This is a genomic window from Hymenobacter sp. BRD128 (genome assembly GCF_013256625.1).
Lineage (GTDB): Bacteria > Bacteroidota > Bacteroidia > Cytophagales > Hymenobacteraceae > Hymenobacter.
The window spans coordinates 170,483-285,825 of record NZ_CP053908.1 but is presented as its reverse complement, the minus strand read 5'-3'; the positions used below and the strand labels follow the sequence as shown (position 1 = coordinate 285,825).

The window sequence follows — 115,343 nt, the reverse complement described above, 5'->3', positions numbered from 1 at the left end:
GGTAGGTGGCCTACTGGGGGGGCTAGCCGGCGCCGGTGCCGGCTTTGCGCTCGGCAAATACACGGATAACAAGCGCAAGGCCGCCGAAGCCGCTGCCCAGCAGCAGCAGGCTGCCCAGGAACAGGCTGCTGCCGAGGCCCAGGCCGCCGAAGCCCAGCGCGCGGTGGCCAGCAAGCCGACGCCGGCCGCCCAAACTGCCGCTAAAACCGCTACCGAGCGCGCCACCGTGGCGCGCGCCCACGCCGCCCGCACGGCGGCCATTCGCACCTCGGCCGAGCGCCGCCTCGCGGCCGAGCGTCGGGCCGAGGCTAGCCAGGCCAAGGGCGCAGCTCCGGCCGTGGCCGACGTGGCCGTGGCCGCCGGCTTTTTTTCTAATCCCGGCTTCGACCAGCCCGGCACGCCTTATCCCGACTCGGCCGTGCTGCGCAAAAGCTGGTAAGCGGCCCATCGCTTAGCCAAGCCAGCCCACCGGGCCAGGGTCCGGGGGCTGGCTTTTTTTCGCCATTTCTTCTTGCCCAAAAACCCTTATGAAATTTTACTTACTCTCGTGCGGCGCAGCGGCTCTGCTGACGGCCTGCTCCGGCAACGGCCAGTCGCCCGCGGCCGGCTCTACGGCGGCGGCTACTACCACTACGGCCACTACTACCAGTGGGGCCGCCAACGTGTCGGACCTCGACCAGCAATTTGTGAGCGCCTGGAACAACAAGGACGCGACCAAGGTGACGGCCATGCTGGCCGACGACGTGCAGTTCTTACAAGGCGCCACGCACTTTGTGGGAAAGGCTGAGGTGACCAATAAGTGGATTACCCCCACCATCGGCACAATTGCTAACCTGAAAACGTACAGCGTCAGCTCGGGCTCCGATGCGAACCTGGCCTACGAGGCCGGCACCTTTTCGGTAGATGTGCTGCCCACGCCCACCGAAAAAACCGTTGGCACCGGCACCGGCAACTACGTGTTTGCCTGGAAGAAAGCCAATGACGGCAGTTGGAAAATCAGTATGGCGCACCTCGAAGACCTGCCCGTGCAGGAGAAAAAGTAAGCTAGGTTGTACGGACAATTATCTTTGCGTTCGTGAGCAATCTGGATGAAATCAGTGACCGTGCTTGGACCGCTTTGGCCCCACATTTATCGGGCAAAGCGGGCGACGTGGGCCGAACAGGCGTCGATAACCGACTCTTTCTCAACGCCGTGTTCTGGGTGGCGCGCCACGGCTGCGCCTGGCGTGCACTGCCGGCCCGCTTTGGCAAACACGACACGTTGCGCAAACGCAGCCGGCGCTGGGCCCAAAAAGGCATTTGGCAACGCTTGTTCGAAGCCGTGCAGGAACCAGACCTGGATTGGGTGATGCTTGATTCGACCGTGGTGCGGGCCCACGCGCAGGCGGCGGGCAGCCGAAAAAAAGCCGCGTCGGCGACGAAGCCCTCGGCCGCAGCCGCGGCGGGCTGACGACCAAAATCCACGCCCTCGTCGACGCGCTGGGTAACCCGTTGCGCGTGGTGCTCGGTCCCGGCCAGCAAGCCGATTGTCGACGCGTAGCGGAACTGCTGCCGGCCGCTGAGGGTACCAGCAACGTGCTGGCAGACAAAGCCTACGATACGGACGCCGTACTCGCCAGCGTGGCCGCCCTCGGTGCCCAAGCGGTGATTCCCAGCAAAAAGAACCGCCTCGTCCAACGCGTGATTGACCGAAATCTGTACCGCGACCGCAACAAAGTCGAGCGCTTTTTTAGTCGCCTCAAGCAGTTTCGCCGGCTGGCCACGCGCTATGATAAAACGGCCAGCAGCTTCTTAGGAATGGTGCATTTCATCTCAGCACTCTTGTGGCTTCGCTAATTGTCCGTGCAACCTAAGCTAAAGGGTGTCAGGCTCGCGTCAGGTATTCCTCGCCATCGAGCACCGGGGTCATGGCTTGCTCCTCGGCTTCGGTAAAGAGCCGCGAGCGAATGAGAAACCGCACGCCCAGCGGAATTTCGAGCGAGAAGCTGGCGCCCCGGCCCTTCACTACGTCTACCGTGAGCTGGGTGTGCTGCCAGTAGGCAAACTGGCTGGCGCTCATAAAGAAGTCGCAGCCGTGAATCTGGCCTAGCCACACGTCGTTGGCCCCCACCCGAAATTCGCCCTTGGCAAAGCACATGGGCGAGGAGCCATCGCAGCAGCCGCCGCTTTGGTGAAACATGAGCGGGCCGTGCTCGTCGCGGAGCAGGTCGATGGTGGCATCAGCGGCTAGGGTGCTAAGAACGCGGGCAGTGGGCATGAAGAAATTTTGGATAGGAATAATTTACAATATCTAAAAGAACGTCATGCTGAGCTTGCCGAAGCATCTTGGGCGCATCATTAGAGTTAGTGACTCTAGCGGCGCGAGCAAGATGCTTCGGTAAGCTCAGCATGACGTTCTGGGTAGCTGCACGCTACTGCGGGCTGCTAAAAAAAGCCCAGCGCCTTCTCGCTGTAAGAAATCAGCATGTTCTTATTCTGGCGGTAGTGAGCCAGCATCATCTTGTGGTTTTCGCGCCCGAAGCCCGAGGCCTTGTAGCCGCCGAAGGGCGCGCCGGCCGGGTAGTCGTGGTAGCAGTTCACCCACACGCGGCCGGCCTGAATGGCGCGCGGCACCTGGTACAGCTCGTGCGCGTCGCGGGTCCACACGCCGGCGCCGAGGCCGTAGAGCGTATCGTTGGCGATTTCGATGGCTTCTGCCACAGTTTTGAAGGTCGTGACGGACACTACCGGCCCGAAAATCTCCTCCTGGAAGATGCGCATCTTGTTGTGCCCCCGGAACATCGTGGGCTGGATGTAGTAGCCCTCGGCCAGCGCCCCGTCGGCCGGTGCGTGAGCCTCGCCACCCGTCAATACTTCGGCGCCTTCGGCCTTGCCGATTTCGAGGTAGCTCAGAATTTTCTCGTACTGGTCGTTCGAGGCCTGGGCACCCATCATGGTTTCCATGTCGAGCGGGTTGCCGAGCTTGATGGCTTTCACGCGGGCAATGACACGGGCAATAAACTCGTCGTAGATGTCTTCCTGAATGAGCATCCGCGAGGGGCAGGTGCAGATTTCGCCCTGGTTCAGGGCAAACATCACCGCGCCCTCAATGGCCTTGTCGAGGAAGTCATCGTCGGCATCCAGTACACTCTTAAAGAAAATGTTGGGCGACTTACCGCCCAGTTCCATCGTCACCGGAATGAGGTTTTCGGCGGCGTACTGCATGATGAGGCGGCCGGTGGTCGTCTCGCCCGTGAAGCTGGCCTTGTTGATGCGCGGCGACGAGGCCAGCGGCTTGCCAGCTTCGAGGCCGAAGCCGTTTACCACGTTTACTACGCCGGCCGGAATGAGGTCTTCGAGCAATTCCATCAGCACCATGATGCTAGCCGGAGTTTGCTCGGCGGGCTTCATCACCACGCAGCAGCCGGCAGCCATCGCGGGGGCCAGCTTCCAGGTAGCCATCAGCAAGGGGAAATTCCAGGGAATAATTTGGCCAATAACCCCTAGCGGCTCGTCAATATTGAGCGACAGCGTAGTGGCATTCAGCTCCGTAGCGCTGCCTTCTTCGGCCCGAATGACGCTGGCGAAGTAGCGAAAGTGGTCGACCACCAGCGGCAGGTCGGCATAAGTTGTTTCGCGAATGGGCTTGCCGTTTTCGACGCATTCCACAGCGGCTAGCATCGGCAGGTTTTCTTCGATGCGATTAGCAATCTTGTTGAGCACGTTGCTGCGCTCGGTGGCCGAAGTCTTGCTCCACGTTTTGAAGGCTTCTTGGGCCGCATCGAGCGCGAGGTCGATGTCTTCCTTGCTGGAGCGGGCTACTTTGGTAAAGTTCTTGCCGTCGATGGGCGACGGGTTGTCAAAATACTGACCCTTGACCGGGGCTACCCATTTGCCACCGATGAAATTGTCGTAGTGCGATTTAAACTGGGGCCGGGCCACCAGGGTGGTAGGTGCTTCGAGGGTTTCTGCCATGACGGAAGAGAAAATTTAGCTAGGTGGGAGAATAGAACAAAGGTGGTTTTGCAAGTAGCATCTCGGGTTGTGGTATTGTCGCAAAAAATGCCGAAATTGTCGCAACTTGCGTTAGTAAGTCCTCACTCAGCTACTCATGCCCACCCGCGTCCACTTGCCCGCCGCCGTGCCTCCGCTGGCGCTAAACCGGCTGCATTCTTTGGTCGAAAACCGCACGGTGTTCGCCCTCGACGCTTTTGAGCTGAATATTTTTGAGACGCACCAAGCGGCCCTGCGCGTGCCGCTGCGCCTCGATGGGCTAGCCCTCACTACCATGCTGCGGGGCAAAAAAGTGATGCACCTGCCCGACCGCCCAGCCTTCGACTACCTGCCCGGCGAAACGGTGGTTGTGGGCGAAGATGAGCTAATGGAAATTGACTTTCCGGAGGCCTGCCTGTGCCAGCCTACGCAGTGCCTGGCGGTGGCTATCGCGCCCGACACCATTCGCCAAACCGTTGATTTACTGAACGAACGCTACCCGCGCACCGAATCGCACGCGCCCTGGGCGCTGGCCGGGCCCGAGTACGCCCACCTCACCAATACGCCCGAGCTAACGGGCACTCTGGAGCGCCTGGTGGCCGTGTCGCGCACCACCGACGCGGCCAAGGACGTGCTAGCCGGCTTTACTCTGCAAGAGCTGCTGGTGCGCCTGATGCAAACTCAGGCGCGAGAATTAATTTTTCACGACTACGCCCGGCACCTTACCACGCACCGCTTCGCAGCGGTGGTGCACTACATCAAGGAGCATCTGGCCGAAAACCTGTCGGTAGATAAACTAAGCGCGCTGGCCTGCATGAGCAAGGCCACCTTTTTTCGCATGTTCAAGCGCGAGTTTGGCCTCACACCGGTCGAGTACATTGTGCGCGAGCGGCTGGCCGAGGCTAAGCGGCTGCTGCGGCAGCCGCTGGTGAGCGTGGCCGAGGTGTGCCTGCGGGCGGGCTTTAATAACCTATCCTATTTCCAAGCTTTATTCAAAAAGCACGAGGGCTTTACACCGGGAGCTTACAAAAAGCAGCTATAACCTAGCCAGTTAAGCGTAGCTCAACGCTACTACTGCCACTTCCTCGGGCTGCGCCCCTAGCGCGAGGGTGAGCGTCTGCCCTAGCCGGGCGCCCTGCACGGCCCGCGCGATGGGCGCCACAAAGGCCACCTTGCCTTCTTTTATCGACGCTTCATCAACCCCGACAATGGTGAAGGTGCGCTCAAAACCCACTTTGCCGCCGCGGCGGGTGCGCAACGTGACGGTGGCCCCGAAGCGCACTTCGCCGGGTGGCTGGGTGGCGGGGTCGATGACTTTGGCGCTGGCAATGCGCTCGGTGAGCAAGGCTAGCCGGCCGTGCAATAAGGAAAGCTGGTGACTGCGGTCGGTGTCGTTGCCGGCGCGGTTTACCTCGGCAGCGCCGCGCTCAGCTTCCAGGTCGGCCAGCTCGGCGCGGAGCTGCGCCAGGCCATTGGGCGTGACGTAGTTGGGCGAGCCGGGCGGCAGCGCGGCGCGCGGCGGCACAATGGGCGGCGCCTGGGCATCGTCTTCTTTTACAAATCCACGGCTCATGGCTGGCTGAACGCGGGCTAGCCGGTGGGGTTGCCCACGCCGCAACTTTCGCGGTTGCGCCGGGTTTTAACGGCCATGCCCGACGTCCTGCCCTCCGATTTAGCTCCTGCCCAAGCCACTAAGCCCCGGCTCGATAATGCGCTGGTGTGGCTGATGGCCCTCACCTGCGGGCTGGTGGTGGCTAATATTTACTACAACCAACCGCTGCTGGCCGCCATCGGCCGCGCGTTCCACGTGTCCGACAGCCGCGCCAGCCTCATTGCCACGGCCACGCAGGTGGGCTACACGCTGGGGATGCTGCTGGTAGTGCCGCTGGGCGATATGCTGGAACGCAAGCGCCTCATGCTCTGGATGCTGCTGGGCGCGGCCGCGTGCCTGGGCGGCGCGGCCTTGGCACCTACGTTTGCGCTGCTGGCGGTGGCTAGCATTCTCCTGGGTATTTGCTCAGCGGTGCCGCAGCTGCTGCTGCCCATGGCGGCCCACCTGGCGCCCGAGGCCGACCGGGGCCGCATTGTGGGGCGCATTATGAGTGGCTTGCTTATCGGTATTCTGCTTTCGCGCACCGTGAGCGGCTACGTGGGCGCGCACCTGGGCTGGCGCACCGTATTTGAAGGCGCGGCCGGCCTGATGCTGGCGCTGGCTAGCCTGCTGGCCTGGCGCCTCCCCCGGGACCAGCCTAATTTTCAAGGCACCTACGCCTCGCTGATGCAGTCGCTCGGTACGCTGGTGCGCGAGCTGCCGCCGCTGCGGCGCTCGGCACTGGTGGGCGCCAGCATTTTTGCGGCTTTCAGCGTTTTTTGGACCACCCTGGCCTTTTACCTCGAAAGCCCGGCGTATGGCTACGGCAGCGATGTGGCGGGCTTTTTTGGACTAGTAGGGGCCGTGGGCGCGCTGGCCGCGCCGCTGGCCGGCGGCCTGGCCGACCGGCGCGGGGCGCGCTACGCCATCACGGCGGGCATCTTATTAGCGCTGGCTGCCTACCTGCTGCTGGGCCTGGCCGGTGGCTGGCTGGCCGGGCTGGTAGTGGGCGTCATTCTGCTCGACGTGGGCGTGCAGTCGGCCCATATTTCCAACCAGACGCTCGTGTTTTCGCTGCGCCCCGAGGCCCGCAGCCGCCTTAATACCGTGTACATGACCGGCTATTTCACGGGCGGCTCGCTGGGCTCAGTCGTGGGCGGGCTGGCCTGGATGCACTTTGGCTGGCCCGGCGTGTGCATCGTGGGCGGGGCATTTGTGGCGCTCGCGCTAGCAATTCATCGCAGCTATGGTCGGCCATAAGCTTCTTCCTAACCAGTTGGCCAGCAATAGCCAATGCACAGCATTACCCAGCCACTAACTCATCTAAGCTAGCGTGCGCGGGGGTATGGTGCACGTAGTCGAAAAGCCGGTCAAGCAGCGACGTAGACAGCTTTGGCAGCAACGGCAGCAAAAAGTCGGGCGATGATGTATCGACATGGCCTAGCAGCGCCGGCAGGTCGGTATGGTGCCGGGTGGCCCGGTAGCCCATCCGCCACTCGCCAAAGCGCCGCTCGGCCAGTGGCCCGCTCAATAGCAGCATGCAGGCCGTGTGGCGCACATCCTGGCTGATGCGCTGGTACAAGGCCAGCACAGCAGCCTGCCGCCCTTCAAGTACTTGCAAAAAACGCCCTTCGGCAGAGTAAAGCAGTAAACCAGTCAGCTCGTGCTGCGCGTTGTAGTCTCGTGAATTTCGTAATAATTCCAGCAGGTCAGCATCGGTAAATGGCTGACTAGCGCGGCTTTCGTAAATGAGGTGGTATAAGGGCATTGGGTAAGGAGCGAAATTGCTGCCCAAGATAGTGCGCCGCGCGGCTGTTTTCGTAGGCGTGCTTCGCTGCCTGGCTCCTACCCTAGCCGCTCCAGGCAGGTGCGCAAGCTCGCGCGCCAGTGCGGGATAGTTACCCCTAACTCTCTTTTCACCTTGCTCTTATCCATTACCGAGTAGGCTGGTCGCGTAGCTTTGGTCGGGTACTCAGCGGTGCGGATGGGCACCGTTTTCACCAGCACGTTGCTCAGCTCGAAAATAGCCGTGGCGAAATCATACCACGAGGTCACGCCCTCGTTGCTGTAGTGATAAATACCATAGGCTTGGCTCTGACTATCAATGATGTGCAGGATGCAGCCGGCCAGGTCGATGGCGTAGCAGGGCGTGCCTACCTGGTCCCAGATGATGCGCAGCTCGTCGCGCTCGCGGCCCAGCTTGAGCATGGTTTTCACGAAGTTGCCCGCAAACTCGGAGTACAGCCAGCTGGTGCGCAGGATGAAATATCGGCTGGCTAGCCCCGGAATAACCTGCTCGCCCTCCAGCTTGGTGAGGCCGTAGACGCTGAGAGGCGCGGCTTCGTCGGTTTCAACGAGCGGCTGGTTGCCGGTGCCGGCAAATACAAAATCGGTCGAAATCTGGATGAGCGTGGCGTTGAATTCGCCGCAGAGCCTAGCCAGGTTTTCCACGCCATCGCGGTTCACGCGGCGGGCCAGGTCTACCTCATCCTCGGCTTTATCGACGGCCGTGTAGGCGGCGCAGTTGATAACGTAGGCCGGGTGGTGGTGCTCGAATAAGGCGCGCAGGCTATTGATATCTAAGATGTTGGCCTGCGCCTCGGGCGGAAAAACCAGGCCCCTCATATTTTGCGCCTGCGCCACGTGCGCCAGGCACTGCCCAAGTTGGCCCGAGGCCCCAAAAACCAGCGTTGTCTGCATAAAAATCGGCCCTAGCGAGCGGTAGCGTTGTTTGGGCCGCAAGTTAAGGCTAGCCGGGGAGCGCGGGGAGCTCCGGCGGGCGCTTGTTTTTGATGGGTTCGAAGCGGCGCTCGCAGGGCTGCTTCTCGCTCAGGTACTTCCAGTAGCGCTTCGGAATGTGGCGCTGGTGCAGTTTCAGGTTTTTGCGCTCCGGGATGTTCACATGGTCGAAATACGCCTGCCACAGGATTTTAAACAGCGGCTCGCGCTCGTCGAGCACCGTGGCCGAAACCTCGCCCCGGCGCGGGCTGGCCCCACCGGTTTCAAACTCCACGATGGTCGTCCGGGTGAGGTCATAGTAGAGCCCGTAGCGGCGCCTGCGGTCAAAAATCAGCCAGCGCTGGTCGGCGTAGCGCTTGGTAAAGTGGCTGGCAATGAGCGGCAGCGTATCAAAATCGGGCTCGATGGTGGCGTGAAACAGGCCGTCCTGCGCCTTCTCGAAGCGCACGAACGCCTCCATGCGGTGCTTTTCGCGGAAGAGCTGTTGGGCTAGCCGCTGGCAGCGGCGCACGGTGGCATCGGCGTAGTTTTCCGAGATGTCGCGCCCGGCACGCAGGGCCATGTCGGCGTAGCGGAAAATGAGCAATTCGCGCTCCGGGTCTTCGCTCAGAAAAACGTGGTAGAGCCGCGCCCGCGCCGGCTCGGGCATGAAGCGCAGCAGGCCCTCCCAGGTGCGGGTGGCTAGGGTTTCGTCGGTGGCAATGGCTACGGCCTGGGCAAAAAGCCCGCCCTGCGCGGCGCCCTCTACCTGAATGCTGCCGGGCGCCGAGCGGCGGTCATACACCCGAAACAGCACCGTGAGTAGGCCCTCAAAGCTACCGTCGTAGGTGTAATCGGTGGGCGGGTTGTGCAGCGGGGGGGCCGGCGGCCGCGCTGCCACCGGGCCGACGGCCGCACTGGCCTCGGGGCGGCGAAAGGAAGTAAGTCGGCTCACGCTCAACAGGTTAAAAAACCGCGCCGCCGCACGGCGGCGCGGCGGCTAGGCCGCTACGCCGGGCTGTGACGCGCTGGCCAGCCGGGCGGCGCGGGCCGCGTCGTGCACCTGGCGCACCAAGGGCAGCAGCTCGGAGAGGCGGCAGCAGCACGAAAGGCGCGGCGCTTTGTCGAGGCTACCGGCTCCGGTACGCAGGCCCAGGGTGGGCTCGGCAGCGGTAGAAAGAGAGGCCGACGCGTCGGCAGGTGCGCGATGGGTAATTTTCATGCGTGAAAATGAACCAGTTGTAAAATCCTGTCGCAACCGCGACAGGCAGCTTGGCGCGGGCGGCTACTGCACCACCAGCGTATCGGTGATGTAGGCGTTATTGCCCAAAAATTTTAGGTAGTACGTGCCGGCCTGGGTGGGCTGAAAGGTATAGGTGGTCTGAGCCGGTACGGCAGTTGTGGTGCACGAGCAGCTTGCGTAATTGATGTTGACCCCAATCGCGCGGGTGTTGCCCGAGCTCTGCTCCGAGAGGTTGGCCAAGGTGCCGCAGCCGCCGGCGGGCAGGTAGGAGAGCGAGTAGACGGCCGGTTGATTTATGGCAATCGTTTTGGGACCGCTCACGGCCGTGATGGGCGTGAGCAGCGTGTTATTGCATACGTCGGGGCCTACGCTAAGGCAGCTAGTGGCGCTGAGGCCAAGGGCGGCAAGCAGGTAATATCTCATAAGCGAAAGAGCCAACAGGCACGGGAAAGGTTGACTCGAAATACCAACTAATAACCTGTTCCAATCAACTTTATTCGACGCAAGGCTAGCCCCGCGCCGCCCAATGCCCTAGCCGGCCTGGGCAAATAAATCCAATTGCTGCGTCACGAGGGCCGAGCGCGTGGCCTTGCCCCCGAATAAAATCTGGCGGCGCACCTGCTGCTCGCTCAGCTCGCCTAACCTAGCCGGCGCCATGCCCCTGGCCGTGAGAAAGTGCTTGGCGCGCTTCATCACTACGCCAAACTGCGTGAGGTGCTCGGCCGTGAGGCTGGTAAAGCGCCGGGCCTGCACAATGCGCTCGGCCGAGCGGGCGCCCACGCCGGGAATGCGCAGTATCATGGCCCGGTCGGCCACGTTTACATCTACCGGAAACAGGTGGCGATTGCGCAGCGCCCAGGCCAGCTTGGGGTCGATTTCGAGGTCGAGGTAGGGATGCGCGGGGTCGAGTATCTCGTCGGCCTCGAAACCGTAAAAGCGCATCAGCCAGTCGGTTTGGTACAGGCGGTGCTCGCGCACCAGCGGCGGCTGGGTCACCTGCGGCAGGCGCGCATCGTCGGTCACGGGCACGTAGCCCGAGTAGTACACGCGCTTCAGCCCGTAGCCCTGGTAGAGCGAGTCGGAGAGCTTGATAATCTGCAAGTCATTCTCGTCGCTAGCCCCCACAATAAGCTGGGTGCTCTGCCCGGCGGTGGCAAACTGCGGCACTTTCTTAAACAGCGCCTTTTCCTCTTTATTCTGAATAATGCCGTCGCGAATCTGCCCCATCGGGGTCAGAATCTCGGCGTAGTTTTTCTCCGGCGCCAGGTTCTGGAGGGCCAGCTCCGAGGGCAGCTCAATATTCACGCTCAGACGGTCGGCGTAGAGGCCGGCTTCCTGAATCAGCTCGGGCGAAGCGCCCGGAATGGTCTTGACGTGGATGTAGCCGTTAAAATTATGCTCGGTGCGCAGCTTCTTCACGATGCGCACCAGGCGCTCCATCGTGTAGTCGGGCGAGGAGAAAATTCCGCTGCTTAAAAACAGGCCCTCGATGTAGTTGCGGCGGTAGAAATTGATGGTCAGGTCCACTACTTCCTCCACCGTAAAGGCGGCGCGCTTCACGTCGTTGCTCCGGCGCGACACGCAGTAGGCGCAGTCAAAAATGCAGTGGTTGGTGAGCAGAATTTTTAGCAGACTCACGCAGCGGCCATCCTCGGTAAAGCTGTGGCAGATGCCCATGCCTTCGGCGTTGCCGAGGCCTTTCTGCTCGTTTTTGCGCTTGCCGCCGCTGCTGCTGCACGATACATCGTACTTAGCGGCGTCGGCTAAGATGCTTAGCTTTTCCTGAATGCGCTCGTTCATCGTAGCGGAGTAGTTTAGCGGGGGTAAAAGTAGGACTTGCTAGTGAAATGAGCAAGCTTTTGATAAGCTAATTTTTTTAGAAAAGGTTTCCTGTCCGGCTTATTTCTCTTCTTAAATTGCCAGTCTCCTGCCGCGCGCAACCCGCTGCTACTGCCGTAACTTGCGCGTAGTGCTGCTGTGCCCAATGCTTTCTCTTTCTGCTCGTCGCTTATTGGTGTTGCTCGGCTGGCTGCTGCTCGGCGGGCTAGCCCGTGCGCAGGCGCAAGTGCCGGCCTTCAGCCCCCGCCTGGCCGTGCCCCCCGACTCGCTCCGCGCCGCCGACGAGGCCGAGAGCCTGCCCACCGACTCGCTGGGCCGCCGCTTCGACGAAGCCCGCGTGCGCCTGAGCCTGGAGCGCTACACTCGGCGCAAAACCATTGTGGGCAAGGCATTGCAGGCGTTTTTTCGGCTTACCAAGCCCCAGCAGGAAGACCACGGCCTCGACGCGGTGCTGCTCAACCGGCAGTTTGACCAGCACAACTTCAAGATTGTGCGCCGCGTCACCATCACGCCCTACGACGCTTTTGGGTATAATCTGAACGACTCCTTGCGCCAGCCGCGCACGTTTCTGGAGAAGTCGGGCAATGCCCTGCACATCCGCACGGCGCGCTCACGCATCCGGCAGGTGCTGCTGTTTCGGCCGGGCCAGCCGCTGCTGCCCCAGGCCCTGGCCGAGAGCGAGCGCCTGCTGCGCCAGACCGACGAGATTCTGGACGCCCGCGTGCTCGTGAACGAGCGCACCGCTACCCGCGACAGCGTTGATATTCTGGTGTATACCACCGACGTGTTCAGCATCACGGCGGGCTACGAGCTGCGCGGCAGCCCCAACCAGGCTATTATCACGCTCGGCGACCAAAACTTTCTGGGGCTAGGCCACCGGCTGGATAATCGCTATCAATATGGCCGCGACCTGCCCCAAACCTGGGGCTACGAGGCCAACTACCGGGTGCCGTTTCGCAACTTCGTGTACGCCGAGGGTCACTACTTCAACGAGTTTGAGTCGCACTCGGGCGGCGTGTCGGTGCGGCGCGACTTCTACTCCCCCAGCGCCCGCTGGGCCGGCGCCTTCACGGCCGATGTGAATAATCTACGCGTGGTGCTGCCGCGCGACGCCCCGCCGCTGCCGGGCCAGCAGCCCGATTTTCGCATTCGCTCCTTCACCAGCCAGAGCTTGTGGGTGGGCCGCGCCTTCCGGCTGCGCTCGTATGACCTGGGCTACGAAAACCCCGGCCGGCTCATCGTGTCGGCTAGCCTCACCCACGAAAACCACACCACCAACCCCACCGCCACGCCCGAAACGCCCGCCGGCAGCCCCGACGACCGCACCCGCACCCTGCTGCTGGGCACGGTGGGCTACTCGGTGCGCCGCTACTATAAAGACAAGTACCTCTTCGGCTTCGGCCGCACCGAAGACGTGCCGGCCGGCACCCTGCTCAGCCTCACGACGGGCCTCGAAAACAATCCCGTGGGGCCGCGCCGCTACCTCGATGCCCGCATTGCGGCGGCCGGCTACTCCGAGCGTCAGGGCTACCTCTACGGCAGCCTCGACTTCGGCACCTTCCAGCGCATTCAGGATGGCGGCTGGGAGCAGGGCTTGCTCAGCGGGCAGTTTCTGTACTTTACGCGGCGCTACCGCATGGGTAGCTATCAGAGCCGCCACCTGCTCACCACGCGCGTCACGGCCGGCTTCAACCGCTACCCGGCCGAAGTGCTGCTCACGGGTATTAATAGCAACCCCGACGGCGTGCGCGGCTTCCAGCCTACCGGCCAGATTCTGGCCACCAGCCGCCTGCTGGCCAACTACGAGGGCACCGTGTACACGCCGCTTTCGCTACTGGGCTTCCGGGTAGCTCTGCTCGCCTTTGCCGATATGGCTATTATAAATGAGCGTATTGGTGGCGGCTCGCCCTTCGGCGGCGATGCGCCCTACACGGGCTTCGGGCTAGGCCTGCGCTTCCGCAACGAGCTCACGGTGCTGCGCACATTTCAGATACTGCTGGGCTACTACCCGCGCGGCCAGCTTAACCCCAATGGTGCGCGCCTGTTTGAGAGCAACCGCGACTCGTATCAGTTCTCCGATTTCAGCTTCGGCCAGCCTAGCGTGGTGCAATATGGGTATCAGTAGGCTGATGGTTGGTCGGTAGCTGATAGTTGGTAAAAAGCTGTACTATTTTAGTAAGTATAAATAACCATCACAGCTGAAACTCAATCGGCATGGTGCACACCACGCGCACAGCCTGCCCGCGCTGGTAGCCGGGCTGCCAGGGCGGCATCAGCCACACCAGGCGCAGCGCTTCTTCATTGAGGCCACCGCCGGGGCCACGCACCACCGAAGCATCGGTAATCCGGCCAGCCGCGCTTAGGATAAAACGTATATACACCTTACCCGTCACTTTCAGCTGCCGCGCGCCGTCCGGATAGTGCATATTCTTAGTCATGTAGCTAATCAGGGCGGCGTCGCCACCCGTGAAATGGGGCCGCACATCGGGATTGATAAATATAGAATCCGGCTTAAATGCCAGCGCAGCAGTCGGCGGCGCAACGGTGCTGCTACCGCCGCCGGGGCCCGTACTGGCGGTAGCAACCGTCGCCAAACCGGGCCGGCTACCCTGCGCCGCGGCCCAGCCGGGCAGTACCAAGCCGATTATTATTAACTTCCATGCGTAGCGTACACTCATAAACAATATTGTATAATAGGTGGCAAAAGTAGAATGCAGATTATTCAAATTTACGATGTACACTTGGGTCAATAATATTCTTTTTCCGTTATTGCCGTCGATTCTTCTGATTATACTAAAAAATCACCGTTTCGGATTGCCTTCGCTTGGCTTTCGCCTCCAGCCCTACCTTCGTCGCTTCCTTTTTAGTGCGCTTGCCGCTCCCTCCCCATGCGCCTTGGCGATTTTAACGACCTCGAAATAGCCCGCGAAGTCAGCATTGGCTTTTATCTGACCAGCGACGACGGCGACCTGCTGCTGCCCGAAAAGTACCGCCCGGTGGGCGCGCGCGTCGGCGACGTTATCCGCGTGTTTGTTTACCGCGATTCTGAGGACCGCCTCATTGCCACCACCCTGGAGCCGCTGGCGGTAGTCGATAGCTTTGCCGCACTCACCGTGCGCGACGTGGGCCCGCCCGGCGCTTTCCTCGACTGGGGCCTCGAAAAAGACCTGCTCCTGCCCCACGCCAACCAGCGCCAGGCCGTGCGCGTGGGCGAGCGCGTGCTGGTGTACGTATACCTCGACGAGGCTAGCGACCGCCTGGTGGCCTCGGCCAAATGGCAGCAATTTCTCAGTCCCGAGCCGTTTGCAGGGGCCGTGGGCGAGGCCGTGCAGGTGCTCATTGCCGAAGAGACGCCGCTCGGCTACTCCGTCGTCGTGAACGGCACGCACCTGGGCCTACTCTATCACAACGAAGTATTTCGCCCGCTGCGCGTGGGCGAGCTGCTACCGGCCCACCTGCGCCAGATTCGGCCCGACGGCAAGCTCGACGTGCGCCTCGGCCAGGCTGGCTACGACGAAGTTGAAATGGCTTCGCGCCTCGTGCTGGCCGCCCTGCGGCAGCGCCCCGATGGCCGCTTGCCCCTCGGCGACAAAAGCCTGGCCGACGACGTGTACCGCCGCCTGGGCATGAGCAAAAAGGTATTTAAAAAGGCTCTGGGTGCGCTCTACAAGCAGGGCGTAGTAGAGCTGGGGCCCGAAGAAACGCGGCTAGCCAGCCCCCAATAATTTCCGCGCACCTCAGCGGAAACCCTGTGCAGCCTCTGCGGGAAATTTTTCCAGCTCCCGAAGTTGCTTTTTCAAAAAAGCGTCGTTTCTTTGCTCCCGGAAACCAGTTCAATTCAATGTCTTTCTCCGCAACCGTTTCGCAAAGCTGGTGGCACTCAACCTTCCCGAAGGCTGAGCATTAGGCATTATACGTTGGTTGAACCCCTCTGAGATTCTCCAAGCCCGCTGCTCACCGCAGCGGGCTTTTTTGTTGTTCCCTACCCCCGTCTTTCCTTGCCATGCCGGCCGCTACCGCCACTTCTTCCGCCACCATCGTGCACAGCCGCCACCGGCGCCTGCTGGCCGATACGCTCACGCCGGTGAGCCTGTACCTGCGTCTGCGCGACCAGTTTGTGGGCACGCTGCTGCTCGAAAGCTCTGACTACCACGGCAACAGCAACAGCTTTTCGTACTTGTGCTTCAGCCCGGTAGCGCGCTTCGAGCTGGATAAAAATCAGCTAACCACGCAGCATCCCGGTCGGCCGGCCAGCACTACTGCCCTCGCCGACCCGCGCCAGGCGCTGGCGCATCTGCGGGCGTTTCGGGAGAGGTTCCGGCCCGCCGCGCCGTCGGGGCTGCCGTTTATCACCAACGGGCTGTTTGGGCACATGGCCTACGAGGCAGTGCAGTATTTTGAGGATGTGACGCTGCGCGACAAGCCCGGCGCGAGCACGGTGCCAGCTATTGTTTATCAAGCATTTCGCTACGTTATTGCCATCAACCATTTCAAAGACGAGCTTTACCTGTTTGAGCACCAGTACCTGGCCGAGGGCGAAACGCCGGCCGCCGATACGCTCGACTACATCGAGACGCTTATCCACAACCGCAACTTTGCTACCCACCCGTTTTACCTTCAGGGTCCGGAAAGCTCGAACGCGACCGATGAGCAGTTTCTGGAGCTTATCCGGCTGGGGCAGCACCATTGCCAGCGCGGCGACGTGTTTCAGATTGTGCTGTCGCGGCGCTTTCAGCAAGGCTTTCAGGGCGATGAGTTTAACGTATACCGGGCGCTGCGCTCGCTCAATCCGTCGCCCTACCTCTTCTTTTTCGATTACGGCAGCTACAAGCTATTTGGCTCCTCGCCCGAGTCGCAGATTGTGGTTAGCAAGGGCCAGGCGGTGCTCTACCCCATCGCGGGCACTTTCCGCCGCACCGGCGACGATGCGGCCGATGCCCGGCTAGCCCAGCAGCTGCTCGATGACCCCAAGGAAACCGCCGAGCACGTAATGCTCGTGGACCTGGCCCGCAATGACCTTAGCCGCCGCTGCGACGTGGTGGCCGTGGAGCGCTTCAAGGAAATTCAGTACTACTCGCACGTTATTCACTTGGTTTCCAAGGTAGTGGGCCAGCTAGGCCCCGACACCGAGCCGCTCGACGTGGTGGGCGAAACCTTCCCGGCCGGCACGCTTTCGGGCGCGCCCAAGTACCGCGCCGTGCAGCTCATCGATGAATACGAAAGCACCCAGCGGGGCTTCTACGGCGGCTGCATCGGGGCGCTCGACTTCGGCGGCGACTTTAACCACGCCATCATGATTCGCACTTTCCTCAGCAAGGATAACACGCTGTATTACCAGGCCGGCGCGGGCGTGGTGGCCAAGTCAGTGCCCGCCAGTGAGTTGCAGGAGGTGCACAACAAGCTGGGCGCGCTGCGCGCGGCGCTGCAGCAGGCGGAGAAAGTATAAGGTTGGTTTTAATAAAGGAGGTTATGCTGACCATAGTGAAGCATCCCTACCGCATTGCTGACCGGTGCGGTAGAAGCGACCAAGATGCTTCACTGCGTTCAGCATGCCGTTCAAAGAAATAAATTCTAGTAAGAAAATGGCTATTCTGGTTCTCGACAACTACGACTCCTTCACCTACAACCTCGTGTATATGCTGCGCGAGTTGGGGCAGGAAGTGGACGTGTTTCGCAACGATAAAATCAGCCTTGATGCGGTTGATAAGTACTCGCACATCTTACTGTCGCCGGGTCCCGGCATTCCGAGCGAGGCCGGCATTATGCCCGAGCTTATCAAGCGCTACGCGCCTACCAAGCACATTCTGGGCGTGTGCCTGGGCCACCAGGCCATTGGCGAGGCCTTTGGCGGCCAGCTCGCCAACCTCGGCGAGGTGCACCACGGCGTGGCTCACACGCTGCACCAGACGCCCGAGGCAGCCGGCAACCGGCTCTTCAACGACGTGCCCGACACCGTGCGCGTGGGCCGCTACCACTCCTGGACCATCGCGCCCGAGGGCGTGCCGGCCGAGCTGCGCATCACGGCCCTTGATGAGAATGGCCAGGTGCTAGCCCTCGCCCACCGCGACTACGACGTGCTCGGGGTGCAGTTTCACCCTGAGTCGGTGCTGACGGAGCACGGCAAAACCATGCTGGCCAATTGGGTGAACGGCTAGCACTTACCCTATCGTCTGTCAGTGCGAGCGCAGGCTCGCACTGACAAGCGCAAAAATCAACTGACGAACAGCATTTTAAGTGAAAGACACCCTCAACCACCTCTTTGCCTACCGCACGCTGCCCCAGGAAGAGGCGCACCGCGTGGTGCTGGGCATTGCCCAGGGCCAGTACAACCCGGCCCAGATTGCGGCTTTCCTCACCGTGTACCTCATGCGCAGCGTGACAGTGGAGGAGCTGGCCGGCTTCCGCAACGCCTTGCTGGAGCTGTGCCGGCCCGTAGACCTGGGCGGCATCGACGCGATGGACGTGTGCGGTACCGGCGGCGACGGTCGCAACACGTTCAATATCTCCACTTTATCGGCGTTTGTGGTGGCCGGCGCGGGGCAGCCGGTGGCTAAGCACGGCAACCACGGCGTGTCGAGCATCAGCGGCAGCAGCACGGTGCTGGAGTATATGGGCGTAAAATTCACGGCCGACAACGATGCCCTGCGGCGCCAGCTCGACGAGGCCAATATTTGCTTTCTGCACGCGCCGCTGTTTCACCCGGCCCTCAAAAACGTGGCGCCGCTGCGCAAAGAGCTGGGCGTAAAAACCTTCTTTAATATGCTGGGGCCGCTGGTAAATCCGGCTAGGCCGCGCCTGCAGCTGGTTGGCGTGTTCAGCCTGGAGCTGGCGCGCCTCTACGCCTACCTGCACCAGCAGGAGGCGGGCCGCGAGTTTCTCATCGTGCACAGCCTCGATGGCTACGATGAGGTGTCGCTGACGGGCCCCGTAAAACTCATCAGCCGCCAGGGCGAGGAGTTGCTGTCGCCTAGTGATTTAAACCTGCCGCAAACTACACCCGAGGCCTTGTTTGGCGGCGACACGGTGGCCGAGGCGGCGCACATTTTCCAAAAATTACTGCGCAACGAAGCACCCGCCGCCCACCGCAACGCAGTGCTCGCCAATGCCGCGCTAGCCCTGCGCACGGCCGGCCGCGCCGCTACCGCCGCCGAAGGGCTAGCCCTGGCTGCCGAGAGTCTCGACAGCGGCCGGGCCCGGCAGGCGTTTGAAAAGCTGCTGGCGCTGAGCTAACTCAAAAAATCAACAAAACCTGTCCTGCTTCCTTCGCCGGCATGACAGACGATAAAAAACCATGACTATCCTCGATAAAATAATTGCTGAAAAGCGCCAGGAAGTGGCCCGGCGCGAGGCCGAAACGCCCCTGGCCACGCTGCAAAAAGCGCCGCTGTTCACGCGGCCGGTGCTGTCGGCGCGGGCGGCGCTCACCGCCGCCGGCTCGTCGGGCATCATTGCTGAGTTTAAGCGCCGCTCGCCATCCAAAGGCGTTATTAATGGCACGGCCGAGGCCGGCGCCACTACGGCCGGCTACGTAGCGGCGGGCGCGGCTTGCCTGTCGGTGCTCACCGATGAACCGTTTTTTGGCGGCACACCCGACGACCTGCGGGCGGCGCGGGCGGCCTGCCCGCACACGCCGATTTTGCGCAAGGATTTCATTATCAGCGCGTATCAGCTTGCTGAGGCGCGGGCCCTAGGGGCCGACCTCGTCCTGCTCATTGCCGCCTGCCTCACGCCGGCCGAGATGGTGCAGTTAAGCAAATACGCGCACGAACTGGGGCTGGAAGTGCTGCTGGAGGTGCACGACGAGGCCGAGCTGCACCGCCACCTGGCCAACAGCGTGGACCTGGTGGGCGTGAACAACCGCAACCTGGCCACGTTTGCGACCGACGTGCACACGTCGACGCGGCTGGCTAGCCTCATTCCCAGCACGTTTGTGAAGGTGGCCGAGAGCGGCTTGCAGCACGCCGGCACCATCTTGGCGCTGCGGCAGGCGGGCTACCAGGGCTTTCTCATCGGCGAAACGTTTATGAAAACGCCCGACCCGGCGGCGGCGCTGGCTAGCCTCGTGGCCGAACTATCCGGACCGGTTTCGGCTTCTTAGCGCCTATGAAAGTCAAAATATGCGGTATGCGCGAAGCGGCCAACATCCTGGCCGTGGCCGATTTCAACCCCGATTTTCTGGGCTTCATCTTCTACGAGAAGTCGCCCCGCTACGTGGGTACCAGCCTCAGCACGGAGGTACTGCGCAGCCTGCCCGATTCGGTGTGCAAGGTGGGCGTGTTTGTCGATGCGCCGCTGCCCGAGCTGCTGGCTACCACCAGCCACTACAGCCTCGACTACGTGCAGCTGCACGGCCACGAAACCCCGGCCTACTGCCGCGCCGTGCGCGAGCAGGGGCTGCGCATCATCAAGGCCTTTTCGGTGGCTGAGCCTGCTGATTTTGCCAACCTGACCGACTACGGGCCTAGCTGCGAGTTTTTTCTGTTTGATACCAAAGGCCCGCAGCGGGGCGGTAATGGCCGGACCTTCGATTGGGAGCTTTTGCGCCATTATCACGGCCCCACCCCCTTCTTGCTGAGCGGCGGCCTGGGCCCCGATACCCTGGCCGGGCTACTGCACTTCCACCACCCGCAGCTGGCGGGCTACGACTTCAATAGCCTGCTGGAGCTAGCGCCCGGCCGCAAAGACGTCGAAGCTACCGGCCGGGTACTGACCCGCCTGCACGACCAGCGCGCCGACTACTAATTACTCACTGTTACCCGTTATTTCAATGACTCTCACCGCCCCCTCTCCCTACCGCGTCGATGCCAGCGGCTACTACGGCCCCTTTGGCGGCGCCTACGTGCCCGAAATGCTTTATCCCAACGTGGAGGAGCTGCGCGATAACTACCTGCGTATCATTGAGGACCCCGAGTTTCAGCGCGAGTTTACGCAGCTGCTGACTGACTATGTAGGGCGGCCTACGCCGCTGTTTCTGGCCCAGCGGCTGTCCGAGCACATTGGCACCACCATTTACCTCAAGCGGGAAGACCTGTGCCACACCGGCGCGCACAAAATCAACAATACCATCGGGCAAATACTGGTGGCGCAGCGGCTGGGCAAGAAGCGTATCGTGGCCGAAACCGGCGCGGGCCAGCACGGCGTGGCCACGGCTACGGTGTGCGCCCTCATGGGCCTCGAATGCATCGTATACATGGGCGCCATCGACATCGAGCGCCAGAAGCCCAACGTGGACCGCATGCGCATGCTGGGCGCCAAAGTAGTGCCCGCCACCAGCGGCAGCCAGACGCTGAAAGATGCCACCAACGAGGCCATGCGCCACTGGATTTCGAACCCCACCGACACGCACTACATCATCGGCTCGGTGGTGGGGCCGCACCCCTACCCCGACATGGTGGCCCGGTTTCAGTCCATCATTTCGGCCGAAACTATTAGTCAGCTGCTGCAACAAACCGGCCGTGCTACTCCCGATTTCGTGCTGGCCTGCGTGGGCGGCGGCTCCAACGCGGCGGGCGCCTTTTACCACTACCTCGACGAGCCCGGCGTGCGCCTGATTGCCGCCGAGGCCGCCGGCCAGGGCGTCGATACCGGCCACTCGGCCGCTACTACGGCGCTGGGCAAGCCCGGTATTCTGCACGGCGCCAGCACCATTCTCATGCAAACCGAGGACGGCCAGGTGACCGAGCCGTACTCCATCTCGGCGGGGCTCGACTACCCCGGCATCGGGCCGCAGCACGCGCAGCTGTTTGCTACCGGGCGCGCCGAATTTATTTCCATCACCGATAAGGCGGCCCTTGATGCAGCCTTCCAGCTCAGCCGCCTCGAAGGCATTATTCCGGCCCTCGAAACGGCCCACGCGCTAGCCTGCCTGCCGCTCATCGGGGCCAAAAAGGACGATGTGGTTGTGGTGTGCCTCTCGGGCCGCGGCGATAAGGACTTGGCTACCTACACCAAGCACTTGGAAGAATATTCTTAACGTCTTTTAGCACAGAGTTAAAAAGAGGAAAAAGGAGTTCCACAGAGTTGTGCTCCCTCGGCGAGACTTCTTTTTCCTCTTTTAACTCTGTGCGAAATATACTCACCCTATGAACCGCCTCACCCACCTATTCCAACGCAAAACCACTGACGTACTCAACGTCTATTTCACCGCCGGCTTTCCGCAGTTGCATGACACCGTGCCAATTTTAAAAGCGCTGCAAGACGCCGGGGCCGACCTCGTCGAGATTGGTATGCCCTACTCCGACCCCGTGGCCGACGGCGAAACCATTCAGCGCAGCAACCAGCAGGCCCTCGAAAACGGCATGACCGTGACCATGCTCTTCGAACAGCTGCAAGGCATTCGCCAGCAAGGCATTACGGTGCCGGTTCTACTCATGGGCTACCTCAACCCGGTAGTGCAGTTTGGGGTCGAGAAGTTTTGCCAGCAGTGCCAGGCCGTGGGCGTCGACGGCCTGATTTTGCCCGACCTGCCGCTCGAAGTGTACGAGCGTGAGTACCAGCCGCTGTTTGCAAAATATGGTCTGCAAGTAGTCTTCCTCGTGACGCCGCAGACCAGTGCCGCCCGCGTGCGCCAGCTCGATACCCTGGCCGATGGCTTCATCTACCTGGTGGCCGCCGCCGGCACCACCGGCGCCCAAACCGACATGAACGCCGACGTGGATGCCTACCTCAGCCGCACCAAGGCGCTGGGTTTGCGCAACCCTACCCTCGTGGGTTTTGGTATCAGCGACGCGGCGAGCTTTGCGGCGGCTGGCCGGCACACTACGGGCGCCATCATCGGCAGCGCATTTATCCGGCTCTTGCAAAACACGCCAGCCGAAGGGCGCACGGCGGCCATTCGGAAGTTTGTGGCGGGCATTCGGCCCGTGGCTAGCCTGTCTTAAGCTAAATTACAAGGCCCGCGCTGGCCGGCAATGGCACCTTAAAAAAGAGGCGGTTAACCTAACCAGCCTCTTTTTTATGTAGATTAATTCTAAATAATTTTTGAAACTGGTTACTGCGGGTGGTTACTTTGCGCAATCTTTAGATTCCGTCTAAATAATACGCGCCCCATGCTTAGTAGCCGTTCCCTTTTTATTCCACTAGCTGCCTGTGCAATGACCGCGTCGGCCCAGGCCCAAACCACTGGCACCGTGCAGGGCCGCGTCATCAACAGCGGCGGCGGCACCGTGGAGGCCGTGAGCGTGGGCCTGCAGGGCCAGCCAGTAGGCGACATTACCGACGAGCAGGGACGCTTCCAGCTTCGGCGCGTGGCACCAGGCACCTACACCCTGGTGGTGTCGGCGGTGGGCCTCAAAACCGAGGAGCAGCAGGTGACCGTGACGGCTGGCCAAACGGCCACGATAAAAGTGACGCTGGCCGAGAGCGCCGCCGAGCTGAAGGAAGTGGTGGTGAGCGGCAACCGTACCAACCGCTTCAGCCGCCCCAACAGCGTGGACGTGGCCAAGATGCCGCTCAAAAACGTCGAAAACCCGCAGGTGTACAGCACCGTTACCAAGGAGCTGCTTACTGAGCAGCTGGTATTTACGGCCGACGATGCCACGCGCAACGTGCCGGGCATTCAGCGAATGTGGGAGGCTACCGGCCGGGCCGGCGACGGCAGCAGCTACTACACCATGCGCGGCTTTGTAGTGCAGTCGCAGCTGCGCAACGGGCTGGCGGGCAACGTCACGAATACCATCGACGCGGCCAACCTGGAGAAGTTGGAAGTTATCAAAGGGCCGTCGGGCACGCTTTACGGCAGCTCGCTCACCTCCTACGGCGGCCTGCTCAACCGCGTCACCAAGCGCGCCTACGACCACCTGGGCGGCGAGCTGAGCTACGCGGGCGGCAGCTACCACTTCAACCGCGCGGCGCTGGATTTGAACACGCCACTCAATCCGGCCAAGACCATCCTGCTTCGGGTAAACGGGGCCTGGAACTACGAGCAGAGCTTCCAGACGGCCGGCTTTGCGCGCACCTACGCCGTAGCCCCTAGCCTCACCATTCGGCCCAGCGAGCGGCTGAGCATTACCCTCGATGGCGAGCTGCAGACGGGCACAGGCACGATCAAGCAAACATTTTTTCCGGCCGGCACGGCGGCTTCGCTAGGCGCCTCGCGGGCCGATGAGCTGCCGCTCGACTACCGCCAGGCATACACCGGCGACGGACTATGGGCCAAGAGCCGCTCGGTCAATCTGTTTGGGCAGGTCAACTACCAGCTGGCGCCGGCCTGGCGCTCCTCCACCAACTTTACGAGCAGCAACAGCTACTCCGACGGTGGAGGCACCTACTTCTACCTGCGGGGCAACCGCCGGGGCCTGGCTAGCCAGGATTCGCTGGAGCGCCGCAGCCAGAACACCCGCGACAGCCGCGCCAACCTGCTGGAAGTGCAGCAGCTGTTCAACGGTGATTTTCAGCTGGGTAGCCTGCGCAACCGCGTGGTGCTGGGCCTGGATTTTCTGCACCTGCGCAACAACCAGCTGTTTGAAGACTACGGCTTTGACGTGGTGCCTGTTCGGGCGGGCTACACCTACAGCAATTTTACCGGGGCGGCGCTGCAAGCCACCTACCCCACCAATCCACCCGGCAGCTATCCGATTACTAACGAGCGCAATACATACAGCGCTTTTGTATCGAACGTGCTCACTATCACCGACCGGCTGAACGTGCTGGCCGCCGTGCGCGTCGACCGCTTCGCCAACAAGGGCGGCGTCTTATACAGCGCCGAGGCCGGCTACAACCAAACGGCGTTCTCGCCCAAGTTCGGCGCCGTGTACCAGCTGGTGCCGGAGCAGTTGTCGGTCTTTGCCAACTTCCAGAACAGCTTCCGCAACCCCGGCTTTTACACCACGGCCGATGCCGCCCACCCGACGCAACCCATTTCCGTCACGGCCAGGTTGGAGCAGGCCAATCAGGTTGAGGCCGGCGTGAAATTCGACCGCCTGGGCGGCCGCTTCACGGCTACCCTGAGCGTGTACGATATTTATGTTAAAAACCTGCTGCGCTACGACCCATCGGTGGGCTCGTTCTACGCCCAGACCCAGAACGGCGAGCAGGCTAGCCGCGGCGTGGAAGTAGACATTATTGCCAACCCCGTAGCGGGCCTCAACCTCGTGGGCGGCTTCGCCTACAACCACTCGGAGCTGGTGGCATCGACGGCCGACGAGCAGGGCCGCCGGCCCAATACCGCCGGCTCGCCGGTGCTCGCCAACCTCTGGGTAAGCTACCGCTTTGCCAATGGTCCGCTGCGCGGCCTGGGCGCGGGCGCGGGTGGCACCTACGCCAGCGACAACCGCATTCAGAACACGACGAGCAGCGTGTTTATCCTGCCGGCCTACACGGTTCTCAACGCTAGTGTCTTCTACGACCGGCCGCGCTACCGCCTCTCCGTGAAGGCCGACAACCTCACCAACACGCACTACTGGATTGGCTACAGCACCATCAACCCGCAGAAGCTGCGCAGCCTTATCGGGCAGGTGGCGCTCAAGTTTTAGGTTTTCAAGCTAGCTCACAGCCGCTGGCGCTTTGCTTAATGCAGCAAGGCAGCAGTGGCCGTAAACACTTCTGCGCATGACGGTTAAGCAAGCTATCGGCACACTTCACCTGTGGCTAGGCCTCGGCTCGGGGCTGGTAGTGCTCATCGTGAGTTTGACGGGCGCCCTCTTCACGTTTCAGGACGAAATCCGGGATGCTACCGAGCCCTGGCGGCTGGTGGCCGCGCCGGCCGGTTGGCCGCCGCTTCCGCCTTCGCGGCTGCTGGCGGCGGCCGTGGCTAGCCACCCCGGCGCCCGCCCCTCCTGGACGACCTATTCGGGGCCGGGCCGCTCGGCTATGGTCTATTTTACCGACAAGGCGGGGGGCAGCTACGGGGCTTCGCTCAACCCCTACACGGGCCGGGTGCTGCACGAGCAAAACCTGCACATCGACTTTTTTACCATCGTGCAAGACCTGCACATGCACCTACTGCTGCCGCCCGCCGTGGGCGAGTGGGTAGTGGGCGGGGCCAGCGCTGCTTTTCTGCTGCTACTGGGCACTGGCTTGGTGCTGTGGTGGCCCAGGCGCCAGCAAGAGCGCCGGCAGCGCCTCACCATCAAGTGGGGAGCTAAATGGCGGCGCTTGAACTACGACCTGCACCAGGTGCTGGGTTTCTACGTGGCCGCCGGGGCATTCCTTATCGCCCTCACCGGCTTGCTGATGAGCTTCGGCTCGTGGCTGCAAGCGGCTAGCCTCGTGGCGAATACCGGCCGGCACTACCCGCTCGAAGAAACCCCGCCCACCGTGCGGGAGCTGCCGCTGGCCAGAGCTGCTGGCCGCCCGCTCGTCGATGTGGTGTACCAGCAGGTGCGCCGGCTTTCGCCCGCGGCCGAGATGGTGCTCATCGGCCCGGTGGCTAGCCCTACCCAACCCGTTTACTGCCTCACCTACCAAAAGGCGCTGCACTACTATCACCGCGACGAATACTACTTCCACCCCGCGTCGGGCCAGCTACTGCGCGCCCTGCCCCACGCCACCAAAAGCCGCGGCAAGCTGCTCGGCGATATGAATTACGACCTGCACACTGGCCAGCTGCTCGGGCTAGGGGGCAAAATCGTGGCATTTCTGATAAGCCTGCTGTCGGCTAGCCTGCCCGTGACGGGCACGCTGCTGTGGTGGGGCCGGCGCCATAAAAAGCCCAAGCGGCAGCCCACGCCAGCTTCCGTTTAATTCAAAAAGACGGCCTTTGCTGAAGCAAAGGCCGTCTTTTTGGTGCCCGGCGAATACGGCACTAATTCCAGCCGCCGCCCAGCGCCCGGTACACGTTCACCGTGGCATTGAGCTGCTTCATCTTGGTTTCGGTCAGGTCAAACTTTGATTCCAGGGCGTCGCGCTGGGTAATCAGCACCTCCGTGTAGTCGGCCCGCACGGCCTTAAACAGGCTGTTGGAGATACGAATGGACTGGTTCAGGGCCTGCACTTCCTTCAGCTTGGCATCGTAGCTGTTTTGCAGGTTGCTGATGTTCGAGAGTTGGTTGGCCACTTCGATGTAGGCGTTCAGCACGGTGCGCTCGTAGTTGTACACCGCCTGAATCTGCAACGCATTGGCCGTGCCGTACAAGGCTTTAATGCCAATGCGGTTGACGAGCGGCGCCATCAGGTCGCCGGCCAGGTTATAGAGCATCGACTCGGGCGAGTTGAACAGCAGGCCCGGCTTAAAGGCCTCAAAGCCAGCCCCCGCCGAGATACTTAGCGACGGATAGAAATTGGCCCGCGCCACCTGCACGTCGAGCTTGGCCGCCGCTAGCTGCTGCTCGGCCTGCCGGATGTCGGGCCGGTTGCTCAGCAGCTGCGCCGGAATGCCCGCCTGCACCGCCGTCGGCACCAGGCTGTTAAATGCCTGGTCATCGCGGGTAATCGGCTGCGGGTAGCGGCCGAGCAGGAAATTAATCCGGTTCTCGGTTTCGGTAATGCGCTGCTGGGTATTGTATTGCAGGCTGATGGTATTCTGCACCTGGGCCTCGAAGCGCTTCACGGCCAGCTCGGTTACCTTGGCATTTTCCTTTTCCTGGCGCACAATGCGCAGCGCATTTTCTTGAATCTCAATGTTCTGCTTGATAATGGCCAGCTGATTATCCAAGGCCAGCAGCTCGTAGTACGAGTTGGCAATCTCGGCAATCAGGTTGGTTACGGTAAAGTTTTTACCTTCTACCGAAGCCAGGTAGCGCGTGGCGGCCGACTTGCGGGCGTTGCGCAGCTTGTGCCAAATATCGACTTCCCAGCTCGCAAAGGCCCCCAGCTGGTAGTTGGCCAGCGGGGTGGGCGTGCGGCGGTCGGGCTGAATATTGATGGCCTCCTCGGTGGCCCCTTGCAGCGTGTAGCGGCCGGGCTTCTCCACGTCGGTACGCACGCCTATCGATACCGAGGGCAGGTACTCGCCCTTGCGTACCTGGATTTCGTTACGGGCAATCTGCAGCTCCTGAAGCGTGATATTTAGCTCCTGGTTGCGCTGCAGCGCCGTGTCGATAAGCGCCTTCAGGTTAGGGTCGGTAAAGAACTCCTGCCACCGCACCCTGGCCGTGCTGGTTGTATCCTGGGTACTGTTGTTGTAGGTGGCCGGCACGGCGCGGTTCACGTTGCGCTGGGCCAGTTCGGGCAGCTTACAGCCAGCCACCGCCAGCGCGAGGCCGGCGGCGGTCAGGCCTTGATAGATGCGTCTTTTAAGCATGAGACTCTACTTCTTCTTCCACTAAAACCCGCGGCTCGAACCCTTCGCTTACCGGGTACTCGTTTTCATCGTCAATCAGCTTGCGTCCTTCGGCCATCGTGCCAAAGACGTAGTACAGGCCGGGCACGATAATCACCCCGAACACGGTGCCGAACAGCATCCCCCCGAGCGCCGCCGTGCCAATGGTGCGGTTGCCGATGGCCCCGGCGCCGGTCGCAATCACCAGCGGAATAAGGCCGGCAATGAAAGCAAACGACGTCATTAGGATGGGGCGAAAACGAGCTTTGGCCCCGGCAATGGCCGCGTCGCGCACGCTCATGCCGTGCTCGTGCTCCTGCACGGCAAATTCGACGATAAGCACGGCGTTTTTACCCAGCAGGCCCACCAGCATCACGAGGCCCACCTGGGCGTAGATGTTGTTGGCCAGGCCGGCTAGCTTGATGAGCAGGAAAGCCCCAAAAATACCGGCCGGCAGCGAGAAGATTACCGCCAGCGGCAGCAGGAAGCTCTCGTACTGGGCGGCGAGTACCATGTACACGAACGCCAGCACAATCAGGAAGATATAGATGGCCTCGTTGCCGCGCGATACTTCGTCCTTCGACAAGCCGCCCCAGTCGATGTCGTAGCCGCGGGGCAAGGTTTTGGCCGCTACTTCCTGCACCGCTTTGATGGCCTCGCCCGAGCTGTAGCCCTCGGCCGCATCACCGCGGATACTCGCCGTGGTGTACATGTTGTAGCGATTGATTTCGTTGGCGCCCTGCGTCTTCTCGATGTGCATAAAAGCCGAGAACGGCACCATTTCGCCCTTGTCGTTTTTCACCCACATGTTCAGGATGTCCTGGGGCAGGCGCCGGTACTGCGGCTCCGCCTGCACGTACACCTTGAAAAAGCGCTGGTACTTAATAAAGCCCAGCTCGTAGGTCGAGCCAATCATGATGCTCAGCGTGTTCATGGCGTTGCCGATGCTCACGCCCTTCTGCATGGCCAGGTCGTTGTCAATCTTCAACTCGTACTGCGGGTAGTTGGCCGAGAAGAAGGTGAACAAGCCGGCTAGCTCCTTACGCTTTTTGAGCTGGGCCATGAAGTCTTCGTTTACTTTTTCCAGCGCCTTGTAGTCGCCCGAGTTGGTTTTGTCGAGCAGCTGAAGCTGGAAGCCACCCGCCGCGCCGTAGCCCGGTACTGCCGGCGGCTCAAAGAATTCGATGGTCGCGCCCGGAATCTCGTGGGCCTTTTTTTCCAGGCTTTCCACAATGTCGTGGATGGATTCCTTGCGTTCGCCCCAGGGCTTGAGGCTGATGAGACAGGTGCCGGCGTTCGAGCCGCGGCCCTCAGTCAGTACTTCGTAGCCGGCCAGGGTCGAAATGCTCTCGATTCCGGGCACGTTCTTCGCTAGTTGCTGCAGGCGCTGCGAAATATCATTGGTGCGCTCCAGCGTCGAGCCGGGCGGCGTCTGAATGATGGCGTAGAGCATGCCCTGGTCTTCGGCCGGGATGAAGCCTGAAGGCAGCTTGGCCGAGATACCAAAGATGCCCAGTGCGAACACTATCAACACGCCGAAAGTGAACACGCGGCGGTCTACCAGCTTCTCCAGTACGTTGGTGTAGCGCCCGGTTAGCTTTTCAAAGCCGCGGTTAAACCAGTCGATGAAGCGGTTAATGGGCGTTTTTTTGCGGGGCTGGCCGTGCGTATTGGTCAGAATCATGGCGCACAGCACCGGCGTGAGCGTGAGCGCTACGACTCCCGAAATCACAATGGATGTAGCCATCGTAATCGAGAACTGGCGGTAGAAAATACCTACCGGGCCACTCATGAAGGCTACCGGCACGAACACGGCCGTCATCAGGATGGTGATGGCGATGATGGCCCCGCTGATTTCGCCGATTACTTCCTTCACCGCGCCAAACGGCGAGAGGTGCTTCTCCTCCATCTTGGCGTGCACGGCTTCTACCACCACAATGGCGTCGTCGACCACGATACCGATGGCGAGTACCAGCGCGAAGAGCGTAATCATGTTGATAGTCAGCCCAAATGCCTGCATGGCCGTGAACGCACCAATGAGCGAAACCGGCACGGCGATAATCGGGATGAGCGTCGAGCGCCAGTCGCCCAAAAACAGGAACACCACAATGGCCACCAGGATAAAGGCGTCGCGCAGGGTGTGAATTACGTTCTCGGTCGAGGCGTCGAGGAAGTTCGACACGTCGTAGCTGATTTTGTAGTCCATGCCGGGCGGCATACTCTTTTTCAGCTCCTGCAACTTCTCCTTCACGCTGGCAATTACGTCGCTGGCGTTGCTGCCGTAGGTCTGCTTCAGCATAATAGCCGCCGAGGGGTAGCCATCAAGATTGGAGTAGATGTCGTAAAATTCGGAGCCTAGCGACACATCGGCCACATCCTTCAGGCGCAGCATCTCACCGTTGGGGTTCGCTTTCAGAATAACGTTCTTGTACTGGTCCACATCGTTGAAGCGGCCCTGGTACGTCAGTACGTATTCGAGGGCTTCGGCGCGGCCCCCGTCCGAGCGGCCAATACGGCCCGGCGAGCCAATCACGCTCTGGTCGCCCAGCGCCTTCATCACGTCGTCGGCCGAGATATTATAGGCCCGCATGCGGTCGGGCCGCAGCCAGATGCGCATGGCATACTGCCGGCTACCCAGGATGCTAGCCCGCCCGATACCGTTGATGCGCTGAATCTCGGGTATCATGTTCACCCCGGCGTAGTTGAACAGGTATTTCATGTCCGTGCCCTTGTCTTTGCTATACAAGTTCACGTACATCAGCATGTTAGGCACCACGCGGTTCACAATGAGACCTTCTCGCTGCACCAGCACCGGCAGGCGGTTTACCACCTGCGCAATGCGGGTATTCACGTTCACTACCGCCTGCTCGGGGTCGGTGCCCAGGTTAAATACAATCTGAATGTTGGCCTCGCCGGCACTCACGGCGTCGGAGGTCATGTACTTCATGCCTGGCACACCGTTCACGGCCTGCTCCAGCGGAATGAGCACCGACTCGGTGAGCACCTTGGCGCTAGCCCCCGGGTAGGCGCAGCTCACCATAACCATGGGCGGCGAAATCTCCGGAAACTGCGAGGTGGGCAGGGTCTTGATGGCCAGCACGCCCATGAACACGATTACCACCGAAATCACGATGGCAAACACTGGCCTACGAATGAATTTACTGAACATAGTTCACGCTAATAAATTGACAAACAGACCCTACTCAGAGTACACTTTCAGCCTGGGCAGCACTTTCTCCGGTGCTTCATAAGTGTAGCTAATCTTGTCGCCGTCCTTCACCTTGCGGATACCTTCGAGCAGAATCTTGTCGGAAGGCGCAATGCCATCCTTAAGCACGTACAAGTCAGGCATTTCCGAGGCCACATTTACCTCGCGCTGGTGCACCACGTTGTTTTTATCCACCACGTACACAAACTTCTTTTCGAGCACCTCGAAAGTGGCTTTTTGCGGAATGATGAGGGCGTGCTTGAGCGGCACAGTCATCAGCACGCTGCCGGTTTCGCCGTTGCGCAGCAAGCCGTTAGGATTCGGGAAGGTGGCCCGGAAAGCGATGTTGCCGGTTTCGTTATTAAAGTCAGCCTCAATGGTTTGCACCTTACCAGGGTAAGGAAATACCTCATTATTAGCCATCAGCAGCTTCACGCTCACCGCGTTGTCGCTAGCCTTGGCGTGCTCTTTATAGGCGATATATTCCGCCTCAGGCACGTTGAAGTACACCCACATCTTGCTGTTGTCGGAGAGCGTCGTCAGCAGGTCGCCCTCATTTACGAGGCTGCCCAGCCGGCCCTGAAAGTGGTCCATGATGCCGTCGAACGGCGCCTTGATGGCAGTAAACTGCAAGTGGGTTTTGGCCAGCGATACTTCCGCCTTGGCCTTGTCGAACTTAGCCTTAGCTAGGGCCAACTCATTCTTCGACACGATGTTACTATCAGCCAGATTCTTCGTGTTGCGGTACTCAATGCCCACGTAGTTGGCCTCCGCCTGCGACTTCTGCACGTCGGCGTTGTAGATGAGGGGCATAATCTGGAACATGGCCTGGCCTTTTTTCACCTCCTGGCCTTCGTCCACGAATATCTTTTGCAGGTAACCCTTCTCCAGCGCCCGCAACTCGATGTGCTGGTAGGCGTGAATCTGGGCCACGTATTCTTTGGTAATAGTGGTATCCTTTTGTAAAGGACTAGTAACCAACAATTTTATTTGTTCTTCTTTTTCCTCCTGCTTACTTGAGCAGCTCGTAAAAAACAAGCCGCCCAGGCTCAGCAAGAAGAACATTCGTTTCATCAAAACCATAATTACTATGCTAGGTGATTGGTAATCCTGGGAGTGTAGTACCGAAAAAAGCGCCTGCCCCAACTGGTAGCGCGTGCGTGAGCAGGCTAGCCCTGCGGCTAGCCTGCTCACTAAAGCCCTTAAATAAAAAGTATAGCCAAAGTCATGTCCATTTTAAGCTGCGCAGCTAACCTTGCCTAACTAGCAAAAGGTCAGTGAACGTCAGCGAAAGTGCCCCTGCTACTTCAAAGCAAGGTGGGCAAAATCGAGGGAAAAGACCGGGAGCGCTCACTCACGGCGGCTGAGTGATACAAAATAGCCACCGAATACATTAAAGAAGCATGAATGAAACCAGCCTGACTTAAAATAAGCAACCGTCAAACGACTATTTTCATCACTTATAGTACTGAAAAACAGAAGCCAATCCAGCTCTAATGTCGGGCTTCATCTTTTTTTAGTCCGTCCTGCTAATTGTTTTTTACCGCAGTGGATAACGTTGAAACGTAACGTTACCCATTACCTCCTTCTCATATTCGGCCAGGCAATTGCGGGCAAACGCAGGGGCAAAATTCACGGTACCCGGCTGCACTGTTTTTGGCACGGGCTGGCCCTGCCGAAAAAAATACACCTTGGTGTTGCCATACTTGGTGTGGGGCATAAAGTCGCCGTACTGCCGCATTTCACGCCACAGCGTATCGGCCACCGTCACGGCATATACCCGGATGATGGGGCCAGTATTGTTCTCGTTGCGATACATCGCAACCTGCTGAAAATCGCCCCGCAGGTCGCCCACGCCCGGCTGGCTCAGCGAGTCGAATACAAACCAGCCGAGCAGCAGGGCCAGCGCGCCGAGAGCGAAGTATTTGGGTTTCATTAGTGGGCTAGCCCCTCACTTTATCGGCCAGGAAACGCGCCGTGTGGTTGGTATCCCTGAGCTTGACCAGCTGCTCAGGCGTGCCCTCGAAGAGCAGGTGCCCGCCGTTGATGCCACCCTCGGGGCCGAGGTCGATAAGCCAGTCGGCGCACTTGATGATGTCCACGTTGTGCTCGATGATGAGCACCGAGTTGCCCTGCTCCACCAGCGCGTTGAGCGCGCCCAGCAGCTTGGCAATGTCGTGGAAGTGAAGGCCGGTGCTGGGCTCGTCGAAGATGAACAGGATTTTATCCTGCTGCAGCGTTGCGCCTTTGGTAAGGAAGCTGGCCAGCTTCACGCGCTGGGCCTCGCCGCCGCTGAGCGTATTAGCCGACTGGCCCAGGCGGATGTACCCTAGCCCCACATCGAGCAGCGGCTGGAGGCGCTCGGCCACTTTGGGCTGGCCTTTGAAGAATTCTACGGCGTCGGCCACCGTCAGGTCGAGCACCTCGTAGATGTTCTTGTCCTGAAATTTGATTTCCAGAATGTCCTGCTTGAATTTGTGGCCGCCGCAGCTTTCACAGGTCAGGTAGATGTCGGCCATGAACTGCATCTCGATTTTCACCTGGCCTTCGCCCTGGCACACCTCGCAGCGCCCGCCCTCCACGTTGAAGGAAAAGTGCGACGGCTTGAGGCCGCGCGCCTTGGCCAGCGGCTGCTCTGAAAACAGCGTGCGGATGGTATCGTAGGCCTTCACGTAGGTCACCGGGTTCGAGCGCGACGACTTGCCGATGGGATTCTGGTCCACGAACTCGACGTGCGTCACCTGGCCATTGACGCCGAGCAGGCGGTCAAACTTGCCGGTGGTTTCGCCCGCACCGCCGCCCAGCATCTTCATCAGGGCCGGGGTCAGAATGCGCCGGATGAGCGTCGACTTGCCCGAGCCCGACACGCCCGTTACTACCGTCATGACCCCTAGCGGAATCTTGACGCTCACGTTTTTGAGGTTGTTTTCGCGGGCGCCGGTCAGCTCCATCGCGTTGCGCCAGGGGCGGCGCACGGCGGGCACCGGCACGTCGAGCTGGCCGCTGAGGTACTTGCCGGTGTAGGTTTCGGTATCCTGCATCAGCTCCGGGAAAGTGCCCTGAAACATGAGGTGGCCGCCGCCGCTGCCGGCCTCAGGGCCGATGTCGATAATCTGGTCGGCGGCCGCCATCATTTTCTCCTCATGCTCCACTACCACCACCGTATTTCCCAGCTCTTGCAGCGAACGCAGCACCCCAATAAGCTGCTCGGCATCCTTGGGGTGCAGGCCGATGCTAGGCTCATCGAGCACGTACATCGAGCCTACCAGCGCCGACCCTAGCGAGGTGGCCAGCGAGATGCGCTGGCTTTCGCCGCCGCTCAGCGTATTACTCAAGCGGTTGAGGGTGAGGTAACCCAGCCCTACGCGGTTGAGGTAGCCTAGCCGGTTGGTGATTTCGGCCAGCAGGCGGTCGGCCACGGCCATCTCGTGCTCGCTCAAACTCAGGTTCTCGAAAAACGTCAGCGCCTCCGAGATGGGCAGTAGCACGATATCGGTGATGCTGCGGCCGGCGATTTTGACGTACTGCGCGTCTTTACGCAGGCGCGTGCCCCGGCAGTCGGGGCAGGTGGTGCGGCCCCGGTAGCGGCTCTGCAGCACGCGGTACTGAATTTTGTGGGTCTGCTCGGCTACCCACTTAAAATAAGCGTCGAGCCCCTCGAAGTACTTATTGCCAGTCCACAGCAGGCGCTGCTCGGCGGCGCTCAGCTCATTATAAGGGCGGTGAATAGGGAAGTCGAACCGGATGCCATTCTTAAGCAGCGGCTTGAGCCACTCGCCCTGCTTTTCGGTGCGCCAGGGCGCGATGGCACCTTCGTACACCGTCATGCTTTTATCGGGAATGACGAGGTCTTCGTCAATGCCCAGCACCGAGCCGAAACCCTCGCAGGTGTGGCAGGCGCCATAGGAGTTGTTGAAGGAGAAAAAGTTGACGCTCGGCTCCTCAAACGTGAGCCCGTCCAGCTCAAACTTGTCGGAGAAGGTGCGCGACTCGTTATCCAGCTTCACGATGCAGGTGCCGTGGCCCTCGAAAAAGGCCGTTTGCACCGAGTCGGAGAGGCGGAATTGCAGGTCTTCATCGTCAGGCTGAATGGCCGAGCGGTCGATGAGGATGTAGACTTCGCCCGCCACCTCAGGCTTGCCCTCACCAATTAGGTCTTCGATAAACGCGTTTTCGCCGCTAGCCAGCACCACGCGGCCGTAGCCTTTTTGCAGCAAGAGGTCCAGCTCCTTGCTCATGGGCCGGCCGGGCTCGGTGCGCAGCAGCGGCGCCAGGATGGTGACGCGCGTAGCGGCGGGCAGCGAGAATAAATAATCGACCACGTCGGCCACCGTATCCTTGCGCACCTGCTCGCCACTCACGGGCGAAAACGTGCGGCCCACCCGCGCAAACAGCAGCTTGAGGTAGTCGTAAATCTCGGTGCTGGTGCCGACGGTCGAGCGGTTGTTCTTAATGCTGACCTTCTGCTCGATGGCGATGGCCGGCGAAATGCCCCGGATATAGTCCACGTCGGGCTTGTCCATGCGGCCCAGAAACTGACGCGCGTAGCTGCTCAGGCTTTCGACGTACATGCGCTGGCCTTCAGCGTACAAGGTATCAAAGGCCAGGCTGGACTTGCCCGAGCCCGACAGGCCCGTGACGACGATAAACTTGTTGCGCGGCAGTGCCACGCTCAGGTTTTTCAGATTATGGACTCTCGCATTTTTGATAACAATAAACTGGCGCGGGTCGAGCTGGTCGATGGCGTCGGTGGCCGGGGCGGCCACTTGCAGAGCAGAATTGTCGGACATGAATAGACTAACCGTGCGAACGGGGCGGAAGGTTTCGGGCGCGGGCACAAAGGTCGGACCTAGCGCGTGCCCGCACCCGGCTCTATCATTGCGGCCGACTCGCTATTTTTCTTCTATGCCCGCCCCTAGCCCACTCGCGTCGCTGGTTGCCACGCTCACCTACGTTTGCCACCAAGCTGAGCAAAATCACGCGCTTTTAAGCAAGAATGAAGCGGCTACCCGCGCTGCCCTCATCGACCCTGTGCTGCGCGCACTGGGCTGGGATACGGCCGACGTGCGCATGGTAGAGCCCGAACGCACCGTCGAAAACAAGCAGTCGCTGGACTATGTATTGAAAGGCCCGACCGGTGTCATTCAGTCGGTAGTAGAGGCAAAGAAGCTGGGCGAAAGGTTGGATAAGCTCGGCCATGTGGGGGCGCTGATTGGCTATGCTTTCTCCCTGAAGCCGGTTTCGTTTTTCATCACCGATGGCCTAAACTGGCACTGCTACTCGCCCGGCCACTCGCACTACGAGCCTACTTCAATTATTGAATTGCGGACCACTAATCTGCTTCCGGCAGCGCTACAGCTACTTCAGTTGTTGGATGCGGCGCACGGTGGGCACAGCCTCGTTGTCGCACCCGCTACGCCGGCTATCTCTGAAGCTATTATGGAGCCGGCCAGTCCCAAGCCGCAACGGCACCCAACTGATAAATCCGTAGCGGCTGTACAAGCCAAAAATTACTACCCCCTCGCTATTGACCTGACTAACCCAGACAAAAAGCTAGGCAAACCGCAGTGGCTACGCCTGCCCGACGGTACAGAACACGCCCTTAAAACGTGGAAGGATATTCTGCTAAAAGCGGCTGTGCTGGTTTTACAGACCAACGATAAGCTGCCGATTCCGCTACTTGACAAAGCCGGCAAGAAAACGGCGCTGCTAAACTGGTCGCAGCCTAAAACAGGCTTGTCATTCAACAAGCTGCCTTATCAAGGTAAAGAAATTTATTTATACACCAACTATGATGCGAAGGGTATTATCGCCAATGCGCTGCAATTACTGAAACTGCTACCAACTTCGAAGCGCGAAACGGAACCAGCCCTTGCGTTTGCTTAACCCCTAAACTGTCTTGCTAACTACCTTCCGTCACCTTGCGTACAGGAAGTCCTTCCTGCTTTTCTTTCATGGCCGAACTCCGTATTCAACCTAAAAAATCAGCCCCTAGCCCCTGGCTGCTGGTGGCACTGACCTTGCTAGTGCTGGCCGGAGCCGCTTATTTCTTCCTGCGCCCCGACCCAGCCGATGAGCCGGCACCGCCCAAAACGGAGCTAGGGCCGGCACCCGTGCCGGCCGATAGCCTGGCCCCGGATAGCACCGGCGCCAGCCCTACTTCGCCAATGCCCGCCGACACCACGGCTGCCGCGCCGGGCACCACCAGCGGCGCCCGCGCTGGCCTGCTCCAGCTTAGCCCACAGCTTACCCAACTAGCCGACCGCCCCGACCTGCGCGACGACGCGACCATTCGGGAGCAGCGCGACAATTTTACGAGCGCCACGGCCCGGCTCGCCGATGGCGACCCGCAGGCCAGCCTGCGCCCCGGCCTGGTAGCCGCCGCCAACCTGCTGCTGGCCGTGCAGCAAAAAGGCTACCCTAACCTCGAGGCCGAAGCCAGCGCCCTGCAACGCCAGGCTAGCCAGCTTTCGGGCCACGACGCCACGCCCGCCGAGCAAACCCAAAACCGCGACTACCTGGCGCAGGTCCACTCGATGCTCAATACGCTGAGCTACCCGGCCCGCGACGTGCTGTAACTCTTTCCCTTATGAACGCTCCCATTCTCCGCCGCCTGCGCGACCTACCAACGTTTGAGCTGGTAGCCGATGACCCCGACCCGCGCGGCTGGACCGTGCGCGGCAGCGACGGCCAGGCCCTCGGCATCGTGCATGAGCTACTGGCCGACCCGGTAGCGCAGCGCATTCAATACCTTGATGTGCTGCTGGCGGCTGGCTTGCCCGGCGTGCCCGCACCGCTGCCTCACACCGAGCAGCGCATTTTGCTGCCGCTAGCCGCCGTGCATTTCGATGCCGAAGGCCACAACGTCTTCGTTACGGCCCTAAGCCGCGAAACGGTGCACGCTTACCCTCCGTTCATTGACTTCATGCTTCCGCCCGATTTTGAGGCCGAAATGCGGCAGAAGCTGGGCATGGACACAGAATCATCGGGAAATTTAGCCGCCGACAATTCTCATTTTCAAACGATTGACTAACGACTAATTAACGCGCACCATCTCGGCCACGGCCCGCACCCACTGCGGCTCCGAGTTCAGCGAAGGCACGAGCTGCCAGTGTTCGCCGCCGCTAGCCTCGAATAGCTCCTTAAACTCCATGCCGACTTCCACGGTGGTTTCGAGGCAGTCGGCCACGAAGGCCGGCGAGAAAGCCAGCACGCTCTTGATGCCTTTGGCCGGGAAGTCTTTGATAACCTCGTCGGTGTAAGGTTGCAGCCAGGGGTCGCGCAGGCGGCTTTGCAGCCGGCTCTGGAAGGTCACGGTGTACTGGTCGTCGCGCAGGCCCAGCCCGGCCGCCAGCAGGCGCGAGGTGGCAAAGCACTGCGCCCGGTAGCAGTAGCGGTTGTTCTTATTATAGGTGTTGCAGCACTTGCCCAGCTGGCAGTAGCCTTTAAAGCTGCCTTTGAGCACGTGCCGCTCTGGAATGCCGTGGTAGCTGAAAACTACGTGGTCGTAGTCGTACTTCGCCATCTCAGCTTTGCCCCTAGCCACGAAGCTGGCGATGAAGCCAGGGTCGTCGGCAAACGTGCTAATAAAGTTGATGCTGGGCACTATCCACCAGTCTTTTACGAAATCCATCACCTTTTCCTGCACCGAGCCGGTGCTGGCCGCCGCGTACTGCGGAAACAGCGGCAGCACAATAATGCGGTCCACGGCCGCGTCGCGCAGCTCTTCCAGGGCGCTCTCGATGCTGGGCTTCTGGTAACGCATCCCGAAGGCCACCACGTACTCGTTGCCCAACTCCTCTTGCACGAGCTTCTGCAAATCGAGGCCGTGAAACAGCAGCGGTGAGCCACGCTCAGCATCCCAGAGCTGCTGGTAGATTTTGGCCGACTTGGGGGCACGCAGCGGCACCACCAGCCCCTGAAAGAGCGGGTAGCGCACGGCAGCCGGCATGTCAATGACGCGGCCATCGGTCAGAAACTCGTTGAGGTAGCGGCGCACGTCGCCGGTCTGGGGCGAGTCGGGCGTGCCGAGGTTTACTAGCAAAACGCCGATGCGGCGGGCGGGAGTAGGCATTCTTTTTAACGGTTAGCTGTTAGCCCGTTGCCGGGCTAGCGGCGCGGGCGGGCAGCCGGTCTGGTAGTACTTGCAGAGTAAACCAAAAACCGGGCTTTTCGGCTGCAATCCGACTGCAAAAAAAGCTATTAACTAGCAGCCCGTAGCCAACCGCCCAAAGTCGCCGTACCTTTGCGGCCTCATTTTCAAACCCCTACCTCGCGTGAACCCCGAACCTAAGCCTCACCGCGCCGGCTTCGTCAGCATTATCGGCAAGCCCAACGTGGGCAAATCGACGCTGATGAACGCGCTCGTGGGCGAGCGCCTGAGCATCGTCACGAGCAAGGCCCAGACCACGCGCCACCGCATTCTGGGCATTCTCAACGGCGATGATTTTCAGCTTGTTTACTCCGACACGCCCGGCATCATTCAGCCCAAGTACGAGCTGCACAATGCCATGATGGCCTTCGTGTACTCGTCGCTGGAAGATGCCGATGTAATTCTCTTCGTCACCGATATCTACGAGAAGCACGACGAGGAGCCCGTTATCGAGCGCCTGCGCAAAACGGAGGATACGCCTATTTTCGTGCTGGTCAATAAGATAGACCAGGCTAGCCAGGCCGATGTCGAAGCCAAGCTGGCCTTCTGGAAGGAAGAGCTGCCCAACGCTACCGAGATACTGCCCATCTCGGCGCTCAATGCGTTTGGCACCGAGCGCGTGCTCCAGCTAGCCCTCGACAGCCTGCCCATTCACCCGCCCTACTACCCTAAGGACGAGCTGACTGACAAGCCCGAGCGCTTCTTCGCCGCCGAAATGGTGCGCGAAAAGATTTTTAAGCTCTATAAAAAGGAGGTGCCGTACTCGTGCGAAGTCACCATCGAAGAGTTTAAGGAAGACGAGGATATCATCCGCATTCGCGGCGTTATCTACGTGGAGCGCAGCAGCCAGAAGGGCATCATCATCGGCGCCAAGGGCGAGGCGTTGAAGAAAGTCGGCACCTGGGCGCGGGAGGAGATGGAGAAGTTCTTCCAGAAAAAAGTGTTCCTGGAGCTGTTCGTGAAAGTGAACGAGAACTGGCGCACCGACAGCAAGGCGCTGAGCCGCTTTGGCTACCAATAAATAACCTAGTTGTCATTGTTGCGCGGTGCTCGCAATGACAAACGATTTACCGACCATTTTAACCCTAATTACTCCGGGTACTGCCGTGCCAAGGTCGGGCCGGCGGCTGGAGCCAACTACATGAATACCATTGCAATAGTGGGCCGCCCCAACGTGGGCAAGTCCACCCTGTTCAACCGCCTGGTGGGTCGCCGCCAGGCCATTATGGACAACCAAAGTGGGGTGACCCGCGACCGCCACTACGGCTACGGCGACTGGACCGGGCACAACTTCACCGTGATTGACACGGGCGGCTACGTGCACAACTCGGACGATATTTTCGAGAGCGAAATCAACCGCCAGGTGAAGCTAGCCATCGACGAGGCCGACGTTATCCTCTTTATGGTGGATGCCGACGCCGGCCTGCACGGGCTCGACGAGGAGTTTGCCCAGGTGCTGCGCCGCTACATCGGCAAAAAACCCATCTATCTGGTTGCGAATAAGGCTGATACCAACCTGCGGGCGCAGGGCTCGGGCGAGTTTTACGCGCTAGGCCTCGGCGATACCGAGGTGTTCGCCATCAGCTCGGCCAATGGCTCGGGCACCGGCGAATTGCTCGATGCCATCGTGTCGCACTTCGAGGAAGTGGGCGAGGAAGAGCCTAACTCCGACTTGCCGCGCATTGCCATCATCGGCCGGCCCAACGTGGGTAAGTCGTCGTTTGTGAACCTCTTGCTGGGCGAAGACCGCAGCATCGTGACCGACATTGCCGGCACCACCCGCGACTCGATTGAGGCTAAGTACAGCGCGTTCGGCCACGAATTTATGCTCGTCGATACGGCTGGCCTGCGCCGCAAAGCCCGCGTAAACGAAGACATAGAGTTTTACTCCAACATGCGCTCGCTGCGCGCCATGGAGGCTGCCGACGTGTGCGTGGTGCTGCTCGACGCCAGCCGCGGCATTGAGGCCCAGGACGTAGCCATTATCGCCCTGGCCGACAAAAACCGCAAGGGCATCGTTATTCTGGTGAATAAGTGGGACTTAATCGAGGGCAAGGAAACCAACACGGCCCGCGACTTCGAGGCCAAGATTAAGGAAAAGATTGCGCCCATCGCCTATCCGCCGGTGGTATTTATTTCGGTGCTCAATAAGCAGCGCGTGCACAAAGCGCTGGAAGTCATTATGGAAGTGTACGGCAACAAGCGCCGTAAAATTCCGACTTCGCAGCTCAACGACGTGATGCTGAAAGAGATTGAGAAGTATCCGCCGCCCATTCAGAAGGGCAAGATGGTGCGCATCAAATACGCCACGCAGTTGCCCACGCACAACCCGGTGTTTGCCTTCTTCTGCAACCTGCCGCAGTACATTCCCGATTCCTACGCCCGCTACCTCGAAAACCGCCTGCGCGAGCATTTCGATTTCACGGGCGTACCAATTGGGCTAGCCTTCCGAAAAAAATAAATTTTTGCTGAAGCTTGGGTTACCTGCGCAGTAACCGGGTATAAATGCCGGAAACTACAAAACCTCTTTCCAACCTTCACCATGAAACCTGCGCAGTAACCGGGTATAAATGCCGGAAACTACAAAACCTCTTTCCAACCTTCACCATGAAAAAAGTACTTTTTCTCGCCGTAGCCGCTGCTTCGTTCTCGCTCGCTTCGTGCGACAGCAAAAAAGAAGAAGCTGCTGATAAGCAAGCTGATGCCGTAGAAGCGTCGAAAGATGCTACGGCCGCTAAAATGGAAGCTTCGGCCGACTCGACCAAGAAAGCTGGCGAGCACGCTGCCGACGCTATCAAGTCGAACGCCGACACTACCAAGAAGAAAATGTAATGATAGGCCAGGCTTTTGCCTGGCTGACAGAAGCCCTGCCCTTCGGGCAGGGCTTTTTTTGTAGCTGGCAAGCGCTAACTATAACTTAACACTGCGTAGTCAAGCCCTATTTTCCGCGCTAAAACAGCGATTAGCACCCCGCTAAGACTAGTTGCAAAGAATAATGCTAAAAAAGTCTGGCTAATTAAACCCTCTGCTAGGGTATTTGGTATAGCAGGTCTGGTATTTACGCCTTACCTTTCAGGCCTCATCCTTGAAATCATGAAAAACATTCTTTTTATAGCCCTGTTCGCCAGCGCTACTGCCGCTAAAGCGGCCCCCGCTCCTACCATAGCTGCTCCCGCCACTGTTAAGCAGACTGTCCCTGCCGCAGGCCAGGCACCGAGTGCCAAGGAGATGAAGAAAATCCGCAAGCAGCGCAAGCAGAACGGCCCTGAGGTGTACAAAGGCACCGTGGCCGAGCAGCGCCGCATTGTGACCGATGCCCCCGGCGCCGAGAAAGATAAAGACAATGACGGCGACGAAACCTCGAAGAAGGAGCGCAAGTCGAAAAAGAACTAAGTAGCCAAACTGCTTAGGCTAAAGCAAAAAGGACCGTCGGCAGTATTGCCAACGGTCCTTTTTGTTGGAGGCTGGGCTAGCCCAGGCGACGCTGAAGCAGGCTAGCCACGGTTTCGACCAAGCGGCGGGGCTCGTAAGTACGCCACGGCAGGTCGTCGAGGTCGCCGCCAAAGTTGATGTAATTGTCGAGGTTATACTGGCTCATCTCGCGGCGCACGTGCTCCTGAAAATTGACGCCCGCAATCCAGCCATCTTCCACTTCCTCAAACCACTCCTCGTAGTAGCTATCGTCGGAGCCGTGAAAGTTGAACACGTTTTCGCCGATGAGGATAAAGCGCCGGATACCCTCGTGCAGCAGCACGTCGAGGATGTTGCGCTTGAGGCTCATGATGTCGTTTTCGATGGCGTCGTTCCACTCGCCGATAAACTCCAGCACGGCCGCGCCATCGTCGTAATCGACCCACAGAATCTTAATAAACAACGTATCCGACTCCAGGCTATCCCACTGAGGGTGAATGTAATAGCCGTAAATAGTATTGCTAAAGGTATCGAGGCTGTACTCGGCCCCAAAGAGCGGCGAGCGCTCATCCTCGGCAGCCGAATACTGCTCAATCCAATTGTAGTAAGGCTCGATGGTGTGCATGGCGGCAGAGCTGGCTGGGGCCAGCCCGCTAGCAAAAACGCCGCCTCGCCCGAATCGTTCGGGCGGGCGGCGCTTTTAGCAGGCTAGCGTCTGATTGTCAGCCGTAAATTCTGCGCCTGAGTGGCTGAGTGACTACTGCTTCTCCGATGAGCGAGCGGCTAGCGCGGCCCGCACCGAACCGTGCTGGCGCAGCAGCTCGGCAGCCTCAGGCTGAGCAATACTCAGCTCGTCCATGAGCATGCGCTGGCCGCGCTCCACCAGCTTATCGTTGCTAAGCTGCATATCGACCATCTTGTTACCCTTTACCCGGCCTAGCCGGATGAAAGTGGCCGTGGTCAGCATATTGAGCACCAGCTTTTGAGCTGTACCGGCCTTGAGGCGCGTGCTGCCCGTGATAAATTCGGGACCGGTAACCACCTCGACCGGAAACTCGCAGGCCGCCGCCACGGCCGAGCCGGCGTTGCACACCACGCAGCCGGTGGCTAGCCCTGCTGCCCGCGCCGCTTGCAGGCCACCCACCACGTAAGGCGTGCGGCCCGAGGCGGCAATGCCCACGAGCACGTCCGTTGAATTGGCGTTAAATTGCTGTAAATCAAGCCAGGCCTGGGTAGCGTTATCTTCGGCACCTTCCACGGCTTGGCGAATGGCGCCATCGCCCCCGGCCATGATGCCCACCACCAGCCCCGCCGGCACGCCAAACGTGGGCGGGCACTCTGAGGCATCGACCACGCCTAGCCGCCCGCTGGTGCCGGCCCCGATGTAGAACAAGCGCCCACCGGCCCCAAGCCGCGCCACGATGGCCTCAACCAGCGCCTCGACCTGCGGCAGGGCTTTTTGCACGGCTAGCGGCACGGTTTGGTCGAGCTGGTTCAGGCCGGCCAGCAGGGCGGCCGTGGGGAGAGTTTCGAGGTCGTGGAAAGTGGAAGGCGTTTCGGTAGTCACTGCGTGCTGAATAAGTAAAATTTGGAAGCGGCTAGCTTTTCAACGTGCCGATTATCTGAAATTTATCGAATACGGTGGCCAGGTGCGGGGCATCTTCATCGAGCTCGCGGGTAAGGTCCTGGCCGGCCCAGTGCTCGTAGTGGTTGCCGCGCTGCCAGAGGCGCGAGCGCGTCACGTCGTAAATATTGCCTTGGTAGGCCACCCAGATTTCGTCGCGGTCCTGGCCGTTGCGCAGGGCTAGCTGGCTGCGGGTGTAAGTTTTCAGCTCCTCCGTCATGGCTCAGCCTAAAAGCGCCTGCGTCCGAATCCAGCGCTGGGGCAGGTCGCCCTGGGCGGCGTGCAGGTAGTCTTGGTGGGTGCAGGGCACAATGCGCTTGATGGATTGGTCGGCCAGGCTTTCGACTTCCATCCACCACTTATCCGTATCGGCGCGGCGCGACTTGTAAAACACCAGCTCGCTGGGCGCGCTGCCGCCTTTACCAGGCAGCACTAGCGTATAGGTGAGAAAGCGGTAGGTACCAAATTCCGTTTCGGGCCGGCGGTGGTAGTAGCCCTCGATAAAATACCAAAGCATGGTAGCCAATGTAGCAGCGGCCAGCCCGTGCGGGTCGTGGTCGGGCCGGTAGCCATAGAGCCCAACCGACGTAAGTTGGTCATTATGGCCGGCGTACCAGCACAGTTGCGCCGCATCTTCGTTGCTGAGGCCGAAGGGGCTAGCCGGGTAATAGCCGGGCGCGTCCTGCCAGCGAATGGCGGCAATATCGACGCTCAGGAAATTGGCTTGGCGCAGCACCGGCTCGGCTAGGCGGCGGTCGGCGCGCAGCTCGCCCATGCTCATGGTTTCGAAGTGCAGCTTCTCGAAGGCGGCCAGCACGTCGGGCGGCGTGAGGTACTGCTGGTGGGCCAGGTGCGCGCAGCTGAACACAAAATTGGGCGTGTGCATTAGCAGGCGGCGCAGGTGGCTGTCTTCGGGCGCAGCAAAGTAGCCGGGCATGGCCATGTCGGGCCGCGAGTCGATGACGGCGAAGTTGATGGCCGGTACCGCTTCCTCATGTTGGGGCTCGTAGGCCAAAAACTGACCGTAGTCGAGGTCGTGGCCGCCGCCCAGCAGCAGCGGTATCGTCTTGGCGTCCAGCAGGGCCGCCACTATTTCGCGCAGGCGCTGGTAGGTATCCTCCAGGCTGAGGCCGGGGCGCAGGTTGCCCAGGTCTACCAGGCGCAGCGGGCCGTTGCCGCGCTGCAGCTGATAGAAGCGCTCGCGCACCCGATTAGCCCCATGCTGCCCGGCCGGGGGGCGCCGGCCGCGGTGCCGCGCCACTCATCGAGGCCAATGAGCGCGAGGTCGGCCGTGCGCCAGTCCGGAAAGTCTTCGGCAAAGCGCGCCACGTAGGCCGCCACGGTAGTCGGCGCGGCGGTGGGGGCCGTCAGCTCGTCGGGCAGCGGGTCAAAAAATAAGGCCAGGTTCATTCAAGTAGCGCGGCGGGGCGCCGCCAAATTTACGTCCGGCCCGGCCCAGATTGGGTTTGCCGGTCGCGCACATTGCGCTGTGCGAAAGGATTTCGCCGAAAATCCTGTTTCTTTAGTGCCTTATTCCCACGCCGACCGCACCTCGCCTCGCCTTATGGACGTCCGCCGCTCCTTCGATATTCTCACTAATCAACTCGAGAAGTTTCCCAAACCCGACTCCCTAGCGGCCAAAATCAACGGCCGTTACGAGCCGCTCAGCAGCCAGCAGGTGCAGGACCAGGCCAACCAGGTGAGCCTGGGTTTGCTCAAGCTGGGGCTGCAAAGAAATGATAAGGTCGCCATTATCAGCATGAACCGGCCCGAGTGGCTGCTGGCAGACTTCGGCATTGCCCAGATTGGCGGCACCAGCGTGCCCATGTACCCGAGCATTACGGTTGAAGATTATAAATACATTTTCACTGATGCCGGGGTGCGGGCCGTGTTCGTGGCCGACAAGCACTTGTTTGACAAGGTGAAGGAAGCGACGGCGGGGCTCAATATTCCAGCCGAGAACGTTTTTACGTTTGATAAAGTAGCGGGCGCCCGCCACTTCGGCGAGTTGCTGGAGCTGGGCCGCCAGGGCAACCCCGCCGACCTGGAGCCGCTCAAAGCCGCCGTGCAGCCCGACGACCTGCTCACGCTCATTTATACCAGCGGCACCACCGGTGCGCCTAAGGGCGTGATGCTCAGCCACGACAATATTCTGAGCAACTGCCGCGGCTCGGCGCGCTACGTACCCGTGGGCAAAGATGATAAGGCCTTGAGCTTTTTGCCGTTGTGCCACATATTTGAGCGCATGGTGACGTATCTGTACATGATTCACGGCGTGAGCATCTACTACGCCGAGAGCATGGAAACCATCGCCGACAACCTGCGCGAAGTGCACCCGAGCATCTTCACCACCGTGCCGCGCCTGCTGGAAAAAGTATACGACCGCATCGTGGCCAGGGGCCATGAGCAAACCGGCATTAAGCACAAGCTCTTTTTTTGGGCCCTGGACCTGGGCTTGCAATACGATACCCAGAAGGACCAGGGCTTTGTGTACAATACCGAGCTGGCCCTGGCCAACAAGCTCATCTTCAACAAGTGGCGTGAGGCGTTGGGCGGCAACCTGCGCTGCATCGTGAGCGGCGGCGGCGCCCTGCAGCCCCGGCTAGCCCGCGTGTTCTGGGCCGCCGGCATCCGGGTGATGGAGGGCTACGGGCTTACCGAGACCTCGCCCGTAATTGCGGTAAACGGCTACGAGCGCGAGAATAATATGATTGGCGCGGTGGGCCCGCTCATCGACAACATGGAAGTTAAAATTGCGCCCGATGGCGAGATTCTGACCAAATCGGCTTCCGTGATGAAGGGCTACTACAACAAGCCCGAGCTCACGGCCGAGGCTATTGATAAGGACGGCTGGTTTCACACCGGCGACATTGGCGAGTTTGTGAATGGCCGCTTTTTGAAGATTACCGACCGCAAGAAGGAGATGTTCAAGACGAGCGGCGGCAAATATATTGCCCCGCAAGTTATTGAAAATAAGATGAAAGAAGACCCGCTCATCGAGCAGATGATGGTGGTGGGCGCCGACCAGAAGTTTCCGGGCGCGCTCATCGTGCCGGCCTTTGATGAGCTCAAGAAGTGGGCTAGCCAGCATGGTGTAGCTGCCAAATCGAACGCTGACCTGGTGAAGGACGAGCAGGTGGTGAAGCTCTACCACGACCTGGTGGCGAAGTATAACCAGGGTTTCGCGCAGTGGGAGCAGGTAAAGAAGACGGTGCTGCTGCCCGAGCAGTGGACCGTGGAAACCGGCGAAATGACGCCCACCATGAAGGTGAAGCGCAAAGTCATCACGGAGAATAATAAGCCGGCTATCGAGGGGCTGTATAAATAAACCGCCTGCGCCAAAAGAACGTCCTGCTGAGCTTGTCGAAGCATCTCGCCCGCGCCATTAGGAAAGTGACCCTAGCGGCGCGGGCGAGGTGCTTCGACAAGCTCAGCAGGACGTTCGTTCTTTTTATAAATGGCTTGAACTAGTATGCAAGCCTAACAAATTTCTTCGTATGTTTACCGCACTTTCACCGCGATATGAAACCCGAAGAAACCGTCGATTACAACATTAAGGTAGCCTGGCACGCCATTTCGCGCATGTATAACACGCAGGCAGCCCGCTACGACATCACCACGAGCATCGGCTTCGTGCTGCTCAATATCGACCAGGAGCTGGGCACCCCGGCCACCAAAATTGCGCCGCTGCTGGGCCTCGAAACCCGCTCGCTCACGCGCATTTTGCGCAGCATGGAGGAGAAAGGGCTGATTTACAAGCAAGCCGATACGCAGGATAAGCGCTCGGTGCGCATCTTCCTGACCGAGCTAGGGCTGGAGAAAAAGGAGATTTCGCGCCAGACGGTGCGGCACTTCAACCTGAAGGTGCGCGAGAAAATTCCGCAAAATCAGCTCGACAGCTTCTTTAAAGTGGCTAGCCAGATTACGAGCATGATTGAGGGCAAAACGCTTTTCGACGATTTTGAGCTGAAGCCGCTGCGCAAAGAGGCGTCGGCCTAATGTAGCGCGGACGTTGTAGTCCGCGTTGCGTTCGCCTGAAAATAGAATATCCCACCCAACGCGGGCTACAACGCCCGCGCTACTTTATATGAAACGCATAATCAAGAAAGTTGCCGTGCTGGGCTCGGGCGTGATGGGCTCGCGCATTGCCTGCCACTTTGCCAACATCGGCGTGCCGGTGCTGCTGCTCGACATCGCGCCCAAGGAACTGACGGCCGACGAGGAGAAGAAAGGCCTCAAGCTGGACGCGCCCGCCGTGCGCAACCGCATCGTAAACAGCGCGTTGCAAGCAGCCGTGGTGGCCAACCCTTCGCCCCTGTACCGCAAGAGCGAGGCTAGCCGTATCAAGACCGGCAACTTCGATGATAATCTGAAGGAAATCGCGACCTGCGACTGGGTGATTGAGGTCGTGGTGGAGCGGCTCGACATTAAAAAGAGCTTGTATGAGCGCGTAGAGCAGTTTCGCAAGCAGGGCACGCTCATTACGAGCAACACCTCGGGCATCCCGATTCACTTACTGGCCGAAGGGCGCTCGCAGGATTTCAAGGAGCATTTCGCGGGCACGCACTTCTTCAACCCGCCGCGCTATCTGAAGCTGCTGGAGATTATTCCGACGCCGGAAACCAAGCCGGAAGTGGTTGATTTTCTGCTGCACTACGGCGACTTGTACCTGGGCAAAACGGTGGTGCTAGCCAAGGATACGCCGGGCTTCATTGCCAACCGCGTGGGTGTATTTGCCCTGCTCGACGCGATGCAGACCATGCAGAAGCTGGGCCTGACGGTGGAAGAAACCGATAAGCTAACCGGCCCGGTTATCGGCCACGCGAAGTCGGCCACGCTGCGCACTTCCGACGTGGTGGGCCTGGATACGACCATCAACGTGGCCAACGGGCTAGCCCAGGGCCTGCCCGACGACGAGGCCAAAGACGTGTTCGTACTGCCTGATTTTGTAAAGAAAATGGGCGAGAACAAATGGCTGGGCGACAAGACTGGCCAGGGCTTCTACAAAAAGGTAAAGGGTGAGGGCGGCAAGTCGGAAATTCACGCGCTGGACCTTAATACGCTGGAATATAAGCCTAGCCAGAAGGTAAAGTTTGCCACGCTGGAGCTAACCAAGAGCATTGATAAGCTGGCCGACCGCTTCAAAATATTGGTCACGGGCAAAGACAAGGCGGGCGAGTTTTACCGCCTGAGCTTCGGCAGCTTGTTTGCCTACGTGAGCAACCGCGTGCCCGAAATTGCGGACCAGCTCTACAAGATTGACGACGCGCTGCGCGCTGGCTTCGGCTGGGAGCTGGGGCCGTTTGAAACCTGGGACGCGCTGGGCGTGCAGGCGGGCATCGACCTAGCCAAGGCCGCCGGGCGCACGGTAGCGCCGTGGGTAGAGGAAATGCTAGCCGCTGGCAACCAGACCTTTTACAAGGTGGAGAACGGCGTGCGCAAGTTTTATGCTAAGGAAAGCCAGCAGTATCAGCCGGTGGCGGGCGTGGAGAATTTCATTATTCTCGACAACCTGCGGGCCAGCGGCAAGGTGCTGTGGAAGAACGCGGGTGCCTCGGTTATCGACCTGGGCGACGGGATTTTGAACGTGGAGTTTCACTCCAAGATGAATTCGCTGGGCACCGACGTTATTCAGGGTTTGCTGAAGGGCGTGGAGATGGCCGAAGCTGGTTACCGCGGCCTCGTGGTGGGCAACGACGCGCCGAACTTCTCGGCCGGCGCCAACCTCGGCCTCGTGTATATGCAGGCGCTGGAGCAGGAGTTTGACGAGCTGAATATGATGATTCAGCAGTTTCAGCAGGCCATGATGCGGATGCGCTACAGCAGTATTCCGGTGGTGGGCACGCCGCACGGCCTCACGCTGGGGGGCGGCTGCGAGCTGAACCTGCACTGCGACCGCGTGGTGGCCTCGGCCGAGGCGTACATCGGCCTCGTCGAGTTTGGCGTGGGCTTGATACCCGGCGGCGGCGGCACCAAGGAGATGACCCTGCGCACGGCGGCCAAGTACGAGGAAGGTGAGCCGGAGTTTAACCTGCTGCGCAACACGTACATGACCATCAGCACGGCCAAGGTTTCGACCTCGGCGGCCGAGGCGTTTGACCTGGGTTTCCTGCGCCGGGGCGACGAGATTGTGGTGAACCCGAGCCGCGTGATTGCCCAGGCTAAGGCCGCCGCCATTGAGCTAGCCGATGCCGGCTACTCGCAGCCCAGCCAGAAAACCAACATCAAGGTGCACGGCAAGGGCGCGCTGGCCATGTTCAAAACTGGCGTGTATGCCATGAAAGAGGGCAAGTACATTTCGGAGCACGACCAGAAAATCGCCGATAAGCTAGCCTACGTGATGTGCGGCGGCGACCTCTCCTCTCCTACCGAGGTGAGCGAGCAGTACCTGCTGGATTTGGAGCGCGAGGCGTTCCTCTCACTGTGTGGTGAGCGCAAGACGTTGGAGCGGATTCAGTCGATTCTCACTACTGGCAAGCCGTTGCGTAATTAATTATTTAGCACGGAGTTAAAGGAGACACCAGGAGTTTCACTGAGAAAACTCCGTGCGAAAAATCCCACCCTTAGTATCATGGCTAATACCGCATATATCGTGGCCGGCTACCGCACGGCCGTTGGCAAAGCGCCCCGGGGCGTCTTCCGCTTCACCCGCCCCGACGACCTAGCCGCCGAGGTTATCAAGCACCTCGTGAAGTCGGTGCCCGCCCTCGACCCTAGCCGCGTCGATGACGTCATCGTGGGCAACGCCGTGCCCGAAGCCGAGCAGGGCCTGCAAATGGGCCGCCTCATTTCGCTGCTAGCCCTACCCATCAACGTACCCGGCCTCATCGTGAACCGCTACTGCGGCTCGGGCGTGGAAACCATCGCGATGGCGGTGGGCAAAATAACGGCCGGCATGGCCGAGTGCATCATCGCGGGCGGCACCGAAAGCATGAGTATGGTGCCCACCGTGGGCTGGAAAACCGTGCCCAACTACAAGCTCGCTACCGAGCACCCCGACTACTACATGGGCATGGGCCTCACGGCCGAAGCCGTCGCCAACGACTACAAAATCAGCCGCCAGGACCAGGACGAGTTTTCCTACAATTCGCACCAGAAGGCTATCAAAGCCATCGCCGAGGGCAAGTTTAAGAAAAGCATCGTGCCGATTACGGTAGAGGAAACCTACCTCGACCAGGCCACCGGCAAGAAGAAAAACCGCTCTTACGTAGTAGATACCGACGAGGGGCCGCGCGCCGACACCTCTATCGAAGCCTTGGCCAAGCTGCGCCCCGTATTTTCGGCTACCGGCAGCGTAACGGCCGGTAATTCTTCGCAAACCTCCGATGGCGCGGCCTTCGTGCTCGTGATGAGCGAGCGCATGGTAAAGGAGCTGAACCTGGAGCCCATTGCCCGCATGGTCACCTACGCCACCGAGGGCGTGGACCCGCGCATTATGGGCATGGGGCCGATTGCCGCCGTGCCCAAGGCCTTGCGCCAGGCCGGCATGAAGCTCGACGACCTCGACCTGATTGAGTTGAATGAAGCCTTCGCCTCGCAGTCGCTGGCCGTGGTGCGCGAGCTGGGTATCAATACCGAGAAGCTGAACGTGAACGGCGGCGCCATCGCGCTAGGCCACCCGCTGGGCTGCTCGGGCGCCAAGCTCTCCATTCAACTCTTTGATGAATTGCGCGACCGGGGCCAGAAATACGGCCTAGTGACGGCCTGCGTGGGCGGCGGCCAGGGCGTGGCGGGGATTTATGAGTTGCTGAAATAAGCCTATCGTCGTGGGCTAGCTAGCCAGTTTGGGCCAGGAATTCACGTATAAGCTGCGTGAATTCCTGGCCCAATTTCATTCAAATCTACTTCATAATCAAGTACTTACCATACTGATCTTGCCGAAGTATCCTGCTCGTATTAGTGACTAGCCACCCTAGGCAAGATGCTTCGGCAGGCTCAGCATGACGGACGTTATATTCTGGACTGCTTACGAATCCATTTCCAGCGCATCGGCGTCGATTGCCAGGGCGGCGCCGCGGTCGGGCCGGTGCTGCTTGGCATATTCGGACGGGGCCATGCCGTAAATTTTCTGGAACGTCTTGCGGAAGTATTTTACATTTTCCACGCCGACCTGAAAGGCGATTTCGGTGATGCGCAGCTGGCTGTGGGTGAGCAGCTGGGCAGCCCGCTTCATGCGCACATCGCGAATAAACTCGACGGTAGTTTGGCCGGTAATCTGCTTGATGCGGCGGTAGAGCACCGACTGGCTCATGCACAAGTCGCTGGCTAGCACCTGCACGCCGAAGGCCGGGTCGTCGAGGTGCTGCTCTACGGCGCGCATGGCCTGCTCCAGGAAGGTACGGTCGGCATCGGCGATAACGATTTCAGTGGGTTCGAGCAGCAGCTGGCGCTGGTAGTATTCGCGCAGCTTACTGCGATTGCGCAGCAGGGCGGCGGCTTTGGCTTGCAGCACCTGGGGGTTGAACGGCTTGCTCACGTAGTCGTCGGCGCCGAGGCCGAGGCCCTCTACCTCGTGCAGGGCGGCGGTGCGGGCCGTGAGCAGCAGCACCGGGATGTGGGCCGTTTTGGGGTGCTGCTTGAGCTTGCGGCACAGCTCCAGGCCGTCGCTGCGCGGCATCATCACGTCGGAGATAATGAGGTCGGGCAGTTGGGCCAGGGTTTTTTCCCAGCCTTCGAGGCCATCGGCGGCGGCGGTCACCTCGAAGTCGGCGGCGAATAATTGCTGCAAGTACTGGCTCACCTCGTCGTTGTCCTCCACCACCAGCAGACGGGGCAGGCTAGCCAGGGTCAGTGGCTCGTTGGTAAGGGCTAGCGCAGTGGGGTCGAGGTCGGGCGCGGCTTCAGCCAGGGCGGGCTGGTCAGTTTCGGGCAGCAGGTCGCCGGGCTGCAAGTGCGCATGGCCGAAGGGCAGCCGCAGCCGGAACGTAGTGCCCGTTCCTACTACGCTCTCCACCTGAATAATACCGCGATGGCGCGCAGCGAATTGCCGCACTAGCGAAAGCCCGATGCCGGTACCCGTCATGCGCAGCGTGTCGGTGTGCGAGGCCTGATAGTAGGGGTCGAAGATGTGCGCCAGCTCATTGGCCTGAATACCGACGCCGGTATCGACCACGCTTATTTCTAAGAAATTGCCCGCTAGCTGGTCGTTTTGGAATACGGCCTCGCTGCCGGGGCTACCCACTACCGTGGCCGCTAGGGTAATTTGGCCGCCTTCGGGCGTGTATTTAAAGGCATTGGTTAATAGATTAGTGAGGATGATTTCGAGCTTGCTGCGGTCGAAATACAGCGGCACCGGCTCGGCGGGCACGTCGAGGGTGTAGGTAAGGCGACGCTCCGCGGCTTTTTGCCTGAATACCTCGAACAGCTCCGTCAGGAACTGCACGGCGTTGCCGGCGCTGGCGCGCAGCGGCACATGGCCGGTTTCAACCTTACGGAAGTCGAGCAGCTGATTGACCAGGTCGAGCAGCTTGCGCGTTTGCTTGTGCATGAGTAGCACCTTGTCGCGCAGGCCACTCACGGGGCCGTGGGCGCCGATTATCTCTTCCATCGGCCCCAGGATAAGGGTGAGCGGCGTGCGCAGCTCGTGGCTCACGTTGGTGAAGAAGCCTAGCTTGAGGTTGGTCAATTCCTTCTCCTTTTCGGTTTGGAATTGCTCCAGCACGAGCTTATTTTTTAGCTCTTGTTGGGCCATCTCGAAGTGTCGGTACAGGGCTCCCGCGCCCACCAGGGCGGCGGCGTAGAGTAGGTAGGCCCACCAGGTTTTATACCACGGCGCCAGCACCTCAAAGTTCATGGTGGCCGGCGCCTTGGCCCACACGCCTTCGCCGTTGTCGGCTTTTACTTGCAAGGTGTAGCGGCCGGGCGGCAGGTTGGTGAAGCTAGCCGTGCGCTGGCCGGGACCGGGATATATCCATTCGTCGTTATAGCCCAGCAGGCGGTAGGCGTAGCGGTCCTTCTGCGGATTGGTATAATTAAGCGCTACGAAATCAACCGAAAAGTCGTTTTCCGAAGGCCTAATCGTAACCGTCTGGGGCTGCGACAACGGCCCCGTCAGCACCAGGCGGCCATTGAAAGGCCGCCCCACGGCCACCGGCTGGTTGGCAATGCGCAGCCCCGTGAGCTGCACTACCGGCGGATAAGGATTGACCTGGATAGCAGCCGGCTGAAAATACGTAATGCCGTTGACGCCCCCAAAATAGAGCGTGCCATCGGCCCCCCTAGCCGCCGACCCAATCTTGAACGAGTTGCTTTGCAGGCCGTCGGCCACATCGTAGCGCAGGTAGCGGCGGGTGGCGGGCGTGAAGCGGTAGAGGCCCGTGCCGCCCACCCAGATATTGCCCGCATCGTCGGGCAGCAGGCTTTCCACGTCGGTTTCGGGCAGCGCCTGGCTGAAGGACCGCACCGCATCGTGGCCTTGGGCATCGGTGGTAAGCTGGTGCAGCCCGCCGCCAATGGTTCCTATCCACAGGGCGCCCTGCTCGCCCAGCAGCAGCGGCCACACATAGTTGACGCGCAGGCTATTGGGCAGGCCGGGCGCGTACTTGAACTGCGCCAGCAGCTGCAGCGAGTCGGCGGTGGGCCGCAATTTGAGTAGGCCCGCGTCGCGGGTGCTGGCCCACAGCACGTTGCGCGGGGCGTCGTAGAGCAGGTACGTAAACTGGTCGGTGGGCAGGTGGGCCGTGGCCCGGTCGTAGTGGCCTAGCAGGCGCTGGCCATCGGCGCTGAAGCGCAGCAGGCCCTTCGAGAAGGTGGCTATCCACAAGGTACCCTGGCCGTCCTGGGCCAGGTGCTCGAGGCTGGTGCTGCTGAGGTCGAAGCCGCCGGGTAGTTGGCGGTAAGTCGTGAATTTCTCTTGCCCGCCCGGCCGCCGCAGGGCTAGCAGGCCGTGGTCGCGGGTGCCAAACCAGAGTGTGCCGTCGGCCGCATGAAAGATGGTGGCCGCATCGATGCCGCGCACGGTATCGGCCGGCTGGCTGAAATACGTGCGGTAGTTGTGCCGGGTCAGGTCGTAGGCCGATACGCCGTTGCGGGTGCCAAACCACAGCGTATGGGTGGCTTCTTCCTTATAAATGGCGTTGACGTAGTTATTGGCATTGTTGAGCGCCGCCTGCCCCGTGAGCTGGTGGCGCAGGCGGCCGAAGGCCCGCTGGCGTAGGTCTACCTTATTCAGGCCGCCCGAGGATGCCCCTAGCCACATTACCTGGTGGCCATCCTCGAAGAGCTGGTGCACGCGCTCCGAGTTAATGCTGTGGGGCTGGCCGTCGCGGGGCAAAAACCGGGTGGGCGTGGGTTGCAGCGGCGGCGCGGCAGCCGTCACGGCCCCGGCCTCCCACACGTACAGCCCCTGCAGCGTACCCGCCCAAAGCCGCCCAAACGAGTCGAGGCGCAGCGCCTGAATACGCGAGTAACGGTGCGGCAGCGCGTAGGGCACCAGCGCCTGCCGGGTGCGGCGGCTGGCGGCCGATACCCAAAATAGCGTGCGCTCGGCGCCCACCCACAGGTCGCCCCGGCGGTCGAGGTGCAGCGCGCTCACGCGGTTGCCGGCCAGCACCGTGGGCAGCACCGGCCAGCCGGGTTCGTTGGCGCGCAGCACCAGTAGCCCGGCCTCCAGCGCGCCCACCCACAGGTTGCCCTCTGCATCGTAGGCCAGGCCCGAAATGCGGGCTAGCGACGGCCGGCCGGGAACGGTGGCCGGTAGCTGATGCAGAGCCAGCAGCTGCCCGCTAGCATCGAAGCGCAGCACAAACAGGCCGTCGCGAGCAGTGCCCACCCACAGGCGGTGCTGGCCGTCGGCCGAGAGAGCAGTCACGTCGCTCTTAGCCAGCTGGTCGGCCGTCGCACGGTAGGCGGCGGGCAGCGCCTGGCCATCGAGGCGGGCAAAGGCGTCGTGGGCAGCGTCGTAGAAACTCAGGCCCGAGCCCTCGGCGCCCACCCACAAGCGCTGGTCGGGGGCCAGCAGCAGCGCCGTAATGCGGTTGCTCGATAAGCCATTGCGCGGGTTCACGGGCAGCAGGTACTGCTTGAGCGCATAGCCGTCGTAGCGGTTTAGGCCCCGGTTAGTCCCAATCCAGATGAAGCCAGCGTGGTCCTGGGCCACAGCCATGGCATCGCTGTGGGAGAGGCCTTCATCGACGGAGATGTGCTCAAACCGAAACTCGCCGGGCGCGGCATCCTGGGCCCAGGCGGCGGGGGCTAACAGAGCTGCCCATACCAGCACAACCCACGGCCACGCCCCCCCAAAACCTGTTAGTCGCTGCACGGAAAAAAGCGCTAAATGCCGCCCGAAGTAGCGGCAACCATTTACTAAAGCTAAGTTAAAAACCAGCCAGCCAGCAAGGAGCCTTACTGCCCGGCAAGAAGACCAGCGAAGATTTGAGGGCGCTTTTTGACGAGAAAATACCCTCTTGCACGCACTGAAGCCTTCTACTTTTGTCTTGCTAAACAAGCAGTTGCTTACTGCGCTTCAGCGCCGCGGCGACCAGCCCGGCCACAGGCAATCACTCGGCCTAGCCCTTCCCACCCCTCCCCTTCTCATGCCCAAAATCCATTACTCTCGGCACCTGCCTCACCTGCTGGCCGCGGCCGGCCTCGTGGGTGGCCTGGCTGGTTTCACCGCTCCCGAGCCGCCCGCCAAAGCTAAATCCAAGCCGGCACCCCGCCACGCCCCGGCCCCGGCGCACACGTTCGCGCTGGGTCCCAACCAGTTTTTACTCGATGGCCAGCCTTTGCAGCTGATATCGGGCGAGCTGCACTACCCCCGCATTCCGCGCGAGGCGTGGCGCAGTCGCCTCAAGATGGCCAAGGCCATGGGCCTGAATACCATCGGTACCTACGTATTCTGGAACGTGCACGAGCCCCAGCCGGGCCACTACGACTTCACGGGCAACAACGACGTGGCCGCTTTCGTGAAGATGGCCCAGGAAGAAGGTCTCTGGGTGATTTTGCGCCCCAGCCCCTACGTGTGCGCCGAGTGGGAATTTGGCGGCTACCCCTACTGGCTCCAGAATGTGCCCGGCCTGAAGGTGCGCAGCCAGGAGCCGCAGTACATCGCCGCCTACACCCGCTACCTGCAGGCCGTGGGCAAGCAGCTGGCCCCGCTGCAAGTCAACCACGGCGGGCCGGTGCTGATGGTGCAGGTCGAGAACGAATACGGCTCGTATGGCGCTGATAAACAGTACTTGGCCCAGAACAAGCAGCTGTTCATCAACGCGGGCTTCGACGGCCTACTCTACACCTGCGACCCGGTGGCCGACGTGGCCAAAGGCCACCTCGATGGCCTGCTGCCCGCCGTGAACGGCACCGACAAGCCTAACCAGGTTCGCCAGCTCGTGAACACCAACCACGGCGGCAAAGGGCCCTACTACGTGGCCGAGTGGTACCCGGCGTGGTTTGACTGGTGGGGCGCCCCCCACCACACGGTGCCCGCCGCCCGCTACACGCCAGGCCTCGACTCGGTGCTGCGCGCCGGCATGAGCATCAACATGTACATGTTTCACGGCGGCACCACGCGCGGCTTTCTGAATGGGGCTAATTTCAAGGGCGATACTTCGCACTACGAGCCCCAGGTGAGTAGCTACGACTACGACGCGCCCCTCGACGAGGCCGGCAACCCGACGGCTAAATTCCGGGCCTTCCGCGAGGTCATTGCTAAATACCGGCCCGCCGGTGCCCCGGCCCTACCCGCCGTGCCCGCCGCCAAGCCCAGCGTGGCCCTGCCCGCCGTGCAGCTCACGCAAAGCGCCAGCCTGCTGGCCCAGCTGCCCAAGCCAGTGGCTAGCCAGAAGCCACTCACGTTTGAAAACCTCAAGCAGGCCTACGGCTTCGTGCTCTACCGCACTACCGTGGCCGGTGGCAAAACCCAGACCCTGAAGCTGCGCGACCTGCGAGACTACGCCGTAGTCATGGTCAATGGCCAGCGCGTGGGCACCCTCGACCGGCGCGAGCGCCAAGACAGCCTGCTCGTGAAACTACCCGCCGGCCCGGTGCAGCTCGATATTCTGGTCGAAAACCTGGGCCGCGTCAACTTCGGCGAATACCTGCTGCAAAACACCAAGGGCATTACCAAGCGCGTGACCTTGGGCGGCAAGGAGCTCACCGGCTGGCAGCAGTTTGGCCTGCCTTTCGACCGGGCTCCTACCCTAGCCGGCGCCAACGCCAAGAACTTGGTGGCCAGCAGCGGCCCGGCTTTGCGCACGGCCACCTTCACCGTGGCTAGCCCCACCGACACCTATATCGACCTGCGCCAGTGGGGCAAGGGCGTGGTGTGGGTGAACGGCCACAACCTGGGCCGCTACTGGGCCATCGGCCCGCAGCAAACACTGTACGTACCGGCCGAATGGCTCAAGCAAGGCCAGAATACCATCACCGTTTTGGAGCTGCTGAAGCCTCAGCAAAGCACCCTCTCCTTCCTCGACCATTCCATCCTGAGTGAGTTGCGCCCCGGCGGCACGCTGCAACCCTAGAGTTGTTAGGCATTTTACAGCAAGTAGTTAATGCACAAAGCTATACGCAGCTGCATTTTTGTCGAGATTTTAATAAAAGTGGGGTTAACGACAGGTTTTGGCCCCCTTTTCGCCCGAAAAGGGGGCCCTTTAGCTTAGGGGTAGGCAGTAATTTTACACCACTTCCGAATAGCCTGGCGGCGGCTATTTGAGGCTAGCCCCGGGGGCTGGCTCCTTGTCCTGATTTCACTTTCCCCACCCAGGCAGGCTTCGGCTTGCCGCATAATTTCCTTGCTTATGCAAGCAAAATCTATCCTCCTTTGTGGGGCCTTGCTGCCGCTTGCGGTGGCCGCTGCTCCTGCCAACGCCGGCGCCGCCCACGTGGCCAAGCCTGCTCCTGCCCGGCGCTCGGCCGTGGCCGACACGCCCATTACGGGTACCGTGCTCGACGAGAAGGGCGCGGGCCTGCCCGGCGTCACGGTCGTGCTGAAAGGCACCTCTATTGGCGCGACGACCGATGGCGACGGCCGCTTTACCCTCCGCATTCCGACGGGTACCACGGGCGCGACACTCGTTGTTTCGTCGGTGGGCTACAACCGCCAGGAGGTGGCAGTGGGCGACCGCACCACCGTAACCGTCAACCTCACCGTGGCCGCGCAGGCCCTCGACGAAGCCGTGGTTATCGGCTACGGCTCGCAGGAAAAGCGCACCGTAACCAACGCCGTAACTACGGTGCAGGGTGCGGAGCTAGCCAAGCTGACGGTAGCTGACGTGGGCTCGGCCCTGCAAGGCAAGGCGGCCGGCGTAACGGTAGTGGGCGCGGGCTCGGAGCCGGGCACCACGCCCCAGATTCTCATTCGCGGCATCTCGACCATCAACGGCAACAGCCCGCTCTACGTGGTCGACGGCCTGCCGGTGAACGACATCAACTACCTCAACCCGAAAGATGTAGCTACCCTAACGGTGCTGAAAGACGCGGCTTCGGCGGCCATCTACGGCTCGCGGGCGGCCAATGGCGTGGTACTGATTACGACCAAGGCCGGCACGGTGAGCGCGCCCGTTATCACGGTCGATGCTACGTATGGGGTGTCGAACCCCACGCGGGTGCCTAGCATGGCCTCGGCCAGCGAGTACGCCCGCATTATGAACACCGCAGCGGCCAACTCGGGCCAGCCGGCCGTGTACGCCAACCCCGACCAGTACACCCAAACCACCAACTGGTGGGACCAGATTAAGCAGCGCGGCATTACGCAGAACTACTCGCTAGGCCTCTCGGGTGGCAGCGACAAGGTACTGTACTCCACGGGTCTGAGCTACTTTAAGGAGCGCGGCCTGGTGCGCGGCTCGGACTTCGACCGCCTCGTGCTGCGCGTGAAAAGCCAGTACCAGGCTACCAAGCACCTCAAGGTGGGCCAGGACCTGAACCTGTCGATGACCAACCAGAACTACCTCAGCAGCGGGAGTTTGTTCCGGGATGCCTTCAACGACGACCCCATTACCTCGCCCCGCGTGAACAACAATACGGGCAACCCCTACGACAACTACGGCGCCTCGCCCACCGACATCGGCAACCCGCTAGCCTTTGTGGAGCGCAACGACGACAAGCGCAATCAGTATTTCCTGGTGGGCACCGTGTACGCCAACTATGAGTTTATCCCCGGCCTGGTGGCCGAAACGCGCTTCGGCACGAACACCAATTTCTACGAGCGCAACGCCTTCTCGCCCTTCTACACCATCGACGCCAACGAGCGCAACCAAGTGAACACGGTGACAACCGAGCACAACATCAACCTCTACTGGAACAACACCAACACGCTGACTTATAATAAGTCGCTCGGCAACCACAACTTCACGGCGCTGGCGGCGGCCACGTTCGAGAAGTTCAGCAACCGGCCGCTGTCGGGCTCGGGGCAGTCCATCCCCAGCAACGACCCTAGCCTGCGCTACCCCGACGCGGCCACGGCGGCCTTCAACGCCACCGGCCGCACCTACGAAAACACCATTGCCTCGCTTATCGGGCGCGTGACCTACGACTACAAGGGCCGCTACCTGCTGTCGGCCAGCGTGCGCCGCGACGGCGCTTCGGTGTTCCCGACCAACAACCGCTACGGCACTTTCCCGTCGCTGTCGGTAGGCTGGCTCATCACCGACGAGAATTTCATGAAGTCGTTCGAGACCCTGAACTTCCTGAAGCTGCGCGCCAGCTGGGGCCGCGTGGGCAACCAGAACATCAGCAGCCTCACCAACGCCGCCTACACCGGCACGTTCTCGAAAACCTACTACGTGACCGGCGACGACCGCGCGGCCCAAGTGGCCGTTATTCAGAGCAACGTGCCGAACCCCAACGTGAAGTGGGAAACGGTGGAAGACTACGACCTGGGCCTGGACTTCGGCTTTTTCCAGAATAAGCTGACGGCCACCTTCGACGTGTTTCGGCGCAATACCACCGACATGCTCATGTTCCAGGCCATTCCGGCGCACGCTGGCTACGGCTACAACAGCCCGGTGACCAACATCGGCAGCATGAAAACCAACGGCCTCGACTTCACGGTGGGCTACGCCGAAAGCAAGGGCGATTTCACCTACGGCCTGAGCGTGAACGCGACCCGCGCCATCAGCCGCATCGGTACCCTAGCCAACGGCCAGGCGCTGTACTCGGGCAATACGCCCATCTTCGGCCGGCCTTCCAAGACGGAAGAAGGCGGCTACGTGGGCGCCTTCTACGGCTACCAGACCCAGGGTATTTTCCAGACCCAGGCCGATATTGACGCCTACAAGTCGGCGGCCGGCGCGCTTATCCAGCCTAACGCCAAGCCCGGCGACTTCAAGTTTGCCGACCTCAACGGCGACGGCGTAATTGACGCCAAGGACCAGCAGTACATCGGCAACCCCACGCCCAAAATGACCTTCGGCGTGAACCTGAACCTGGGCTACAAGGGCTTTGACCTGCAAGCCTCGCTGGTGGGCAGCCTCGGCAACGACGTGGTGAACGCCAATAAGGGCTGGTGGTACTCGGGCAGCTACAATTACAACAAAATCGCGGGCCTCGAAGACATCGCCTGGCACGGCGCCGGCACCTCCAACACGGTGCCCCGCATCACGGCCCAGGACAACAACCAGAACCTGACGCGCTTCTCCAACTTCTATGTGGAAGACGGCTCCTACGCCCGGGTGCGCAACCTGCAAGTGGGTTACACCTTCCGCAAGGAGATGGTGAGCGCCCTGCACATGGCTAGCCTGCGCCTCTACGTGAGCGGCCAGAACCTATTCACTTTCACCAAATACAGCGGCGTGGACCCCGAAATCGGCTACGGCCGCTCATATACCGATGGCTCGTCGGCCCTCAACCGGGGCGTGGACCTGGGCAACTACCCCACCATGCGCACCTACCTGGTGGGCGCCAACATTGCCTTCTAACCCTTCCCACCCGTCCTTATCATGAAAACGTTTCCCCGCATTTTTACCCTGGCGCTGGGCCTGAGCTTGAGCCTGGGCGTGCAGTCGTGCAAAACCTTCCTCGACATCTCGCCCCAGGGCCAGCAAACAACCGATAACTACTACACCACCGCCGACGAGTGCAAGGCGGCCGTGATGGGCTGCTACGCCCTAGCCGACCAGGATGGCTGGTGGAAAATCGACCGCACCCGCATGTTTGGCGACGCCGGCTCGGACGATGCCTGGAAGGGCAACGCCATTGCCGGCGACCAGCGCGAGTTTGGCGACTTCGCCCGCTTCTTCTGGCTGCCAAATAACGAGTGGTTTGACAACCGCTACACCCACATCTACCAATCTATCGGCAACTGCAACGCCGCGCTGGTGGGCATCGCCAAGGCGCCCATCGACCCTTCCTTGCAGCAGCAATTGATTGGCGAGGTGAAGTTTATCCGGGCCTACAACTACTTCGAGCTGGTGAAAGGCTTCGGCGGCGTGCCGCTGGTGCTCACGCCGGTGTCGCCGAGCGAGTCGCTGACCATCAAGCGCGCTTCGGCGGCCGAGTGCTACGCTCAGATTATCAAGGATTTTCAGGACGCCGCCGCCGTACTGCCCGAGAAAAGCGCCCGCGCCAGCGCCGACAAGGGCCGCGCCACCAAAGGCGCCGCCAACGCCTACCTAGCCAAGGCCTACCTCTTTACCGAGCAGTGGGCGCTGGCCCAGACGGCCGCCGAAACGGTTATCAACTCGGGCCAGTACAGCCTGGGCGACTTCAGCAACGTGTGGAGCGTGAACAACCCCAACGGCGTCGAGTCGATTTTTGAGCTCAACTACAACGCCAACCAGACCTTCGGCCTCGGCACCGCCCTCACGGTGGTGATGCGCAGCCGCGCCGACGGCGGCTGGGGCTTCAACACCCCGAGCAGCAACCTGGAGCAGGCTTTCGGCACCGACCCGCGCCGCCAGTGGACCATCATCAAGCAGGGCGACAACGTGGGGCCCAAAACGGCCAGCTTCGACTACTCGAACTACGACACCAAGCCGGCGGAAAATGAGTCGGGTCGCATCAGCCGCAAGATGTTTTTGCAGCTGGCCGACCGCCCGGCCAACGAGCTTGACCATTCGCCCCTCAACCGCATCGAGCTGCGCTACGCCGACCTGCTGCTGATGCACGCCGAGGCCTCCAATAAGCTCGGTCAGGATGCCAAAGCCCTGACCTCGCTGAACCTGGTGCGCGCCCGCGCCAACCGCCTGAGCCCCGGCACAGTACTGCCCCGCGCCTCGGCCGGCACGCAGCTGCTGAACGACATCTGGCTGGAGCGCCGCCTGGAGCTGGCCATGGAAGGCCACCGCTACTACGACCTCGTGCGCCAGAAGCGCCTGGTAGAGGTCATGAAGGCCTTCAATGCCTCGCAGCTTACCAGTACCGACCCCTACGACAAGGGCAAGGTGAAGGACCAGATTTCGGCGACCAATAACCTGTTTCCGATTCCGACGCCCCAGATTCAGCTTTCGGGCGGCACGGTTACCCAAAACCCTGGCTACTAATCCCGAAGCCTTCCATCCGTAGTCTTTTTCTGACAAGCCCCGCCTGTTTGCCTGCCCGCAGGTAGCCGGGCGGGGCTTTTCGAATACCGCTTTGCTTATGAGACAGTTAACACAAGTCGTCATTGGCTGGGCGCTGAGCGCGGCGCTGCTGGCGGTTAGCCCGGCCCGTAGCCAGTCGGCGCCGGCCGTGGTCACGGTGCGCATCGACGCCACCAAAACCTACCAGACCATCGCCAACTTCGCCGCCTCCGATGCCTGGGCCGGCCAGTTTGTGGGCAATTGGCCAGCTGCCAAGAAAGAAGCCATTGCCGACCTGCTCTTCAGCACCGAGGCTAGGCTCAGCGGCCAGCCCAAGGGCATCGGCCTTTCGCTGTGGCGCGTGAACCTGGGTGCGGGCAGCGCCGAGCAGGGCGAGGCAAGCGGCATCAAGGACGAGTGGCGGCGAGCTGAGTCGTTTCTGACGCCTGCCGGCACCTACGACTGGAACCGGCTGGCCGGCCAGCGCTGGTTGATGGAGGCGGCCCGCCAGCGCGGCGTGACGCAGTTTCTGGGTTTCTTGAATAGCCCGCCCGTTTCGCTGACCCGCAACGGCAAGGCCTACGCCACCGCCAAGCAGCCCAACCTGGCCCCGGAGAAATTTGCGGCCCTAGCCGACTACTGCGCCCGCGTACTCGAAGGCGTGCGCCAAAAAACCGGCATCACCTTCGCCTACCTCAGCCCCGTGAATGAGCCGCAGTGGGACTGGAGCGACGGCGGCCAGGAAGGCACGCCTTTTCAGAACGAGGATATTACGAGCATCAGCAAAGCGCTCAGCACCAGCCTGGTAAAAGCCAAGCTATCCACCCAGCTTCTGGTCGCCGAGGCCGGCAAGCTCGACTATCTATTCATTACTGCCGACAAGCCGGGCCGCGGCGACCAGATAGCCGCCTTCTTCGGCGACAAGGCCGCGCCGACCTACCTGGGCGGCACGCCCCGCGTGGCACCTATTATGGCGGGGCATAGCTACTTCACCACCTCGCCCCAGGCGCAGGCCGTGGCCACGCGCCAGCAGCTGGCAGCTAGGATGGCGAGCGTGCCCAAGCTTAATTTTTGGCAGTCGGAATACTGCATACTGGGCGACAACGCGGGCGAAATCAACGGCGGTCCGCGCGACCTGGGCATGGCCCCGGCCCTGTACCTGGCCCGCGTCATCCATACCGACCTGGCCGTGGCCAACGCCGCCGCCTGGCAGTGGTGGCTAGCCATCTCGCCCTACGACTACAAAGACGGCCTGGTGTACATCGACAAAAACAAGACCGATGGCAACTTCTACCCCAGCAAAATGCTGTGGGCGCTCGGCAACTACAGCCGCTTTGTGCGCCCCGGCGCGGTGCGCGTAGCCGCGCAGCTCGATGGCGCACCGGCTAGCCCCGGCGCGCCGCTGGTGTCGGCCTACCGCAGCGCCAATGGCCGGCAGCTCATCACGGTAGTCGTGAACGATGCCGACGCGGCCACCGACCTACGCCTGGCCCTGGCCGGCCGCCGGCTGGGGGCTAGCCAGCCCTTCACCACCTCGGCTACCGGTGACTTGCAGCCCGGCCCGGCGGTGCCGGCCGGCGCGGTGCTGCACGTGGGGCCGCGCTCCATCACCACGCTGGTGAGCGAGCTGCGCTAGCCCTCCTTTTCCACTCCTATTTTCCTTTCCCACCTATGCGCTTCACGCACCGCTTTTTGTTGATTTTGGCGGGCGGCCTGCTGCTGGGCAGCCAGCCCGCGCTGGCCCAGCAAATGCCCCTACCCCCTAGCCGTAAGAATGTGCCGCTCGATTCTATTCGGCTGAGCGACCCGTTTATTCTGGCCGACCAACGCACGCACACCTACTATATGACGGGCACCGGCGGGCTGCTCTGGCAGAGCAAAGACCTGAAGCGCTGGGATGGCCCTAGCCAGGTAGCCCAGCCCGACCCCGCCTCCTGGATGGGCCCGGCGCCCCAGATTTGGGCCGCCGAAATTCACCCCTATAAGGGCAAATACTATTATTTCGCCACCTTCACCAACAGCGCCCTCAAGATTGACGCCGCCAAGGGCAGTCCGCTGGAGCGACGGGCCGTGCACGTGCTGGTGAGCGACCAGGCCGCCGGCCCCTACCGGCCCATGCGCGACGAAACGTACCTGCCGGCCACTAAATCGACGCTCGACGGCACATTTTGGGTCGAAACCCAGAAGCCTTACCTGCTCTACTGCCACGAGTGGGTACAAAACCAGAATGGCACGGTAGAGAAAATCGCCCTCAAGCCCGACCTGAGCGGCACCACCGGCCCTAGCCAAATTCTGTTTCGGGCCAGTGACTCGCCCTGGAGCCGCGAAAACCCGCGCACCGGCCCCGCCCGCCCCAATAAGGTGACCGACGGCCCCTGGGTGTTTCGCACCAAAACCGGGAAGCTCGGCATGCTCTGGACCAGCTGGATTTACGACGTGTACACCCAGGGCGTGGCCTACTCGACCAGCGGCACCCTAGCCGGCCCCTGGACGCAGGAGCCCACCCCCATCACGCCGCCCAACTACGGCCACGGCATGCTATTCCGCACCTTCGAAGGCCAGGACCTGCTGGTGCTGCACAGCCACCAGGACATTAAAGGCAATTACCACCGCGTGCCGCACTTGTTCGCAGTCGACTTGTCGGGCAATAAGCTGGTGCTGGGCAAACCTTATCAGCCTTAATCCATGACTATTAGCCTATTACTACCTAAGCAGTTGGCCTTACTCAGCCTGTGCTGGCTAGCCACCTACCTGCCCGCCCACGCCCAGCGCCAGCAGCTTTTATTTAATAACGACTGGAAATTTCACCTTGGTGATGCGCCCGGCAGCGAGCGCCCCACCGCCGATGACCACGCCTGGCGCGCCGTGACCCTGCCGCATGATTGGAGCATCGAGGGGCCGTTTAGCGAGCAGTGGGCCAGCGCCACGGCCTACCTGCCGGGCGGCCTGGGCTGGTACCGCAAGTCGTTTACCCTGCCCGCTGGCTACCGCGGCAAGAAGGTATTCGTGTATTTCGATGGGGTGTATAAAAACAGCGAAGTGTGGCTGAACGGCCACTTCCTGGGCAAGCGGCCCAGCGGCTTCGCCTCCTTTCAGTACGAGCTAACGCCTTATCTGGCAACCGCTGGCCCCAACGTGCTGGCCGTGAAAGTAGACCACCGCGAGGTAGCCGACTCGCGCTGGTACACCGGCTCGGGTATTTACCGCAACGTGTATTTGCTGGCCACGGCGCCGGTGCACGTGCAGCAGTGGGGCATGTGCTTCACCACACCGCAGGTGTCGAAGAGCACCGCTACGGGCAAAGTCAGCGTGGCACTGACCAACGCCAGCGCCACGGCGGCGGCCGTTACGGTCACGAGCACGCTGCTTGATGCGCGGGGCCAGGCCGTAGCCACGGCCAAGCAAGTACTGAATGTGAAGGCCAAGGCCGACGGCACCGCTAGCCTCACGCTGCCCATCAAGAGCCCCGCCCTGTGGTCGGCCGACCAGCCCAATCTCTACCGGCTGCGGGTGAGCCTGGCCGTGCAAGGCAAACCCACCGATGAAGTGACTGAGGAAGTGGGCGTGCGCACCATCCGCTTCGATGCCAACCAGGGCTTTTTCCTGAACGAGCAGCCCACCAAGCTGCGGGGCGTGTGCCTGCATGACGACGCGGGCGCGCTCGGCGTGGCCGTGCCGCCCGAGGTGTGGGAGCGCCGGCTTAAAACACTAAAAGCGGCGGGCTGCAACGCCATCCGCATGAGCCACAACCCGCACGCCGACTATTTCTACCGCCTCTGCGACCGGCTAGGCTTCCTGGTCATGGATGAGGCTTTCGACGAGTGGGAGCGCGGCAAAAACAAGTGGGTGGCCGGCTGGAACGTGGGCACCCCTAGCCAGCACGGCCCGCACGAATATTTCAAGGAATGGGGCGACCGCGACCTGCGCGACATGGTGCTGCGCAACCGCAACTGCCCCAGCATCATTATGTGGAGCATTGGGAATGAGATAGATTATCCCAATGACCCCTACACCCACGAGGTGCTCAACACCGGCCGCAACCCCCAGATTTATGGCAAAGGCTACCTGCCCAGCCACCCGCCCGCCAGCGAAATGGGCCCGCTAGCCCGCCGCCTGGTGGCCGTGGCCAAACAGGCCGACAGCACGCGACCCATCACGGCTGCCCTGGCCGGCGTGGTGATGTCGAACTTCACCGACTACCCCGCCGCCCTCGACCTCGTGGGCTACAACTACCAGGAGTTTCGCTACCCCGAAGACCACAAGCAGTACCCCCAGCGCATTATCTACGGCAGCGAAAACGGCATGGCGCCCAGCGCCTGGGCCGCCGTGGATAGCAACGCCTACGTATCAGCCCAGTACCTGTGGACGGGCATCGATTACCTGGGCGAGGCCGGCAAGTGGCCGCAGCGCGCCAACGGCGCCGGCCTGCTCGATATGGCCGGCTTCCCCAAGCCCGAGTATTATTTCCGTCAAAGCCTCTGGACCAGCGCGCCCCTGCTCTACCTCACTACTGCGGAGGCCCCTAGCAAGCCCGGCGCCCGCCAGCCGCACCTCGCCCCTACCTGGAACTGGCCCGCCGCCAGCCAGGTGCACGTGGTAGCCCTCACCAACAACGAGGCCACCGAGCTTTTTCTCAACGGCCAGTCGCTGGGCAAGAAAACCGGCCGCCTGCCCGCCTGGGACGTGCCCTACGCCGCTGGTGAGCTCCGGGCCAATGGCTACCGCAACGGCCAGGTAGTGAGCGAAACGCAGCTGCGCACCGTTGGCGCGCCTACGGCTCTCCAGCTCAAGCCCGACCGCACAACCCTAGCCGCTAAAACCCAGGGCCTGGCCCAGATAGAGGCGCAGGTGGTAGACCAGGCCGGCAACTTGGTAACCGACGCGACCAACGAAATAAGCGTGACGCTCACCGGCCCGGCCCGCCTGCTGGGCATCGAGAGCGGCGATATTGCCAGCCACGAGCCCTACGCCGCGCCGCGGCACAAGGCCTACCAGGGCCGGCTGCTGCTCTACGTGCAGGCCACCGGGCCGGGCGCCATTCGGGTGGCGCTGGCCGCGCCGGGGCTAACCAGCCAGGCTGCCGAGCTGCGCGCCGAGTAATTCAGTAGAACAAACACATCCGTCCTGCTCATCTGGCGTCCGCTTGTCGAGCCATCCTGGTCGAATCATTAAGGTAATAGCCCTAGTGACCCGACCAGGATACTTCGGCAAGCGGACGCCAGATGCGCAGGACGTTTTTTTATTTATGGATGTTTTGGGAAAGGCTTTTCGTAGCAATGCAGTAAAGTAGCCTGCACTAAAAATTTACACTATTTTTCCAGAAGTAGTCGGCACGCCTAACATTTTTCGCTTATCTTGCAACACCAAAATGACCAGACCTTTGTTGCCCTAATAGTCGGCACGCCTAACAGTTTAACTTCCCACCTTATCCTATTTCCATCATGGAAACCTCGCACAAAGCTGCTGTAAATGGCGGCGAATTTATCATCAAGCCTACTGAGGCTCAAGACGTTTTTACGCCCGCCGACTTCACGGAGGAGCAGAACATGATGTACCAGACCTGCCTGGACTTTGTGGCCACGGAGGTATCGCCGCTGCTGGAGCGCCTCGACAACCACGAGGAGGGCCTCATGCGCGGCCTGATGGAGAAAGCGGGTCAGCTTGGCTTGTTTGGCGTGAGCGTGCCGGAAGAGTTTGGGGGCCTGAATATGGATTTTCCTACCGCGCTGCGCGTGACGGAAGGAGTAGGTGGCGGCCACTCGTTCCCGGTGGCCTTTGCGGCGCACACGGGTATTGCCCTGCTGCCGATTCTGTACTTCGGCACTGATGCGCAGAAAGAGAAGTATATCCCTGGCCTCACCGACGGCACCCTGATGGGTGCTTACTGCCTCACGGAGCCGGGTTCTGGGTCGGACGCGCTAGGGGCCAAGACCAAGGCTGTGCTCAATGCCGAAGGCACGCACTACGTGCTGAACGGCCAGAAAATGTGGATTACCAACGCGGGCTTTGCCGACGTGTTTATCGTGTTCGCCAAGATTGACGGCGAGCAGTTTACAGGCTTCATCGTGGAAAAAAACACACCCGGCCTGAGCCTCGGCAACGAAGAGCACAAGATGGGCATCAAGGGCTCCTCGACGCGCCAGGTGTTTTTGAGCGACGCGCTGGTGCCCAGGGAAAACGTGCTGGGTGAGATTGGCAAGGGCCACCTCATTGCCTTTAACGTGCTGAATATTGGCCGCATTAAGCTGGCCGCCGCCTGCCTGGGCGGCGCCAAGGCAGCGGCTACCCAGACAGTGAAGTATGCCAACGAGCGCGTGCAGTTCAAGCTGCCCATCTCGAAGTTTGGCGCCATTCGCTACAAGCTGGCGCAGCAGGCCATCCGGATGTACGCCGTTGAGTCGGCTATCTACCGCGCCGGTGAGGACATCTACCGCAAAGAGCAGGAGCTGCTGGCTAGCGGCCTGGGCACCAACGAAGCCCTGCTGGGCGCGGCCCGCGAGTTTGCCGTAGAGTGCGCTATTCTGAAGGTAGAGGGCTCGGAAGTACTTGACTACGTAGTAGATGAAGGTGTGCAGGTGTACGGCGGCTACGGCTTCTCGGCCGACTATCCGATGGACCGGGCCTACCGCGACTCGCGCATCAACCGGATTTTCGAAGGCACCAACGAAATCAACCGGATGCTGGCCGTAGACATGATTTTGAAGAAAGGCCTGAAGGGTGAGCTCGACCTGATGGGCCCGGCCCAGGCCGTGCAGCAGGAGCTGATGAGCATTCCGAGCATGGGCGAGAGCGACGATTCGGCCTTCGCCACCGAGAAAAAAGCCATTGCCAACCTGAAAAAAGCCGTGCTGATGGTGGCCGGCACGGCCGTGCAGAAGTACATGAACTCGCTCGCTAAAGAGCAGGAAGTGCTGATGAACATTGCTGACATGGCCATCAAGACCTACACCGCCGAAAGCACGCTGCTGCGCGTCGAAAAGGAAATCGCCGCCAAAGGCGAAGAGGCCCTAGCCCAGCAGCTCGATATGGCCCGCGTGTACCTCTCCGACGCCATCGACCTGGTGGAGAAATCGGGCCGCGAAGCCATCGCCAGCATGACTGAAGGCGACGAGCAGCGCCTGCTCAGCATGGGCCTCAAGCGCTTTACCAAGCCCGACCTCTTCAACGTGAAAGAAGCCCGCCGCCGCGTGGCTGCCAAGCTCATCGAAGCCAACGAATATTGCTACTAGACCACTGATTAGTACGGATTTCGGCGAATTTCACGGATTTTGCGGACGATTCGCTAGGGTTTGTATTCGGCATTTGCTCTACCTACCAAACCAGAAAAGGCCACCCAGTTGGGTGGCCTTTTACGTTGGAATTGACCCTAGCGAATCGTCCACAGAATCCGTGAAATTCGCTGAAATCCGTGCTAATCAGTGGTCATTTGAGCTTCACTTCGTTTAGCTGTAAGGCAGCCGATTTCTTATTGGGGCGGCTGACGCCGATAATGGTTTTGGGGCCTAGCCACGTACTAAAGTCCTTGACGTAGGCGAGCTGCTGGTCATTGGCCACGTTGAGCTTAAGGCGCTGCGGGGCACTCACTACACCGGTAGGCGCCTGGATTTTGCGCAGGTAAAGGTCTGACTTGCCGTCGATGGTTTCCAGAGTCATCAATTGCACCTCCTCACCAAAAACGGCGGCGCGGTAGCCGATGCCCGTATAGCTGTCGATGGCCGGGGCCACCTGGTCTTTGGCCACAATGGCGTGCCAAGTCGGCGTGAGAAAAGGACTGTACCCAAACAGATACAGTTCGCGGGCATGCACGGGCAATTCCGGACCACCTTCCTCGAAGTGCCGCTCGGCAATGATAACCAGGTTTTTACTGTCAGTCAGCAGCATATCGCCCAGGTAAATATCGGCTAGGGTCTTTACCTCGGCACCGGTGGCTTTGCTTATTTCGGCCAGGAAAGCGGGCGCAAAGGGCAGCTCCTCGGCGAGCTTGAGCTTGCTTTCGGCAAAATCAAAGCGCACTACCTTCAGGCCGCTGAGCTGGCCGGTGCGGTCGTTGGCGCACAGCGCGGCGGCGTAGAGCTGGCCATCGGGCTGGAGCGCAAACCTGGCATCGCGAATGGTGATGGGCTGGCCGCCGAAGGTGCCCCCCACCGGCACGCCCATTACCTGGATAGCGGTGGCAATGCCGATGCGGTCGGCGGTGGCGGGATACCGGCGCACGGTCAGCTTCTTCATGCCGTCGCCGAGTAGCGTCACGTACTGAATGCCGTCGTTAGCCAGCAAGATATTGGGCGAGAAAAAATCGCCCTGGTCGCGGAAATCATACGTGCGGTCCAGGATTTTGCCCAGCTTCTGGTCGTAGAGCGTGCCTTCCAGGGTGCGCACCTGCGCGTCGCGCGTTACGTAGCGGTAGGCCAGCAGGCGGTTGCCATCGGGCGAGAGGCGCACCACGGGACGGCGGTCCTGGGCCGGGGCCGTCACTACCACTACCGGCGTACCCTTCTGGCCGCCGGCTAGCCCGAAGGGCTGCACCGTGAGGTTTTGGGCGCTTTCATCGGCGTGGTGCAGCACAACCCAGACCTGCTCAGCGTTGCGGCCGAAAGCTTCCACGGTTTCGCCCGGGGCTACGGGCAACGCGGTACTCCACTGCTTTTTGAGGTTGGCGTCGTAGCGCTCCACGGCGTAGGCACTACCGCTCTGGTGAGCCAGGATTACGAAACCGCCGCCATCGGCCAGGGCCAGGGTTTTCTGCGGCACACGCTGGTTATAGCGGTCCTCGCCTTGCTCGGGCAGGTAGCTAAAGGCGGCTGACTTGGTTTTTTGGGCCTGCACGGGGTGGGTTGCCCCTAGCAAGCCACACATTGCCAGAGTAGTAATACCGAAGAGAAAGCGCATGAGAATACTCGTTAAGAAAGGTCGCTAGTGACCTTCGCCGCGCCAAAAATACCCCCGCCAACCCAAGTAGCCTGCCCGTCACTAAGCAAAAGCCGTTACTGAATAATCCAACCGGCCAGCCGGGCTGGCGTACCTTTGCCAGTGCAAGCTCTTAACAGAACTTTAATTCGGCGAATGAAACTATCCCGGCAGGCAGCCGTTTAATCGGCGCGCTCTGGAGCTAGTAGCAGGTTGCTCACCTCCATCTATTTTTCCCACCCATTTTTTAATTTTCTGATAGTCAAGACTAAATCTACTAACTGGCACCAATTTTGGGATAGTACGTGCCGCTATCTACACCTTATGAAATCACTACTGAAACTCGGTTCATTATTTGCCCTCATTATTGCCGGCCGCTATATGCAGCTGGCCCAGCCCGCGGCCTCGGCTGGCCTTGCTACGGCTCCCGTCACGCTTTTTGTTTCGGATAGTACCGACAGTGTAACGCTAACAAACTACATCAAAAACGAGCCGGCCACTACGATTACGCCGGTTAGCCAGCGAAAGCAGCAGTCGCTTCCCGTTACTTGGTTTTAAAGGCTAAGCGGTTTCAATAGAAACCGCTTTTTTTATGCCTGATCCGGCCGTCAACTAGCTGATTCTACTCCAGTTGACGGCCGTAGCCGGCAGGCTCTCGATGTGCCGCCGGATGTTATGATGCTCGGGCCGGGTCAGCTCAGGGTCATCGCTAAGGATAGCCTGGGCGGCGGCCCGACTCTCGCTCAGGATACGGCCATCCTTAGCCAGGTCGGCAATGAGCAGGTCGAGCACACCGCTTTGCTGGGTGCCCATCAGGTCACCGGGGCCGCGCAGCTTCAGGTCAATATCGGCAATCTCGAAGCCGTTGTTGGTGCGCACCATCGTTTCGAGGCGGGTACGGCTGTCTTTGCTCAGCTTGTAGCCCGTCATCAGGATGCAGTAGCTCTGGTCGGCACCCCGGCCCACGCGGCCCCGCAGCTGGTGCAGCTGCGAGAGGCCAAAGCGCTCGGCGCTTTCAATCACCATCACCGAAGCGTTGGGCACATTCACGCCCACCTCGATTACGGTAGTAGCCACCATTATCTGGGTTTCCTTTTTCACGAAGCGGGCCATCTCAAAGTCCTTTTCCTCGGCCTTCATGCGGCCGTGCACGATACTGATTTGCAGGTCGGGAAAGGCGCGACTTACACTTTCGTAGCCATCGGTCAGGTCTTTGTAGTCCAGCGTTTCACTCTCCTCGATGAGCGGGTACACGATGTACACCTGCCGGCCCAGGGCCACCTGGTCGCGAATAAACTGAAATACTTTCAGTCGGTTGGCATCGTAGCGGTGCACCGTCACGATGGGCTTGCGGCCGGCGGGCAGCTCGTCAATCACGCTCACGTCGAGGTCGCCATAAAGCGTCATGGCCAGGGTGCGCGGTATGGGCGTGGCCGTCATCACCAGCACGTGCGGTATCACGTAGGGGTTTTTCTGCCACAGCTTCGAGCGTTGCGCCACCCCGAAGCGGTGCTGCTCGTCCATGATGGTCAGGCCCAGGTTGCGGAACTGCACCACGTCTTCGAGCAGCGCGTGGGTGCCCACCAGCATCTGCATTTCGCCGTTGCGCAGCTGCTCGTGCAGCACGCGGCGCTCGCTGGTGCGGGAGCTGCCCGTGAGCTTGCCCAGGTTGATGCCCAGCTGGTCCGCATATACCTTCAGGCCCTGGTAGTGCTGGTCGGCCAGAATTTCGGTGGGCGCCATCAGGCAGCTTTGGGCACCGTTGTCGGCCGCCATCAGCATCGAGATGAAGGCCACGATGGTTTTGCCCGAGCCCACGTCGCCCTGCAAGAGCCGGTTCATCTGCCGGCCGGCCAGGAAGTCCTTATAAATCTCGTGGATAACTCGCTTCTGTGCCCCCGTCAGGTCGAAGGGCATAATGTTCTTATAGAAGTGCACCAGCGTAGGCACCTCGTTAAAAACCTGCCCGGCCAGGGTCACCTTCCGCTGGTCTTTCTGGCGCAGCAGCTTGAGCTGAATATAAAACAGCTCCTCAAACTTGAGCCGGAACCGGGCCTTTTCGAGCAATTCGGGCGTTTGCGGAAAGTGAATCTGCTGCAAGGCCTCGGCTTTACCCATGAGGGCGTAGTGCTCAATGAGTGCCGGCGACAGCGTTTCCGTTACCTGGGGCAGGGCAATTTTGAGCAGGTCGCTCATCATCCGCATTATCGCCTTGCTATCAATGCGGTGGTAGTTTTTGAGCTTCTCGCTCGTGTTGTACACCGGCTGCAAAAAGCTCTGGCCAGCCTTCTGCGCGGTTACTTCCTCCAATTCAGGGTGGGCCATCTGCGGCCGGCCGTTGAATAGGGTAGGCTTGCCAAACACAATGTATTCCTGGTGATTCTTAATGACTTTTTCCAGGAAATTTACCCCCTTAAACCATACCACTTCCAGCTCGCCGCTGGCGTCGCCTACCTTCGCTACCAGCCGTTTTTTGGGTCCCTCGCCTATTACCTCACGGCCGCGCAAGATACCTTTTACCTGCACGTAGGGCAAGTCATCGTGCAGGTCTGCAATGTTATAAAACTGCGTGCGGTCGAGGTACCGAAACGGATAGCGCTGAATCAGGTCGCCGTAAGTAAATATTCCTAGCTCCTTGCCCAGCAGCTGCGCCCGCTGCGTGCCCACGCCACGCAGATATTCGAGCTTGGTTTGAAAGAAATTACTCATTTCTGTAATAGAACGCGGGTGTTGGCTAGCCTTTTAAGAACGTCATGCTGAGCCCGCCCAAGCACCTCGCCCACATCGTTAGGAAAGCAGCCTAGCGGCGCAGACAAGAGGTTTCGGCAAGCCCAGCATGAGGCTTCTTTCAAAAATATATTACTTATTGTATTTCAACGAGTTAAGGAGTTTCATCATGTCGTATTTCACATACTCGATTACCGGGGCCAGCGAGTCGTTGGCCGTGGCCGTGCGAAAGTAGAGTGCCGCCCGAAAGAAATGCTTGGTGCTGTCGGTGGTGTAAAACTGAAACTGGCTGGGCACCTCGCCTTCCAGTTCAAACACCGAGGCGCGCATGCCGTTGGGCGTGCGCAAAATCTTCTCCTCAATCGAGGTAGCCTTAATCTGGTGCTTGCCCGTGAGCTTGCGCGCATCCTCCATCATCTTATTGTAGAGCCGACGGTTACGCACCACATTGGTGTAGGTTATCTGCACGTTGGCGTGCAGCTGCGGGTAGTATACGTTCAGCCAATCGGGCTGCGCCAGATACGATGAGTCGCGCAAGACCTTGGCATACTGCGAGTACTCGAACGTGTACGGGTGGCCCGGCCCGAGCGTCCGGTAACGGTGCGGCGGCAGGTCGATGCGGTTGTAGCCCTTGGGCTTGGGCGTAAAATCGGGGGCCGATGAGCAGGCCGCCAATAGCCCGGCCGCGCTAGCCGCCAGCAGCGCCAAACCCCAGAATCGGGAAGAAGTCATACGTATAGGAAAGCCAGGCAAGACTCAAAGTTAGCAGGCTACTTCCCTGCCCAACGCCAAAAAGCCCCGGCTTGGTGCCGGGGCTTTGCTACTGGCTAGCGTGCCACCAGGGCGAGCCAGCTTAAAAAGGCAGCTGGTCGAGCTCAGGCTCCTGGCGCAGGCTCACGCTTTCGGGAGCGCCGGGGCTAGCCGCGCCGTTGCTGGAGCCCCCCGGCCGGCCACCGAGCAGCGAGATTTCATCAGCGATAATTTCCGTGATGTAGCGCGTCTGCTGGTCTTTGTCCTGATACTGGCGGGTGCGCAGCTTGCCTTCAATGTACACCTGCGTACCTTTTTTGAGGTATTTCTCGGCCAGCTCGGCCAGGCCGCGCCAGGCCGAAATGTTGTGCCACTCGGTGCGTTCCACGCGGGCGCCCTGCTTGTCTTTGTAATACTCATTGGTGGCTAGCGTGAAATGAGCCACGCTGTTGCCCCCTTCCAAATGGCGCACCTCGGGGTCTTTGCCCAGATTACCCACCAAAATCACCTTGTTTACTCCTGCCATAACTTTTTCCTGTAATACCGTAAGGCGACAGCCAACCACAGCTGTCATTGACGAGTTAAAGATACAAAATTATTTTCTGATTGCAAATTATTTTAGTAAATTTATCTACCAAAAATAGCAAAAATTTTTACCCTATCTCACCTTCGCCAGGTAATTGCTAATGAGCACCGGCTTAGGCAATTTCTCAATTTCAGCGGCCGAAAAGGCGCGCAGGCCGGTATCGCGCAACGTCGTTTCTGGCAGCGCCGCCGCTAGCTCCACGGCATGAAAACGGGCTTCCAGCTTTTGGTGGCTCAGCACGTGGCGAAGCGTGGGCGCGGGCCGGTCTTCAGCCACGCGCATGGTAGCGAGCTGGCCACCCAGCGCCTCCACCTGGCGCACAACTTCGGCAGCCGGCAGGTCGGGGCTAGCGGTTTCGGCGAGGGCAAAATCATAGAGCCCCTGCCAGATATCGCCAGCCAGGCGCTCCTTCAAATACAGCTGCTCGGCGTGGCGCAGCACGAAGTAGTGAAAATAGCGCGTGCGGCTAGCTTTGGCCTTGCTCTTAACGGGCAAGAGCGCCACCTGCCCGTGCTGAAAGGCCCAACACTGACTTTGCAGAGGACAAAACAGGCAGTCGGGCTTGGCCGGTGTGCACTGCAAGGCCCCAAATTCCATCATGGCCTGGTTGAATTCGGCGGCGTGGGCCGGCGGCAGGTGCTGGTCGGCCAGGGCCTGAAACTCCTTGCGCGAGCTAGGCGCCGCGATGTCGGAATGCAGGCCAAAGACCCGCGCCAGCACCCGAAATACGTTGCCATCGAGCACCGCCACCGCCTCATCGAAGGCAAATGAGGCGATGGCGGCGGCCGTGTAAGGCCCTACGCCTTTAAGCCTTCGCAGGCCAGCGTAGGTGGCCGGGAACTGGCCATTAAACTCGCGCACTACCTGCTGGGCGGTGTGGTGCATGTTGCGGGCCCGGGAGTAGTAGCCCAAGCCCTGCCAGTGACGCAGCACCTCCTGCTCGGGTGCGGCGGCCAGGTCGTGCACGGTGGGGTAAGAAGCCAGAAAATCAAGGTAATACGGCAGCCCTTGCGCCACCCGGGTTTGCTGAAGAATAACTTCAGAAAGCCAAATGGCGTAGGGGTCGCGGGTGTGGCGCCAGGGCAAGTCGCGGCGATGCCGCGGGTACCAGGCCAGCAATGCCGAGGCCAAGAATGAATGGGATGGAACCGGTGCCGTAGCAGATGCAGTTTTAAGCAAAATAATGAGGCAGAATATTTTGGCCAAAAGAGAAACTTGGAAGTTTCCATTGGCCGAACAAAGTTTAAGGAGTACCTTTGCGCTCCGTTTCGAATGGCGAACCTCCTACCGGGCAAGGAATTACGTCGAAACGGTTGATTATCCGCCCGATATTTTTTTTCACTTCTAGTACCCCCCCTTACCAACGTGACCAAAGCTGAGGTAATTTCCGAAATCTCGCAAAAAACCGGCATTGAGAAAGCCGATGTGCTGACGACCGTCGAAGCCTTCTTCAAAGTAGTGAAGGATTCGATGACCGAGGGCAACAACATTTACGTGCGCGGCTTCGGCTCGTTCGTAAACAAAAAGCGGGCGCGCAAAGTAGCCCGCAACATCTCGAAAAACACGTCGCTCATCATCGACGAACACTACATCCCGAGCTTCAAGCCGAGCAAGACTTTCGTGGCCAAAATCAAAGCCAGCAAGAAAATCACTGGCGAAGGCTCGGACAAAGCCCCCAAGGCTGCCAAGAGCACCAAGAAGGCTAAAGCTTAGTTTAGTATAAGTTAGCGGTAAAGAAGTGATGGGGTGATAAGGGCGGACGGGCTAGCCACGCGGCAGGCCGCGGGTTCCCTCCTTATCACCTCATTGCTTGCCAGCCCTTCTTTTTCAGCCGATGGCTTCTACTTCCTCTTCCTCAATCAGTACGCATCAGCTGCTGCTGCTGGCCGGCGCCCTAGCACTGGCGGGCGGGCTCTACGCATTGCCCAAAGGCATCGTAAAGCCTAAGGAAGGCAAGGCTGCTCTCAACCGGGATGCGGCGCGCACGGCCAACCGCGACGGCGGCGGCATCGCCACCAACGGCGCCAAAACGGAAGCCTCGTCGGGTCCGCGCCCGGCCGAAACCGGTACTGTTGCTGGTGAGGCTAGCCCTACGACGGCCAGCGCCCCGCACACGCAAGCCACTGCTGCTCAGCGCCAAGAGCTGAATACGCTACTGGCGCAGTATCGCACGGCTCCGGCCGCTGGCCGCCGGCAGGTGGCTACTACCCTAGCGGCGCGCTACGCCACGGTGCAGCGCTTCGATAGCGCGGGCTATTACCTGGCTAGCCTGGCCGCCACGCAGCCCAGCGAGAAAGCCTGGCAACAAGCGGCCGATGCTTATTTCCAAGCGTATAGCTTCGCGGCTTCGGCTGAGCGCAAGAAAATGCTCGGTGATAGAGCACGGGAGCTGTACGACAAAGTATTGGCAGCTAATCCAAATAACCTGGACGCCAAAACCAACCTGGGCATGGCCTACATGAGCAGCGACAATCCCGTAAAGGGAATTGGCTTGTTGCGTGAGGTACTGGAGCAGGACCCTAAGAATGAGAAAGTTCTCTACAACTTAGGTATTCTGGCCATCCAAAGCAATCAGTACGATAAAGCGGTCGAACGCTTTTCGCAGCTGGTGCAGGTTAACCCTAAGAATGTGGAGGGCCAGTTTTACCTCGGCGTATCGCTGGCCCGCACCAATCGGGGGCCGGCAGCGCGGGCAGCCTTCCAAAAAGCCAAAAGCCTTAGCGACGACCCGGCCCTGGCCGCGTCGGTTGATGAGGAACTGGCCAAACTCCGAAACTAACGCCGGCCTCGGACTACTCGCGGCAAAGGTGCTACTTTTGCACCCCAGCTTCAGCATCCGAAACCGGAACTCTTTTATATCTACCCTTTTAAACTCTCAGTACAATGCCCTGCGGTAAGAAACGTAAACGCCATAAGATTGCCACCCACAAGCGTAAGAAGCGCCTGCGCAAGAACCGTCACAAGAAGAAGTAATCTTCTGACTTAGTGCGGGGTAAGGGGTGGGCAGTGGGCCGCGCAAGCGCCGGCTGCCCGCCTATCTCTCACGTAGCCTCCGCCACGCGGACGACTACCGTGGTGTGCCGGATTGCCCTAGCGGGGCAGGCCGTGGCTCGCGAGGGGAAGCTGGGACACTACTGGTCCTGGCTTCCCTTTTGCCGGTTTCGGGGCAAGCCACTTTGGCCTACGGGGCCAGGCGGGCTACTTTAACTAACTTACTACGTTGAGCAATGAATTAATTATCAATTCCACCCCCGAGGGGGAACGGATTGCCTTGCTCCAGGATAAGCGGCTGATTGAGTATCACTTCGACCGCAACGACACCAACTACGCGGTAGGTGACATCTTCCTGGGTACCGTGCGCAAGGTGATGCCTGGCCTCAACGCGGCCTTCATCGATATTGGCTCCGAGAAGGATGCCTTTTTGCACTACGGCGACCTGGGCGAGCAATTTCCGTCCCTCAATAAATGGGTTGGCAGCGTGCTCAAGCACCAAGCTCAAACGGCTGGGCTGGAGCATTTTAAGCTGGAGCCGCCGCTGGAAAAAGTCGGCAAAGCCGACAGCGTCTTTAAAAAAGGCCAAAACCTACTGGTGCAGGTGGTGAAGGAGCCGATTTCGACCAAAGGGCCGCGCGTAAGTACCGACATCTCGATGGCCGGCCGCTACCTGGTACTCATGCCGTTCACGAATACCATTTCGGTATCGAAGAAAATTGTGAGCAAGGCCGAGCGCGACCGCCTCAAGCGTCTCATTGCCAGCATCAAGCCCGAGGGCTTCGGCGTGATTATCCGTACCGTGGCCGAAGGCCACGAGGTAGCTGAGCTCGACCGCGACATGCAGAGCATGGTCGAAAATTGGAACACCCTCTACACCAATCTACGCAAGGGCCAGCCCCGCGACAAGATGCTGGGCGAATTGGGTCGCACGTCTTCGATGCTGCGCGACATGCTCAACGAGTCGTTCGACTCGATTGTAGTGGATACGCCGGGTCGCTTCGAGGAGATGAAGGAATACGTGCAGAAAATCGCCCCGACAAGCTCGGACTGGTGAAACTGCACAATGGTAAAGTCAAAGTTTTTGAGCAGCTAGGCATTGAGAAACAGCTTAAAACGCTGTTTGGCAAGACGGTGAGCGTACCGGGCGGCGGCTACCTCGTGATAGAGCACACCGAGGCGCTGCACGTGGTGGACGTGAACTCGGGCTCAAAGAGCAACCAGGAAAACGACCAGGAGGCCACGGCCCTCATGATTAACCTACTGGCCGCCAAGGAAGTAGCACGCCAGCTGCGCCTGCGCGACATGGGTGGCATCATCGTAGTAGACTTCATCGACATGCGCGCCGCCGAGAGCCGCAAGAAGGTGGAAGACGCGGTGTACCACATCATGAAGCAGGACAAGGCCAAGTTTACCATCTTGCCCATCACCAAGTTTGGGCTGATGCAGATAACCCGGCAGCGGGTACGGCCCGCCGAAACCATCGTAACCGGCGAGGTGTGTCCTACCTGCGGTGGCACCGGCAAGATTTCGGCTTCCATCCAGGTTACCGACGAGATTGACAACAGCATCGACGACCTGCTAGTGAATCAAAACCAGGCGGGTATCACGCTCTACGTGCATCCCTTCCTGCACGCTTACTACACTAAGGGCTTGGTGAGCCGGCAGATGAAGTGGTATTTGAAATACTACAAGTGGGTAAAAGTGATGAAGGATACCGCGCTAGGTCTCACCGACTTCCGCATCGAAGACGAGCACGGCGAGCAAATAGAATTGCACTCGGCCGCCGCCGCTATGGCGCGCGCCCAGGACCGCGAGGTAGTGGTTGAGGATGTCTAGCTCCTTATTTCGCTAAATTTTGCAGCCCTAAAAAAGGCTACCCTTGCGGGTAGCCTTTTTGTTTTTAGCTGATTGATACAGCTCGGATACCGGCTATAAAATCCGGCCGAATCCGTGGGCTAGAATTTAAGTCCGAGGTCGAGCGCAAACACACTGTTCTTGATGGTTACGTCGCTAAAACCGCGGGTGCGCTCGAAGTAGTGGTCTAGGTTTACGAGCCCGTGGTGGTAACTTAAACCCGTAAGTACCTTGGTGCTTTTGCCTAGCTGGTATTCTAGGCCGAGGCCGCCAATGAGGCCAGCATCGACCGGGAAAACGTGCGCGAAAGCATCAGTTTGGGAATTACCGTTATAGGGGTCAGTATAGAATTTATCACCGTTGACGCGCGTTGAAACCGGAAAGCCCACCGAGCCACCCACCTGAAAATAAACGCGGGTCGCGGGCGCTACTTCATTGGTGAATAGTTTGAGGGTGAGCGGAATCTCCAGATATTGCATGGCAAGCTTCTGGGTAACCCTTGTAGTACTTGACGGCGATGGCGTGGGGGGTACACTCGGAGTAGTGCCCGTGTTTTCTAAATACGAAAAACTCCCGCCTTTACCGGTTAAAAACAGCCCGGTATTGAACGCATAATTCTCGCCGAAGAAATAATCCAAAAACACGCCGCCGCCAAAGCTGAACTTGCTGCTTTCACTTTGAAATGAAGTGCTGGAAGGCGAGCTGGTGCGTAGGTACGAAATAGACGGCGATACTTTCAATCCGATTTCGACTTGAGCGAACGCGGCGGGGGCTACGGCTAAGGCCGCAAGCGTAAGAAATAGTTTTTTCATACAGTGATGCAGGTAGTGTTTTGTCCTGTGAAACGGGATAGGGCGTTGGGAAAGTGTAATTTTGCACAAAAATACTCCGAGCTTGAAACTCTCTTCGTCTATATCGGCGCTACTACTGGCCGCCGCCGGGCTGCTGGCTAGCTGCCGCCAGGGCGCGGCCGATGGCTGCCGCCCCGACCCCGCCGCCGATGCGCCGGCCGCTGCTGTGCACCTACAGCGCCTCGAACGGCCTTTCTTCCAGATTAAGAATCCGGCCGAAGGGTTGCAGTTTATGCGCGCCAACCCGGTTTTTGCGCGCTACTATCTGCAAGCTGGTCAGGCGCCGGCCGATACCCTAGCCAAGGCCCTGGCGCAGCTCGCTACTAACCCCGCCTTGCAGCAGTTGAGCCAACAAACCGCCACCGCCTTTGCCGACTCGGCTAGCCTACGGCAGAATATGGCGGGAATGTTTGGGCGGATAAAATATTATTTTCCCGATTTTAAGGCGCCGGCCGTAGCCACCACTTACGTGAGCGGGCTACTCGGCAAGGATATTTATGTCAATGACAGCCTGCTGGTTATCAGCTTAGACTGGTTTGCCGGGCCGCAGGCTAAGTACCGGCCCGACCTGCCCCAGTACATGCTGCGGCGCTACCGGCCCGCCTACGTGCTGCCCACGCTGGCGCTGGCCGTATCGAGCAAGTACAACCGCCATCAGCTCACGGCCACCTCCATGCTCGACCAGATGGTGGACCAGGGCAAGCGCCTCTACTTTGCCGGGGCGGTGCTGCCTTGCACGCCCGATTCGCTGCTCGTTGGCTACTCGGGCAAGGACCTGGCCAACGTAAAATTCAACGAGGCGCGCATCTGGGGGCATTTTCTGGAGAATAATCTGCTGTTCAGTACTACGCCGTTCGTCATTCAGAAATACGTGGGCGAGCGGCCCAACGTGCCCGAAATCGACCGCACCTGCCCCGGCCGGGTGGGCCAGTGGGTGGGCCTGCAGATAGTGCGCAAGTACATGGCCGAGCACTCGGGCGTGACCCTAGCCCAGCTCATGGCCGACAAAGACACCCAGCACATCCTGAACGAGTCGCACTACCGACCCAAAAAATAATTAGGAGTGAAGAATTGCAAAAGTGGTAATTCATAACTCCTAACTCTCCAGCGTGCACATTGCCGTTTTCAGCCAGTACCACACCAGTCCCGACTGCCCGGCCACGAGCCGGCACTACACGCTGCTGGCTGAAATCGCCAAGCACCACCGGGTTACCCTGCTAACTACGCCCGCCTGGCGCAGCCAGCAGCTCACGCACGAGTGGCCCTGGGTGCCGCCGGGTGTGGAACTGCTGGAAGCTAACATTCCCTACGACAACAAGATGGGGCCGGCGCGGCGGGCGCTGGCGTTTGTTCAGTACGCGGCCTGGGCAGTGCGCGCCGGCCGCCGCAGTGCGCGGCCCGATGTGGTATGGGGCATTAGCACACCGCTTACGGCGGCCTGGGCGGCTAGCCGCGTGGCGCGGCACTGGGGCGTGCCGTGGGTGTTTGAGGTGCAGGACTTGTGGCCCTCGTTTCCGGTGGCGATGGGCGCGGTGCCCACGGCGCTGGCCCGGCAGCAGCTATTTGCCCTCGAAAAACGGCTGTACCAGAGCGCGGCGCACATTGTGCCGCTCTCGCCCGATATGAGCACCTACGTGGCCGGGCTAGGCATTGCCGAAAGTAAAATCACGACGCTACTCAATGGCACCGACCTCGACTTGGCGGCCCGCGCCACGCCGGCCGCCGTGGCGGCTCTGCGCCAGGCGCAGGGGCTAGCCGGGCAGCGGGTGGTCCTCTACGCCGGCACCTTCGGGCGAGCTAATGCTATGCCCACGGTGGTTGCCGCTGCTGAGGCGCTGGTAGCGGCCGAACCAACCGTGACATTTCTATTTCTGGGCCACGGCTACTACGCGCCGCTGGTGGCGGCGGCGGCGGCGCGCTGGCCGGGGCGCATCCGGCTGGTGGGCGGGCAGCCGCGCCACGCCGTGTTCAGTTGGTTTGGATTGGCCGAGATAGCCGTGGTGTCGTTCCTGGGCCTGCCGGTACTCGGTGCCAACTCGCCGGCTAAGCTCTACGATGCGCTGGCCGTGGGCACGCCGGTGGTAGTTACCAACCCCGGCTGGACTAAAAAGCTGGTTGAAGCCCACGGCTGCGGCTGGTACACGCCCGCCGACGACGCATCGGCCCTGACTCGTTGCCTGCAAGCAGCCCTGGCCAACCCAGCGGCCCTGGCTGCGGCTGGTGAGCGGGGCCAGCAGCTAGCTCACACGGCGTTTGACCGGGTGGGGCTGGCGGCACGGATGCGCGGTATTTTAGAAAACGCGGCCGGCTAGCCTCACCCTGCACGCAAAAGCCCGGCTGCAAATGCTTGCGGTCGGGCTTTTTATACTATTATAGTAGTCGGTTTTCGACTGGCTACTACTTAATTTTTACCTTCTTATGGTTAGCCTTTACACGCCGGCCGGTTGGTATCGTCATAGTGTTGGGGTCAGTCGGCCGGGCCGTTGTAGTAGTCGACTCTACCGTGGTCGAAGATGGCGCAGTGGTTTGGGTAGGGTACGTAGTGGTGGTAGTCGCGGGCGTCGTAGTGGTCTGACGCGTGGTAGTCGTGGTCGTGCCAGTCTGGGCATTGGCCGAGTAGGCACCGGCAGTCAGCATAGCGGCAAGAATGAGCAGCTTTTTCATCGGAATTAAGGTTTTAGTGAACAAACACTTAGCTAGCCAGCAGGCTGCTTCGGCGGGTATCCGCGTTGGCCTCTAACGTAGTCAGGTTTCGAAAGGTTAAGCTTTCATGAGCTTGCTCTACCACTGTCCGCTCCAGAAAAACCGTCCTTAAGAAATCGGCACCTTGCGCAAAATCGCCTCAATCAAATCGTGGGTGCGAATGCCGTCGGCCTCGGCCTCGTAGGTCATCAGGATGCGGTGGTTGAGCACGTCCTCGGCCACGTCCTTGATGTCTTCGGGCAGCACGTAGTCACGACCGTCCAGGTAAGCCACGGCGCGGGCGGCGCGGTGCAGCGCAATGCTGGCGCGCGGGCTAGCCCCAAACTGCACGGCCTGCGCAAACTCGGGCAGGTCGTAGTCGGCCGGGCGGCGCGTGGCAAACACCAGCTCAATCAGGTATTTCTCCAGCGTATCCGAAATCTGCACCTGGTTTATCTGGTTGCGGATACCAAAAATGTCCTCCTTGGTCAGCACCGGCTGCACATCGCCCTTAAAACCCAGGTTGGCCATGCGCCGCATCACCTCTAGCTCGTCGGCTTTTTTGAGGTAATCGACGTGCACTTTCAGCATAAAGCGGTCGACCTGCGCCTCGGGCAGTGGGTAGGTACCCTCTTGCTCCACCGGATTTTGGGTGGCCAGCACCAGGAAGGGCCGGTCGAGCAGATAGGTCGTTTCGCCGATGGTGACCTGGTTTTCCTGCATGGCTTCGAGCAGCGCGCTCTGCACCTTGGCCGGCGAGCGGTTTATTTCATCGGCCAGCACGAGGTTGGCGAAGATGGGTCCTTTCTTAACCTCAAACACCGATTGGTTCTGGTTGTAAATCATGGTGCCCACAAGGTCGGAGGGCAGCAGGTCGGGCGTAAACTGCACGCGCTGAAAGTGCAGGTGCAGCACCTGGGCCAGGGTACTCACGGTAAGGGTTTTGGCTAGCCCTGGCACCCCTTCGAGCAGGATGTGGCCGCCGGTGAAAACGCCAATCAGCAGGCGGTTGACGAGGGCACGCTGGCCCACTACCACTTTCTCCATTTCGGCGAAAGCCTGGCGAATGAGTGGGCGGTAATCGGGGGCGGAAGTAGGCTGCATGGGGCAAAGTAACGGCCAACAATGAGTTTGCTGGCTAGGTGCCGCGCCCCAAAAATCCTAGTGGGCAACGTGGTATACCTAGCCAAGCACAACCTTAGTAGATGCTTTCCGCCGGGCCTTAGCCAACCCCAGCCGGCAGTTTCCCGTTTGGAAAGCCATAATTCTGTTCCTTTATTGAAGCTGGGCGCGGCTTCGCATTCCTTTTTCTGCCTGTGTCAGTTTATCTACGGCGCTTTCTGTACGTTGTCTTTGGGCTGATTGCGCTGGTTTTGCTGCTGGTAATTGGTGTTGTTGTGTACCTGCAGTTTCCAGCCGGTCAAGACTTTGTGGCGCGGCGGGCCGAAGGCTACCTGCGTGATAAGCTGAAAACCGAAGTGCGGCTCGGCACCTTCCGCACCGATTTTCGGCACGCCATCAACTTCGACAATGTATACCTGGCCGACCAGCAGCGCGATACGCTGCTGAGCGTGGGCCACCTGGGCGTGAGCATTGATATTTTTGCCCTGCTGCACAAGCAGGTGAATATCAAGGACGTGGAGCTGGAAAACGGCCGCGTGCGCCTGACGCGCACCGAACCCGACAGCGTTACCAACTACGACTTCATTATCAAGGCCTTCACCAGCCCCACGGCGCCGGTCGATACAACCAGTTCGGGGCTGAAGTATGACATTGGCAAGGTGCACCTGGCCACTATTCTGTTTACGCAGCAAGACCAGGTAGCTGGCTCCGACCTGCGCGCCAAGCTCGGCGACTTGCTCGTGAACATGGACGAGGTGAATGTGGATAAGTCGGTGTACAAGGTGGATAACGCGACGCTGCGCCACGCCGCTATCCGCATGGAGCAAACCAAAACCGCGCCCGAGCTGGCGGACAACAAACCCACCAAGCCGCTAGCCCTGACATTTGGCCTGAATAAGGCGACGCTGGAAGACGTGGCCTTTACTTATAAGAATGGCCCCTCGGCGCAGTATATCGACACCAATATTGGGCTAGCCGATGTCACGGCCAAAAACATCGACCTGATAAAGGAGCACATCGACCTTGATAAGCTGACGCTGAAAAACACCACCTTCGCTTACGCGCAGAATAAGAATGTGCCGGTGGAACAGCGCGTTATCAATCCCGCCAAAGCCGTGCGCAAGGTGAACGAGGCCGTGCAAAAAGCCACCACCGCGCCTTTGAAATGGCGCGTCACGCTGGGTCAGTCCGACATCAGCCAGGTGGCGGTGAACTTCGACAACTTCAACGACCCCAAGCTGAAAAGCCGCTACCCGGCGCTCGACTACAGCCACCTGCATTTCACTGATTTGGTGCTGAATACGCGCGACCTGGTGTTTACCGAGAACCGTACCACCGTGAAGATTGACGACCTGGCGGGTAAGGACATAAGCGGCTTTGCTATTACCTCAGCCAGGGCCAACGCGGTGTACGACTCGGTCGAAATCAAGCTGGACAGCCTCAACCTCGTGACGCCCAATTCGCACATCCGGCGCAGCCTGGGAATGCGGTATAAGAGCCTGAGCGCCATCGCCGCCGACCTGCCCAACCTGGGTTTGAGCGGTGATTTGCGCAATACCCGGCTAGGCTTCCGCGACGTGCTGTACCTGGTGCCGAGCCTGGCCGACACGCCGCCTTTCACCACCGGCCCCAACCAAAGTATTTTGCTCAGCGGGCTGGTAACAGGTCGGCTGGGCGACCTGCTGGTGCGCAACCTCGACTTTGTGGGGCTGCGCAACACGGTGGTGCAGGCGCGCCGGGCCCACATTGTGGGCCTGCCCAATGTGGATAGCCGCCTCTTTGTAGACCTTGATATTCAGCGCTTCAACACCACGCGCGCCGACTTGCTGAGCATACTACCCAAGGGCACGGTACCGGCCAGCATCAGCCTCCCCCCTAGCCTCTCGGTGAGCGGCACCTTCACCGGCCGGCCCACCACGCTGGCCTTCAATACCAACCTGAAGCTGCGCTCGACTTATGGCAACGTGGCCTTCTCGGGCAAGCTGGGGGCCAAGCAGGCCAATGGCCAGCAGCCGCTGGTGGGCACCTTCGCGGTGCAGAACTTCGACGCGGGCAAGCTCTTGAAAGACCCGACCATCGGACCGATTACCGGCACCGGGCGCATCAATGCGACGGGTAACTTGCAGGACCCTAACACGTTGGTGGGCAAGCTAACGGCCAATGTGCAAAGCGCCCGCTACAACGGCTACACCTACCACGGCGTGAGCACGGCCGTGGACATTGACCGGGGCAAGTACACCATTGCGGCCAGTAGCCACTCCGACCCCAACCTCGACCTCGACCTGAAGGCCGTGGTAAACCTGCGCGATGCGAAGAACCCCAGCTACGAGGTGACCTCGCTGAATCTGCGCGGAGCCAACCTCACGGCGCTGGGCTTCTACAAGGGCGGCAATTTGCAGGTGAAGGGCGACCTGGCAGCTAACCTGCGCGGGTCGAGCCTGAACACGATTAACGGCACGTTCAGCGGCAATCACATCGTGATTGTAAAGGATAAGCAGCCGTTTGCGCTCGACTCGGTGCAGGGCCGCATCGTGCAGAACGCTACGCGCACGGCGGTGGATTTCAACTCGAACGTGGCGGCTATCAACCTCGACGGCAACGTGCACCTGGGCGACTTGGCGACGGAGCTGCAAAAGCACATCAACCGCTATTTTCACCTCGATGGGGTGACGCCCTTCCGCGACCCTGGCGCCAACCGGCAGTTTACCTATTCCGTGCGCGTGAAGCAGCCCCGGCTGCTGACGCAGTTTGTGACGGGCCTGAAGCGGGTATCGCCCTTCGTGCTGGCCGGCGACTACAGCCGCGCGGCCGCCCGCCTCACGGCCCAGACCACTATCCGCTTTGTGCGCTACCAGAACTACCGGCTCGACTCGCTCCGGCTTAATGTGGGTTCGGACGCGCAAAAGCTCGACTACGCCCTGCGGCTAGCCCGCGCCCGGCAGGATAGCAGCCTCTCGCTGCGCCGCCCCAGCGCAATTGGCTTTCTGGCTGATAACAAGATACATACCCGCGTAGCTTTCCTCGGCGACAGCAGCAACCGCGAACGGCTAGCCCTGGCCGGCACCGTAGAAGCCCTGGAGCAGCACGGGCGCGACGCCTACCAGTTTGAGGCCGCACCCGAGCAGATTATCAACTACGATACCTGGACGGCCGGCACCGGCAACTACGTGCGTTACAACGCCGATGGCACCATCGTGGCTAATAACCTGCGCCTGAGCAACGGCTCGTCGGCGCTGGTGGTGCAGAGCCAGAACCCGGCCGTGAACACCTCGCCGCTGGCCGTGCGCTTCGAGCAGTTCAACCTGGGTATCGTGAGCCGGGCCATCGGGCAGCGCGACTCCACGCTGGGCGGCACGCTCAATGGCGAAGCCGTGGCGCGGGGCCTGGGCACCAAGAAGCAGGCTTTTACGGCTAATCTGACCATCAAAGACCTACTGTATAATAAGATTATTCTGGGCGACCTGGCTTTGCAGGCCAGCAATCCGGTGGCCGACCGCTACGACGTGAATGCCCGCCTCACCGGCGGCGGCGGCAACGATGCGACGCTGCGCGGCACCTACAACACGGCGCCCAATGCCACGCCGCTAGCCTTCGTGCTCGACGTAGCCCGGCTCAACGTGAAAACGGCCGAGCCGTTCTCGGCTGGGCAAATCAGCCAAAGCACGGGCTTTTTGAGTGGGCAGCTCAATATTGCGGGTACCACGAGCGCGCCGCAGGTGCGCGGCCAGCTTACCACCTCGCCCGATGCCAGCTTTGTGGTGCCGCAGCTAGGGGCGCCGTTCCGCCTGGTGAGCCAGCCCGTGACGTTTGATGATAAAGGCATCGCCTTCAACAACTTCACGGTGCTCGACTCGGCCGGCAACAAGGCGGTGGCTAACGGGTATTTGCTTACTAAAAATCTGATTGACTACGCCTTTGACCTGCACGTAACGACCAATAAGTTTTTGGCTGTGCGAAGCAAGCGCACGGAGAAAAATACGCTGTACTACGGCCGCCTGGTGGTAGACTCGGACACCCGCCTGACGGGGCCGCTGTCGCTCATTAAAATCAATACCGTGGCTACGGTGGTAGATGGCTCAGACCTGACGGTGGAAAACCCCTCGGCCGACCCCAGCGTGGTGGCCCGCGAAGGCATCGTGCAGTTTGTGGACCTCAAGCTCAAGCCCAAGCCCCACCTAGTGGCCCTCACCGAGCCCGACTCGGTGAATACCAGCAGCTTCGGCTACGACCTCACGGCGACCATTACAATTTCGGATAAGACGCCCTTCACCTTCGTTGTGGACCCGGTGAGCGGCGACAACCTGCGCGTGCGCGCTGCCGGCACGCTCACCACCACCCTCGACCCAAGCGGCAACCTTACGCTGACCGGCCGCCTCGATGTGCGCCGGGGCAAGTACAAGCTCTCGCTGTATGGCCTGGCCACGCGGGAATTCATCATCACCAACGGCTCGTATATCGTGTGGACCGGCGACCCCTACAACGCCGATATCAACATTACGGCCTCATACCGGGTGAAGGCCGCCCCGGCCGACCTGCTGGCCGCCCAAGGCACCCTCGACCCCACGGCCAGCACGGTATCGCGCAACCTACTGCCGTTTAATGTCTTGATTAAGGCCACGGACCAGCTCAGCAAGCCTACCATCGGGTTTGATATTACGCAGCCGGCCAGCTCGACCAGCAGCCCAGTGGGGCCGAGGTGGAGGCCGTGCTCGGCAATCTGCGCCAGCCTAGCCAGACTTCGGAGCTCAGCAAGCAGGTGTTTTCACTGCTCGTGCTGGGCCGGTTTATTCAGCAAAACCCCTTCCAGACCACGGCTGGCGAGGGCGTAGTGGCTAGCCAGCTGCGCGGCTCGGTGAGCCAGGTGCTCACCGACCAGCTCCAGAATCTGACCGGCAAGTACCTAGCCGGCCTGGGCATCGACCTGGGCGTGACCAACCAGGCCGATTACACCAGCGGCTCGGCCCAGGGCCGCACCGACCTCAACGTGGCTGTGCGCCGCCAACTGCTGAATAACCGCCTTACCGTGCGGCTGGGCACCGACGTGCCGCTGAGCGGCAACACCGGCACCCAGGCTACCCAGGGCAGCAGCGCGGCCAGCAACTTTGCCGGCGATGTGAGCCTCGAATACACGCTGCTGGCCGATGGCCGCCTGCGCCTGCGTGCCTTCCGCCAGAACAGCTACGAAGACATCGACGGCGCCATCGTGCGCACGGGCGCCTCGCTGGTTTTCCAGCGCGACTACGACAATTTTAAGGACCTGTTCGCCAAGGTGAGCCGCGATGTGAAGAAAGACAGCCGCCAGACCCGCAAGCAGGACAAGCTGGATAAAGACGAGCAAAAACGCCGCGACCAGCACCTGACCGATTCGACAGCCGCCGCCAACGGGGCCGTGCGCGCGGATAGCATCAAGAAGAAATAGGTACTTAGAATGAGGAATTCAGAATCAGAGCAACGAATGAAACGCGCACTAACAGCACGTCATGCTGAGCCCCGCGAAGCATCTCGCTCGGGGTCGCTAGGAGGGGCACTACCCCTACTGGCGCGGGCAAGATGCTTCGCGGGGCTCAGCATGACGCGTTGCTTTTTGGGTAATGTGCTACTCCCTGGCCGCGCCCGCCGCGTCATTCTTCATGTCTCCTTGCTTCTCAATTCCCTGCTTTTCTCCTGCTCGGGCCTGCGCTACGTGCCCGAGGGCCAGAAGCTCTACACCGGCAGCAAGGTGACCATAACCTCGCCCACCAAGCTCAAAAACCAGTCGGCGCTGCAAACCGAGCTAGCCACGCTGGTGCGGCCCAAGCCCAATTTTTCGTTTCTGGGCATGCGGCCCAAGCTTTTTTTCTGGCACCTGGGCGTGGGCAAGGCAAAGGGCCTGAAGCACTTCCTGGCCGATAAGTTTGGCGAAGCTCCGGTGCTGCTGAGCCAAGTAAAAGCCAAACAAACCCGCGACCTGATGGTGAACCGCCTCCAGAACCGGGGCTACTTCCACGGGGCGGTGACGAGCGAAATAAAAACCAAGGCCAACACGGCCCAGGTAGACTACACGGCCCGCCCCGGCCAGCAGTATATCATCCAGGAAATTCATTTCCCGGGCCGCGATACGCTGATTGACAAGGCCATCCGGGGCACGCAGGCGGCTAGCCTGCTGAAAGCAGGCGACCCCTACGACCTCGACGTCTTCACCAACGAGCGGGTGCGCATCGACCTGGCTCTTAAGAACGAGGGCTACTATTACTTTAACCCCAATTACCTGCTCTTTCAAGTCGATAGCACGCTGCAAGGCAAGGTAAACGTGTATTATAAAGTGAAGAAGGATGCGCCAGCCAAGGCATTGCGGCCCTACTGGCTCAAAACCATCTCCTTGAATACCAACTACGTACTAACCGATACCACGCGTCGCCAGCCGGTACTATTCGAGAAGTACCGCTACTTTCCCGACGAGAGCGTGTTTCGGGCACGGGCCATTACGCGGGCCGTGTTTTTGTACCCCGACAGCCTGTTTCGGCAGAAGCGCCGCGACCAGACGCTCTCGCGCCTGATGAGCCTGGGCACGTTTCGCTTCGTCGAAATCAAGTTTCGGCCCTCGGCGGCCGGCGACTCAGCCGGCCGGGCGCGCCTCGACTCGGACGTACTCATGACCCAACTCAAGAAGAAAAGCCTGCGGGCCGAGCTACAGCTCGTGAGCAAGAGTAACGGCTTTACCGGGCCGGGCCTCACGGTGAGCTTTCGCAACCGCTCGGCCCTGCGCGGCGCCGAGCAGCTGATTATCAACGGCGTGGCTTCGACCGAAACGCAGACCCGCGCGCCGGCCGGCGCTGAGAGCCGCAGCAATACCGGCCTTATCTCCAACGAGTTTGGCTTGAACGCGCAACTTATTGTGCCGCGCCTCATTGCGCCTGACCTGCCTTTTCTGGACCCGCACTTGGTCAACTCTGATTTTCAGCCGCGCACCAACTTCGGCGCCGGCGTGCGCTACGTGGCGCGCACGGGTTATTTCAGCACCACCAGCTACTCGGCCAACTACGGCTACAGCTGGAAAACCAAAATCACTAACGAGCAGGAAATAAAGCTTATCGACATTGAGTATAATGCCTTCACGAGCTCGCCGGCATTCGACTCGGTGCTCAAGGCCAAGCCTTTTCTGCGCCAGGCTTATCAGTCGCAATTTATCCTGGCTAGCTCCTATCGCTACACCTACAACCAGCAAGTACTGGAAAACCGCCGCCAGCAGATTTTCTTCCAGGGCATGGCCGAGGTGAGCGGCAACGTCGCCAACGCCATCAGCAGCGCGACAGTAGGTAGCAAAACGGCCACCGAGAAATATACCATTGCGGGCCAGCCGTTTGCGCAGTACGCCAAGTTTGACCTGGAGCTGCGCGAGTACTACCGCATCAGTCCCAACGCTACTTCGGGCAACCGCATTGTGGGGCGCCTGCAGATTGGCGTGGGCCTGCCCTACGGCAACTCAGCGGGCGGCTCGCTGCCGTATCTGCGGCAGTACGGCATTGGTGGCCCCAACTCTATCCGGGCCTTCGCGGCGCGCCAGATTGGGCCGGGCTCGTACAAGCCCACCGGCACCGACATCGTAAACAGCTACTACGACCAGGTGGGCGACCTGCGCCTGGAAGGCAACATCGAATACCGCCAGGATTTATTTCCCTACGTGAAGGGCGCCGTGTTTCTGGATGCGGGCAACATCTGGCTTGTTAACAACGACCCCCAGCGGCCGGGCGGCCAGTTCGTGGCTAGCCAGGCGCTGAAGCAGCTAGCCGTGGGCACCGGCGTGGGCCTGCGCATCGACGTGCAGTTTTTCGTTATTCGCTTCGACTACGCTATTCCGCTGCGCGCCAACTACGGCACCCCCGACAGCAAAACAGGCCGCCTGAACCTGGCCATCGGCTACCCATTCTAACCTAGCCGTCGCAACTATTTGCCGAAGCTGCGCACCTGGTGGGTGAGCTTCGAGGCTACGGCTAGTTCGGGCGCAGCCGCCCAGGCTGGTGGCGCGCGTTCGGGCGCTGCTGGGCCGCCCGGCCCTCCCCACATCGGCCCCGGCGGCGGGGTTCCTGGCCATTGGCCGCTATCGTTTCGACCACCCGCAGCAGCGCCTGCGCCTTGCCGACGGCAGCCAGCCCGAGGCCACCCTCACCCACCGCGAGGCTGAGCTGCTCAAGCGCCTCCACGACCAGCGCAACCAGGTGCTCACGCGCACCGACGTGCTGCGCGAGCTTTGGGGCGACGACAGCTTTTTCAACGGGCGCTCGCTCGACGTGTTTATCACGCGCCTGCGCCGGTATCTGCGCCACGACCCCCAGGTGCAGATTGTGAACGTGCGCGGCGTGGGCTATAAGCTGCTGGCCTGAACTGACACGCTGGCTTCTTAATCGAGCCACGCTTCGCTGGCTCTGCCTAAAAAGGGCATTAGCGGGCGTTAATGCCCTTTTTCTGTATCACTACGGTTGGGCATACCAACCTTCAGAAAGGTTGTTCAATAAAATCAGGGCATGGCAACCTATCACAAACGTTTGCCTGACTATCACAAACGTTTGCAGTTTTTTTATGCAGCTACTTATTTCATAAACAGCTGTTTACGGCACTACAAAAGAAGTTAATTTTAACCGCTGGCTAAGGCGCTAGTGGCTTTACCAAGGCCTCCTCCAGTCCTCCTTTTCCCACCCAAAAACCGCTTCGTATGAAGACACCTCAACGCATAGGTATTGCGCTGGTGGCCGCGCTTGGCAGCCACTTCACCCTTTCGGCTCAGAACGCCCCCGTGGTGGTCGAGGCCGAAACCGGCACTTCGACCAACCCGCCCACGCCCCTGGCCGGGACCACAACCGGCGACTGGGCTGCCCGCACGGCGGCCGCCTCGGGCACGACGCCCGCCGTTACGTACATGACTACCCTGAGCGATGTATCGTCGGTGCCGGGCGGCGGCTCGGCGCCCGGCACCGCGGCACGGGTGCTCACCTACACCGTTACGTTTCCGGCGGCGGGCACCTACGACCTGTACGCGCGCATTCGGGTAGGGCCGGGCGGGGCCAACGACGACAGCTATTTTTACGGCAAAACCTTCGGCACCAAAGATTTTGCCACTACCAGTACTGATTGGACAACAGCCAATGGCCTTTTCAACGTGGGCTACGTGGCCGGCAGCAGCCTGGCCGTAGATGGCGGCGGCAGCGGCGCCACCGGCGTGTGGAAGTGGGTCGATATGTCGAAGTACTCTGGCTACGGCGCGGTGCCGACTACCTTCACGGTGCCGGCCGGGGCGCTTACCCAGACGTTTCAGATTGGCGCCCGCGAAGACGGGCTGGACCTTGATAAATTCGTGTTTGGCCAATCGGGACTATACTTTACGGTGGCTAACCTTGATGCGGGCGCGCAGGGCTCGACCACGGCGCCCGTGCAGTTTGTGCCGGCCGGCCCACCGCTGGCCACCGGCAAAAGCAAGTACTTGGGCTGCGCCTACAGTGCGGCGCAGTCGCCCAACTTTACGCGCTACTGGAACGCCGTGACGCCCGAAAACGGCGGCAAATGGGGCAGCGTGGAGGGCACGCGCGGCACCTTCAACTGGGCCGACCTCGACAGCGCCTACAACCGGGCCACCAGGTCGGGCAGCGTTTTTCGCATGCACAACCTCATCTGGGGCGCCCAGCAGCCCACCTGGATAGCCGGCCTGCCAGCGGCCGACCAGCTGGCCGAAATTAAAATCTGGTTTGCCGCCGTAGCCGCCCGCTACCCCAAAATCGACTTCATCGACGTGGTGAATGAGCCCATTAACACACCGCCTACCGGCCTGGTCACCATCGGCAGCAATGCCGGCAGCGTGGACCCCAACGGCGGCGCCTACATCAACGCCCTGGGCGGCACCGGCACCACCGGCTACGACTGGATAATCACCGCCTTCCAGCTGGCCCGCCAGTATTTTCCTACTGCTAGGCTCATGGTAAACGAATACAGCGTGGAAAATTCTGCGACCCGCGCCGCTACCTACGCGACTATCATCAACCTACTCAAGTCGCGCAATCTTATCGATGGCGTGGGCATACAAGGCCATGCCTTCTCCACAGCAGGCCAGTCGGCGGCCACTATCAACGGCAACGTGGCGACCCTGGCCGCCACCGGCCTACCGCTTTACGTAACGGAGTACGACACCGACGGCCTCGACGATGCCGTGCAGCTAGCGGAGTATCAGCGCGTATTTCCGCTGTTTTGGGAAAACCCAAATGTGAAGGGCGTAACGCTGTGGGGCTACCGCCCCGGCCACTGGCGCACCGCTCAGGGCGCCCCCCTGGTAAATGCCGACGCTACCGAGCGCCCGTCGCTGGTGTGGCTGCGCAACTACATCAAAAATACTCCCCTGGACACCAAGGCCGCCAGCGCAGCCACGGCCGGCATTTTCCTCTACCCCAATCCGGCCCAGGGTGGCCGCGTATCACTGAGCTTGCCGGCTAGCCTCGGCACCCAGGCCGTAGACGTACAAGTACTCAACTCGCTGGGCCAAAGTATCCTGCACCGCACGCTGCCCAGCAGCACCGAGGCAGTGCGCTCGCTAGCCCTGCCCGGCGTGGCTCAGGGCCTCTATACCGTGCGCCTGCAAACCAGCGCCGGCACCTTCAGCCAGCGCCTGACGGTGGAATAGCGCGGCGCGCTCCGCTGCTTTCCTAAACGTATTCTAACCGCTAGCCTCTCCGCGCGCAGCCTCCTGGTCATTCGGCCGGGGGGCTGCTGTCGTTAGCACGAAATCAGCCGGCCAACTCTTGGTAGCGCAAGGCGGTTTGGCAGCTACATTCGCTTTTCTTCCAATTTATGCTTCGCAAACTCCTACCCTTTTTCGCAGCGCTGCTCCTGCTGGCTAGCCCGGCCGCGCGGGCCCAGTCAATCTATTCGGCCACCGACCCGCTGGCCCACACCTTCAGCATCGTAGCCCGCGACCCCAAAACCGGCGAAATGGCCGTGGCCGTGCAAAGCCACTGGTTTTCAGTGGGCACCAGTGTGAGCTGGGGCGAGGCCGGCGTGGGCGTGGTGGCTACCCAGTCCTTCACCAATAAGTCGTTTGGCCTGCGCGGGCTAGCCTTGCTCAAGAGTGGAAAAACCGCCCAGCAAGCGCTCGACGAGCTGCTGGCCAATGATGAAGGCCGCGACGTGCGCCAAGTTGCCATACTTGACAACCAAGGCCGCGTGGCCACTCACACCGGCAAAAAATGCGTGGACATGGCCGGCCACCAGCAGGGCAATCAGTTTTCGGTGCAGGCCAACATGATGCTCAACGCTACCGTGTGGGGTGCCATGGCCAAGGCCTACGAAGCCGGCGCCGCCCTGCCCCTGGCCGAGCGCGTGCTAGCCGCCCTCGACGCGGCCCAGGCCGCCGGCGGCGACATCCGGGGCCGGCAGTCGGCCGCCCTCCTGGTAGTGCGCGGCACCACCACCGAAGGTCCCTGGGCCGACCGCCTCGTGGACCTGCGCGTGGACGATGCCGACAAGCCGCTCGTGGAGCTACGCCGCCTGCTGAAGCTGCACCGCGCCTACGACCACATGAACGCCGGCGACCTGGCCGTGGAGAAAAACGACATGCCCAAAGCCATTGCCGAGTACCAAGCCGCTGAGAAGATGTTCCCTAGCAACTTGGAAATGAAGTATTGGCACGCCATTACCCTAGCCAATAAGCAGCAAGTGCCCGCCGCGCTAGCCCTGCTCCGGCCCATTTTTCAGCAGGAGCCTAATTGGCGCACCCTCACTGAGCGCCTGCCCAAAGTAGGGTTGCTCACGGTGAGCCCGGCCGAGCTAAAACAGATTCTAGCCCTGAAGTAGCGCCGGCTAGCAAGGCGATGCCAAGCAAAAAAAATGGCGCTCCGCCTACCTACTGGCGACTGCTACCAGTGGCCGGGATTATCGTATACCTCGCGCTTTATGCCCTAGCGGGGGCGCTGTATCCCGGCGGCTCGCCGGTCGACCGGGCCTCACCAGGCTTTAGCTGGCTGCATAACTATTGGTGCAACCTACTGAATGAGACTGCTTTGAATGGCCAGCCTAATCCCGCGCGCCCGGTCGCTTTGCTGGCAACGGGCGTTTTGTGCTTGTCACTCACCTTTTTCTGGTATCTCTTGCCCGGCTTATTTAAGCTAAGCTCGCGGCCGGCCACTACCATTCGCATAACCGGGATACTGGCAATGGTTTTCGCCAGCTTCATTTTCACCGACTACCACGATTTGGTTATCAATATTGCGGGCCTGCTTGGCTTGGTTGCTCTAGCGGGCACGTTCGTGGGGCTGTATAGAACGAAGCTTCGCAAGCTACTGTGGCTTGGGGTATTATGCCTGCTGTTACTGGTGGCGAACAACTACGTGTATTACACCGGCCACTTGCTCTATTTCCTGCCAGTCATTCAAAAAATCACGCTACTGATTGTCTTAACCTGGCTTTCCTTGCTCAATATTCAGCTATACCGCACGGCCCAAACCGGTAATTTACCTGAATGAGCGAAGTCACTTTGCTGCGTTTCTAACCCTCTTTTTCGATGCTTCTCAAAAACAGATTTACTCGCTTGGGCCTGCTGCTAGCGCTGCTGCTAGGCGTTGGCGGCCAGCCGCTGCTGGCCCAAACCAAGCCGGCGGCTAGCCCGGTGCCGCACCACTTTTTCACCCTCACCAACTTCAAAACCGAGGGCGGCGCTGTGCTGCCGAAAGCGCTGGTGGGCTACGGCACCTACGGCCACCTCAACGCCAGGCGCGACAATGCGGTGCTGCTGCCCTCACACTACATGGCAGGGCACCGCGGCTACGAATGGCTCATCGGCCCTGGCAAATGCCTCGATACCACCAAGCTGTTTCTGGTCACCACCGAGCTGTTTGGTAATGGCAAGTCGTCGTCGCCCAGCAACACGCCCGAGCCGTTTCACGGCCCGCGCTTCCCGGTCATGACCATCCGCGACAACGTGCAGGCGGTGCACGAGCTGCTAACCAAAGAGCTAAAAATCACGCACCTGCGCGCGCTCATCGGCTTTTCGATGGGCGCGCAACAGGCGTTTCAGTGGGCCGTGAGATACCCCACCTTCGCCGACCGCATCGTGGCTACTTCGGGCACGGCCAAAAACTATCCGCACGGCGTGGTGCGCCTCGAAGGCCAGATTGCCGCTCTCACCGCCGACGAAGCCTTCAAAAATGGCGATTACACTACGCCGCCGACCAAGGGTATCGAAGCCTTCGCCACGGTGTGGACTGGCTGGCTATTCTCGCAGGAATGGTGGCGCAAAGAGCTGTGGCGCAGCGAGGAGAAGCCCGGCGTCACCTTCGAGCAGGTGCTTAATAACTACCGCACGCACTTCATCCCCGGCGCCGATGCCAACGACCTCATCGCCCAGATGCGCACCTGGGAATACCACAACGTAGGCACCACACCCGGTTTCGGTGGCGATGTCGAAAAAGCCCTGCGCAGCATCAAAGTGCCCATTCTGTACATGCCTTCGGAAACGGACCTGTACTTCCCGGTGGGCGATGCGCGCTACGAGGCGGCGTTCATTCCGGGCGTGCAGCTGCTGCCCATTCCCTCCTTGTGGGGCCACACCGCCGGCGCCGCCAGCAACCCCGCCGATGCGAAGTTCCTCAACGAAAACATCGGGAAGTTTTTGGCTGGCAAATAATTATGAATACTCCATAAGAACGTCGTGCTTCCTTCGTCAGCATGACGTTCTTATGTAAGGAATTAAACGTTATTTTTTCTTGTCAAAAATGCTTTTTGGCAGCAGCATGTGCGCGCCGCGCGTGCCATCGACCACCTGCGTCACGTTGAGGTCGCCGGCCACGCTGCACAGCATGTAGGCGTCGTCTTTGGTCATCCCTTTGGTTTTCATCAGGAAATCAATCATTTCGCGCACGGCCTGCTTGCTGGCTAGGGTCAGGTCTTCGTCGAGGCCCATGCTGATGTAGTGGGTTGGCGTTTCGGCGCGGGGCACCGTCAGGTGCATGTCTTTGTGCACAATAAACTCCAGGTTACCAATCAGCGAGGTTTCGAGGGCGGTGATATCCACCTCGCCGTTGCCCTGGCCGGCGTGGCCGTCGCCCACGAAAAAGAGCGCGCCCGGCGCGTGCACCGGCAGGTAGAGTGTGGTGCCCACCACTAGGTCTTTATTATCCAAATTGCCGCCGAAAATACCGGGCGGCGCGCTGTTTACGCGGCCCATGGCCGGGGGCGGTGCCACGCCCATGCTGCCAAAAAACGGGTGCAGCGGAATTTCAATGCCCGGCGCGAAGTTGGCCACCATCCGCTTCTTATCCAGCGGAATAATCTTCATTTTGGCGTAGCCAAAGTCTTCCGGAATAAACCCGCTCTTCGGCCCGAAGCCGTTGTAGGCGTAGGGAATAGCCAGCTCGATGCCCTTGATGCGCACCTCCAGCACGTCGCCCGGCTCGGCACCTTCCACAAAAATCGGCCCCGTGAGGATGTGCCCACCCGGGCCCTTGTTCGTCACTTTGTCATAGATATCGCGCAGGCTCTGCTCGACCTGGGCCGGCGCTACGCCCGCGCCTTCGAGGCGCGTGGGGCTGGATGTCAGCAGGGTATGCACCTGCACCGTCTCGCCCGACTTGATGCGCAGCACGGGTTGGGCCGCCGCATCGTAGTAGCCCCAAGCGGCGGTGGCGGGCGTAATTAGCAGCTCGTGCTGAGCTTTGGGCAGGCGCTGGGCCTGGGCGCCGAGGCTGGTAAGCAGCGCGGCGAGAAAAAGGAAGCGGGTATTTTTTTTCATTGCTGAAAAGTACGCTTCCGCACACATTAGCTGCATGAATCTGGTAAATAAGAGGGGCAGTTAGGCAAAAAGAATTTTTTTTACCTAACTGCCCCTTCTAATTGGCGCTTAACCTGCTGCTAGCCCTGCATCACCCGCTCCTGGCGTAGTACCGATTCCAGGTGCACGGCCTCCATGTAGCGCTCCACAAATTCCTCCGTCAGGCCCACCTGGGCGCCCTGGCGCTTACTGCGCTCCAGAATTTCGTTGAGGCGGGCGGTTTGCAGGATGGTGATGTCGTTTTCCTTCTTGTACTGGCCGATTTTTTCGGCCACGGCCATGCGGCGGCCCAGCAGCTGCATCACCTCGGCGTCGAGGTTGTTGATTTGCTCGCGCAGGCCGGCCAGGGCATTCACAAATTCTTCTTTATCAGTGGTTTCGTGGCGCCACACCAGGTCGGTGATGAGCTGCTTGAGCACCTCGGGCGTGATTTGCTGCTTGGCATCGCTCCAGGCATTGTCGGGGTCGATGTGGCTCTCAATCATCGTCCCGTCGAAGTCGAGGTCGAGCGCCTGCTGGGCCACGGCAAACAGCGTATCGCGGCGGCCGCAGATGTGGCTGGGGTCGTTGAGGATGGGCATCTCGGGCATCCGGCGCTTCATCTCGATGGGCAAGTGCCACATCGGGGCGTTGCGGTAGTCGGTGTTGCCGTAGCTCGAAAAGCCCCGGTGAATCATACCCACTTGCTTTAAGCCAGCCTTCTGCAAGCGCTCGATGGCGCCCACCCACAGCTCCAGCTCGGGGTGAATGGGGTTTTTGACGAGCACCGGAATATCCACGCCGCGCAGGGCATTGGCGATTTCCTGCACCGAAAACGGGTTGCCGGTAGTGCGCGCGCCCACCCACACCAGGTCCACGCCGAAGGCCAGGCAGTCCTCCACGTGCTTGGCGGTGGCTACTTCCACGGCCACGGGCAGGCCGGTAAGCTCGCTAGCCTTCTTGAGCCAGGGCAGGCCTTTGGCGCCCACGCCCTCAAAGCCACCGGGCTTGGTGCGGGGCTTCCAGATGCCGGCGCGCAGGGCCTGCACCTTGCCGGTGGCGGCCAAACGCTGGCAGGTTTCGAGTACTTGCGCCTCGGTTTCGGCCGAGCACGGGCCGGAGATAAGGAAGGGCTTATCCTCGGGCTTGCGGTTAAAAAGGTCGTTGAACATGGGGAAGGTATTGGTTAATAACTGAGAAGAGAATGTCATGCTGAACGCCGTGAAGCATCTTGCTCACCTCGTTGAACTGGGCGGCAGAAGCTACTAAGATGCTTCACGGCGTTCAGCATGACGTTTGTTTTAGGCGTTGCTAGGGAATAATCTTGCGGATTTCGTTGGCGTGCGTCAGCTGCTCGGCTAGCCCGGCGTAGTTCTCGGTGGCCAGCAAATCGCGCAGCTTGTTGAGCTGCACCAGGTGCTCGTCGAGCACATCGAGCACGTTTTCGCGGTTTTGGCGGAAGATGGGCACCCAGGTGGCCGGGGCGCTCTTGGCCAGCCGCACGGTGGAGGCGAAGCCACCGCCAGCCAGGTCGAAAATGCGCTGCTCGCCGCGCTGCTCCTTCTCCAACACCGTGAGGGCCAGCGCAAACGAGGTAAGGTGCGAGATGTGCGACACGTAGGCCGTGTGCAGGTCGTGGTCGGCCGCGCCGAGGTGCAGCACCCGCATGGGCAGCGCCCGAAACAGCGCTTCGACCGTGGCTACGGCGGCGGGGTCGCTAGCCTCGGCATCGCAGACCACCAGCGTTTTACCCTCGAACAAGCCGCGCACGGCCGCATCGGGGCCCGAGTATTCGGTGCCGGCCATGGGGTGCACGGCCACAAACTGGCGCCGACGCGGGTGCGCGGCCACGGCCGCCAGCAGGTTGTTTTTGGTCGAGCCCACGTCGATAACCACCTGGCCGTCGGCTACTAAGTCGAGCACCTGGGGCAGCACCGCCAGCATGGCATCCATGGGCACGGCCACGATGATGAGGCTAGCCGGCGCCACGGCACGGGGCAGGGCGGCGGCGATTTCATCGACCAGGCCCAGCTCCAGCGCCCGGCGGGCGTAGGCCGGGTTGGCCTCCACGCCAATGAGGTGGCCAGCCAGCCCGTGCTGCCGCAGGCTCAGGGCTAGCGAGCCTCCAATCAAGCCTAAGCCAATGATACTGATAGTCATGGCTTAGGCCGCTACAAGTTTGACGCGCTCCAACGCTTCGCGCAGCACGCTCTCGGGCTGGCACAGGCTGGCGCGGATGTAGCCGTTGCCGTTGCTGCCGAAAATGCCGCCCGGCGTCAGAAACACGCGGGCTTCGGCCAGCACGGCATCGCTGAGGGCATAGCCATCGGCGTATTGCGGCGGCACTTTGGCCCAGATGAACAGCCCCGTCTGACCCGGCGCGGCCGCGCAGCCGAGGCTAGCCAGCAGCTCACGCACCAGCGCGCGGCGGACGCGGTAGGTGGCGTTTAGCTCGGCAAACCAGTCGCCGCCGAGGGCCAGCGCCGCCACGGCGGCCTGCTGAATGCCCAGGAACATTCCCGAGTCCATATTGCTCTTAAAGCGCAGCACCTCCGTCAGCCAGTCGGCGCGGCCCACCAGCATACCCACGCGCCAGCCCGCCAGGTTGTGGCTCTTGCTGAGCGAGTTAAGCTCCAATGCCACTGCCTTAGCGCCCGGAATGCTGAGCAAGCTCGTGGGCGGCGTCTCATTCAGCACGAAGCCATACGGGTTGTCATGCACCAGCATGATGTTATGAGCCGCTGCAAACTCAACCAGCTTTTGCAGGAACGCCGGGCTAGCCGGCGTGCCGGTGGGCATGTGCGGGTAGTTGACGAGCATCAGCTTCACGCGGCTCAAGTCGCGCTGGGCCAGGGCATCGAGGTCTGGCAGCCAGCCGGTTTCGGCCGTCAGGTCGTACTCGCGCACCGCGGCGCCGCAGATTTCGGCCACGGCCCGGTACGTCGGGTAGCCGGGGTTGGGGATGAGCACCGCGTCGCCAGTTTCCAGAAACGTCATCCCGATGTGCATCAGGCCTTCTTTGGAGCCGGCCAGGGGCAGCACCTCAGTGGCGGGGTCAAGGGCCACGCCGTAGTGCGTTTGGTAGAAGCTGGCCATCGCCTGGCGCAGCGCCGGTGTGCCCTGGTAGCTTTGGTAGCCGTGGGCAGTAGGCTGGCTGGCGGTGGCCGCCAGGGCCGCCACCACGCTCGGGTGCGGCGGCAAATCGGGGCTGCCGATGCCCAGGCTGATGATATTGGCCCCGGCCGCGTTGAGGGCGGCCAGCTCGCGCAGCTTGCGCGAGAAGTAGTATTCGCCGGTGTGAGCCAGGCGGCTGGCGGTAGAAACTTGCATCGGAATAACTTTCAAATACGGTCGTCATGCTGAGCACGACGTTCTTTTAGGCCTGTTTGGGCAGTCGCTTCCTGCCCAAACTCCATACTGCCGCGCTGGTATGCACCCAGCACCCGCAGCTCTTCAGTCACGGCGGGCAGCTCGGCCAGCAGGGCAGCTAGCTGGGCGGGCGCGGCAAACTCCACATCGGCGTGGAAGCCGTAGTGCCAGGGCTGGCTGGGCCGGGGGCACGATTGTAACTTACTCAGATTCAGCCCGTGGCTGGCTACCAGCGTGAGCACCCGTGCCAGCATGCCCGGCGCGTGCGAAGTGTAGAAATACAGCGATGCCTTATCGGGGCTAGCCACCGGCTGGGCCTCGGCCGCCCGTTCCAGTATCAGAAACCGGGTGTAGTTGCTAGGGTCGTCGTTGATGGCGGGGGCTACTATTTGCAGGCCGAACGCCTCGGCAGCCTGGGCGCCGGCTATTACGGCCACGCTGGGGGTTTGGCGCTCGGCCAGCTGCTGGGCGCTGAGGCCGGTATCTTCGGTTTCAACTAATTGCCAGCTAGGGTATTGGCTTAGGTAATCGCCGCACTGGCGCAGGGCCATTGGGTGCGAGTGCACGGCCCGGATATCGGCCAGCGTGGTGCCGGGCAGCACCAACAGGTGCTGATGAATGGGCAGGTAAATCTCGCCGGTGATGGTGAGGGCGTGGCGCTCCAGCAGCAAATAATTAGGTAAAATACTGCCGGCCAGCGAGTTTTCCATAGCCATGAGGGCGGCATCGGCGCGGCCGCCGGTTACCTGGGCCACCACCTCGCCGAAGGTAGCGCAGAAACCCAGCGCGGGGCTAGCGCCAAAATACTGGCGGGCAGCTACTTCGTGAAAACTACCTTGGAAACCTTGGATGGCGACTTTCATGGCGTGTAGTGGTTTGTGCTGGGTGCCCGCGCTTGCCTAGGGGCACCCAGCAAAAAAACATAAAAAAAGCGCCACCCGACGAACGAGTGGCGCTGCTAATTTTCTGGGACTTAGCTACATGGCGACTCGTTCTACGCGGGCGGCGTAAAATAATAGAAGCCAAAAAAGTAGCGATTGCTGAACATGGGGTGTGCTGTTTGCGGCGGCAAGGTAGGGAAGATTTTTGATTTTGCAAGCGCTGGGGGCGTGCCCACCCTACTGCACCATAAACGGAATATTGCCGGTGGCCACGTTGCCGTGCCCGTCGTGCGCGTACACAAACAGGCGGTAGGCACCGGGCTGGGCGGGCGCCGTGAGGGTAGTTTGCCCTTCGGCACCGGCCGGCAGGGCACCCGCCACGGGGGCGGGACGGCTTTCGCGGTCGCCGCCCTGCTTAAGGTCGGTGCTTTCGGGCAGCAGCTCCCACTGATAGGTGAGGACGTCTTTTTCGGGGTCCGTTACGGCTGCCGCTACCGGCACGGCCTGGCCGGGCTTGAGGTAGATGCCATCGGTAGCGGCTTTGCCATTGAGTTGAAAGCTAGCGATATGCGGCGCCCGATTCGTGGGCCAGTGGCCGCTCCACTCGTATTGTAATACGTCCATCACCTCAGTTTCCTGACCGTCTTCGGTGAAGAGGCCGTACCAGGTGGGCGTGCGCTCCTGCTTCTGGCCCCACAAAAACACGTAAGAGCCCAGGCAGTGTGCCCGGTCCTTCAGCACCGAAGCCTCGTAGCGACTTTGGTACACGGCAGCTTTCTGGCTGCTGGTTTCCTCGACCGAGGCTTTCCAGGGGGTTTGGGGGCCTTCCCAATGGCCGGTGGGGCCCCACTCGGTTACGAGGTAGGGGCCGGTCCAGCCGGCGTCGGCTACCTGCTTAGGCAGGGTGGTCAGCCCCGCGTAAGTATTGATACTCAGAATATCTACGGCCGGGCAGCGCGTTTTCACGTACTCGATTTCCTTTTTATTGGCCCCCGCCAGTACCGTCGAGGTTGGGTGGTTGGGGTCGACTTCGTGAATCATCCGGGCGATGTCATTCACGGCGTCCCACACCCTGGGGTTGGTGTAGTCGAGGTTCAGCTCATTGCCGATGCCCCAGACCAGCACGGCCGGGTCGTCCTTGTATTTAAGCACCTCGCCCTTAATTTTTTGCAGCTGCGCGGCCACGGCCGCCGCGTTGTTGTAGTCGAAGCCGTGGCGCTCGCGGGCCACGTCGAGGCCCAGCATCACGGTGAGGTGGTTTTTATTGGCTTCGGCCAGCACTTTGGGCGCATCGCCGGTACCCCAGGTGCGGATGGAGTTGCCGCCGTAGGCCGCAATGCGCTCGGGGTACTGGCTGCCGCCCGCACCTTTCACGAAGTAGGGCTGGCCGCCGCGCAACAGCTCGTAGCGCCCATTAGCTTGGTGTACCGTCACTTTTACGGGGCCGGCCGGCGGGCTAGCCAGGGCTAGGGTACTGGTAAGCGCGGCCAGGGCTAGCGGCGGCAGGGCGCGGGAGAAGCGGTTTTTCATGGGTGGGAAAGAGTAGATTTTGGTAAAAGTAACGGCTCTCTACCCGCTCAAAAAAAAACGTCATGCGGAGCTTGCCGAAGCATCTTGTTCGCGCCGCTAGGGTAGTAAATCCCAACGATGCGGGCAAGATGCTTCGGCAAGCTCCGCATGACGTTTTTTATGCACTAAATGATACCCGCTAGGCCGCTTCCTCCGTGGGCGGCGTGCCGCGGAAGGCGTCCGGCTTGCCGCCGCTGCCGGCTAGCTTCACCGGCTTGTTCTCTTTGGCCGACTGATAGATAGCCTCCATAATGCGCTGGTCTTGCAGGCCCTCTTCGCCGGGCGTGTAGGGTGTTTTGTTCTGGCGCACGCACTCGGCCATGTGGTCCATTTCGAGGGCAAACTGCTGCTTGTCGGGGTTGCTGGGCTGCTCAATTACCTGCTTGCCATTGGGGGCGTGCACCAGTTCCTGCCTGAGGCCTTTGTAGGGAAAAGCCGGGTCCATTTTGATGGTGCCGGTTTCGGCGTGCACGGCGTAGCTTTTGTTGTTGAACGAGCCATAGCCCGTCATGCACTGCGCGAGTACGCCGCTCGGGAAGCGCAGCGTAAAGCTCACGTTCTCTTCGACTTCCTTAAAGCGGTCGTCGCCGGGCGTAGTATAAATCTGAGCGCTTACCTCGGTGGGCTCCTCCCCTAGCAGGAAGCGCGTAGTGTTGAGGCAGTACAGGCCCACATCGGGCAGCGAGCCGCCGCCGGCCAGGGCTCTTTTGTGGCGCCACTGCTGGTCGTGGGCCTGGTTTTGGCAGTTCATCATCTGGATGAGCTTGGTCTGGCCGTAGGTTTTGTCGCGCACCATTTTCATAGCGGCGCGATTGAGCGGCTCGTACTGAATGCGGTAGGCAATCATCAGCTTCTTGCCGGCCTTGTTGCAGGCGGCTATCATCTCCTCGCACTCCTTCACCGAGTTAGCCATCGGTTTCTCGCAGAGAATGTGCTTGCCGGCCTTGGCGCCGCGTAGCACGTACTCGTGGTGCATCGAATTAGGCAACACAATGTAAATCACCTCTACTTCGGGGTTCTCCTTGAGCTTATCGTAATTCGCATACGAGTAGCAGCTGCCGGGCTTGATGCCATACTGCCGGGCGGCTTTGGCCATCTTGTCGGCGTCGCCGCTCACCAGGGCCACCGGCTTGGCGTGCTTGCACTGGCCGAAGGCGGGCAGAATCTCGGCCAGCGTGAGGTGGCCCAGGCCGACAATGGCAAAGCCCACGCGCTGGTCGGGCGCGTCGGGGTTGGGAAACGGGCCGGCCTTGGGGTCGGTGGGCGCCTCCAGCGGCGGCAGCTTGATGTCGAGCGGGCCGGTGGGCGGCGCGGGCGTGCCGAAGCCACTGAGGTCGGCTGCTTCGGCGGCGGCTAGCGGCAGGGCGCTGGCTAGCCCGGCGGCCAGCAGGCCACGCCCGGCATTATTGATAAAGTGGCGGCGCGAGGCGTCGCAGCTCGGGCCGGCGGTGGATTTGAGCCCGACGCGGTCGAGAACTTCGGCGGTGGCAGTTTCCTGAAACATAAGAATAAAACTTGTGGAAAAGAGGTTGCTAGCCTGCCTCTACGTGCCGGAGGCGGCAGAGAGTTGCCAGCGCTACGAATAAGCGCGGCCGTGGCAACCTCTACCCGCCGGGCCGGTTTAGCTCTATTAAAACCTTGGCCTGGGCGCGCAGCTGCGCGTCTTTTTGCCCTTTAGCCCTTGCTTATGTCCGCACTTTTTGAGCCGCTTACCCTACGCGGCCTCACCCTTAAAAACCGCATTGTAGTATCGCCCATGTGCCAGTACAGCGCCCAGGATGGCTTTGCCAACGACTGGCACCTGGTGCACCTGGGCAGCCGCGCCGTGGGCGGGGCTGGCCTGCTCATTCAGGAAGCCACGGCGGTGTCGCCCGAGGGCCGCATCACGCCCGAAGACCTGGGCATCTGGAAAGATGAGCACCTTGATTTTCAGCGGCGTATCAATCAATTTATTGAGAGCCAAGGCTGCGTACCGGGCGTGCAGCTCGCCCACGCCGGCCGCAAGGCCAGCACCTACACCAGCTGGCTAGCCCCCGGCCACGGCGCGGTGCCCGAAAGCGAGGGCGGCTGGCAGGTAGTGGCGCCCAGCGCCCTCAAGTTTGCCGACGACTATCCGCTGCCGGTGGCGCTCGATGCGGCCGGTATTAAAAAAGTAATTGCCGACTTCCGCAGCGCCACCGAGCGCTCGCTGGCCGCTGGGTTTAAAGTAATTGAGATTCACGCGGCGCACGGCTATTTGTTGCACGAGTTTTTGTCGCCGCTCAGCAACCAGCGCACCGATACCTACGGCGGCTCGTTTGAAAACCGCATCCGGCTCTTGCTCGAAGTGGTGGCCGCCGTGCGCCAGGTGCTGCCCGACGATTTTCCGCTGTTCGTGCGCATTTCGGCCACCGACTGGACCGAGGGCGGCTGGACGGCCGATGACTCGGTGCAGCTCGCTACCTGGCTGCGCGACCGCGGCGTGGACCTCGTGGATGCCTCCAGCGGCGGCAATGTGGAGAAGGCCCAGATTCCGGTCGGCCCCGGCTACCAGGTCGAATTTGCCGGGCGCATCAAGCGCGAAACGGGGCTAGCCACCGGCGCGGTGGGCCTCATCACCACGCCCGAAGCTGCCGAAGCCGTTGTCGCCAGCGGCCAGGCCGACCTCGTGCTGCTGGCCCGCGAAGAGCTGCGCAACCCCTATTTCCCGCTGCACGCCGCCCACGCATTGGGCGCTGAGGTGGCGTGGCCCGTGCAGTATGAGCGCGCCAAACCGCGCAAGTAGCGGAAGAGTAGCGCGAAGCCGGCGCTCCGCTACTATTGCAGAATAAGCTAGGCTGAGGAAAGGTGGGCCGAAGAATGCGCCGCGTTGCGTACCTTTTGCCCACCTTTTCCCATCCAAAGCGTTCTTTATGAGCCAGCTTCCCGAAGTGCCCTCGCGGCGCTCATTCTTAAAACAAGGTGCCCTAGCCACGAGCGGCATTCTCATTGTGCCGCGCTTTGTGCTGGGCGGCAAGGGCTACACGGCCCCCAGCGACCAGCTCGTGATTGCCAGCGTGGGCGTGGGCGGCAAGGGCGAAAGCGACATCGCCATGTTTGCCAAAACCGGCAAGGCCCGCATTGCTTACCTCTGCGACGTGGACGACCGCCGCGCCGCCAACTCGCGCAAGGCCTTTCCGCAGGCCAAATACGTGAAGGACTGGCGCCAGCTCTTCGACAAAGAGCACAAGCACTTTGATGCCGTATCGGTCTCGACGCCCGACCACAACCACGCCGTGACGACCCTAGCGGCCATGCAGCTGGGCAAGCACGTATACGTGCAAAAACCTTTAACCCACGACATCTACGAGGCCCGCGCCCTCACCGATGCGGCCCGGCGCTACCCCAAAGTGGTGACCCAGATGGGCAACCAGGGCGCCTCCAACGACGGCGTGCGCCAGCTCATGGAATGGTACGACGCGGGCACCATCGGCGACGTGCACACCATTTATTGCTGGACCGACCGCCCCGTGTGGCCCCAGGGCATTGCCTGGCCCACCACCAAAGCCAGCGTGCCCGCCGAGCTCGACTGGGACTTGTGGCTAGGCACCGCGCCGCAGCGCGCGTATGTCGACCACCTCATTCCCTTCAACTGGCGCGGCTGGTGGGACTACGGCACCGGCGCCCTCGGCGACATGGGCTGCCACCTGCTGGAGGCGCCCTTCCGGGTGCTCGATTTGAAATATGCCAACTCGGTGCAGGCCAGCGTGGGCAGCGTGTACGTGGATGAGTTTAAGCGCGGCTACTTCCCCGATAGCTGCCCGCCGAGCAGCCACGTCACGCTCACGTTTCCCAAAACCAGCAAAACCCAGGGCGACATCACCGTGCACTGGATGGATGGCGGTATTCAGCCCGAGCGCCCCGACGAGCTGGGCCCCAACGAGCTGTTTGGCGACGGCGGCAACGGCACCCTTTTCATCGGCACCAAGGGCAAGATGATGGCCAGCACCTACGGCGCCGACCCGCGCCTGCTACCCCTCTCGCGCAACCAGGAAGTGAAAGTGCCCCAAACTCTGGCTAGGGTGCCCGGCCAGGCCAACGGCCACTACGGCCAATGGGTAGAGGCCTGCCTGGCCGGCGCCAGCAAAATGAAAGTCAGCTCGCCCTTCGAGCTGGCCGGCCCGCTCACCGAGGCCCTGCTAATGGCCAACCTGGCCATTCGGGGCTATGACCTGCAAAAGCCCCGGGCCAATGGCCAGGGCTTTGACTACCCCGGCCGCGGCCGCAAGCTGCTGTGGGACAATAATCAAATGCGCATTACCAACCTCGACGAGGTCAACCAGTTTGTGAAGCGCGAGTACCGCCCCGGCTTCAAGCTGGCTTAAGGTATAAGAATAGGTAATGTAGAGGAAACCGGCCTGCCCTATATCTATAGCGGGCCTCTACTTCAGCAAATACTCGCTTTTGACCAGCTGGCGCTGGTCGGCGGCATTGCACAGCGCGTAGCTGAATCCTTTTTGCAAGGCAAAAGCGCCCGTTACACCTTGGTTGTTCACGGCGATAAAGCAGACCTGGATGTCCTTGGCCTGGGCACCTTTGATGCGGGCCACGCGCTCGACGGCGGCCCGGCAGGCGGCCATCGGCGCCAGGCCCTGGCGCATGAGCTCGACTACGGTGTGGGCGCCGGCCATGCGAATCACGTCTTCGCCCTGGCCAGTGGCGGCGGCCGCACCTACTTCATTATCAACGTACAAGCCCGCACCGATGATGGGCGAGTCGCCCACCCGGCCGCGCATCTTAAAGCCCATGCCGCTGGTGGTGCAGCTGCCGCTGAGGTTACCCGTCGCGTCGAGGGCCAGCAGGGCAATGGTGTCGTGGTTTTGGGGGCCGCCCACGGGGCCGGTTTTACGATTGCCGCTGTTTTCGATATTGATAACGGGCTTGTACTGGCTGGTTTTCAGCCATTCCTTGTACGCCTTTTCAGCATCGGGGCTGAGCTGGCTGGGCTCCAGGGGAAAGCCCTGGGCCACGGCAAACTGCTGGGCACCCTCGCCCACCAGCATCACGTGGGGCGTTTTTTCCATCACGCGGCGCGCCACGCTGATGGGGTGCTTGATGCGCTCGAGGGCCGCCACACTGCCGCAGTTGAAGCGGTGGTCCATGATGCAGGCGTCGAGCGTCACGATGCCGTCGCGGTCGGGGTTGCCGCCTAGCCCCACGCAGCAGTTCTGCGACGACTCCGTCACCATCACGCCGGCTTCGGCGGCATCGAGCGCCGCCCCCCCTTTCTTCAGGATTTCCCAGGCGGCCTGGTTGGCGGCGATGCCATCGTCCCAGGTTGAGATGACGAGCGCCTTACCGCGCACGTTGGGGCGCGGGGCGGCCGAGGCTCCGGCCGTGGGGGCGGCCAGCAGGGCTAGCCCGGCCGCCGAGGAAGTCAGAAATTGTCTGCGATTTGCCATAGTAGTTGCGCGTGCGCCGCGCCGCGGGCCCTACCCAGGCCCAGCCAAAGCTAGTACGCTCGCCCGAAAATTCCCTCAAAGTAGTCAGTAGCGCGAAGCTTCCGGCTGCCTACGGCTGCACCACCCGAGCCGTGACCAGCAGCTGGCCCACGTGGCGGGTGGTGTGTTCGGCGGCGTGCACCAATAAGCCCATTACAGTGCTCGGCAGCTGCGCCCGGCCCACGCCGCGCCACTCGGGCAAGCTGCTTTCAGGCGTAGCCATGAGCTGCGCCAGCGCGGTATCTACTTGGCTGGCAAATTTTTGCATCAGCTCTGGCACGGCTCCGGCGTGGGTGGGCGGCTGGCCCTCGGCGGCGAGGTAGGCTAGCTGCGCCTCGCTGAGGGCCTCGCCCCGGGCGTAGGTAAAGGTGCGGTCGAGAACGCCCGCCAGGTGGCGCAGGTGAAAGCCCACTGAGGCCAGCCCCAGCGGGCGCTCGGCCAGCTTGGCAGCCGGAAAGCCGGCCATAATTTCCGTTACTTCTTCGCGGGCTTGCAGCAGGGCATGGGCCACCGGCTGCAGCAGCGGTGGCACCTGGGGCAGGGGGCCACGCAGCCAGACTTCGGGCAGACTTTGGGACATCGGGCAGGTGTTTTTTGCATAAGTAACAAGTTTACGCAGCCTAGGTCGGGGCCATAGCGTTAAAAGGGCCGGGCTGGCGGGCGTATTTTTGCGGCTACTTATGTCCGTACTCCCTGCTTCTGCCCTGCTGGCTGCCGCTCAGCAGTTTGGCACCCCGCTCTACGTGTACCAGGCCGATACTATTCGGGCGCAGTACCACAAGCTTACGTCCGCCTTCAGCGGCCATCCCACGCGGTTTTTCTACGCCTGTAAGGCTCTCACCAACGTCGCCATCCTGAAGGTGCTGCTGGCCGAAGGCGCGGGTCTCGACTGCGTGAGCATCAACGAGGTGAAGCTGGGCCTGCACGCCGGCTTTCAGCCCGAGAATATTCTCTTTACGCCCAACAGCGTGGCCTTCAGCGAGCTGGTAGAGGCTAAAGAGCTGGGCGTAAACCTCAACATCGACAATCTTTCGCTGCTGGAGCAGTTTGGCGCCACTTTCGGCGGCAGCTATCCGGTGTGCGTGCGCCTGAACCCGCACATTGAGGCGGGCGGTAATTATAAGATTTCGACCGGCCACATCGACAGCAAGTTTGGCGTCAGCATTCACCAGATGCGCCACCTCGAGCGGGTGGTGAAGGGCACCGGCCTGCACGTGCGCGGCCTGCACATGCACACCGGCTCCGAAATCAAGGACGTGGCCGTGTTTCTGCGGGCCTTGGATATTCTGTTCGACGCCGCCCGGCGCTTCCCGCAGCTGGAGTTTCTGGACCTGGGCTCGGGCTTCAAGGTGCCCTACAAGCCCGGCGACCCCGAAACCGACGTGGCTAGCCTCGGCCGGCAGGTGGCGGCGGCTTTCCAGGAATTTGAGAAAGAATACGGCCGGCCGCTCGAAACGTGGTTTGAGCCCGGCAAATACCTGGTGAGCGAGGCCGGCTACCTGCTGGTCGAAGTCTCGACCGTAAAGCACACTACGGCCACTGTGTTTGCGGGCGTCAACTCGGGCTTTAATCACTTGATTAGGCCCATGATGTACGATGCATATCACCACATCAGCAACCTCTCGCACCCCAATATTCCGGAGCGGCTGTACACGGTAGTGGGCAACATCTGCGAAACCGACACTTTTGCCTGGGACCGCCTGCTGCCCGAGGTGCGCGAGGGCGACGTGCTGGCCTTCCACAACGCCGGCGCCTACGGCTTCGAGATGAGCAGCTCGTTCAACTCGCGCCTGCGCCCGGCCGAGGTGCTGCTCGATGGCGACGCCGCCCCGCGCCTCATCCGCCGCCGCCAGACGTTTGAGGACCTGCTGGCCGGCCAGGAACAGGGCTAAGTACGAACGGAGGCAGGCAGAAGTAGCCGGGCAATTTTCTTCCTGCCTCCGTTGCTTACTGCGCCAGTAGCCAGGTAATAGCTTCTTTTTCGTGCTCGAAATTGCGGTAGGTGTGGCCCAGCTTGCGGCTGGTCATCACGAGGCCCGTCATGGCTAGCCGGGCAAATACGTCGTGCGCCACTATCACGGCTCCGTAGCGGTAGCCATCTTCGAGTACCGCCTGGGGTAGCCATTCATTTACCATCCAGCTTTCCTCGGCTGGCGTTAAAGCGCTCATCTGCTGCTGATTGATGAGCAGGCGCCCCCACCCGTGGCGCTTCATGGCCTGGCGCACGTGCGTGAGCAAGGCCCGGAACTGCGCCTCTTCGCGCTGGCTAGGGTAATAATCGAGGCGCAGGTAGCCTTCGGGTTCTTCCCAGAGGCAGCCGACGTTATTTTTAAAATAAATAGTGCGGGAGGCAACAGACATAGAAACGAGCTAACCCGGCCCGGCCAGCGTAGGCCGTTCGGCCGGAATCTGGCTAATGGGCCTTAAACTACCGAGCCGCGCCGTAGGTTAGTGGGCCAGCCCATTATTTCGCCCCGTATGAAGCCTCGTCGCAAACCCGCTGCCCTGCGCAAACCCGATTCTTTTTCGGCCGAAAACGTGCTTACCGGCCTCAATGCGCCGCGCCTGCTAGCGCTGGGCCGCGAGTTTGAGCAGTTTCATTTCGTGCACTGCGAGCTGGCCGAGGCTAGCCTGGCGGGCCTGCGCTTCGAGGATTGTCTTTTTGAGCGCTGCAACCTGACCACCGCCAAGCTCAGCAATACGGCCCTGCAAAACGTGGCCTTTGCCGATTGCAAGCTGCTGGGTGTGGCGTTTGCGACGTGCCAAGACATGTTTTTTGGCGTGCACTTCGATGACTGCCAGCTGCGCTACGCCTCCTTTGCCGGCAAAAAGCTAGCGGGCACGCGCTTCGAGCGCTGCACCCTACCCGAAACCGACTTTACCAACGCCGACCTGACAAACGCCGTGTTTGCGGGCTGCGACCTCACGGGCACTATTTTTCACGATACCCGGCTGGCGGGCACCGACTTTACCACCGCCACCGGCTACGGCCTCGACCCCGAAGCCAACTACCTAGCCGGTGCCCGCTTCGCGCTGGCCTGCCTGCCGGGCCTGCTCGCCAAATACGGGCTGGTAGTGGAAGGCTAAGCTTGGCTGACGTTTTTTTGCATTCCCTCCCAACCCCTTTTCTCATGTCTGCCATTCCACCCGCCACCCTCTACCGCTGGGACGATATGCCCAAGGACGAGCTTTCCGACACCATTGCGCGCCGCTTCATCACCGGCGACCAGATGATGCTCGCCCACGTCTACCTCAAAAAAGGCGCCATCGTGCCCAAGCACTCGCATCATAACGAGCAGATTACTTACATTCTGGAGGGCGCGCTGCGCTTTCACCTCGGCGAGGACGAAAGCCAGGAAGTAATCGTGCGCGCCGGCGAGGTGCTCACCATTCCGTCGCACCTGCCCCACAAGGCCGAGGCGCTCGAAGACACGCT

General features: G+C 60.8%; 91 protein-coding genes and 1 pseudogene (2 of these 92 running past the window's edge). 52 read left to right on the top strand and 40 right to left on the bottom strand.

Annotated elements, in window-relative coordinates:
* From GKZ68_RS01410 to GKZ68_RS01400, 3 genes are all read left to right on the top strand, one after another.
* Positions 1-439, top strand: partial view of a hypothetical protein gene (locus GKZ68_RS01410; protein WP_173110039.1) — the 3' portion only. It extends 185 nt beyond the left edge of the window; 439 of the gene's 624 nt are visible here — the last part of the coding sequence; its start codon lies beyond the left edge, outside the window; the stop codon is at positions 437-439.
* Positions 440-527: 88 nt separating this feature from the next.
* A complete protein-coding gene (locus tag GKZ68_RS01405; protein ID WP_173110037.1) occupies positions 528-1,043 on the top strand; it encodes a DUF4440 domain-containing protein in 516 nt (171 codons plus the stop codon).
* Positions 1,044-1,084: 41 nt separating this feature from the next.
* Positions 1,085-1,836 (top strand): IS5 family transposase gene (locus tag GKZ68_RS01400; protein WP_217275360.1). Its coding sequence is split into 2 segments (ribosomal slippage): positions 1,085-1,417 and positions 1,420-1,836, totalling 750 coding nucleotides; the frame shifts between segments, so codons are not numbered across the junction.
* Positions 1,837-1,864: 28 nt separating this feature from the next.
* Here the strand turns inward: GKZ68_RS01400 and GKZ68_RS01395 are convergent.
* Together GKZ68_RS01395 and GKZ68_RS01390 are read right to left on the bottom strand one after the other, a co-directional pair.
* Positions 1,865-2,257 carry a DUF779 domain-containing protein gene (locus GKZ68_RS01395; protein ID WP_173110035.1) on the bottom strand — a complete coding sequence of 131 codons (393 nt, stop codon included), beginning with the start codon at positions 2,255-2,257 and terminating at the stop codon, positions 1,865-1,867.
* Between the two features lie 167 nt (positions 2,258-2,424).
* The gene (locus GKZ68_RS01390; RefSeq protein ID WP_173110033.1) at positions 2,425-3,954 is read right to left on the bottom strand and encodes an aldehyde dehydrogenase family protein; all 1,530 of its coding nucleotides are present in this window, start codon (positions 3,952-3,954) and stop codon (positions 2,425-2,427) included.
* A gap of 136 nt (positions 3,955-4,090) precedes the next feature.
* On the opposite strand from GKZ68_RS01390, the gene GKZ68_RS01385 reads away from it, so the two are divergent.
* On the top strand, positions 4,091-5,014 hold the full coding sequence (locus tag GKZ68_RS01385) for an AraC family transcriptional regulator (protein WP_173110031.1): 924 nt from the start codon (positions 4,091-4,093) through the stop codon (positions 5,012-5,014).
* A gap of 9 nt (positions 5,015-5,023) precedes the next feature.
* Here the strand turns inward: GKZ68_RS01385 and GKZ68_RS01380 are convergent, their stop codons facing one another.
* Entirely contained in the window at positions 5,024-5,545 is a 522-nt protein-coding gene (locus GKZ68_RS01380; RefSeq protein ID WP_173110029.1) for a GreA/GreB family elongation factor, read from the bottom strand.
* A 75-nt stretch (positions 5,546-5,620) separates the two neighbouring features.
* Between GKZ68_RS01380 and GKZ68_RS01375 the strand changes: the two genes are divergently transcribed.
* Entirely contained in the window at positions 5,621-6,823 is a 1,203-nt protein-coding gene (locus tag GKZ68_RS01375) for an MFS transporter (protein ID WP_173110027.1), read from the top strand.
* Between the two features lie 43 nt (positions 6,824-6,866).
* On the opposite strand, the gene GKZ68_RS01370 is transcribed toward GKZ68_RS01375, so the two are convergent.
* The 6 genes from GKZ68_RS01370 to GKZ68_RS01345 all read right to left on the bottom strand — a co-directional run bounded on the left by GKZ68_RS01370 (position 6,867) and on the right by GKZ68_RS01345 (position 11,324).
* On the bottom strand, positions 6,867-7,331 hold the full coding sequence (locus GKZ68_RS01370; RefSeq protein WP_173110025.1) for a BLUF domain-containing protein: 465 nt from the start codon (positions 7,329-7,331) through the stop codon (positions 6,867-6,869).
* A gap of 77 nt (positions 7,332-7,408) precedes the next feature.
* A complete protein-coding gene (rfbD, locus tag GKZ68_RS01365) occupies positions 7,409-8,263 on the bottom strand; it encodes a dTDP-4-dehydrorhamnose reductase (protein ID WP_173110023.1) in 855 nt (284 codons plus the stop codon).
* Positions 8,264-8,312: 49 nt separating this feature from the next.
* Positions 8,313-9,236, bottom strand: coding sequence for a TIGR03915 family putative DNA repair protein (locus GKZ68_RS01360; protein WP_173110021.1), 924 nt, complete (start codon positions 9,234-9,236; stop codon positions 8,313-8,315).
* Positions 9,237-9,281: 45 nt separating this feature from the next.
* Positions 9,282-9,503 (bottom strand): hypothetical protein, encoded by a 222-nt coding sequence (locus GKZ68_RS01355; RefSeq protein WP_173110019.1) that lies wholly within the window; start codon positions 9,501-9,503, stop codon positions 9,282-9,284.
* A gap of 63 nt (positions 9,504-9,566) precedes the next feature.
* Positions 9,567-9,947: a hypothetical protein gene (locus GKZ68_RS01350; protein WP_173110017.1), complete on the bottom strand. Its 381-nt coding sequence runs from the start codon at positions 9,945-9,947 to the stop codon at positions 9,567-9,569.
* Positions 9,948-10,055: 108 nt separating this feature from the next.
* Positions 10,056-11,324: a putative DNA modification/repair radical SAM protein gene (locus GKZ68_RS01345; protein WP_173110015.1), complete on the bottom strand. Its 1,269-nt coding sequence runs from the start codon at positions 11,322-11,324 to the stop codon at positions 10,056-10,058.
* Positions 11,325-11,508: 184 nt separating this feature from the next.
* Here GKZ68_RS01345 and GKZ68_RS01340 point away from each other — a divergent pair, with 184 nt between their 5' ends.
* On the top strand, positions 11,509-13,488 hold the full coding sequence (locus tag GKZ68_RS01340) for a hypothetical protein (RefSeq protein ID WP_173110013.1): 1,980 nt from the start codon (positions 11,509-11,511) through the stop codon (positions 13,486-13,488).
* Between the two features lie 67 nt (positions 13,489-13,555).
* Here the strand turns inward: GKZ68_RS01340 and GKZ68_RS01335 are convergent, their stop codons facing one another.
* Positions 13,556-13,846, bottom strand: coding sequence for an energy transducer TonB (locus tag GKZ68_RS01335; protein ID WP_173110011.1), 291 nt, complete (start codon positions 13,844-13,846; stop codon positions 13,556-13,558).
* Between the two features lie 405 nt (positions 13,847-14,251).
* Between GKZ68_RS01335 and GKZ68_RS01330 the strand changes: the two genes are divergently transcribed.
* The 10 genes from GKZ68_RS01330 to GKZ68_RS01285 all read left to right on the top strand — a co-directional run bounded on the left by GKZ68_RS01330 (position 14,252) and on the right by GKZ68_RS01285 (position 26,045).
* Positions 14,252-15,088 carry a S1 RNA-binding domain-containing protein gene (locus GKZ68_RS01330; protein WP_173110009.1) on the top strand — a complete coding sequence of 279 codons (837 nt, stop codon included), beginning with the start codon at positions 14,252-14,254 and terminating at the stop codon, positions 15,086-15,088.
* Between the two features lie 278 nt (positions 15,089-15,366).
* Positions 15,367-16,809: an anthranilate synthase component I family protein gene (locus GKZ68_RS01325; protein WP_173110007.1), complete on the top strand. Its 1,443-nt coding sequence runs from the start codon at positions 15,367-15,369 to the stop codon at positions 16,807-16,809.
* A 136-nt stretch (positions 16,810-16,945) separates the two neighbouring features.
* Positions 16,946-17,518 carry an aminodeoxychorismate/anthranilate synthase component II gene (locus GKZ68_RS01320; RefSeq protein WP_173110005.1) on the top strand — a complete coding sequence of 191 codons (573 nt, stop codon included), beginning with the start codon at positions 16,946-16,948 and terminating at the stop codon, positions 17,516-17,518.
* A gap of 79 nt (positions 17,519-17,597) precedes the next feature.
* On the top strand, positions 17,598-18,593 hold the full coding sequence (gene trpD, locus GKZ68_RS01315) for an anthranilate phosphoribosyltransferase (RefSeq protein WP_173110003.1): 996 nt from the start codon (positions 17,598-17,600) through the stop codon (positions 18,591-18,593).
* A 61-nt stretch (positions 18,594-18,654) separates the two neighbouring features.
* A complete protein-coding gene (trpC, locus tag GKZ68_RS01310; protein WP_173110001.1) occupies positions 18,655-19,461 on the top strand; it encodes an indole-3-glycerol phosphate synthase TrpC in 807 nt (268 codons plus the stop codon).
* A 5-nt stretch (positions 19,462-19,466) separates the two neighbouring features.
* Positions 19,467-20,105 carry a phosphoribosylanthranilate isomerase gene (locus tag GKZ68_RS01305; protein ID WP_173109999.1) on the top strand — a complete coding sequence of 213 codons (639 nt, stop codon included), beginning with the start codon at positions 19,467-19,469 and terminating at the stop codon, positions 20,103-20,105.
* A gap of 25 nt (positions 20,106-20,130) precedes the next feature.
* Positions 20,131-21,336, top strand: coding sequence for a tryptophan synthase subunit beta (trpB, locus tag GKZ68_RS01300; RefSeq protein ID WP_173109997.1), 1,206 nt, complete (start codon positions 20,131-20,133; stop codon positions 21,334-21,336).
* 109 nt (positions 21,337-21,445) lie between these two features.
* On the top strand, positions 21,446-22,243 hold the full coding sequence (gene trpA, locus GKZ68_RS01295; RefSeq protein ID WP_173109995.1) for a tryptophan synthase subunit alpha: 798 nt from the start codon (positions 21,446-21,448) through the stop codon (positions 22,241-22,243).
* A gap of 213 nt (positions 22,244-22,456) precedes the next feature.
* Entirely contained in the window at positions 22,457-24,835 is a 2,379-nt protein-coding gene (locus GKZ68_RS01290) for a TonB-dependent receptor (RefSeq protein WP_254244116.1), read from the top strand.
* Positions 24,836-24,911: 76 nt separating this feature from the next.
* A complete protein-coding gene (locus GKZ68_RS01285; protein WP_173109991.1) occupies positions 24,912-26,045 on the top strand; it encodes a PepSY domain-containing protein in 1,134 nt (377 codons plus the stop codon).
* 61 nt (positions 26,046-26,106) lie between these two features.
* On the opposite strand, the gene GKZ68_RS01280 is transcribed toward GKZ68_RS01285, so the two are convergent.
* The 5 genes from GKZ68_RS01280 to uvrA all read right to left on the bottom strand — a co-directional run bounded on the left by GKZ68_RS01280 (position 26,107) and on the right by uvrA (position 35,559).
* On the bottom strand, positions 26,107-27,543 hold the full coding sequence (locus GKZ68_RS01280) for a TolC family protein (RefSeq protein WP_173109989.1): 1,437 nt from the start codon (positions 27,541-27,543) through the stop codon (positions 26,107-26,109).
* Positions 27,536-30,730, bottom strand: a complete 3,195-nt coding sequence (locus GKZ68_RS01275; protein WP_173109987.1) for an efflux RND transporter permease subunit — start codon at positions 30,728-30,730, stop codon at positions 27,536-27,538. The genes GKZ68_RS01280 and GKZ68_RS01275 overlap by 8 nt, the downstream gene beginning before the upstream one ends.
* Before the next feature lie 30 nt (positions 30,731-30,760).
* Positions 30,761-31,843 (bottom strand): efflux RND transporter periplasmic adaptor subunit, encoded by a 1,083-nt coding sequence (locus GKZ68_RS01270; RefSeq protein ID WP_173109985.1) that lies wholly within the window; start codon positions 31,841-31,843, stop codon positions 30,761-30,763.
* Between the two features lie 466 nt (positions 31,844-32,309).
* Positions 32,310-32,705, bottom strand: a complete 396-nt coding sequence (locus tag GKZ68_RS01265; RefSeq protein ID WP_173109983.1) for a hypothetical protein — start codon at positions 32,703-32,705, stop codon at positions 32,310-32,312.
* A gap of 7 nt (positions 32,706-32,712) precedes the next feature.
* Positions 32,713-35,559 carry an excinuclease ABC subunit UvrA gene (gene uvrA, locus GKZ68_RS01260; RefSeq protein WP_173109981.1) on the bottom strand — a complete coding sequence of 949 codons (2,847 nt, stop codon included), beginning with the start codon at positions 35,557-35,559 and terminating at the stop codon, positions 32,713-32,715.
* Positions 35,560-35,674: 115 nt separating this feature from the next.
* Between uvrA and GKZ68_RS01255 the strand changes: the two genes are divergently transcribed.
* From GKZ68_RS01255 to GKZ68_RS01245, 3 genes are all read left to right on the top strand, one after another.
* Positions 35,675-36,655: a hypothetical protein gene (locus GKZ68_RS01255; protein ID WP_173109979.1), complete on the top strand. Its 981-nt coding sequence runs from the start codon at positions 35,675-35,677 to the stop codon at positions 36,653-36,655.
* Between the two features lie 68 nt (positions 36,656-36,723).
* Positions 36,724-37,347: a hypothetical protein gene (locus tag GKZ68_RS01250; RefSeq protein ID WP_173109977.1), complete on the top strand. Its 624-nt coding sequence runs from the start codon at positions 36,724-36,726 to the stop codon at positions 37,345-37,347.
* Positions 37,348-37,358: 11 nt separating this feature from the next.
* Positions 37,359-37,802 (top strand): PRC-barrel domain-containing protein, encoded by a 444-nt coding sequence (locus tag GKZ68_RS01245; protein WP_173109975.1) that lies wholly within the window; start codon positions 37,359-37,361, stop codon positions 37,800-37,802.
* Between the two features lie 3 nt (positions 37,803-37,805).
* Here the strand turns inward: GKZ68_RS01245 and hemH are convergent, their stop codons facing one another.
* Positions 37,806-38,843, bottom strand: coding sequence for a ferrochelatase (gene hemH / locus GKZ68_RS01240; RefSeq protein WP_173109974.1), 1,038 nt, complete (start codon positions 38,841-38,843; stop codon positions 37,806-37,808).
* Between the two features lie 202 nt (positions 38,844-39,045).
* Here hemH and era point away from each other — a divergent pair, with 202 nt between their 5' ends.
* From era to GKZ68_RS01220, 4 genes are all read left to right on the top strand, one after another.
* Complete coding sequence (gene era, locus GKZ68_RS01235; RefSeq protein ID WP_173109972.1) at positions 39,046-39,942, top strand: GTPase Era; 897 nt, start codon at positions 39,046-39,048, stop codon at positions 39,940-39,942.
* Between the two features lie 120 nt (positions 39,943-40,062).
* The gene (gene der / locus GKZ68_RS01230) at positions 40,063-41,382 is read left to right on the top strand and encodes a ribosome biogenesis GTPase Der (protein WP_173109969.1); all 1,320 of its coding nucleotides are present in this window, start codon (positions 40,063-40,065) and stop codon (positions 41,380-41,382) included.
* A gap of 146 nt (positions 41,383-41,528) precedes the next feature.
* The gene (locus tag GKZ68_RS01225; RefSeq protein ID WP_173109967.1) at positions 41,529-41,753 is read left to right on the top strand and encodes a hypothetical protein; all 225 of its coding nucleotides are present in this window, start codon (positions 41,529-41,531) and stop codon (positions 41,751-41,753) included.
* A 261-nt stretch (positions 41,754-42,014) separates the two neighbouring features.
* Positions 42,015-42,314: a hypothetical protein gene (locus tag GKZ68_RS01220; protein WP_173109965.1), complete on the top strand. Its 300-nt coding sequence runs from the start codon at positions 42,015-42,017 to the stop codon at positions 42,312-42,314.
* Between the two features lie 76 nt (positions 42,315-42,390).
* Here the strand turns inward: GKZ68_RS01220 and GKZ68_RS01215 are convergent, their stop codons facing one another.
* The 5 genes from GKZ68_RS01215 to GKZ68_RS21835 form a co-directional block, all read right to left on the bottom strand.
* Positions 42,391-42,957 carry a hypothetical protein gene (locus GKZ68_RS01215; RefSeq protein ID WP_173109963.1) on the bottom strand — a complete coding sequence of 189 codons (567 nt, stop codon included), beginning with the start codon at positions 42,955-42,957 and terminating at the stop codon, positions 42,391-42,393.
* A gap of 132 nt (positions 42,958-43,089) precedes the next feature.
* Entirely contained in the window at positions 43,090-43,899 is an 810-nt protein-coding gene (gene murQ / locus GKZ68_RS01210; RefSeq protein WP_173109961.1) for an N-acetylmuramic acid 6-phosphate etherase, read from the bottom strand.
* 31 nt (positions 43,900-43,930) lie between these two features.
* Positions 43,931-44,176, bottom strand: coding sequence for a cytochrome b5 domain-containing protein (locus GKZ68_RS01205; protein ID WP_173109959.1), 246 nt, complete (start codon positions 44,174-44,176; stop codon positions 43,931-43,933).
* A 3-nt stretch (positions 44,177-44,179) separates the two neighbouring features.
* A complete protein-coding gene (locus GKZ68_RS01200) occupies positions 44,180-45,163 on the bottom strand; it encodes a formimidoylglutamase (RefSeq protein WP_254244115.1) in 984 nt (327 codons plus the stop codon).
* On the bottom strand, positions 45,109-45,366 hold the full coding sequence (locus GKZ68_RS21835) for a hypothetical protein (RefSeq protein WP_254244114.1): 258 nt from the start codon (positions 45,364-45,366) through the stop codon (positions 45,109-45,111). The genes GKZ68_RS01200 and GKZ68_RS21835 overlap by 55 nt, the downstream gene beginning before the upstream one ends.
* Before the next feature lie 115 nt (positions 45,367-45,481).
* On the opposite strand from GKZ68_RS21835, the gene GKZ68_RS01195 reads away from it, so the two are divergent.
* The 4 genes from GKZ68_RS01195 to GKZ68_RS01180 all read left to right on the top strand — a co-directional run bounded on the left by GKZ68_RS01195 (position 45,482) and on the right by GKZ68_RS01180 (position 51,712).
* Positions 45,482-47,284 carry a long-chain fatty acid--CoA ligase gene (locus tag GKZ68_RS01195; RefSeq protein WP_367949192.1) on the top strand — a complete coding sequence of 601 codons (1,803 nt, stop codon included), beginning with the start codon at positions 45,482-45,484 and terminating at the stop codon, positions 47,282-47,284.
* Positions 47,285-47,478: 194 nt separating this feature from the next.
* Positions 47,479-47,955, top strand: coding sequence for a MarR family winged helix-turn-helix transcriptional regulator (locus GKZ68_RS01190; RefSeq protein ID WP_173109957.1), 477 nt, complete (start codon positions 47,479-47,481; stop codon positions 47,953-47,955).
* A gap of 88 nt (positions 47,956-48,043) precedes the next feature.
* Positions 48,044-50,449 carry a 3-hydroxyacyl-CoA dehydrogenase/enoyl-CoA hydratase family protein gene (locus tag GKZ68_RS01185; protein ID WP_173109955.1) on the top strand — a complete coding sequence of 802 codons (2,406 nt, stop codon included), beginning with the start codon at positions 48,044-48,046 and terminating at the stop codon, positions 50,447-50,449.
* Between the two features lie 78 nt (positions 50,450-50,527).
* Positions 50,528-51,712, top strand: a complete 1,185-nt coding sequence (locus GKZ68_RS01180; RefSeq protein WP_173109953.1) for an acetyl-CoA C-acyltransferase — start codon at positions 50,528-50,530, stop codon at positions 51,710-51,712.
* 210 nt (positions 51,713-51,922) lie between these two features.
* Here GKZ68_RS01180 and GKZ68_RS01175 read toward each other — a convergent pair whose 3' ends face one another.
* Entirely contained in the window at positions 51,923-56,215 is a 4,293-nt protein-coding gene (locus GKZ68_RS01175; protein WP_254244113.1) for a response regulator, read from the bottom strand.
* A gap of 274 nt (positions 56,216-56,489) precedes the next feature.
* On the opposite strand from GKZ68_RS01175, the gene GKZ68_RS01170 reads away from it, so the two are divergent.
* The 7 genes from GKZ68_RS01170 to GKZ68_RS01140 all read left to right on the top strand — a co-directional run bounded on the left by GKZ68_RS01170 (position 56,490) and on the right by GKZ68_RS01140 (position 70,624).
* Positions 56,490-58,418 (top strand): glycoside hydrolase family 35 protein, encoded by a 1,929-nt coding sequence (locus GKZ68_RS01170; RefSeq protein ID WP_173109950.1) that lies wholly within the window; start codon positions 56,490-56,492, stop codon positions 58,416-58,418.
* A gap of 276 nt (positions 58,419-58,694) precedes the next feature.
* Entirely contained in the window at positions 58,695-61,814 is a 3,120-nt protein-coding gene (locus GKZ68_RS01165; protein WP_173109948.1) for a TonB-dependent receptor, read from the top strand.
* Between the two features lie 21 nt (positions 61,815-61,835).
* A complete protein-coding gene (locus GKZ68_RS01160) occupies positions 61,836-63,377 on the top strand; it encodes a RagB/SusD family nutrient uptake outer membrane protein (RefSeq protein WP_173109946.1) in 1,542 nt (513 codons plus the stop codon).
* 97 nt (positions 63,378-63,474) lie between these two features.
* A complete protein-coding gene (locus tag GKZ68_RS01155) occupies positions 63,475-65,031 on the top strand; it encodes a glycoside hydrolase (RefSeq protein WP_173109944.1) in 1,557 nt (518 codons plus the stop codon).
* A 35-nt stretch (positions 65,032-65,066) separates the two neighbouring features.
* A complete protein-coding gene (locus GKZ68_RS01150) occupies positions 65,067-66,077 on the top strand; it encodes a glycoside hydrolase family 43 protein (protein WP_217275293.1) in 1,011 nt (336 codons plus the stop codon).
* Between the two features lie 3 nt (positions 66,078-66,080).
* Positions 66,081-68,495 carry a sugar-binding domain-containing protein gene (locus GKZ68_RS01145; protein ID WP_173109942.1) on the top strand — a complete coding sequence of 805 codons (2,415 nt, stop codon included), beginning with the start codon at positions 66,081-66,083 and terminating at the stop codon, positions 68,493-68,495.
* Between the two features lie 341 nt (positions 68,496-68,836).
* Positions 68,837-70,624 carry an acyl-CoA dehydrogenase family protein gene (locus GKZ68_RS01140; protein WP_173109940.1) on the top strand — a complete coding sequence of 596 codons (1,788 nt, stop codon included), beginning with the start codon at positions 68,837-68,839 and terminating at the stop codon, positions 70,622-70,624.
* A gap of 193 nt (positions 70,625-70,817) precedes the next feature.
* Here GKZ68_RS01140 and GKZ68_RS01135 read toward each other — a convergent pair whose 3' ends face one another.
* From GKZ68_RS01135 to mutY, 5 genes are all read right to left on the bottom strand, one after another.
* The gene (locus tag GKZ68_RS01135) at positions 70,818-72,284 is read right to left on the bottom strand and encodes a hypothetical protein (RefSeq protein ID WP_173109938.1); all 1,467 of its coding nucleotides are present in this window, start codon (positions 72,282-72,284) and stop codon (positions 70,818-70,820) included.
* Between the two features lie 630 nt (positions 72,285-72,914).
* Complete coding sequence (gene recG, locus GKZ68_RS01130) at positions 72,915-75,011, bottom strand: ATP-dependent DNA helicase RecG (protein ID WP_173109936.1); 2,097 nt, start codon at positions 75,009-75,011, stop codon at positions 72,915-72,917.
* A 150-nt stretch (positions 75,012-75,161) separates the two neighbouring features.
* Positions 75,162-75,761 (bottom strand): gliding motility lipoprotein GldD, encoded by a 600-nt coding sequence (gene gldD / locus GKZ68_RS01125; protein WP_173109934.1) that lies wholly within the window; start codon positions 75,759-75,761, stop codon positions 75,162-75,164.
* A 121-nt stretch (positions 75,762-75,882) separates the two neighbouring features.
* A complete protein-coding gene (locus GKZ68_RS01120; RefSeq protein ID WP_173109932.1) occupies positions 75,883-76,305 on the bottom strand; it encodes a single-stranded DNA-binding protein in 423 nt (140 codons plus the stop codon).
* 132 nt (positions 76,306-76,437) lie between these two features.
* Positions 76,438-77,496, bottom strand: a complete 1,059-nt coding sequence (gene mutY / locus GKZ68_RS01115; RefSeq protein ID WP_254244112.1) for an A/G-specific adenine glycosylase — start codon at positions 77,494-77,496, stop codon at positions 76,438-76,440.
* 234 nt (positions 77,497-77,730) lie between these two features.
* On the opposite strand from mutY, the gene GKZ68_RS01110 reads away from it, so the two are divergent.
* From GKZ68_RS01110 to GKZ68_RS01100, 3 genes and pseudogenes are all read left to right on the top strand, one after another.
* A complete protein-coding gene (locus GKZ68_RS01110) occupies positions 77,731-78,078 on the top strand; it encodes an HU family DNA-binding protein (protein WP_173109930.1) in 348 nt (115 codons plus the stop codon).
* 121 nt (positions 78,079-78,199) lie between these two features.
* On the top strand, positions 78,200-79,144 hold the full coding sequence (locus GKZ68_RS01105; RefSeq protein ID WP_173109928.1) for a tetratricopeptide repeat protein: 945 nt from the start codon (positions 78,200-78,202) through the stop codon (positions 79,142-79,144).
* Positions 79,145-79,585: 441 nt separating this feature from the next.
* Positions 79,586-81,195: pseudogene (locus GKZ68_RS01100) on the top strand (ribonuclease E/G).
* A gap of 119 nt (positions 81,196-81,314) precedes the next feature.
* Here GKZ68_RS01100 and GKZ68_RS01095 read toward each other — a convergent pair.
* Entirely contained in the window at positions 81,315-82,094 is a 780-nt protein-coding gene (locus GKZ68_RS01095; RefSeq protein ID WP_173109926.1) for a porin family protein, read from the bottom strand.
* 13 nt (positions 82,095-82,107) lie between these two features.
* On the opposite strand from GKZ68_RS01095, the gene GKZ68_RS01090 reads away from it, so the two are divergent.
* Together GKZ68_RS01090 and GKZ68_RS01085 are read left to right on the top strand one after the other, a co-directional pair.
* On the top strand, positions 82,108-83,121 hold the full coding sequence (locus GKZ68_RS01090; protein ID WP_173109924.1) for a gliding motility lipoprotein GldB: 1,014 nt from the start codon (positions 82,108-82,110) through the stop codon (positions 83,119-83,121).
* A gap of 52 nt (positions 83,122-83,173) precedes the next feature.
* Positions 83,174-84,376 (top strand): glycosyltransferase family 4 protein, encoded by a 1,203-nt coding sequence (locus GKZ68_RS01085; RefSeq protein WP_173109922.1) that lies wholly within the window; start codon positions 83,174-83,176, stop codon positions 84,374-84,376.
* An 85-nt stretch (positions 84,377-84,461) separates the two neighbouring features.
* Here GKZ68_RS01085 and GKZ68_RS21635 read toward each other — a convergent pair whose 3' ends face one another.
* Entirely contained in the window at positions 84,462-84,728 is a 267-nt protein-coding gene (locus tag GKZ68_RS21635; protein WP_217275292.1) for a hypothetical protein, read from the bottom strand.
* Between the two features lie 147 nt (positions 84,729-84,875).
* Positions 84,876-85,850 (bottom strand): MoxR family ATPase, encoded by a 975-nt coding sequence (locus GKZ68_RS01075; protein ID WP_173109920.1) that lies wholly within the window; start codon positions 85,848-85,850, stop codon positions 84,876-84,878.
* 212 nt (positions 85,851-86,062) lie between these two features.
* On the opposite strand from GKZ68_RS01075, the gene GKZ68_RS01070 reads away from it, so the two are divergent.
* The 8 genes from GKZ68_RS01070 (at position 86,063) to GKZ68_RS01035 (ending at position 99,507) form a co-directional block, all read left to right on the top strand.
* Positions 86,063-90,697, top strand: a complete 4,635-nt coding sequence (locus tag GKZ68_RS01070; protein ID WP_173109918.1) for a translocation/assembly module TamB domain-containing protein — start codon at positions 86,063-86,065, stop codon at positions 90,695-90,697.
* Positions 90,625-91,287: a translocation/assembly module TamB domain-containing protein gene (locus GKZ68_RS01065; RefSeq protein ID WP_173109916.1), complete on the top strand. Its 663-nt coding sequence runs from the start codon at positions 90,625-90,627 to the stop codon at positions 91,285-91,287. Before GKZ68_RS01070 ends, GKZ68_RS01065 begins: the two co-directional genes overlap by 73 nt.
* A 219-nt stretch (positions 91,288-91,506) precedes the next feature.
* Positions 91,507-93,777, top strand: coding sequence for a BamA/TamA family outer membrane protein (locus GKZ68_RS01060; protein ID WP_173109915.1), 2,271 nt, complete (start codon positions 91,507-91,509; stop codon positions 93,775-93,777).
* A gap of 88 nt (positions 93,778-93,865) precedes the next feature.
* Entirely contained in the window at positions 93,866-94,228 is a 363-nt protein-coding gene (locus tag GKZ68_RS01055; RefSeq protein ID WP_254244111.1) for a winged helix-turn-helix domain-containing protein, read from the top strand.
* Positions 94,229-94,557: 329 nt separating this feature from the next.
* Positions 94,558-96,510 carry an endo-1,4-beta-xylanase gene (locus GKZ68_RS01050; protein ID WP_173109913.1) on the top strand — a complete coding sequence of 651 codons (1,953 nt, stop codon included), beginning with the start codon at positions 94,558-94,560 and terminating at the stop codon, positions 96,508-96,510.
* A gap of 167 nt (positions 96,511-96,677) precedes the next feature.
* Positions 96,678-97,679 carry a DUF1028 domain-containing protein gene (locus GKZ68_RS01045; RefSeq protein WP_173109911.1) on the top strand — a complete coding sequence of 334 codons (1,002 nt, stop codon included), beginning with the start codon at positions 96,678-96,680 and terminating at the stop codon, positions 97,677-97,679.
* Positions 97,680-97,972: 293 nt separating this feature from the next.
* On the top strand, positions 97,973-98,347 hold the full coding sequence (locus tag GKZ68_RS01040; RefSeq protein WP_173109909.1) for a hypothetical protein: 375 nt from the start codon (positions 97,973-97,975) through the stop codon (positions 98,345-98,347).
* Between the two features lie 65 nt (positions 98,348-98,412).
* Entirely contained in the window at positions 98,413-99,507 is a 1,095-nt protein-coding gene (locus tag GKZ68_RS01035; RefSeq protein ID WP_254244110.1) for an alpha/beta fold hydrolase, read from the top strand.
* A 69-nt stretch (positions 99,508-99,576) separates the two neighbouring features.
* On the opposite strand, the gene GKZ68_RS01030 is transcribed toward GKZ68_RS01035, so the two are convergent.
* The 7 genes from GKZ68_RS01030 to GKZ68_RS01000 all read right to left on the bottom strand — a co-directional run bounded on the left by GKZ68_RS01030 (position 99,577) and on the right by GKZ68_RS01000 (position 107,952).
* Positions 99,577-100,611, bottom strand: a complete 1,035-nt coding sequence (locus GKZ68_RS01030; protein ID WP_173109905.1) for an acetamidase/formamidase family protein — start codon at positions 100,609-100,611, stop codon at positions 99,577-99,579.
* Positions 100,612-100,730: 119 nt separating this feature from the next.
* The gene (locus GKZ68_RS01025) at positions 100,731-101,840 is read right to left on the bottom strand and encodes a chorismate mutase (RefSeq protein WP_254244109.1); all 1,110 of its coding nucleotides are present in this window, start codon (positions 101,838-101,840) and stop codon (positions 100,731-100,733) included.
* 100 nt (positions 101,841-101,940) lie between these two features.
* A complete protein-coding gene (locus GKZ68_RS01020) occupies positions 101,941-102,789 on the bottom strand; it encodes a prephenate dehydrogenase (protein WP_173109903.1) in 849 nt (282 codons plus the stop codon).
* A 3-nt stretch (positions 102,790-102,792) separates the two neighbouring features.
* Complete coding sequence (locus tag GKZ68_RS01015; RefSeq protein WP_173109901.1) at positions 102,793-103,959, bottom strand: pyridoxal phosphate-dependent aminotransferase; 1,167 nt, start codon at positions 103,957-103,959, stop codon at positions 102,793-102,795.
* A gap of 11 nt (positions 103,960-103,970) precedes the next feature.
* Complete coding sequence (locus GKZ68_RS01010) at positions 103,971-104,861, bottom strand: prephenate dehydratase (protein WP_173109899.1); 891 nt, start codon at positions 104,859-104,861, stop codon at positions 103,971-103,973.
* Between the two features lie 255 nt (positions 104,862-105,116).
* Positions 105,117-106,409: a glycoside hydrolase family 2 TIM barrel-domain containing protein gene (locus GKZ68_RS01005; RefSeq protein WP_173109897.1), complete on the bottom strand. Its 1,293-nt coding sequence runs from the start codon at positions 106,407-106,409 to the stop codon at positions 105,117-105,119.
* 178 nt (positions 106,410-106,587) lie between these two features.
* The gene (locus GKZ68_RS01000) at positions 106,588-107,952 is read right to left on the bottom strand and encodes a Gfo/Idh/MocA family protein (RefSeq protein WP_173109895.1); all 1,365 of its coding nucleotides are present in this window, start codon (positions 107,950-107,952) and stop codon (positions 106,588-106,590) included.
* Positions 107,953-108,135: 183 nt separating this feature from the next.
* Here GKZ68_RS01000 and GKZ68_RS00995 point away from each other — a divergent pair, with 183 nt between their 5' ends.
* On the top strand, positions 108,136-109,212 hold the full coding sequence (locus GKZ68_RS00995) for an NADH:flavin oxidoreductase/NADH oxidase (protein WP_173109893.1): 1,077 nt from the start codon (positions 108,136-108,138) through the stop codon (positions 109,210-109,212).
* A 127-nt stretch (positions 109,213-109,339) separates the two neighbouring features.
* The gene (locus tag GKZ68_RS00990) at positions 109,340-110,791 is read left to right on the top strand and encodes a Gfo/Idh/MocA family protein (RefSeq protein ID WP_173109891.1); all 1,452 of its coding nucleotides are present in this window, start codon (positions 109,340-109,342) and stop codon (positions 110,789-110,791) included.
* Positions 110,792-110,848: 57 nt separating this feature from the next.
* On the opposite strand, the gene GKZ68_RS00985 is transcribed toward GKZ68_RS00990, so the two are convergent.
* Both GKZ68_RS00985 and GKZ68_RS00980 read right to left on the bottom strand, forming a co-directional pair.
* Entirely contained in the window at positions 110,849-111,868 is a 1,020-nt protein-coding gene (locus GKZ68_RS00985; RefSeq protein ID WP_173109889.1) for a N(4)-(beta-N-acetylglucosaminyl)-L-asparaginase, read from the bottom strand.
* 109 nt (positions 111,869-111,977) lie between these two features.
* Positions 111,978-112,487 carry a DinB family protein gene (locus GKZ68_RS00980; RefSeq protein WP_173109887.1) on the bottom strand — a complete coding sequence of 170 codons (510 nt, stop codon included), beginning with the start codon at positions 112,485-112,487 and terminating at the stop codon, positions 111,978-111,980.
* A 100-nt stretch (positions 112,488-112,587) separates the two neighbouring features.
* On the opposite strand from GKZ68_RS00980, the gene lysA reads away from it, so the two are divergent.
* Entirely contained in the window at positions 112,588-113,799 is a 1,212-nt protein-coding gene (gene lysA / locus GKZ68_RS00975) for a diaminopimelate decarboxylase (protein ID WP_173109885.1), read from the top strand.
* Between the two features lie 55 nt (positions 113,800-113,854).
* Here lysA and GKZ68_RS00970 read toward each other — a convergent pair whose 3' ends face one another.
* A complete protein-coding gene (locus GKZ68_RS00970) occupies positions 113,855-114,268 on the bottom strand; it encodes a hypothetical protein (RefSeq protein ID WP_173109883.1) in 414 nt (137 codons plus the stop codon).
* Positions 114,269-114,385: 117 nt separating this feature from the next.
* Between GKZ68_RS00970 and GKZ68_RS00965 the strand changes: the two genes are divergently transcribed.
* Both GKZ68_RS00965 and GKZ68_RS00960 read left to right on the top strand, forming a co-directional pair.
* On the top strand, positions 114,386-114,994 hold the full coding sequence (locus GKZ68_RS00965) for a pentapeptide repeat-containing protein (protein WP_173109881.1): 609 nt from the start codon (positions 114,386-114,388) through the stop codon (positions 114,992-114,994).
* A gap of 44 nt (positions 114,995-115,038) precedes the next feature.
* Positions 115,039-115,343: the 5' portion of a cupin domain-containing protein gene (locus tag GKZ68_RS00960; protein WP_173109879.1), read on the top strand. Its footprint extends 79 nt past the window's final position; the window shows 305 of its 384 coding nt (coding positions 1-305); its start codon is at positions 115,039-115,041; its stop codon lies beyond the right edge, outside the window.

What these genes read in the sequence shown, in the direction of transcription:
- GKZ68_RS01010 (WP_173109899.1), bottom strand. Translation starts at nt 104,861, where the DNA reads ATGAAAGTCGCCATCCAAGGTTTCCAAGGTAGTTTTCACGAAGTAGCT.
- GKZ68_RS01220 (WP_173109965.1), top strand. Translation starts at nt 42,015, where the DNA reads ATGAAAAACATTCTTTTTATAGCCCTGTTCGCCAGCGCTACTGCCGCT.
- GKZ68_RS00970 (WP_173109883.1), bottom strand. Translation starts at nt 114,268, where the DNA reads ATGTCTGTTGCCTCCCGCACTATTTATTTTAAAAATAACGTCGGCTGC.
- GKZ68_RS01355 (WP_173110019.1), bottom strand. Translation starts at nt 9,503, where the DNA reads ATGAAAATTACCCATCGCGCACCTGCCGACGCGTCGGCCTCTCTTTCT.
- GKZ68_RS01350 (WP_173110017.1), bottom strand. Translation starts at nt 9,947, where the DNA reads ATGAGATATTACCTGCTTGCCGCCCTTGGCCTCAGCGCCACTAGCTGC.
- recG (WP_173109936.1), bottom strand. Translation starts at nt 75,011, where the DNA reads ATGAGTAATTTCTTTCAAACCAAGCTCGAATATCTGCGTGGCGTGGGC.
- gldD (WP_173109934.1), bottom strand. Translation starts at nt 75,761, where the DNA reads ATGACTTCTTCCCGATTCTGGGGTTTGGCGCTGCTGGCGGCTAGCGCG.
- trpC (WP_173110001.1), top strand. Translation starts at nt 18,655, where the DNA reads ATGACTATCCTCGATAAAATAATTGCTGAAAAGCGCCAGGAAGTGGCC.
- GKZ68_RS01120 (WP_173109932.1), bottom strand. Translation starts at nt 76,305, where the DNA reads ATGGCAGGAGTAAACAAGGTGATTTTGGTGGGTAATCTGGGCAAAGAC.
- der (WP_173109969.1), top strand. Translation starts at nt 40,063, where the DNA reads ATGAATACCATTGCAATAGTGGGCCGCCCCAACGTGGGCAAGTCCACC.
- GKZ68_RS01155 (WP_173109944.1), top strand. Translation starts at nt 63,475, where the DNA reads ATGAGACAGTTAACACAAGTCGTCATTGGCTGGGCGCTGAGCGCGGCG.
- GKZ68_RS01370 (WP_173110025.1), bottom strand. Translation starts at nt 7,331, where the DNA reads ATGCCCTTATACCACCTCATTTACGAAAGCCGCGCTAGTCAGCCATTT.
- GKZ68_RS01005 (WP_173109897.1), bottom strand. Translation starts at nt 106,409, where the DNA reads ATGAAAAACCGCTTCTCCCGCGCCCTGCCGCCGCTAGCCCTGGCCGCG.
- GKZ68_RS01160 (WP_173109946.1), top strand. Translation starts at nt 61,836, where the DNA reads ATGAAAACGTTTCCCCGCATTTTTACCCTGGCGCTGGGCCTGAGCTTG.
- GKZ68_RS21835 (WP_254244114.1), bottom strand. Translation starts at nt 45,366, where the DNA reads ATGAACCTGGCCTTATTTTTTGACCCGCTGCCCGACGAGCTGACGGCC.
- GKZ68_RS01390 (WP_173110033.1), bottom strand. Translation starts at nt 3,954, where the DNA reads ATGGCAGAAACCCTCGAAGCACCTACCACCCTGGTGGCCCGGCCCCAG.
- GKZ68_RS01385 (WP_173110031.1), top strand. Translation starts at nt 4,091, where the DNA reads ATGCCCACCCGCGTCCACTTGCCCGCCGCCGTGCCTCCGCTGGCGCTA.
- GKZ68_RS01135 (WP_173109938.1), bottom strand. Translation starts at nt 72,284, where the DNA reads ATGCGCTTTCTCTTCGGTATTACTACTCTGGCAATGTGTGGCTTGCTA.
- GKZ68_RS01075 (WP_173109920.1), bottom strand. Translation starts at nt 85,850, where the DNA reads ATGCAGCCTACTTCCGCCCCCGATTACCGCCCACTCATTCGCCAGGCT.
- GKZ68_RS01345 (WP_173110015.1), bottom strand. Translation starts at nt 11,324, where the DNA reads ATGAACGAGCGCATTCAGGAAAAGCTAAGCATCTTAGCCGACGCCGCT.
- GKZ68_RS01290 (WP_254244116.1), top strand. Translation starts at nt 22,457, where the DNA reads ATGACCGCGTCGGCCCAGGCCCAAACCACTGGCACCGTGCAGGGCCGC.
- GKZ68_RS01395 (WP_173110035.1), bottom strand. Translation starts at nt 2,257, where the DNA reads ATGCCCACTGCCCGCGTTCTTAGCACCCTAGCCGCTGATGCCACCATC.
- GKZ68_RS01205 (WP_173109959.1), bottom strand. Translation starts at nt 44,176, where the DNA reads ATGACGGAGGAGCTGAAAACTTACACCCGCAGCCAGCTAGCCCTGCGC.
- GKZ68_RS01050 (WP_173109913.1), top strand. Translation starts at nt 94,558, where the DNA reads ATGAAGACACCTCAACGCATAGGTATTGCGCTGGTGGCCGCGCTTGGC.
- GKZ68_RS01030 (WP_173109905.1), bottom strand. Translation starts at nt 100,611, where the DNA reads ATGAAAAAAAATACCCGCTTCCTTTTTCTCGCCGCGCTGCTTACCAGC.
- GKZ68_RS00980 (WP_173109887.1), bottom strand. Translation starts at nt 112,487, where the DNA reads ATGTCCCAAAGTCTGCCCGAAGTCTGGCTGCGTGGCCCCCTGCCCCAG.
- GKZ68_RS00995 (WP_173109893.1), top strand. Translation starts at nt 108,136, where the DNA reads ATGTCCGCACTTTTTGAGCCGCTTACCCTACGCGGCCTCACCCTTAAA.
- GKZ68_RS01215 (WP_173109963.1), bottom strand. Translation starts at nt 42,957, where the DNA reads ATGCACACCATCGAGCCTTACTACAATTGGATTGAGCAGTATTCGGCT.
- GKZ68_RS01140 (WP_173109940.1), top strand. Translation starts at nt 68,837, where the DNA reads ATGGAAACCTCGCACAAAGCTGCTGTAAATGGCGGCGAATTTATCATC.
- GKZ68_RS21635 (WP_217275292.1), bottom strand. Translation starts at nt 84,728, where the DNA reads ATGAAAAAGCTGCTCATTCTTGCCGCTATGCTGACTGCCGGTGCCTAC.
- GKZ68_RS01405 (WP_173110037.1), top strand. Translation starts at nt 528, where the DNA reads ATGAAATTTTACTTACTCTCGTGCGGCGCAGCGGCTCTGCTGACGGCC.
- GKZ68_RS01380 (WP_173110029.1), bottom strand. Translation starts at nt 5,545, where the DNA reads ATGAGCCGTGGATTTGTAAAAGAAGACGATGCCCAGGCGCCGCCCATT.
- GKZ68_RS01270 (WP_173109985.1), bottom strand. Translation starts at nt 31,843, where the DNA reads ATGAAACGAATGTTCTTCTTGCTGAGCCTGGGCGGCTTGTTTTTTACG.
- GKZ68_RS01285 (WP_173109991.1), top strand. Translation starts at nt 24,912, where the DNA reads ATGACGGTTAAGCAAGCTATCGGCACACTTCACCTGTGGCTAGGCCTC.
- GKZ68_RS01375 (WP_173110027.1), top strand. Translation starts at nt 5,621, where the DNA reads ATGCCCGACGTCCTGCCCTCCGATTTAGCTCCTGCCCAAGCCACTAAG.
- GKZ68_RS01325 (WP_173110007.1), top strand. Translation starts at nt 15,367, where the DNA reads ATGCCGGCCGCTACCGCCACTTCTTCCGCCACCATCGTGCACAGCCGC.
- GKZ68_RS01185 (WP_173109955.1), top strand. Translation starts at nt 48,044, where the DNA reads ATGAAACGCATAATCAAGAAAGTTGCCGTGCTGGGCTCGGGCGTGATG.
- GKZ68_RS01255 (WP_173109979.1), top strand. Translation starts at nt 35,675, where the DNA reads ATGCCCGCCCCTAGCCCACTCGCGTCGCTGGTTGCCACGCTCACCTAC.
- GKZ68_RS01250 (WP_173109977.1), top strand. Translation starts at nt 36,724, where the DNA reads ATGGCCGAACTCCGTATTCAACCTAAAAAATCAGCCCCTAGCCCCTGG.
- GKZ68_RS01020 (WP_173109903.1), bottom strand. Translation starts at nt 102,789, where the DNA reads ATGACTATCAGTATCATTGGCTTAGGCTTGATTGGAGGCTCGCTAGCC.
- GKZ68_RS01320 (WP_173110005.1), top strand. Translation starts at nt 16,946, where the DNA reads ATGGCTATTCTGGTTCTCGACAACTACGACTCCTTCACCTACAACCTC.
- GKZ68_RS00990 (WP_173109891.1), top strand. Translation starts at nt 109,340, where the DNA reads ATGAGCCAGCTTCCCGAAGTGCCCTCGCGGCGCTCATTCTTAAAACAA.
- GKZ68_RS01105 (WP_173109928.1), top strand. Translation starts at nt 78,200, where the DNA reads ATGGCTTCTACTTCCTCTTCCTCAATCAGTACGCATCAGCTGCTGCTG.
- GKZ68_RS01330 (WP_173110009.1), top strand. Translation starts at nt 14,252, where the DNA reads ATGCGCCTTGGCGATTTTAACGACCTCGAAATAGCCCGCGAAGTCAGC.
- GKZ68_RS01180 (WP_173109953.1), top strand. Translation starts at nt 50,528, where the DNA reads ATGGCTAATACCGCATATATCGTGGCCGGCTACCGCACGGCCGTTGGC.
- GKZ68_RS01170 (WP_173109950.1), top strand. Translation starts at nt 56,490, where the DNA reads ATGCCCAAAATCCATTACTCTCGGCACCTGCCTCACCTGCTGGCCGCG.
- GKZ68_RS00985 (WP_173109889.1), bottom strand. Translation starts at nt 111,868, where the DNA reads ATGGCAAATCGCAGACAATTTCTGACTTCCTCGGCGGCCGGGCTAGCC.
- GKZ68_RS01225 (WP_173109967.1), top strand. Translation starts at nt 41,529, where the DNA reads ATGAAAAAAGTACTTTTTCTCGCCGTAGCCGCTGCTTCGTTCTCGCTC.
- trpA (WP_173109995.1), top strand. Translation starts at nt 21,446, where the DNA reads ATGAACCGCCTCACCCACCTATTCCAACGCAAAACCACTGACGTACTC.
- rfbD (WP_173110023.1), bottom strand. Translation starts at nt 8,263, where the DNA reads ATGCAGACAACGCTGGTTTTTGGGGCCTCGGGCCAACTTGGGCAGTGC.
- trpB (WP_173109997.1), top strand. Translation starts at nt 20,131, where the DNA reads ATGACTCTCACCGCCCCCTCTCCCTACCGCGTCGATGCCAGCGGCTAC.
- GKZ68_RS01045 (WP_173109911.1), top strand. Translation starts at nt 96,678, where the DNA reads ATGCTTCGCAAACTCCTACCCTTTTTCGCAGCGCTGCTCCTGCTGGCT.
- GKZ68_RS01340 (WP_173110013.1), top strand. Translation starts at nt 11,509, where the DNA reads ATGCTTTCTCTTTCTGCTCGTCGCTTATTGGTGTTGCTCGGCTGGCTG.
- GKZ68_RS01145 (WP_173109942.1), top strand. Translation starts at nt 66,081, where the DNA reads ATGACTATTAGCCTATTACTACCTAAGCAGTTGGCCTTACTCAGCCTG.
- hemH (WP_173109974.1), bottom strand. Translation starts at nt 38,843, where the DNA reads ATGCCTACTCCCGCCCGCCGCATCGGCGTTTTGCTAGTAAACCTCGGC.
- GKZ68_RS01265 (WP_173109983.1), bottom strand. Translation starts at nt 32,705, where the DNA reads ATGAAACCCAAATACTTCGCTCTCGGCGCGCTGGCCCTGCTGCTCGGC.
- GKZ68_RS01015 (WP_173109901.1), bottom strand. Translation starts at nt 103,959, where the DNA reads ATGCAAGTTTCTACCGCCAGCCGCCTGGCTCACACCGGCGAATACTAC.
- GKZ68_RS01150 (WP_217275293.1), top strand. Translation starts at nt 65,067, where the DNA reads ATGCGCTTCACGCACCGCTTTTTGTTGATTTTGGCGGGCGGCCTGCTG.
- GKZ68_RS01025 (WP_254244109.1), bottom strand. Translation starts at nt 101,840, where the DNA reads ATGACATTCTCTTCTCAGTTATTAACCAATACCTTCCCCATGTTCAAC.
- GKZ68_RS01245 (WP_173109975.1), top strand. Translation starts at nt 37,359, where the DNA reads ATGAACGCTCCCATTCTCCGCCGCCTGCGCGACCTACCAACGTTTGAG.
- GKZ68_RS01280 (WP_173109989.1), bottom strand. Translation starts at nt 27,543, where the DNA reads ATGCTTAAAAGACGCATCTATCAAGGCCTGACCGCCGCCGGCCTCGCG.
- GKZ68_RS01190 (WP_173109957.1), top strand. Translation starts at nt 47,479, where the DNA reads ATGAAACCCGAAGAAACCGTCGATTACAACATTAAGGTAGCCTGGCAC.
- lysA (WP_173109885.1), top strand. Translation starts at nt 112,588, where the DNA reads ATGTCCGTACTCCCTGCTTCTGCCCTGCTGGCTGCCGCTCAGCAGTTT.
- GKZ68_RS01165 (WP_173109948.1), top strand. Translation starts at nt 58,695, where the DNA reads ATGCAAGCAAAATCTATCCTCCTTTGTGGGGCCTTGCTGCCGCTTGCG.
- uvrA (WP_173109981.1), bottom strand. Translation starts at nt 35,559, where the DNA reads ATGTCCGACAATTCTGCTCTGCAAGTGGCCGCCCCGGCCACCGACGCC.
- GKZ68_RS01275 (WP_173109987.1), bottom strand. Translation starts at nt 30,730, where the DNA reads ATGTTCAGTAAATTCATTCGTAGGCCAGTGTTTGCCATCGTGATTTCG.
- GKZ68_RS01000 (WP_173109895.1), bottom strand. Translation starts at nt 107,952, where the DNA reads ATGTTTCAGGAAACTGCCACCGCCGAAGTTCTCGACCGCGTCGGGCTC.
- GKZ68_RS01305 (WP_173109999.1), top strand. Translation starts at nt 19,467, where the DNA reads ATGAAAGTCAAAATATGCGGTATGCGCGAAGCGGCCAACATCCTGGCC.
- GKZ68_RS00965 (WP_173109881.1), top strand. Translation starts at nt 114,386, where the DNA reads ATGAAGCCTCGTCGCAAACCCGCTGCCCTGCGCAAACCCGATTCTTTT.